Annotated in this window: 112 protein-coding genes and 1 pseudogene (2 of these 113 cut by a window edge); 65 read left to right on the top strand and 48 right to left on the bottom strand. The window is 72.8% G+C overall.

Going from position 1 to position 112,034, the window contains the following annotated elements; translation table 11 throughout:
• The 4 genes from O7542_RS25475 to O7542_RS25460 form a co-directional block, all read left to right on the top strand.
• A protein-coding gene (locus O7542_RS25475) for a LysR family transcriptional regulator (protein WP_209963909.1) crosses the window boundary here: on the top strand, window positions 1-204 show its 3' end. It extends 690 nt beyond the left edge of the window; only the last 204 of its 894 coding nucleotides appear in the window; the start codon falls outside the window, past its left edge; the stop codon is at window positions 202-204.
• 32 nt (window positions 205-236) lie between these two features.
• The gene (locus tag O7542_RS25470) at window positions 237-803 is read left to right on the top strand and encodes an NUDIX domain-containing protein (RefSeq protein ID WP_104113407.1); all 567 of its coding nucleotides are present in this window, start codon (window positions 237-239) and stop codon (window positions 801-803) included.
• A gap of 76 nt (window positions 804-879) precedes the next feature.
• On the top strand, window positions 880-1,932 hold the full coding sequence (locus O7542_RS25465; RefSeq protein WP_281605307.1) for a MerR family transcriptional regulator: 1,053 nt from the start codon (window positions 880-882) through the stop codon (window positions 1,930-1,932).
• Between the two features lie 50 nt (window positions 1,933-1,982).
• Window positions 1,983-2,864, top strand: coding sequence for an LLM class flavin-dependent oxidoreductase (locus O7542_RS25460; RefSeq protein WP_281605306.1), 882 nt, complete (start codon window positions 1,983-1,985; stop codon window positions 2,862-2,864).
• On the opposite strand, the gene O7542_RS25455 is transcribed toward O7542_RS25460, so the two are convergent.
• Window positions 2,861-3,274 carry an ASCH domain-containing protein gene (locus tag O7542_RS25455; RefSeq protein WP_281605305.1) on the bottom strand — a complete coding sequence of 138 codons (414 nt, stop codon included), beginning with the start codon at window positions 3,272-3,274 and terminating at the stop codon, window positions 2,861-2,863. The two genes, O7542_RS25460 and O7542_RS25455, sit on opposite strands and share 4 nt — an antisense overlap.
• Before the next feature lie 39 nt (window positions 3,275-3,313).
• The gene (locus O7542_RS25450) at window positions 3,314-3,862 is read right to left on the bottom strand and encodes a phosphoribosyltransferase family protein (protein WP_281605304.1); all 549 of its coding nucleotides are present in this window, start codon (window positions 3,860-3,862) and stop codon (window positions 3,314-3,316) included.
• Window positions 3,863-4,022: 160 nt separating this feature from the next.
• On the opposite strand from O7542_RS25450, the gene O7542_RS25445 reads away from it, so the two are divergent.
• From O7542_RS25445 to O7542_RS25430, 4 genes are all read left to right on the top strand, one after another.
• Window positions 4,023-4,655: a septal ring lytic transglycosylase RlpA family protein gene (locus O7542_RS25445; protein ID WP_043327597.1), complete on the top strand. Its 633-nt coding sequence runs from the start codon at window positions 4,023-4,025 to the stop codon at window positions 4,653-4,655.
• 68 nt (window positions 4,656-4,723) lie between these two features.
• Window positions 4,724-5,851 carry a PP2C family protein-serine/threonine phosphatase gene (locus tag O7542_RS25440; protein ID WP_043327596.1) on the top strand — a complete coding sequence of 376 codons (1,128 nt, stop codon included), beginning with the start codon at window positions 4,724-4,726 and terminating at the stop codon, window positions 5,849-5,851.
• A 116-nt stretch (window positions 5,852-5,967) separates the two neighbouring features.
• Window positions 5,968-7,824: an acyl-CoA dehydrogenase gene (locus tag O7542_RS25435; protein WP_043327595.1), complete on the top strand. Its 1,857-nt coding sequence runs from the start codon at window positions 5,968-5,970 to the stop codon at window positions 7,822-7,824.
• Window positions 7,825-8,009: 185 nt separating this feature from the next.
• Window positions 8,010-8,279, top strand: a complete 270-nt coding sequence (locus O7542_RS25430; RefSeq protein WP_013283345.1) for a DUF6458 family protein — start codon at window positions 8,010-8,012, stop codon at window positions 8,277-8,279.
• Between the two features lie 9 nt (window positions 8,280-8,288).
• Here O7542_RS25430 and O7542_RS25425 read toward each other — a convergent pair whose 3' ends face one another.
• Window positions 8,289-9,155, bottom strand: coding sequence for an aldo/keto reductase family oxidoreductase (locus tag O7542_RS25425; RefSeq protein ID WP_281605303.1), 867 nt, complete (start codon window positions 9,153-9,155; stop codon window positions 8,289-8,291).
• 128 nt (window positions 9,156-9,283) lie between these two features.
• Here O7542_RS25425 and O7542_RS25420 point away from each other — a divergent pair, with 128 nt between their 5' ends.
• On the top strand, window positions 9,284-9,694 hold the full coding sequence (locus tag O7542_RS25420; RefSeq protein WP_069089160.1) for a helix-turn-helix domain-containing protein: 411 nt from the start codon (window positions 9,284-9,286) through the stop codon (window positions 9,692-9,694).
• Window positions 9,695-9,697: 3 nt separating this feature from the next.
• Here the strand turns inward: O7542_RS25420 and O7542_RS25415 are convergent, their stop codons facing one another.
• Entirely contained in the window at window positions 9,698-10,234 is a 537-nt protein-coding gene (locus O7542_RS25415; RefSeq protein ID WP_043327592.1) for a histidine phosphatase family protein, read from the bottom strand.
• Window positions 10,235-10,351: 117 nt separating this feature from the next.
• Here O7542_RS25415 and O7542_RS25410 point away from each other — a divergent pair, with 117 nt between their 5' ends.
• Complete coding sequence (locus O7542_RS25410) at window positions 10,352-10,642, top strand: DUF6458 family protein (protein ID WP_030500523.1); 291 nt, start codon at window positions 10,352-10,354, stop codon at window positions 10,640-10,642.
• Between the two features lie 85 nt (window positions 10,643-10,727).
• Here the strand turns inward: O7542_RS25410 and O7542_RS25405 are convergent, their stop codons facing one another.
• Window positions 10,728-11,405 (bottom strand): hemolysin III family protein, encoded by a 678-nt coding sequence (locus tag O7542_RS25405; RefSeq protein WP_030500524.1) that lies wholly within the window; start codon window positions 11,403-11,405, stop codon window positions 10,728-10,730.
• Window positions 11,406-11,480: 75 nt separating this feature from the next.
• Between O7542_RS25405 and O7542_RS25400 the strand changes: the two genes are divergently transcribed.
• The 3 genes from O7542_RS25400 to O7542_RS25390 are packed head-to-tail and all read left to right on the top strand — an operon-like array spanning window position 11,481 to window position 13,688.
• Window positions 11,481-12,095, top strand: coding sequence for an allophanate hydrolase subunit 1 (locus O7542_RS25400; RefSeq protein WP_069089162.1), 615 nt, complete (start codon window positions 11,481-11,483; stop codon window positions 12,093-12,095).
• Complete coding sequence (locus O7542_RS25395; protein ID WP_281605302.1) at window positions 12,092-12,955, top strand: biotin-dependent carboxyltransferase family protein; 864 nt, start codon at window positions 12,092-12,094, stop codon at window positions 12,953-12,955. The genes O7542_RS25400 and O7542_RS25395 overlap by 4 nt, the downstream gene beginning before the upstream one ends.
• Window positions 12,939-13,688 (top strand): 5-oxoprolinase subunit PxpA, encoded by a 750-nt coding sequence (locus tag O7542_RS25390; protein ID WP_043327589.1) that lies wholly within the window; start codon window positions 12,939-12,941, stop codon window positions 13,686-13,688. The genes O7542_RS25395 and O7542_RS25390 overlap by 17 nt, the downstream gene beginning before the upstream one ends.
• Before the next feature lie 60 nt (window positions 13,689-13,748).
• Here O7542_RS25390 and O7542_RS25385 read toward each other — a convergent pair whose 3' ends face one another.
• The 6 genes from O7542_RS25385 to pdhA form a co-directional block, all read right to left on the bottom strand.
• A complete protein-coding gene (locus O7542_RS25385) occupies window positions 13,749-15,581 on the bottom strand; it encodes an NHL domain-containing thioredoxin family protein (protein WP_281605301.1) in 1,833 nt (610 codons plus the stop codon).
• Between the two features lie 118 nt (window positions 15,582-15,699).
• Entirely contained in the window at window positions 15,700-18,474 is a 2,775-nt protein-coding gene (locus tag O7542_RS25380) for a hypothetical protein (RefSeq protein WP_166457380.1), read from the bottom strand.
• A 347-nt stretch (window positions 18,475-18,821) separates the two neighbouring features.
• Entirely contained in the window at window positions 18,822-18,959 is a 138-nt protein-coding gene (locus O7542_RS25375; protein WP_013283356.1) for a hypothetical protein, read from the bottom strand.
• Between the two features lie 224 nt (window positions 18,960-19,183).
• The gene (locus tag O7542_RS25370) at window positions 19,184-20,641 is read right to left on the bottom strand and encodes a dihydrolipoamide acetyltransferase family protein (RefSeq protein ID WP_043330772.1); all 1,458 of its coding nucleotides are present in this window, start codon (window positions 20,639-20,641) and stop codon (window positions 19,184-19,186) included.
• A gap of 5 nt (window positions 20,642-20,646) precedes the next feature.
• Entirely contained in the window at window positions 20,647-21,636 is a 990-nt protein-coding gene (locus O7542_RS25365) for an alpha-ketoacid dehydrogenase subunit beta (protein ID WP_030269708.1), read from the bottom strand.
• Window positions 21,636-22,814: a pyruvate dehydrogenase (acetyl-transferring) E1 component subunit alpha gene (gene pdhA / locus O7542_RS25360; RefSeq protein ID WP_030500531.1), complete on the bottom strand. Its 1,179-nt coding sequence runs from the start codon at window positions 22,812-22,814 to the stop codon at window positions 21,636-21,638. Before pdhA ends, O7542_RS25365 begins: the two co-directional genes overlap by 1 nt.
• Window positions 22,815-23,302: 488 nt before the next feature.
• Here pdhA and O7542_RS25355 point away from each other — a divergent pair, with 488 nt between their 5' ends.
• Entirely contained in the window at window positions 23,303-24,100 is a 798-nt protein-coding gene (locus tag O7542_RS25355) for a hypothetical protein (protein WP_166457379.1), read from the top strand.
• A gap of 670 nt (window positions 24,101-24,770) precedes the next feature.
• Here O7542_RS25355 and O7542_RS25350 read toward each other — a convergent pair.
• From O7542_RS25350 to O7542_RS25340, 3 genes are read right to left on the bottom strand one after another with little or no spacing between them, the layout of a single operon-like run.
• Complete coding sequence (locus tag O7542_RS25350) at window positions 24,771-25,997, bottom strand: hypothetical protein (RefSeq protein ID WP_064447966.1); 1,227 nt, start codon at window positions 25,995-25,997, stop codon at window positions 24,771-24,773.
• A gap of 52 nt (window positions 25,998-26,049) precedes the next feature.
• Window positions 26,050-27,708: a GTPase gene (locus O7542_RS25345; RefSeq protein WP_166457394.1), complete on the bottom strand. Its 1,659-nt coding sequence runs from the start codon at window positions 27,706-27,708 to the stop codon at window positions 26,050-26,052.
• 17 nt (window positions 27,709-27,725) lie between these two features.
• Window positions 27,726-29,543, bottom strand: a complete 1,818-nt coding sequence (locus O7542_RS25340) for an ABC transporter (protein ID WP_064447964.1) — start codon at window positions 29,541-29,543, stop codon at window positions 27,726-27,728.
• Between the two features lie 211 nt (window positions 29,544-29,754).
• Between O7542_RS25340 and dnaK the strand changes: the two genes are divergently transcribed.
• The 5 genes from dnaK to O7542_RS25315 all read left to right on the top strand — a co-directional run bounded on the left by dnaK (window position 29,755) and on the right by O7542_RS25315 (window position 34,528).
• Window positions 29,755-31,626: a molecular chaperone DnaK gene (dnaK, locus tag O7542_RS25335; protein WP_043327583.1), complete on the top strand. Its 1,872-nt coding sequence runs from the start codon at window positions 29,755-29,757 to the stop codon at window positions 31,624-31,626.
• A 48-nt stretch (window positions 31,627-31,674) separates the two neighbouring features.
• Window positions 31,675-32,409, top strand: coding sequence for a nucleotide exchange factor GrpE (grpE, locus tag O7542_RS25330; RefSeq protein ID WP_043327582.1), 735 nt, complete (start codon window positions 31,675-31,677; stop codon window positions 32,407-32,409).
• Between the two features lie 79 nt (window positions 32,410-32,488).
• Window positions 32,489-33,670: a molecular chaperone DnaJ gene (dnaJ, locus tag O7542_RS25325; protein WP_043327581.1), complete on the top strand. Its 1,182-nt coding sequence runs from the start codon at window positions 32,489-32,491 to the stop codon at window positions 33,668-33,670.
• Window positions 33,671-33,694: 24 nt separating this feature from the next.
• Window positions 33,695-34,135, top strand: coding sequence for a MerR family transcriptional regulator (locus O7542_RS25320; protein ID WP_030500539.1), 441 nt, complete (start codon window positions 33,695-33,697; stop codon window positions 34,133-34,135).
• A 186-nt stretch (window positions 34,136-34,321) separates the two neighbouring features.
• Entirely contained in the window at window positions 34,322-34,528 is a 207-nt protein-coding gene (locus O7542_RS25315; protein WP_043327580.1) for a hypothetical protein, read from the top strand.
• Window positions 34,529-34,587: 59 nt separating this feature from the next.
• Here O7542_RS25315 and O7542_RS25310 read toward each other — a convergent pair whose 3' ends face one another.
• The 4 genes from O7542_RS25310 to O7542_RS25295 form a co-directional block, all read right to left on the bottom strand.
• Window positions 34,588-35,016 carry a hypothetical protein gene (locus O7542_RS25310; protein ID WP_030500541.1) on the bottom strand — a complete coding sequence of 143 codons (429 nt, stop codon included), beginning with the start codon at window positions 35,014-35,016 and terminating at the stop codon, window positions 34,588-34,590.
• A 164-nt stretch (window positions 35,017-35,180) separates the two neighbouring features.
• A complete protein-coding gene (locus O7542_RS25305; protein WP_043327579.1) occupies window positions 35,181-36,398 on the bottom strand; it encodes a cation:proton antiporter in 1,218 nt (405 codons plus the stop codon).
• Window positions 36,399-36,403: 5 nt separating this feature from the next.
• Window positions 36,404-36,904 carry a cation:proton antiporter regulatory subunit gene (locus O7542_RS25300; RefSeq protein ID WP_064447962.1) on the bottom strand — a complete coding sequence of 167 codons (501 nt, stop codon included), beginning with the start codon at window positions 36,902-36,904 and terminating at the stop codon, window positions 36,404-36,406.
• A 72-nt stretch (window positions 36,905-36,976) separates the two neighbouring features.
• Window positions 36,977-37,195, bottom strand: coding sequence for a winged helix-turn-helix domain-containing protein (locus tag O7542_RS25295; protein ID WP_030500544.1), 219 nt, complete (start codon window positions 37,193-37,195; stop codon window positions 36,977-36,979).
• A 217-nt stretch (window positions 37,196-37,412) separates the two neighbouring features.
• Here O7542_RS25295 and O7542_RS25290 point away from each other — a divergent pair, with 217 nt between their 5' ends.
• The 16 genes from O7542_RS25290 to O7542_RS25215 all read left to right on the top strand — a co-directional run bounded on the left by O7542_RS25290 (window position 37,413) and on the right by O7542_RS25215 (window position 50,352).
• Window positions 37,413-37,718, top strand: coding sequence for a DivIVA domain-containing protein (locus O7542_RS25290; protein ID WP_199495973.1), 306 nt, complete (start codon window positions 37,413-37,415; stop codon window positions 37,716-37,718).
• Window positions 37,715-37,969 (top strand): hypothetical protein, encoded by a 255-nt coding sequence (locus O7542_RS25285; RefSeq protein ID WP_104113392.1) that lies wholly within the window; start codon window positions 37,715-37,717, stop codon window positions 37,967-37,969. Before O7542_RS25290 ends, O7542_RS25285 begins: the two co-directional genes overlap by 4 nt.
• Window positions 37,970-38,128: 159 nt before the next feature.
• Complete coding sequence (gene clpB, locus O7542_RS25280) at window positions 38,129-40,720, top strand: ATP-dependent chaperone ClpB (protein WP_069088108.1); 2,592 nt, start codon at window positions 38,129-38,131, stop codon at window positions 40,718-40,720.
• Window positions 40,721-40,884: 164 nt separating this feature from the next.
• Window positions 40,885-41,259 (top strand): hypothetical protein, encoded by a 375-nt coding sequence (locus O7542_RS25275; protein WP_113972281.1) that lies wholly within the window; start codon window positions 40,885-40,887, stop codon window positions 41,257-41,259.
• A gap of 85 nt (window positions 41,260-41,344) precedes the next feature.
• The gene (locus O7542_RS25270) at window positions 41,345-41,983 is read left to right on the top strand and encodes a DUF4178 domain-containing protein (RefSeq protein ID WP_210885943.1); all 639 of its coding nucleotides are present in this window, start codon (window positions 41,345-41,347) and stop codon (window positions 41,981-41,983) included.
• Window position 41,984: 1 nt separating this feature from the next.
• A complete protein-coding gene (locus O7542_RS25265; RefSeq protein ID WP_166457376.1) occupies window positions 41,985-42,479 on the top strand; it encodes a DUF2617 family protein in 495 nt (164 codons plus the stop codon).
• Window positions 42,476-42,901 carry a DUF4247 domain-containing protein gene (locus O7542_RS25260; protein WP_043327572.1) on the top strand — a complete coding sequence of 142 codons (426 nt, stop codon included), beginning with the start codon at window positions 42,476-42,478 and terminating at the stop codon, window positions 42,899-42,901. Before O7542_RS25265 ends, O7542_RS25260 begins: the two co-directional genes overlap by 4 nt.
• A gap of 31 nt (window positions 42,902-42,932) precedes the next feature.
• Window positions 42,933-43,355: a DUF350 domain-containing protein gene (locus O7542_RS25255; protein ID WP_043327571.1), complete on the top strand. Its 423-nt coding sequence runs from the start codon at window positions 42,933-42,935 to the stop codon at window positions 43,353-43,355.
• Window positions 43,355-44,128 carry a hypothetical protein gene (locus O7542_RS25250; RefSeq protein WP_210885946.1) on the top strand — a complete coding sequence of 258 codons (774 nt, stop codon included), beginning with the start codon at window positions 43,355-43,357 and terminating at the stop codon, window positions 44,126-44,128. The genes O7542_RS25255 and O7542_RS25250 overlap by 1 nt, the downstream gene beginning before the upstream one ends.
• Entirely contained in the window at window positions 44,125-45,693 is a 1,569-nt protein-coding gene (locus O7542_RS25245) for a polyamine aminopropyltransferase (protein WP_069088112.1), read from the top strand. The genes O7542_RS25250 and O7542_RS25245 overlap by 4 nt, the downstream gene beginning before the upstream one ends.
• Before the next feature lie 64 nt (window positions 45,694-45,757).
• Window positions 45,758-46,756 carry a hypothetical protein gene (locus tag O7542_RS25240; RefSeq protein WP_274479306.1) on the top strand — a complete coding sequence of 333 codons (999 nt, stop codon included), beginning with the start codon at window positions 45,758-45,760 and terminating at the stop codon, window positions 46,754-46,756.
• Window positions 46,757-46,824: 68 nt separating this feature from the next.
• Window positions 46,825-47,619: a hypothetical protein gene (locus tag O7542_RS25235; RefSeq protein ID WP_281605300.1), complete on the top strand. Its 795-nt coding sequence runs from the start codon at window positions 46,825-46,827 to the stop codon at window positions 47,617-47,619.
• 71 nt (window positions 47,620-47,690) lie between these two features.
• Window positions 47,691-48,428, top strand: a complete 738-nt coding sequence (locus O7542_RS25230; protein WP_281605299.1) for a hypothetical protein — start codon at window positions 47,691-47,693, stop codon at window positions 48,426-48,428.
• A complete protein-coding gene (locus O7542_RS25225; protein ID WP_281605298.1) occupies window positions 48,425-49,234 on the top strand; it encodes an SDR family oxidoreductase in 810 nt (269 codons plus the stop codon). The genes O7542_RS25230 and O7542_RS25225 overlap by 4 nt, the downstream gene beginning before the upstream one ends.
• A gap of 143 nt (window positions 49,235-49,377) precedes the next feature.
• Complete coding sequence (gene pyrE, locus O7542_RS25220) at window positions 49,378-49,917, top strand: orotate phosphoribosyltransferase (RefSeq protein WP_043327566.1); 540 nt, start codon at window positions 49,378-49,380, stop codon at window positions 49,915-49,917.
• A gap of 57 nt (window positions 49,918-49,974) precedes the next feature.
• On the top strand, window positions 49,975-50,352 hold the full coding sequence (locus O7542_RS25215) for a metalloregulator ArsR/SmtB family transcription factor (RefSeq protein WP_007454255.1): 378 nt from the start codon (window positions 49,975-49,977) through the stop codon (window positions 50,350-50,352).
• 173 nt (window positions 50,353-50,525) lie between these two features.
• Here O7542_RS25215 and O7542_RS25210 read toward each other — a convergent pair whose 3' ends face one another.
• From O7542_RS25210 to O7542_RS25195, 4 genes are all read right to left on the bottom strand, one after another.
• Window positions 50,526-51,365 (bottom strand): VTT domain-containing protein, encoded by an 840-nt coding sequence (locus O7542_RS25210; protein ID WP_104113383.1) that lies wholly within the window; start codon window positions 51,363-51,365, stop codon window positions 50,526-50,528.
• Between the two features lie 23 nt (window positions 51,366-51,388).
• Complete coding sequence (locus tag O7542_RS25205; protein ID WP_281605297.1) at window positions 51,389-53,905, bottom strand: polynucleotide kinase-phosphatase; 2,517 nt, start codon at window positions 53,903-53,905, stop codon at window positions 51,389-51,391.
• Entirely contained in the window at window positions 53,902-55,368 is a 1,467-nt protein-coding gene (locus O7542_RS25200) for a 3' terminal RNA ribose 2'-O-methyltransferase Hen1 (protein ID WP_281605296.1), read from the bottom strand. The genes O7542_RS25205 and O7542_RS25200 overlap by 4 nt, the downstream gene beginning before the upstream one ends.
• Window positions 55,369-55,586: 218 nt before the next feature.
• A complete protein-coding gene (locus tag O7542_RS25195) occupies window positions 55,587-57,161 on the bottom strand; it encodes an LPXTG cell wall anchor domain-containing protein (protein ID WP_064447950.1) in 1,575 nt (524 codons plus the stop codon).
• A 167-nt stretch (window positions 57,162-57,328) separates the two neighbouring features.
• On the opposite strand from O7542_RS25195, the gene O7542_RS25190 reads away from it, so the two are divergent.
• Both O7542_RS25190 and O7542_RS25185 read left to right on the top strand, forming a co-directional pair.
• A complete protein-coding gene (locus tag O7542_RS25190; RefSeq protein ID WP_043327561.1) occupies window positions 57,329-57,811 on the top strand; it encodes a SigE family RNA polymerase sigma factor in 483 nt (160 codons plus the stop codon).
• Entirely contained in the window at window positions 57,811-58,857 is a 1,047-nt protein-coding gene (locus O7542_RS25185) for an LCP family protein (RefSeq protein WP_043327560.1), read from the top strand. Before O7542_RS25190 ends, O7542_RS25185 begins: the two co-directional genes overlap by 1 nt.
• 13 nt (window positions 58,858-58,870) lie before the next feature.
• Here O7542_RS25185 and O7542_RS25180 read toward each other — a convergent pair whose 3' ends face one another.
• Complete coding sequence (locus tag O7542_RS25180) at window positions 58,871-59,080, bottom strand: hypothetical protein (RefSeq protein WP_030500565.1); 210 nt, start codon at window positions 59,078-59,080, stop codon at window positions 58,871-58,873.
• Between the two features lie 137 nt (window positions 59,081-59,217).
• Here O7542_RS25180 and O7542_RS25175 point away from each other — a divergent pair, with 137 nt between their 5' ends.
• Window positions 59,218-59,601 carry a phage holin family protein gene (locus O7542_RS25175; RefSeq protein WP_043327559.1) on the top strand — a complete coding sequence of 128 codons (384 nt, stop codon included), beginning with the start codon at window positions 59,218-59,220 and terminating at the stop codon, window positions 59,599-59,601.
• A 162-nt stretch (window positions 59,602-59,763) separates the two neighbouring features.
• Window positions 59,764-60,786 (top strand): class II fructose-bisphosphate aldolase, encoded by a 1,023-nt coding sequence (gene fbaA, locus O7542_RS25170; RefSeq protein ID WP_281605295.1) that lies wholly within the window; start codon window positions 59,764-59,766, stop codon window positions 60,784-60,786.
• 92 nt (window positions 60,787-60,878) lie between these two features.
• On the opposite strand, the gene O7542_RS25165 is transcribed toward fbaA, so the two are convergent.
• Complete coding sequence (locus O7542_RS25165; protein ID WP_281605294.1) at window positions 60,879-62,090, bottom strand: hypothetical protein; 1,212 nt, start codon at window positions 62,088-62,090, stop codon at window positions 60,879-60,881.
• Window positions 62,091-62,352: 262 nt separating this feature from the next.
• Between O7542_RS25165 and O7542_RS25160 the strand changes: the two genes are divergently transcribed.
• Window positions 62,353-62,781, top strand: coding sequence for a DUF3151 domain-containing protein (locus O7542_RS25160; protein ID WP_043327556.1), 429 nt, complete (start codon window positions 62,353-62,355; stop codon window positions 62,779-62,781).
• A gap of 51 nt (window positions 62,782-62,832) precedes the next feature.
• On the opposite strand, the gene O7542_RS25155 is transcribed toward O7542_RS25160, so the two are convergent.
• Together O7542_RS25155 and O7542_RS25150 are read right to left on the bottom strand one after the other, a co-directional pair.
• Entirely contained in the window at window positions 62,833-64,917 is a 2,085-nt protein-coding gene (locus O7542_RS25155; protein WP_166457370.1) for a chromosome partitioning protein, read from the bottom strand.
• A 74-nt stretch (window positions 64,918-64,991) separates the two neighbouring features.
• Complete coding sequence (locus tag O7542_RS25150; RefSeq protein WP_043327555.1) at window positions 64,992-65,990, bottom strand: diacylglycerol kinase family protein; 999 nt, start codon at window positions 65,988-65,990, stop codon at window positions 64,992-64,994.
• Window positions 65,991-66,112: 122 nt separating this feature from the next.
• Here O7542_RS25150 and O7542_RS25145 point away from each other — a divergent pair, with 122 nt between their 5' ends.
• The 3 genes from O7542_RS25145 to purD all read left to right on the top strand — a co-directional run bounded on the left by O7542_RS25145 (window position 66,113) and on the right by purD (window position 69,844).
• Complete coding sequence (locus O7542_RS25145) at window positions 66,113-67,402, top strand: adenylosuccinate synthase (RefSeq protein ID WP_043327554.1); 1,290 nt, start codon at window positions 66,113-66,115, stop codon at window positions 67,400-67,402.
• A gap of 173 nt (window positions 67,403-67,575) precedes the next feature.
• The gene (locus O7542_RS25140; protein ID WP_281605293.1) at window positions 67,576-68,511 is read left to right on the top strand and encodes a type IV toxin-antitoxin system AbiEi family antitoxin domain-containing protein; all 936 of its coding nucleotides are present in this window, start codon (window positions 67,576-67,578) and stop codon (window positions 68,509-68,511) included.
• An 85-nt stretch (window positions 68,512-68,596) separates the two neighbouring features.
• The gene (purD, locus tag O7542_RS25135) at window positions 68,597-69,844 is read left to right on the top strand and encodes a phosphoribosylamine--glycine ligase (RefSeq protein WP_069088124.1); all 1,248 of its coding nucleotides are present in this window, start codon (window positions 68,597-68,599) and stop codon (window positions 69,842-69,844) included.
• Window positions 69,845-69,929: 85 nt separating this feature from the next.
• On the opposite strand, the gene O7542_RS25130 is transcribed toward purD, so the two are convergent.
• The 4 genes from O7542_RS25130 to O7542_RS25115 all read right to left on the bottom strand — a co-directional run bounded on the left by O7542_RS25130 (window position 69,930) and on the right by O7542_RS25115 (window position 73,760).
• The gene (locus O7542_RS25130) at window positions 69,930-70,163 is read right to left on the bottom strand and encodes a hypothetical protein (RefSeq protein WP_281605292.1); all 234 of its coding nucleotides are present in this window, start codon (window positions 70,161-70,163) and stop codon (window positions 69,930-69,932) included.
• 195 nt (window positions 70,164-70,358) lie between these two features.
• Window positions 70,359-71,924, bottom strand: a complete 1,566-nt coding sequence (locus O7542_RS25125; RefSeq protein ID WP_281605291.1) for an AMP-binding protein — start codon at window positions 71,922-71,924, stop codon at window positions 70,359-70,361.
• 167 nt (window positions 71,925-72,091) lie between these two features.
• Complete coding sequence (locus O7542_RS25120; RefSeq protein ID WP_064447943.1) at window positions 72,092-73,306, bottom strand: acyl-CoA dehydrogenase family protein; 1,215 nt, start codon at window positions 73,304-73,306, stop codon at window positions 72,092-72,094.
• 1 nt (window position 73,307) lies between these two features.
• On the bottom strand, window positions 73,308-73,760 hold the full coding sequence (locus tag O7542_RS25115) for an SCP2 sterol-binding domain-containing protein (protein WP_043327552.1): 453 nt from the start codon (window positions 73,758-73,760) through the stop codon (window positions 73,308-73,310).
• 78 nt (window positions 73,761-73,838) lie between these two features.
• Here O7542_RS25115 and O7542_RS25110 point away from each other — a divergent pair, with 78 nt between their 5' ends.
• Entirely contained in the window at window positions 73,839-74,477 is a 639-nt protein-coding gene (locus O7542_RS25110; RefSeq protein WP_030500578.1) for a TetR/AcrR family transcriptional regulator, read from the top strand.
• Window positions 74,478-74,522: 45 nt separating this feature from the next.
• On the opposite strand, the gene O7542_RS25105 is transcribed toward O7542_RS25110, so the two are convergent.
• The 7 genes from O7542_RS25105 to O7542_RS25075 form a co-directional block, all read right to left on the bottom strand.
• Window positions 74,523-75,146 (bottom strand): DedA family protein, encoded by a 624-nt coding sequence (locus O7542_RS25105; protein WP_043327550.1) that lies wholly within the window; start codon window positions 75,144-75,146, stop codon window positions 74,523-74,525.
• Between the two features lie 24 nt (window positions 75,147-75,170).
• Window positions 75,171-76,430 carry an adenylosuccinate synthetase gene (locus O7542_RS25100; protein ID WP_281605290.1) on the bottom strand — a complete coding sequence of 420 codons (1,260 nt, stop codon included), beginning with the start codon at window positions 76,428-76,430 and terminating at the stop codon, window positions 75,171-75,173.
• Entirely contained in the window at window positions 76,427-77,386 is a 960-nt protein-coding gene (locus O7542_RS25095) for a hypothetical protein (protein WP_064448329.1), read from the bottom strand. Before O7542_RS25095 ends, O7542_RS25100 begins: the two co-directional genes overlap by 4 nt.
• Window positions 77,387-77,396: 10 nt before the next feature.
• Window positions 77,397-78,380, bottom strand: coding sequence for a serine/threonine protein kinase (locus O7542_RS25090; protein WP_187692865.1), 984 nt, complete (start codon window positions 78,378-78,380; stop codon window positions 77,397-77,399).
• Window positions 78,377-79,135 (bottom strand): NUDIX domain-containing protein, encoded by a 759-nt coding sequence (locus O7542_RS25085; RefSeq protein ID WP_176722790.1) that lies wholly within the window; start codon window positions 79,133-79,135, stop codon window positions 78,377-78,379. The genes O7542_RS25090 and O7542_RS25085 overlap by 4 nt, the downstream gene beginning before the upstream one ends.
• An 80-nt stretch (window positions 79,136-79,215) precedes the next feature.
• Window positions 79,216-80,280 (bottom strand): MaoC/PaaZ C-terminal domain-containing protein, encoded by a 1,065-nt coding sequence (locus tag O7542_RS25080; protein WP_281606505.1) that lies wholly within the window; start codon window positions 80,278-80,280, stop codon window positions 79,216-79,218.
• Entirely contained in the window at window positions 80,280-81,638 is a 1,359-nt protein-coding gene (locus O7542_RS25075; RefSeq protein WP_281605289.1) for a 3-oxoacyl-ACP reductase, read from the bottom strand. Before O7542_RS25075 ends, O7542_RS25080 begins: the two co-directional genes overlap by 1 nt.
• Before the next feature lie 55 nt (window positions 81,639-81,693).
• On the opposite strand from O7542_RS25075, the gene O7542_RS25070 reads away from it, so the two are divergent.
• The 4 genes from O7542_RS25070 to purB all read left to right on the top strand — a co-directional run bounded on the left by O7542_RS25070 (window position 81,694) and on the right by purB (window position 87,066).
• Complete coding sequence (locus O7542_RS25070) at window positions 81,694-82,986, top strand: acetyl-CoA C-acetyltransferase (RefSeq protein ID WP_069088131.1); 1,293 nt, start codon at window positions 81,694-81,696, stop codon at window positions 82,984-82,986.
• A 121-nt stretch (window positions 82,987-83,107) separates the two neighbouring features.
• Window positions 83,108-83,623, top strand: coding sequence for a SigE family RNA polymerase sigma factor (locus O7542_RS25065; RefSeq protein ID WP_043327545.1), 516 nt, complete (start codon window positions 83,108-83,110; stop codon window positions 83,621-83,623).
• Window positions 83,620-85,542 carry a hypothetical protein gene (locus tag O7542_RS25060; RefSeq protein WP_281605288.1) on the top strand — a complete coding sequence of 641 codons (1,923 nt, stop codon included), beginning with the start codon at window positions 83,620-83,622 and terminating at the stop codon, window positions 85,540-85,542. Before O7542_RS25065 ends, O7542_RS25060 begins: the two co-directional genes overlap by 4 nt.
• A gap of 99 nt (window positions 85,543-85,641) precedes the next feature.
• Window positions 85,642-87,066, top strand: a complete 1,425-nt coding sequence (purB, locus tag O7542_RS25055) for an adenylosuccinate lyase (protein ID WP_281605287.1) — start codon at window positions 85,642-85,644, stop codon at window positions 87,064-87,066.
• A gap of 93 nt (window positions 87,067-87,159) precedes the next feature.
• On the opposite strand, the gene O7542_RS25050 is transcribed toward purB, so the two are convergent.
• Window positions 87,160-87,735 (bottom strand): YbjQ family protein, encoded by a 576-nt coding sequence (locus O7542_RS25050; RefSeq protein ID WP_176722791.1) that lies wholly within the window; start codon window positions 87,733-87,735, stop codon window positions 87,160-87,162.
• Between the two features lie 12 nt (window positions 87,736-87,747).
• Complete coding sequence (locus tag O7542_RS25045) at window positions 87,748-88,431, bottom strand: trypsin-like serine protease (RefSeq protein WP_043327542.1); 684 nt, start codon at window positions 88,429-88,431, stop codon at window positions 87,748-87,750.
• A gap of 465 nt (window positions 88,432-88,896) precedes the next feature.
• Here O7542_RS25045 and purS point away from each other — a divergent pair, with 465 nt between their 5' ends.
• From purS to O7542_RS25025, 4 genes and pseudogenes are all read left to right on the top strand, one after another.
• Entirely contained in the window at window positions 88,897-89,160 is a 264-nt protein-coding gene (gene purS, locus O7542_RS25040; protein ID WP_043327541.1) for a phosphoribosylformylglycinamidine synthase subunit PurS, read from the top strand.
• Window positions 89,157-89,840, top strand: a complete 684-nt coding sequence (purQ, locus tag O7542_RS25035) for a phosphoribosylformylglycinamidine synthase subunit PurQ (protein WP_043327540.1) — start codon at window positions 89,157-89,159, stop codon at window positions 89,838-89,840. Before purS ends, purQ begins: the two co-directional genes overlap by 4 nt.
• A gap of 130 nt (window positions 89,841-89,970) precedes the next feature.
• Window positions 89,971-92,547 (top strand): annotated as a pseudogene (gene purL, locus O7542_RS25030) (phosphoribosylformylglycinamidine synthase subunit PurL); the annotation flags it as partial.
• 10 nt (window positions 92,548-92,557) lie between these two features.
• Window positions 92,558-93,307 carry a 2-phosphosulfolactate phosphatase gene (locus O7542_RS25025; protein WP_064448462.1) on the top strand — a complete coding sequence of 250 codons (750 nt, stop codon included), beginning with the start codon at window positions 92,558-92,560 and terminating at the stop codon, window positions 93,305-93,307.
• A gap of 94 nt (window positions 93,308-93,401) precedes the next feature.
• Here the strand turns inward: O7542_RS25025 and O7542_RS25020 are convergent, their stop codons facing one another.
• Window positions 93,402-95,657 carry a carboxypeptidase-like regulatory domain-containing protein gene (locus O7542_RS25020; RefSeq protein ID WP_281605285.1) on the bottom strand — a complete coding sequence of 752 codons (2,256 nt, stop codon included), beginning with the start codon at window positions 95,655-95,657 and terminating at the stop codon, window positions 93,402-93,404.
• Window positions 95,658-95,817: 160 nt separating this feature from the next.
• Between O7542_RS25020 and O7542_RS25015 the strand changes: the two genes are divergently transcribed.
• From O7542_RS25015 to amcA, 5 genes are all read left to right on the top strand, one after another.
• Window positions 95,818-96,171, top strand: coding sequence for a sterol carrier family protein (locus O7542_RS25015; protein WP_281605284.1), 354 nt, complete (start codon window positions 95,818-95,820; stop codon window positions 96,169-96,171).
• Window positions 96,172-96,340: 169 nt separating this feature from the next.
• Window positions 96,341-97,858, top strand: coding sequence for an amidophosphoribosyltransferase (gene purF / locus O7542_RS25010; protein WP_030500597.1), 1,518 nt, complete (start codon window positions 96,341-96,343; stop codon window positions 97,856-97,858).
• A 57-nt stretch (window positions 97,859-97,915) separates the two neighbouring features.
• Entirely contained in the window at window positions 97,916-99,070 is a 1,155-nt protein-coding gene (gene purM / locus O7542_RS25005; RefSeq protein WP_043327537.1) for a phosphoribosylformylglycinamidine cyclo-ligase, read from the top strand.
• A 127-nt stretch (window positions 99,071-99,197) separates the two neighbouring features.
• Window positions 99,198-100,289, top strand: a complete 1,092-nt coding sequence (gene amcB, locus O7542_RS25000) for a cyclophane-forming radical SAM peptide maturase AmcB (protein ID WP_176722793.1) — start codon at window positions 99,198-99,200, stop codon at window positions 100,287-100,289.
• Window positions 100,270-100,482, top strand: coding sequence for a multiple cyclophane-containing RiPP AmcA (amcA, locus tag O7542_RS24995; RefSeq protein ID WP_030500600.1), 213 nt, complete (start codon window positions 100,270-100,272; stop codon window positions 100,480-100,482). Before amcB ends, amcA begins: the two co-directional genes overlap by 20 nt.
• Window positions 100,483-100,628: 146 nt before the next feature.
• On the opposite strand, the gene O7542_RS24990 is transcribed toward amcA, so the two are convergent.
• Together O7542_RS24990 and O7542_RS24985 are read right to left on the bottom strand one after the other, a co-directional pair.
• A complete protein-coding gene (locus O7542_RS24990; RefSeq protein ID WP_013283429.1) occupies window positions 100,629-100,844 on the bottom strand; it encodes a DUF3073 domain-containing protein in 216 nt (71 codons plus the stop codon).
• A gap of 292 nt (window positions 100,845-101,136) precedes the next feature.
• Window positions 101,137-102,219 carry a Glu/Leu/Phe/Val dehydrogenase gene (locus O7542_RS24985; protein WP_069088136.1) on the bottom strand — a complete coding sequence of 361 codons (1,083 nt, stop codon included), beginning with the start codon at window positions 102,217-102,219 and terminating at the stop codon, window positions 101,137-101,139.
• A gap of 174 nt (window positions 102,220-102,393) precedes the next feature.
• Between O7542_RS24985 and O7542_RS24980 the strand changes: the two genes are divergently transcribed.
• Window positions 102,394-103,233 (top strand): hypothetical protein, encoded by an 840-nt coding sequence (locus O7542_RS24980; protein ID WP_281605283.1) that lies wholly within the window; start codon window positions 102,394-102,396, stop codon window positions 103,231-103,233.
• Between the two features lie 256 nt (window positions 103,234-103,489).
• Window positions 103,490-103,699 (top strand): BldC family transcriptional regulator, encoded by a 210-nt coding sequence (locus O7542_RS24975; RefSeq protein ID WP_007073996.1) that lies wholly within the window; start codon window positions 103,490-103,492, stop codon window positions 103,697-103,699.
• Window positions 103,700-103,770: 71 nt separating this feature from the next.
• Here O7542_RS24975 and O7542_RS24970 read toward each other — a convergent pair whose 3' ends face one another.
• Window positions 103,771-104,169 (bottom strand): PPOX class F420-dependent oxidoreductase, encoded by a 399-nt coding sequence (locus O7542_RS24970; protein WP_281605282.1) that lies wholly within the window; start codon window positions 104,167-104,169, stop codon window positions 103,771-103,773.
• A gap of 55 nt (window positions 104,170-104,224) precedes the next feature.
• On the opposite strand from O7542_RS24970, the gene O7542_RS24965 reads away from it, so the two are divergent.
• Window positions 104,225-105,004 carry a class I SAM-dependent methyltransferase gene (locus tag O7542_RS24965; protein WP_210886005.1) on the top strand — a complete coding sequence of 260 codons (780 nt, stop codon included), beginning with the start codon at window positions 104,225-104,227 and terminating at the stop codon, window positions 105,002-105,004.
• A 53-nt stretch (window positions 105,005-105,057) separates the two neighbouring features.
• Here O7542_RS24965 and O7542_RS24960 read toward each other — a convergent pair whose 3' ends face one another.
• The gene (locus tag O7542_RS24960; protein WP_043327533.1) at window positions 105,058-105,345 is read right to left on the bottom strand and encodes a hypothetical protein; all 288 of its coding nucleotides are present in this window, start codon (window positions 105,343-105,345) and stop codon (window positions 105,058-105,060) included.
• A 162-nt stretch (window positions 105,346-105,507) separates the two neighbouring features.
• Here O7542_RS24960 and O7542_RS24955 point away from each other — a divergent pair, with 162 nt between their 5' ends.
• Window positions 105,508-106,365, top strand: coding sequence for a 3-hydroxyacyl-CoA dehydrogenase family protein (locus O7542_RS24955; RefSeq protein ID WP_281605281.1), 858 nt, complete (start codon window positions 105,508-105,510; stop codon window positions 106,363-106,365).
• Window positions 106,362-107,105, top strand: coding sequence for an enoyl-CoA hydratase/isomerase family protein (locus O7542_RS24950; protein WP_064448341.1), 744 nt, complete (start codon window positions 106,362-106,364; stop codon window positions 107,103-107,105). Before O7542_RS24955 ends, O7542_RS24950 begins: the two co-directional genes overlap by 4 nt.
• 60 nt (window positions 107,106-107,165) lie before the next feature.
• On the opposite strand, the gene O7542_RS24945 is transcribed toward O7542_RS24950, so the two are convergent.
• Entirely contained in the window at window positions 107,166-108,503 is a 1,338-nt protein-coding gene (locus O7542_RS24945; protein WP_043327530.1) for an ABC transporter substrate-binding protein, read from the bottom strand.
• 166 nt (window positions 108,504-108,669) lie between these two features.
• Here O7542_RS24945 and O7542_RS24940 point away from each other — a divergent pair, with 166 nt between their 5' ends.
• Both O7542_RS24940 and O7542_RS24935 read left to right on the top strand, forming a co-directional pair.
• On the top strand, window positions 108,670-109,059 hold the full coding sequence (locus O7542_RS24940; protein ID WP_043327529.1) for a hypothetical protein: 390 nt from the start codon (window positions 108,670-108,672) through the stop codon (window positions 109,057-109,059).
• Window positions 109,060-109,103: 44 nt separating this feature from the next.
• Window positions 109,104-109,808: a DUF2786 domain-containing protein gene (locus O7542_RS24935; RefSeq protein WP_043327528.1), complete on the top strand. Its 705-nt coding sequence runs from the start codon at window positions 109,104-109,106 to the stop codon at window positions 109,806-109,808.
• A 20-nt stretch (window positions 109,809-109,828) separates the two neighbouring features.
• Here O7542_RS24935 and O7542_RS24930 read toward each other — a convergent pair whose 3' ends face one another.
• Entirely contained in the window at window positions 109,829-110,341 is a 513-nt protein-coding gene (locus O7542_RS24930; protein WP_043327527.1) for an SRPBCC family protein, read from the bottom strand.
• 297 nt (window positions 110,342-110,638) lie between these two features.
• Between O7542_RS24930 and O7542_RS24925 the strand changes: the two genes are divergently transcribed.
• Window positions 110,639-111,076 (top strand): ArsI/CadI family heavy metal resistance metalloenzyme, encoded by a 438-nt coding sequence (locus O7542_RS24925; RefSeq protein ID WP_043327526.1) that lies wholly within the window; start codon window positions 110,639-110,641, stop codon window positions 111,074-111,076.
• Between the two features lie 50 nt (window positions 111,077-111,126).
• Here the strand turns inward: O7542_RS24925 and O7542_RS24920 are convergent, their stop codons facing one another.
• Together O7542_RS24920 and O7542_RS24915 are read right to left on the bottom strand one after the other, a co-directional pair.
• Window positions 111,127-111,711 (bottom strand): GNAT family N-acetyltransferase, encoded by a 585-nt coding sequence (locus tag O7542_RS24920; protein ID WP_043327525.1) that lies wholly within the window; start codon window positions 111,709-111,711, stop codon window positions 111,127-111,129.
• Window positions 111,712-111,762: 51 nt separating this feature from the next.
• Window positions 111,763-112,034, bottom strand: partial view of a PD40 domain-containing protein gene (locus tag O7542_RS24915; RefSeq protein WP_187692736.1) — the 3' end only. 694 nt of this gene lie beyond the right edge of the window; only the last 272 of its 966 coding nucleotides appear in the window; its start codon lies off the right edge, out of view — the gene reads right to left on this strand; the stop codon is at window positions 111,763-111,765.

Below are 112,034 nucleotides of genomic sequence, written 5' to 3'. Positions count from 1 at the left end.
GCGCTCGTCGCGCTCGGGCGCGGGGTGCTGCCGGTGGGTGAGCAGGCCCGGCAGTTCTACGCCCGTCCGGACGTGGCCTACGTGCCGATCCACGACGCGCCGCCGATCTGTCGCGGTCCGGTGTGGCCGGCCGGGAACACCACATCCCGGGTACGCGAGTTCGTCCGCGCAGCGGCCGACGCCAACCCGCTGCCGCCGGACTGATCCCGTCGTACCCAGGTGGCAGCATCGGCGGGATGCGGGACGAGATCCGGGCACTGGTCGAGGAACTGCCACCTGGGGACGAGCTGGAGGCGCGGCACCGGGAGGCGGCCTTGACCTGGCTGGCCGGCACGGAGGACATCTTCCGCCGGGCCAAGCCGCGTACGCCGTCGCCACACCTGGTCGCGTACTTCCTGCTCCGCGACCCGGCCGACGGCGCGGTGCTGCTCGTCGACCACCGCCTCGCCGCGATGTGGTTGCCCAGCGGCGGGCACGTCGAGCCGGGAGAGCACCCGGCCGACACGGTGCGCCGCGAGCTGCGGGAGGAACTGGGCGTGTCGGCGGTCTTCGCGCCGCCGTTCGGTGAGCGCCCGGCGTTCCTCACCGTCACCGAGACGGTCGGCCCGCCCGAGCACCGGCACACCGACGTGAGCCTCTGGTACGTGCTGTCCGCGGGCCGTGACCAGCGGTTCACGCCCGACTCGGTGGAGTTCGCGGGCATCCGCTGGTGGACGCCGGCCGAGGTGAACGAGGCGCCGACCGGCACGATCGAGCCGCATCTGGGCCGGATGCTCGCCAAACTGGCGGCAACGACGCCTTGACCCGTCCCCTGCGGCAAGGCCCAGCGTGATCGGTGCCGGTCGCGGTGACCGGCACGAGGAGCGCGAGGGAGGCACGGTGCGACTGCTGACCATCGGGGCGTTCGCCCGCGCGACCGGCCTGAGCGCCAAGGCGCTGCGCATCTACGACGACTGCGGGCTTCTGCCCCCGGCCGCGGTGGACCCGCACTCGGGCTACCGCTACTACGCGCCGGAGCAGGCGGACCGGGCGCGGCTGATCGCCGGGCTGCGCCGGGCGGGGATGCCGCTGGCCGAGATCCGTACCGTCTGCGGCCTGCCGCCCGCGGCCGCCGCGGAGGCGCTCGACGCCTGGTGGCGGCGGGTCAGCGCGGACACCGCGGCGCGCGGCCGGGCCGTCGCGCTCCTCGTCGACACGCTCAGCGAGAGGGGCACCACCATGTCCGAGACGATCTTCCGGTACGCGACGCGCTGCGAAACGGGAACGGTCCGCGACTCCAACGAGGACACCGCGTACGCGAGCGCGGCGCTGCTCGCTGTCGCCGACGGCGTACGCGGCCCGGCCGGGTCCACCGCCAGTGCGGAGGCGGTGGACGCGCTGCGGCCGCTGGAGCAGGCGAACGAGTCGCAGGCCGACCTGCTCGCCGCGCTTGCCGACGCGGTGAGCCGGGCCGACCGGGCGGTACGCGCGCACGCCACCGACGCCGACCAGCCTGCCACCACGCTCACCGCGCTCGTGCGGCGCGGCACCCGGCTCGCGCTGGTGCACGTCGGGGACAGCCGGGCGTACCTGCTGCGCGGCGGTGAGCTGTCCCGGCTCACCCAGGACCACACGTACGTGCAGACGCTCGTCGACCAGGGCCGGCTCACCCCGGCCGAGGCGGGATCGCATCCGCAGCGGGCGCTGCTGGCCCGGGCGCTCGGCGCGGGCGCGGAGGTCGAGGCGGACCTGGCGCTGCGGACCGCGCTGCCCGGCGACCGCTACCTGCTCTGCTCCGACGGCCTCTCCGCCGTGGTGGAGCCGGGCGCGCTGCACGCCGCGCTGACGGAGGCGGACGATCCGGAGAGCGCCGTCGAGCGCCTGGTCGAGCTGGCGTACGCGGCCGGCGCACCGGACAACATCGCCTGCGTGGTCGCCGATCTGGCGGCGTGATCACCGCGACCCGGGTCGGAGTGTCCGACCCGGGTCGTACCCTGGCGGGCATGCGAATCGGCATCGTGATCCTGCCTGACCAGCGCTGGTCGGAAGCACGTCGGCGGTGGGCCCAGGTGGACGAGTGGGGCTTCGACCACGCCTGGACCTACGACCACCTGGGCTGGCGTGACCTGGTCGACGGGCCGTGGTTCGACTCGTGGACGACGCTGACCGCGGCGGCCGGCGTGACGTCCCAGGTCAAGCTGGGGACGCTCGTGGCCTCGCCGAACTTCCGGCACCCGGTGGCGTTCGCCCGGCAGGTGACGGCGCTCGACGACGTGTCCGACGGCCGCGTGCTGCTCGGCCTGGGCGCGGGGGGCATCGGCTTCGACTCGGCGGTGCTCGGCGGCGAGACGCTGCCGCCCCGGCAGCGCGTGGACCGGTTCGCCGAGTTCACCGAGCTGCTCGACGCGATCCTGCGGGAGGACGGCACGACCTGGCGCGGGGACTGGTTCACCGCAGTCGACGCGCGCAACAACCCGGGGTGCGTCCAGCAGCCCCGGGTGCCGTTCGTGGTGGCCGCGAACGGTCCCCGCTCGATGCGGCTGGCCGCCCGGTTCGGGCAGGGCTGGGTGACCATCGGGCAGGGCAGCGACGACGTGGAGAGCTGGTGGCGGACGGTCACGGAGCTGTCCGAGCGGATGGACCGCACGCTGGAGCAGGCCGGCCGTGACCCGGCGACGCTGGACCGCTACCTCTCGCTCGACTCCGCTCCGATGTTCTCGCTGACCAGCGCCGACTTCTTCGCCGAGCAGGTGGCCCGGGCGGCCCGGCTGGGCTTCACCGACGTGGTGACGCACTGGCCCCGGGCCAGCAGCTGGTACGCGGGCGACGAGGCGGTGCTGGTGGAGGCGGCGGCGCTGCTGCCGGAGCTGCGCCGGGTCGGTTAGGTGCCGACGCTGCCCTCGGTGGAGACCACCCGGAACCGGAGGCAGACGATCCGGGTGTCGTCGGTGACCGGCGTGCCCTGCCGGGCCCAGTAGGCGCCGTGGCCCTCGCGCCACTCCTCGATCGACCTGTCGCCCTCGCCCTCGGCGCGGGCGAAGTCCCACGGCACGTCGGCGAAGCGCACCACCTCGACGCCTGTCACCTCCACGACGGCGACGAACCGGTCGTTGTCGTCGACCAGGACCAGTCGCTCGCCGACGTACTCCAGTTCCTCGTTCTCGTCGTCGTACTCCCGCACGAGGCCGGCGGTGGCGGTCTTCACGCCGGAGAGCACGAGGGTGTTGAGCCGGGTGCGCAGCTCACCGGGCGTGCCGAGGGCGAGTGCGCGCAATCCACCGATGCGGGGCCACATGCCGCCGACGCTACGGCACGCTCCGCCACCGCCGGCGGCTCACGGCAGGTCGGCGCCGGTGAGCAGGGCGCGCAGCCTCAGCCGCGCGGCGACCTCGGGCGGGCAGGTCGCGACGAGCGCGGCAGCGCCGACCAGGTCGGCCCCGGCGTCCCGGACGACCCGGCACAGTGCGTCGAGCTGCGCGCCGGTGTCGACCCAGTCGTCGACGAGCAGCACCCGGTCGCCGGTGCCGAGCCGCCTGCTGTCCACGCCGACCCGCAGCCGCCGCCCCCGGTAGTCGGGGGGTGTCTGCGCCCAGCGCGTCGGCCCGGCCCGGCGTCGCTCGCCGCCGTCCTTGTACGCGGGCAGGAAACCGGCTCCGGCGGCGACCGCGACGAGCGGGCCGAGCAGCAGCCCGGTCACCTCGGGCGCGATCACGACGGTCGGGCGGGCGTCCGGAAAGAGCCCGGCCAGCGCCGGGCCGACCTGGGCGAGCACCTCGGGGTCACGCCACCAGCCGGAGGTGTCGCTGACCAGGTGGGTGCTGCCGGGGCCGGGGTCGATCCACCGGAACAGCTCGACCAGGCGACGGTTCAGCACGTTTTCCATCCTCGCGGATCGGTGGGCCGTTCGGCCGATCGAGCGTGGCGTGATCGGCTACACGTACCGGGGTAAATACGGGCATAGCACCATGATCACGTTGACTTCGGAAGTGCTTCTCTCGTTACGGTCCGGGCCGGTTTGTTCAGTTGACGAAAGGACCGGGCCGGTGGCTGCTAGGCACCTTCGTACCCGCAAGTTCTCCTCGCCCGCCGCCATCGCCGCGACCGCGGCGGTCGGCGTGGCGCTCGCGGTCGGCGGTACCGTCGGCGCCGTGCGGCTCACCTCCGCCGAGCCGCCCGCCGAGCCGGTCGCGGTCGCGACGCTGCCCAGCACGCCCGCCCCCACCTCGGCGGCCCCCTCGCCGAGCGCGTCGGCCTCGCCGAGCGCGAGCCTCAGCCCGTCGCCGACGGCCACCGCGAGCCCGAAGTCGAGCCGGACCCAGGCGGCCTCCCGGAGCAAGGCCCGGACCGCCTCCCCGTCGCCGACGGCGAAGAAGACCAGCAGCCCGAAGGTCGTGGACAGCGGCTCCTGCGGCGCGTCCTTCTACGCCGAGGGTCAGATGACCGCGAACGGCGAGTCGTTCAACCCGAACGCGCTGACCGCCGCGCACAAGACGCTGCCGTTCAACACGAAGGTCCGGGTCACCAACCCGGACAACGGCAAGTCGGTGGTGGTGCGGATCAACGACCGGGGCCCGTTCATCGAGGGCCGGTGCCTGGACCTGTCCCGCGCCGCGTTCGCGTCCATCGCCGCCACCGGTCTCGGGCACATCCAGGTCCGGTACGAGGTCCTCGGCTGACCGTCCACTCGGCCAGAACTTCCACGGCCGACGGGCCAGGTTCATTCTCCCGTTCACGTCCATCAGGCATGCTGTCCGATGTACGCACGCAACCCTTCCAGCCGGGCCGTCGCCCGCTGAGCCCCGGATCCCGCGCCGGCCTCGGCGCGGCCCTCGGGCTGCTCGCGATCGTCGCCGCGGCGGAACTGGCCGACGGCCGTCCGGCGCACTACCTCGCGCTGATGGTCATCGCGCCGTTCCTGGCGGCGGCGCTGGCCTCCTGGCGGGTGGTGCTCGCGATGGGCGGGCTGGCCACCGCCGTCGGTGTCGCCTTCGCCCTCGCCGAGCGGGGCACCACGCTGGTGACCGCCGTGAACGTGACAGCCATCGCGGTGGGGACTGTCGTCGCCGCGGCCACGGCGGCGGTACGCCAGCGGCAGGTGGACCGGATCGCGGAGCTGTCCCGGCTCGCCTCGGTGGCCCAGCAGGCGGTGCTGCGCCCGCTCGGACCGCAGGTCGGCACGCTCGCGGTGGCCGCCCGGTACATCTCCTCGACCGCTACCGCCGAGATCGGCGGCGACCTGTACGAGGCGATGGACACCCCGTACGGCGTCCGCATGATCATCGGTGACGTCCGGGGCAAGGGGCTGGACGCGGTCCGCCTGGCCAGCATCGTGCTCGGTTCCTACCGGCACGTCGCGTACGAGCGGGCCGACCTGCGCGCGGTGGTGACCGACCTGGACCGCGCGGTGGCCCGCAACGTCGGCGACGAGGACTTCGTCACCGCGGCGCTGGTCGAGGAGCGCGGCGGCACCCTCACGATCGTCAACTGCGGGCACCCGCCGCCGTTGCTGCTGCGCCGGGGCGCGGTGATCCCGCTGGAGCCGCCCGCGCCCGCGCCGCCGCTCGGCTTCATGCCGGTGGTCCGGCCGCGCGTGGAGCGGCTGGAGCCGGGCGACCGGCTGCTGCTGTTCACCGACGGGCTTGGCGAGGCGCGCCGGGACGGCGAGTTCTTCCCCACCGCCGACCGGGCCTGGCGGCTGCTCGGCCACGGCACCGTCGCCGACGGGCTGGCCTCGCTGGAGACCGCCCTGGTCGAGTGGGTGCACGGCCGGCTCGACGACGACATCGCGCTGGTCCTGATGGAGTACGCCGGCCCGTACAGCGCCACCGCGACGCCGGTGCCGAGCTGGGAGGTCGGCGCCGCCGACGGATGAACGGGAAGTGTGTAATCGCTGTCACTTCCGAGATCCGCTTGTCGTTGCCTACCGGTGAGTAATACAGTCTGGAGTTACTGATCGGTAACACCTGTCCGGAAGCGGGGCCAGCGAGCATGACCCACTACAAGAGCAACGTGCGGGACCTCGAGTTCAACCTGTTCGAGGTATTCGGGGCGGACCGGACGCTCGGCCAGGCCCCGTTCACGGACCTGGACGTCGACACCGCCCGCAGCTTCCTCGGCGAGGTCGACCGCCTCGCCCGCGAGGACCTGGCTGCCAGCTACACGGACAGCGACCGCAACCCGCCGGTCTTCGACCCGGCGACGTTCACCGCGCCGCTGCCGGAGTCGTTCAAGAAGTCGTACAAGGCGTTCATGGACTCCGAGTTCTGGCGCCTCGACCTGCCGGAGTCCCTGGGCGGCACCAACGCCCCGCGTGCCCTCTGGTGGTCGCTCGCCGAGCTGGTGCTCGGCGCCAACGCCCCGATCTGGATGTACGCCTCCGGCCCGTCCTTCGCCCACGTGCTGCACGTCGAGGGCACCGAGGAGCAGAAGAAGTGGGCCCGGCTGTTCATCGACAAGCAGTGGGGTTCGACCATGGTCCTCACCGAGCCGGACGCCGGCTCGGACGTGGGCGCCGGCCGTACCCGCGCGATCCAGCAGCCGGACGGCTCGTGGCACATCGAGGGCGTGAAGCGCTTCATCACCTCCGGTGAGCACGACCTGAGCGACAACATCGTCCACTACGTGCTGGCCCGCCCGGTCGGCGTCGAGGGCGTCGGTGGCCCGGGCACCAAGGGCCTGTCGCTGTTCGTCGTGCCGAAGTACCACTTCGACGCCGAGACCGGCGAGCTGGGCGAGCGCAACGGCGTCTACGCCACCAACGTCGAGCACAAGATGGGCCTGAAGGTCTCGAACACCTGCGAGGTGACCTTCGGCGAGCACGGCGTACCGGCCAAGGGCTGGCTGCTGGGTGAGAAGCACGACGGCATCCGCCAGATGTTCATGATCATCGAGTACGCCCGGATGCTGGTCGGCACCAAGGCCATCGCCACGCTCTCCACCGGCTACCTGAACGCGCTGGAGTACGCCAAGAACCGGGTGCAGGGCGCCGACCTCACCCAGATGGCCGACAAGACCGCGCCGCGGGTGACCATCACCAACCACCCGGACGTGCGCCGCTCGCTGCTGCTGCAGAAGTCGTACGCCGAGGGCCTGCGCGCGCTCGTCTGCTACACCGCGACCTGGCAGGACAAGGTCACGATCGCCGAGGCGGCCGGTGACGAGAAGGCCACCAAGCTGGCCAAGCGCGTCAACGACCTGCTCCTGCCGCTGGTCAAGGGCGTCGGTTCGGAGCGGGCGTACGAGCTGCTCGGCCACGAGGCGCTGCAGACCTTCGGCGGCTCCGGCTTCCTCCAGGACTACCCGCTGGAGCAGTACGTCCGGGACGCCAAGATCGACACCCTGTACGAGGGCACCACGGCGATCCAGAGCCTGGACCTGATCTTCCGTAAGATCGTCCGGGACAACGGCAAGGCCCTGATGGCGGTCGCCGCCGAGATCCAGGAGCACATCACCTCCGAGGCCGGCAACGGCCAGCTCAAGGAGGAGCGGCAGGCGCTCGGCAAGGCGCTCGCCGAGATCCAGAACATCCTCGGCGTGATGACCGGCTGGCTGGGCGAGGCCCAGGGTGGCGACACCCGCGCCCTCTACAAGGTCGGCCTGAGCAGCCGCCGGTTCCTGCTCGCGATCGGCGACCTGGTGGTCGGCTGGCTGCTGCAGAAGCAGGCGGACGTGGCGCTGAAGGCGCTGGCCGGCGAGGTCTCCGCGGCCGACAAGTCCTTCTACACCGGCAAGGTCGCCGCCGCCCGGTTCTTCGCCCGCGAGGTGCTGCCCCGCATCGGCGCGGACCGGCGGATCATCGAGGGCACCGACCTGGAGATCATGGACCTCCCGGAGGAGGCTTTCTGAGCCCTTCCGGGGGCTTTCACCCCTGAAGCGTCACTCTCCCCCTCATGACGACGGCCGGCGGGCCCCAGCCCGCCGGCCGTCGTCGTGCGTGCGCTCCGGGCGGATAGGCGGCCCGGTGGCGGGTAACCGTCGCGGACCACGACCGGAGTACGCCCAAGGCCATCGCACGGGGGAGTGCAGCGCACATGGGCATTGGTAGCGCCATCTTTCTCATCGCGCTCGGCGCGATCATGACCTTCGCCATCCGGGCCAACGTCTGGTGGATCGACCTGCGCGCGGTCGGCTGGGTCTTCATCCTGGCCGGGCTGGGCGTCCTGCTGACCACGCTGTGGTTCTGGCAGGACCGCCGCAAGCGGGCCCGCACGCTCATCGTGGAGGAGAACCGGCTCTCGCATCCGACCGCGATGATGCCGCCGCCGCCCGACCCGCCGCCGCCGACGGCGCCGCCGTCCTGACGCCGCGTCTCAGCGGCCGATCCGGTCCAGCTCGGCGAGATCCTCGCCGGAGAGGGCCAGCCCGGCGCCGGCGACGTTCTCGCGCAGGTGCGCGACGGACTTGGTGCCGGGGATCAGCAGGATGTTCGGGGAACGGCGCAGCAGCCAGGCCAGGGCGACGCCCATCGGTGTCGCCCCGAGGCGCGCGGCCACTGCCGACAGCGCCGAGGACTGCAGCGGGGTGAAGCCGCCGAGCGGGAAGTACGGCACGTAGGCGACGCCCTGCCGGGCCAGCTCGTCGATCAGGTCGTCGTCTGCGCGGTGCGCCAGGTTGTAGTGGTTCTGCACGCAGACGATGGGCGTGATGGCCTGTGCCTCGGTGACCTGTTCCGGCGTCACGTTGCTCAGGCCGAGGTGGCGGATCAGACCCTCCCGCTGGAGCGCGACGAGCGTCTCCAGCGGCTCGGCGAGTGAGCCGGGCTGCGGGCCCGTGGCGTCGCCGAGCCGCAGGTTGACCAGGTCGAGCCTCTCCAGGCCGAGCGTCTCCAGGTTCTCCCGGACCTGCCGGCGCAGGCTGCGCGGGTCGCGCGCGGTGGGCCAGCCGCCCTGCTCGTCCCGGTCCGCGCCGACCTTGGTGACGACGTGCAGCGACTCCGGGTACGGGTGCAGCGCCTCCCGGATCAGCCGGTTGGTGACGTACGGCCCGTACGCCGCGCTGGTGTCGATGTGGGTGATGCCGAGCGCGACCGCCTCGCGCAGCACCGCGAGGGCGCCCTCGTGGTCCGCCGGTGGTCCCATGACCCACTGGCCGGCGAGCTGCATCGCGCCGTAGCCGAACCGGGTCACGGTCAGGTCGCCCAGCGTCCAGGTGCCGCCGGGAAGGGTGGTGGGGGCCATGCGTGTACCTCTCGTCGTTACGCGACGCCGCCGGGTCGCGGCGGCCGCCCTCCACTATCCGGGTGTTACTTTCTCGTGGGAAGTAGGCACCTGAAAGTGCGTAGCTCACCGGGCGGCAGGAGCAGAAGATGAGCAAGGCCGAGTACGACGCGTTCCTGGCCGGGTGCCCCAGCCGGCAACTGCTCGACCGGATCACCGACAAGTGGGTCGCACTCGTGCTGGCCGCGCTGCGCAGCGACGGCTCGCACCGGTTCGGGGCGGACTGCGCGGGCGACCCACGACCGAGGCGATACTCCGAGCTGTTCCGCACGCTGCCCGGGGTCAGCCAGAAGATGCTCACCCAGACGCTGCGCGCCCTGGAGCGCGACGGTCTGATCACCCGCACCGTCGAGCCGACAGTGCCGGTGACGGTCACCTACGAGATGACCGACCTCGGGTTCTCCCTGCACGAGACGATCCGCGGCCTGAAGTCCTGGGCGGAGGCGCACATGGACGACGTGCTCGCCAACCGGGCGGCGTACGACACCCGCGTCGGGTGAGTATCAGGCGCGGGCGGTGTGGCGGCCGGTGATCGGCGCGGTTCCCGGCCCGAGGTCGGCCCAGCGGGTCGTCGGCCGGTGCACCACAAGGTCACTGGTCCGCAGCCCGTCCGGGTCTGCCCGCTGCGGGTCGAGCAGCGCCGACAACAGTGAGATCCCCGGATTGTGGGCGACCAGGAGCACGGTGCCGGCGGTCGGCTCGACGGTCCACAGCAGCTCCAGCAGCTGATCCGGAAGCGCGTCGTACGCGCTCGCCTCGTACCGCACCGCGGGCGCCGAGCCCGCCGGACCGCTCTCCGTCGGCGAACCGCTCATGCCCATCGCCGCGTCGTGCCAGGTCTGCCGGGTACGCCGGGCGGGCGAGCAGAGCACCACGTCGGGGAGCAGCCCGTGCCGGGCCAGCCAGGCCCCGGCGGTGGCCGCGTCTGCGTGCCCCCGCGCGGTGAGTGACCGCTCCACGTCCGGGAGGTCCCCGGACGGCTCGGCCTTGGCGTGCCGCAGCAGCACCAGCGTCCGCTGCCCGTTCCTGCCGTCCGTCATACCGCCCAGCTTGCCTGATTGACGATCAAAGCGCCTGGGTATGTCGATGTGTGCCGCTACCTCATCCATGGCCGCGGCGGGCAGGAAACGCCAGCAGGACGCCAAGGAGGCGACGTCATGGGCATCGGTGCCAGCATCTTTCTCATCGCGCTCGGCGCGATCTTCGCGTTCGCCGTCGACGCCAATCTGGGATGGCTGAACCTCAACGTGGTGGGCTGGGTGCTCATGCTCGCCGGCGTCGCCGGCCTGCTCACCACGCTGTACTTCTGGAACAGCCGCCGCCGGGTCGTGGCCGCGCCGGTGCGTGAGCGGGTCGTCGCCGAGCCGGTCGCACCGGTGCGGGAGGACCGCGTCGTACGCGAGGAGTACCGCGAGGTGCGTGGTCCGGGCTCGGGTTACCCGGCCTGATCCCGTACCCCCGAACCCGAGGGCCCCGCAACGGCGCGGGGCCCTCGCGCGTGTCCGGGGCCGGTCCGGCGCGGCGCGACTCGGCTCAGGCGAACAGGGCGAAGTAGATCGCGATGTGGTGGCAGATCGCCGCGACGAGCGTGCAGGCGTGGAAGAACTCGTGGTGCCCGAAGACCGTGGGCCACGGGTTCGGGCGGCGCAGCGCGTAGAACACCGCGCCCACGCTGTAGATCGCGCCGCCCACCGCCAGCAGCACCAGCGCGGTGACGCCGCCGGAGTGCAGGATCTGCGGCAGCATGGCCACCGCTACCCAGCCGAGCGCGAGATAGAGCGGGGCGGAGACCCAGCGCGGCGCGTGCGGCCAGATCAGCTTCACCGCCACGCCCGCGATCGCGCCGCCCCAGACCAGGCTCAGCATGATCGTGGCCTGCCGGGTGTCCAGCAGCAGCGCGCAGAACGGCGTGTAGGTGCCGGCGATGAACACGAAGATCATCGAGTGGTCCATCCGGCGCATGATCTGGTAGCCGCGTTCGGACCAGACCCGCCGGTGGTAGAGCGCGCTGGTGCCGAACAGCCCGCACACGGTGAAGCTGTAGATCAGGCAGCTCACCAGCGGCGCCCAGCCGGGACGGCCGGCGGCGATCGAACACAGCACGATGCCGCAGACGAGAGCGGCGAAGAACGCGTATGCGTGCAGCCAGCCGCGCATGCGCGGCTTCCCGATGTCGGCCGGCCGGAGCCGGAACGGTGCGGATGTGGTCACATCAACAGGTTACGACAGCGTAGGTTACTTGCAAGTAGTGTGGACCGTCACGTCAGCCGACGGGAGGATGACCGGATGCGGATCCGGCCGGTCGGGACCCACGCCCTGCTGCTCGACTGCGACGACCCCGAGCAGGTCGAGGCATGGCGAGCCGAACTGTGGCACCGGCGCGCGAGCGGCGAGCTGACCGCCACCGAGATCGTCCCGGGCGCGGTCACCGTACTGCTCGACGGCGTACCGGACCCGTCGGCCGCCGCCGACCGGATCGCCGGCTGGCGGCCCCGGACCGGCGGCCCCGGCGCGACCACCGCCGAGGTCCGGGTGCCAGTCGTGTACGACGGCGAGGACCTGCCGCGCGTCGCCGCCCACTGGGACACCGACGTGCCCGCCGTGATCGACCGGCTGCGGCGTACCGAGTTCCGGGTCGCGTTCTGCGGATTCGCGCCCGGGTTCGCGTACCTGACCGGGCTGCCGCCCGAGCTGGCAGTGCCCCGGCTCGCCACACCGCGTACCCGGGTGCCGGCCGGCTCGGTCGCGCTCGCCGGCCCGTACGCGGGCATCTACCCCGCCGCGTCACCCGGCGGCTGGCTGCTGGTCGGCCGGACCGACCTGCCGCTGTTCGACGTGCACGCCGACCCGCCGGCCCGGCTCACCCCCGGCACCCGGGTCCGGCTGGTCGACACGCCGTGATCGAGGTACTGCGGGCCGGGGCGCTCACCACCGTGCAGGACCAGGGCCGACCGGGGTGGGCGCACCTCGGCGTACCCCGCTCCGGCGCGCTCGACCCGGCCGCCCTGCGCCTGGCCAACCGCCTCGTCGGCAACCACGAGCATGCCGCCGGGCTGGAGATCACCATGACCGGCTGCGTGCTGCGCTTCACCCGGGCCGTCGCGCTCGCGCTCACCGGTGCCCCGGCCGACGTGGTCGTCGAGTGGCCGGCCGGGGACACCCGGCCGGGCGACGTGGGACTGCCGCTCGCACTACCGGCGGGCGCGGTGCTGCGCGTCGGGCCGGCCCGGGCCGGCGTACGCACCTGGCTGGCGGTCAGCGGCGGAATCACCGTCGAACCGGTGCTCGGCAGCCGATCCACCGACACGCTCTCCGGGCTCGGGCCGCCTCCGCTGCGCGACGGGGACCGGCTGCCACTCGGCACCGCGGACCGGCCGCCGCCCCCGGTCGACCTCGCCGTCACCCGGCCGGTCCCGGACGAACTGCGGCTGACCGTGCGCCCCGGCCCCCGGCAGGACTGGTTCACCCCGCAGGCGCTGGACCTGCTGTGCGGCACCGCGTACACGGTGAGCCCGGACAGCAACCGGGTCGGCGCGCGGCTGGCCGGCGCGGCGCTGCCCCGCGCGGTCGCCGGCGAACTGCCCAGCGAGGGCCTGGTGCTCGGCGCGGTGCAGGTCCCGCCGGACGGCCAGCCGCTGGTCTTCCTGGCCGATCACCCCACCACCGGCGGCTACCCGGTCGTCGGAGTGGTGGACGACGTGACAGCGTTCGCCCAGGCCCGGCCAGGCACTACGGTGACGTTCCATGGACCTCAACGCTGACCTGGGCGAGGGATTCGGAAGCTGGCGGCTCGGCGACGACCACGCGCTGCTCGACCTGATCAGCTCCGCGAACGTCGCCTGCGGCTTCCACGCCGGCGACGCGGCCACCATGCACCAGGTCTGCGCCGCCGCCGCCGAACGCGGCGTCGCGGTCGGCGCGCAGGTCGGCTACCGGGACCTCGCCGGCTTCGGTCGGCGGCACATCGCGTACGACTTCGCCGAGCTGCGCGACGAGACGATCTACCAGCTCGGCGCGCTCGACGCCTTCTGCCGGCTGTACCGCACCCGGGTCCGCTACCTCAAACCGCACGGCGCGCTCTACCACGCGGCGGCCCGCGACGAGGCCCAGGCCGCCGCGCTGGTGGCCGCGATCAGCGGGTACGACCACGAGCTGCCCGTGCTCTGCCAGCCCGGCAGCGTGCTCGCGCAGCTCGCCACCGGCGCCGGCCTGCGGGTGGTGGCCGAGGGGTTCGCCGACCGCAACTACCTCCCGAACGGCACGCTGGTGCCGCGCAGCTCCCCCGACGCGCTGGTGACCGACCCGGAGCAGGTGGCCGTCCGGGCGGTACGGATGGCCGTCGAGCAGACGCTCGTCGCCGTCGACGGGACGGTGATCGCCTGCCCGGTCGAGTCCATCTGCCTGCACGGGGACACGCCCGGCGCGGTGCGGTGCGCGGAGCTGGTCCGCGCCGCGCTCATCGACGCGGGGGTCACGCTCACTCCGTTCGCGTGAAAGGAAGGGCCCCTTCTTAACGCCTCCGGTAGAGAAAGGGGCCCTTCTTAACACGCGCTGTCAGGCGTCCATGCCACGCAGGACCAGCGGCACGCGGGTCGCGCCGCCGGTGACCACCCGGACCGGCACGCCCCAGTCCTGCCGCGTCAGGTGACAGGCCGCGTGCTCCACGTCGGCGTCGCACGTCGCCGCCTGGGCGGTCACCTGCAGCACCCCCTGCGCCACGTCGCCGCTGACCACCAGCCGGCGGGACAGGTCGGTGGTCGTGCCCGCGCCCTCGACCAGCAGCTCCGGCGGGGACGCCGAGACCACCAGCCGGGTCGACGGCCCGTACGTCTCGTCGAGCTTCTGCCCCGGCGCCGGCGTGAAGATCACGTCCAGGGTCAGCTCCCCGGCCGCCACGTCGGTCGGCTTGCGCTCCAGCCGGTGCCGGGGGCCGTCCACCGTGTTCGCCCCGGCCGACGTCAGCGCGCCCGGCGCCAGCCGGGTCAGGCGGTGCGCGGCCGACTCGACCACGAGCACGTCGCCCTCGCCGGTCAGCACCAGGTCGCTCGGCTCGGCCAGCCCGTCCGCCACGGTGCCCACCTGGCCGGTCTCCGGGTCGAAGCGGCGCACCGCCCCGTTGTACGTGTCGGCGATCAGCACCGAACCGTCGGGCAGCGCGCACACGCCCAGCGGGTGCTGGAGCAACGCCTGGTCGGCCGGGCCGTCGACGTGCCCGAAGTCGAACAGGCCCTGACCGACTGCGGTGTGCATCACACCGTCTTCGACCCACCGGATCGCGCTGGTCTCGCTGTCGGCCACCCAGAGGCGGGCGCCGTCGGCCGAGACGGACAACCCGGACGGCTGGGCCATCCACACGTCCGGCAGCGGGCCGTCGCGCAGCGCCTCGACTGTGGTCCCGGCGTACATGCCGGCGGTCCGCTTGATCGGGTCGAACCACCAGAGCTGGTGGATGCCGGCCATGGCGACGATCACCCGATCGCCGTACCAGGCCACGTCCCACGGGGACGACAGGTCGACGGCGCGGGCGTCGTGCGCGTGGTCGTCGACGGTCGAGCGCCACTGCCGCCCGGTGCCCGCGATCGTGACCACCTCGCCGGACGACAGCCGTACGCCGCGCAGCAGGTGGTTGACGGTGTCCGCGACGACCACGTCGTAACCGGCGACCTCGGCCACGTGCGGCGGCAGCAGGCAGAGCCCCTGCGGCTCGGCGAAGGTGGCGGCGGAGGCCGGGCCGTCCGTACGGCCCCGGGAACCGGCGCCGATGCGGCGCACCACCGTCTCGCCGTCGGCGGCCAGCTCGACCAGTGAGTGCCGGGCCGAGTCGCTGACCAGCAGGTTCCCGCCGTCGAGCGGCAGCGCCTTGCCGGGGAACCGCAGCACGGTGTCCGGCTCGGCCGGCGGCACGTACGGGCCCTCGCCCCGGTGCAGCGTGCCCTTCGCCTCATGGGTGGCGATCAACTCGTCGATCAGCCGCGCCAGCCCTTCGGCGTGCCCCTCGCCGGCCATGGTGGCGACCACGTAGCCCTCCGGGTCGACCACGGCCAGGGTCGGCCACGCCTTGGCCGCGTACTGCTGCCACATGTCCATGTCGGCGTCGTCGAGCACCGGGTGGTGCACGCCGTACCGCTCGACGGCCGCCGCCAGCGCCGCCGGGTCCTTCTCGTGCTCGAACTTCGGCGAGTGCACCCCGATCACGACCAGGACGTCGCCGTACTTCTCTTCGAGCGGGCGCAACTCGTCCAGCACGTGCAGGCAGTTGATGCAGCAGAAGGTCCAAAAGTCCAACAAGACGATCTTGCCGCGCAGGTCGGCCAGCGTGACGGCCTTGCCGCCGGTGTTCAGCCAGGCCCGACCCCGCAGTTCCGGTGCCCGTACGCGCGCGCTCATGCCCCCATCGTGCCGCACCGGCCGGGTGCGCTCGCGGCGAACCCGGGGTGAACAGAGGCACACCGGAACGGCGCGGAGCGCCCACCCGGTGAGGGGTGGACGCTCCGCGTACGTGTGGTTACTGGCCGGCCGGCTTCAGGCAGAGCACTCGGGTGGTCCCGCCGTTCTCGACGGAGACGGTGGGCTGCGTCAGATCGGCGCACTTGTCCTTGTTGTCCACCTTCGACACCACGCTGAACGCGCCCTGCTCACCGCAGTCGGCGGGAACGGCGGTCTCGCCGGACTGCTTGACGCAGGAACCGACCGCCGGGTCGAAGCCCGCCGGCTTGTCGTCGCCGACCTTGCCGAGCAGCGTGAGCAGACCGAGCGGTACGGCGAGGATGAGCACCGCCGCGATCAGTACGGCGGCCAGCACCCGTCCGTTGCGTACCTTCGGCGGGGGCGCCTCGGTCTGCGGCTCGGCGGCGTCCGGCTTGAACGCGTCGAACCGGCCCTGCTCCGGCTCACCGGACGGCGCGTCCTGCGACCAGGCCGGCGGGGCCTGCTGTGCCGGGAAGGGGCTCGTCTCGCCCGGCCGGCCCTGGCCGGGCACCGCGACGGAGGCGCGCCCACCGGCCGGCGGGCCGAACTGGTCCGGCTGGCCGCCGAACGGCTCGGGCCGGCCGGCCGGGCTGCCGAACGCATCCTGGCGACCGCCCTGAGGGCCACCGAACGGGTCCTGATGGCCGCCGGGCGGGCCGAACGGGTCCTGGCTGCCACCCGGGGTGCCGTAGGGGCTCTGCGGGCCGTCGAACGGGTCCCGGACCGCGCCGGGCTGCTCGCCGCCCGGGTGCACCCCGTTGGCGGGGCGGGTGTTGGCGGGCGGGTCCATGAAGGACGGCACACCGGCCGGGAACGGCGGCGGCGCGGCCGGCGAGGACGGCGGTACGACGGCGTACCCGTGCGGCCCGTCGGCGTCCTCGGTCCGGGACTGCGGGCCGGGGAAGCCGTTGTCCGGGCCGAATCCGGACGGCCCGTCCTGCTCGGGGAAGCCGTGACCGTCCTGCTCGGGCGTGTCCTCGGGCTCCGGGCGGGCGGGCCGGCCGTACACCCGGGGCTGCGGCGCCGGGGTGCCGGTCGGCAGGGGCTGGTCGGACGGCGGGGTGACCCGGCTGGTCACCGGGACCGACGCGCTGGCCGAGACCGGGCCGCCCTCCGGAGAGGTACGCGGGCCGGGCACGGAGGCCGACTGCGACTCGCCCCACGCGCCGTCACCGCGCTCCGGCTCGTACCCCTGGGGTTCGGCCGGCGCGGGCGGCTGGTCGGCGGGCGGCGACGCGGCGAGCGCGGCTCCGGGCACGCGCTGCTGCTGCGCCGGCAGCGGCACCGCGTTGCCGGGCGAGATGCCCGGCGCGGGAGCGGGCTGGTACGCCGGGGCGGAGTCCTCGGAACGGCCCCACGCCTCGGCGGGCGACCACGGCTCGGCGGCCGGTACGGCCGGGCGGTCGTTCTGGTTGCCGCCCCAGCCGGCGTCGGGCGCCGGTACGGAGACGCTCGCGCGGGCCGCCGGAGTATCGACCGGTGCGGCGGCACCCCAACTGGGCTGTGCCGGCTCCTCGGCCGACCGGCCGCTCTCCTGCTGCGGCACGGACGCGGCGCCGCTCCAGGCGCCGGCCTGCTCCTCGGAGTCACGCTGCTGCGGTACGGCGGGGGCGCCCCAGCCACCGGGCTGCCGGCCCTGGTCCGGCTCACCCCAGCCGCCCGGCTGTGCCGCCTCGGCGGGGCCGGCGGCGCGGCCCGCGGCCCAGCCGCCGGAGCGGTCCGGGTCGTCGGGGCGGGCGGGCTCGTCCCAGCCACCCGGCCGGTTCTCGGCCTGCGGGGCGGGCCATCCGCCGTCGTGCTGTCCACCGGTCGGACGCCAGCCGCCGGAGCGGTGCGAGTCGTCCTCGCCAGCGGCGGAGCGGTTGTCCTGATCGGACTGCTCCGGAGTGGACCACGCGTTGTCCGGCCGGGTGACGCCGGGCACCGAGACCGCGGCGGCGGCACGGGCGGGCGGGTCGGCCGGCGGCCAGGTGGCGCCGGTCTGCTGACCCGGAGGTGCCCAGGCCGGCTGGCTCTCACGCGGCGTCCAGCCGCCGGAGCGGCCGGGGTCGTCGGCCGCGGCGGGCTGCTCGTCGCGCGGGTTCCAGCCGCCGGAGCGGTTCGGATCGTCCGGCGGCGCGGCGGTGGACCAGCCACCGGCGTGTCCCGGGGCGTCGTCGTGCTGCCCACCGGTGGGCGCGAAGCCGCCGGAGCGGTGCGGGTCGTCCGGCGGGGCGGGCGTGACCCAGGTCTCGTTCGGCACGGTGGCCGGGGCGGGGACGTAACCGGTGCTGCGGGCGGCCGGGTCGCCGGACGGCGACCGGGCCGGCTGCTCACCGGAGCCCCACCCCTGGCGGTTCTGCTCGGCGGCCCAGGCCGGCGCCGTCGGCTCGACCGGGCTGCCCGGCGGCGTGGCGGCCCACGCGGGCGGCGCCGGGTCGGCGGCGCGGTCCGGGCCGGGCTGCTCCTGAGCGCCCCACACGGGACTGCCCTGGGCGGGACCGGCCCAGGCGGGGGCGCCCTGGTCGGTGCCGCCCCAGGCGGGCTGCTGCCCACGGTCGGCGGGCGGTGGGACCTGGGCGGTGGCCCGGCCGGTCACCGGCTGGCCCGCGGGCGGGGCCCAGGCGGGGGGCTGTTCGTCGTTAGCGGCCCAGGCCGGGGCCGGCTGCGCGGGCCGACCGGCCGGCGGGGGCGGCGCCCAGCCGAGGTCGGGCGCTCCGTTGTACCCGTTGTCCTGCTGCGCCGGCTGATCGCCGTACGGCACCGGTCCGCCGGTGCCCGGCGACACCTCGCCCGGCTCCTGGCCGGGGCGGTGCGGAGCCTCGGACGTCATGGGTGCGCCTCCTCCATCACAGGTCGGCCGCCGATGCCGGTCCGGGGAACCGTCGGCATGGCTGCCGGCGTCGCCGGCGGGTACCGGCCGTGCGGGCTCCCCGCACCGTATCCGGTGGTTGCCCGGAGCCGCCCGGGGGAGCATCGGCCGTCACCGAAAGTCACCGGACGACGTCGATGGGTTTCACTTGCCCGCGTCGGCCCGGAACCACCGGTTGGCGACCGTGCCAACCGTACCGGGCGGTGCGGCGAGGTGGAATCCCGGTGCCGACCGATGCCGATACGCCGAAGACCCGCCCGGTGTCGGGCGGGTCTTCGGACTGGAGGAGGTGAGAAAGGTCTGTGGCGTCAGCTCATGTGACGCTGGGCGATGGCGAGAAGCTCCTCGCGGACCGCGGGCGAGTTCGCGGAACGCAGCGCGTGCTCGATGGCGCGGGCGCGGCGGTTGGCGTCGCGGCGGGTGCGGATTCGCTCGATCATGCTCATCTTGGGTCTCTCCTCCTGGCTATTCGGTTGTCAGCCCCTTGATGTCTCTATTTAAGCGCACCAGGCCGCCCATCGCCATCGATTATTAGGTGAGCTGAACCACGTACCTAAGGATCGTAGGTCAGCCTGCCCTCAGATCCTATGATTCCGTTCCCGAAACGGTTACGGCCGGTGTGCCGGGCGTTCACCCGTGGCACACCGGCCGTGACCGGAGCGGTGGTGCGTCAGGTCCAGGCGAGCAGCGCCGCCTCCGGGTCGGCCAGGAAGTCCCCGATGTCGCGGAGGAACTTCGAGCCCAGCTCACCGTCGATGATGCGGTGGTCGAAGGAGAGGCCGAGCGTGGTCACCAGGCGCGGCTTCACCTTGCCCTTGTGCACCCACGGCTGCTCCCGTACCGCGCCGAAGGCGAGGATCGCCGACTCGCCCGGGGGCAGGATCGGCGTACCGGTGTCGACGCCGAAGACGCCGACGTTGGTGATGGTGAACGTGCCGCCGGACATGTCCGCCGGGGACGTCCTCCCCGACTTCGCGGTCTGCACCAGGTCCGTCATCGCGTCCGCCAGCTCGCGCAGCGAGAGCCGCCCGGCGTCCTTGATGTTCGGCACGATCAGGCCGCGCTCGGTGGCCGCCGCGATGCCGAGGTTGACGTACTCCTTCACCACGATCTCGTCGCCGGCCCAGGTCGAGTTGACCATCGGGTGCCGCTTGACCGCCAGCAGCACCGCCTTGGCGACCAGCAGCAGCGGCGAGACCCGCACGTCGCGCCACTCCCGCCGGTCACGCAGCCGGTCCAGCGCCTTCATCGCCCGGGTCACGTCGACGGTCAGGAACTCCGTCACGTGCGGGGCGGTGAACGCCGAGCGGGCCATGTTCTCCGCGGTGAGCTTGCGTACCCCCTTGACCGGGATGCGCTGCTCGCGGTCCGCGCCGAAGCTCGCGGCCGACGCGGCCGGCGTCGTGACCGTCAGCGGCTCGGCCGCCGCCGGGGTCGCGGTCGCCGCCCGCTGTACGTCCTCACGGGTGATCGAGCCGAGCGGACCCGAGCCGGTCAGCGTGGCCAGGTCGATGCCGAGGTCCTTCGCCAGCTTGCGGACCGGCGGCTTGGCCAGCACCGGACCGGAGACCCGGCCGTTGCCGTTGACCGCCGGGGCGGGAGCGGGCGGGGCGGGCGCGACAGGCGCGGGCGCCACCGGGGCGGCGGCCTGAGCCGGTGCCGGCGCGTCACCCTTGCGCGGGCGGCGCTTGGCCGGGGCGTTGCGCGGGCCGTAGCCGACCAGCACGGCGGTACGCCCACCCGGGGCCACACCACCGATCAGGCCCGGCTCGACCATGCCCTCGGCGGGCGCGACCTGGACCGCGGCGAGCGACGCTGCAGACGGAGCGGGCAGGTCCGACGCGGGGGTCGCGGTCGTCGACTCCTCGATCGGCCCGGCGCCCGGGTCGGTGTCGATCGCGATGATCGGCACGCCGACCTCGACAGTGGACCCCTCCGGGTGGAAGATCGCCTGCACCCGGCCGGCCCACTTCGCCGGGATCTCGACCGCCGCCTTCGCGGTCTCCACCTCGACGATCGGCTGGTTCAGCTCGATGTCGTCGCCGACCTTGACCAGCCAGGCGAGGATCTCGCCCTCGGTCAGGCCCTCGCCCAGGTCGGGAAGGTTGAACTCCTTGATCCGGGACATGCCGCTCACCAGCCGAACGTGCGGTCGACGGCGTCGAGCACCCGGTCCAGGTCGGGCAGGTACTCCTCCTCCACCCGGGCGGCCGGGTAGGGGGTGTCGAAGCCGGTCACCCGCAGCACCGGGGACTCCAGGGAGTAGAAGCACTCCTCGGTGATCCGGGCCGCGATCTCCGACCCGAGACCCAGGTTGCCCGGGGCCTCGTGCACGACCACGCAGCGGCCGGTGCGCCGCACCGACTCGTACGCCGCGGTCAGGTCCAGCGGCGAGATCGTGCGCAGATCGATGACCTCCAGCTCGCGGCCGTCCTCGGCGGCGGCGGTGGCCGCGTCGAGCGCGGTGCGCACCATCGGGCCGTACGCCAGGACCGTCGCGTCCGTGCCGGGCCGCGCGACCCGGGCCGAGTGCAGGGGGTACGCGTCGGCGATCGGCGCGTCCAGGTCCACCGGACCCTTCTCCCAGTAGCGCCGCTTCGGCTCCAGGAACACGATCGGGTCGTCCGACGCGATCGCCTGCTGGATCATCACGTACGCGTCCTGCGGGTTCGCGCAGCTCACCACCTTGAGACCGGCGGTGTGCGCGAAGTACGCCTCGGGCGACTCGGAGTGGTGCTCGACCGCGCCGATGCCGCCGCCGAACGGGATGCGGATGACCATCGGGATCCGCACCTTGCCCTGCGAGCGGTAGTGCATCTTCGCCACCTGCGACACGATCTGGTCGTACGCGGGGTAGACGAAGCCGTCGAACTGGATCTCGCAGACCGGACGGAAACCGCGGATGGCCAGGCCGACAGCGGTGCCGATGATGCCGGACTCGGCCAGCGGGGTGTCGATGACGCGCTGGTCGCCGAAGTCCTTCTGGAGGCCGTCGGTGATCCGGAACACGCCGCCGAGCTTGCCGACGTCCTCGCCCATGATGACGACCTTCGGGTCGTTCTCCAGGGCCCGCCGCAGGCCGGTGTTCAGTGCCTTGCCGAGGGTGAGCGTCTCCGTGGCCATCAGTGCGCGCTCCCCTCGAAGGACTCCATGTACTGCGTGAACCGGGCCCGCTGCTCGTCCAGCTCGGGAGAGCCGTTGGGGTAGACGTGGTCGAACATGCTCACCGGCTGCGGGTCGGGCATGGCGAGCACACGCTCGCGCAGGTGCACCGACTCGGTGCGGGCCTGCTCGTCGACCTCGGTGAAGAACGACTCGTCGGCGATCTTCTGCTTGGTCAGGAACGCCTTCATCCGGGCGATCGGGTCCTTCGCCTGCCACGCCTCGACCTCGCTGGCGATGCGGTAGCGGGTCGGGTCGTCGGAGGTGGTGTGCGCGCCCATCCGGTAGGTGTACGCCTCGATCAGGCTCGGGCCCTGGCCGTTGCGCGCGTTGTCCAGCGCGTGCCGGGTCACCGCGTACGACGCGAGCACGTCGTTGCCGTCCACCCGGACGCCGGGGAAGCCGAACCCGCCGGCCCGCCGGTACAGCGGCACGCGGGTCTGCCGCTCCAGCGGCTCGGAGATGGCGTACTGGTTGTTCTGGCAGAAGAACACCAGCGGGGCGTTGAAGACGCTGGCCCAGACGAACGACTCGTTGACGTCGCCCTGGCTGGTGGCGCCGTCGCCGAAGTAGGCGATGACCGCCTCGCCGTCCTCGCCGCCGGTCTTGCCGTCCATGGCGACACCCATGGCGTACCCGGTCGCGTGCAGGGTCTGCGCCCCGATCACGATCGTGTACATGTTGAACTTGAACTCGTTCGGGTCCCAGCCGCCCTGGTCGACGCCGCGGAACAGGCCCAGCGGCATGATCGGGTCGATGCCGCGGCAGTAGAGCACGCCGTGCTCGCGGTAGGTCGGGAACGCCATGTCCTGCGTACGCAGCGCCCGGCCGGAGCCGACCTGCGCCGCCTCCTGGCCCAGCAGGCTGGCCCACAGTCCCAGCTCGCCCTGGCGCTGCAGCGCGGTGGCCTCGGCGTCCAGCTTGCGGACCAGCACGAGGTCGCGGTAGAGCCCGCGGTACTCCTCGTCGGTGAAGTCGACGCGGTACTCGGTCCCGTCCGGGCCGAGCGCGGTCTCGATGCGCTCACCTTCCGGCGTGAGCAGCTGTACGAGTTCCGGTTCACCGGCCGCGGCGGCGCGCCTGGTGCGGGGTGCGGCCCGCTTGCTGCGGGTGGCGGCCCCGGGGTCGCCCTTTGCCATCCGTCTCTCCCTGTCTGTCTGCGCCGGCGCCGGGGGTTACCCGAGCCGAGCACCTCGTGCGCCCGCCCGGCTGATGCCGGGTCGGTCCCTGGCGACCGCGCCTGACCCCGGTAGGGGTTGCCGCGCGGCGTGAGCCGGAGTCGGTCGGGGACAGACCCAGGCCCGGGAGCGCCGGCGCCGTTCCGCACCAGCCGCGGGGTACGCGGAGGTGGCGGCTGCGTTGCCGTCGTGTCTGAATGATTGCAGAGGAGGTGAGCGGGCCCACAGTATGGCCTCCTTGGTGGGTGAGGTTCCATCGTCTTCATGACGGATAGCCGTCTTTGTCCCCAGTGGCGGGATCGGCTGACGTACAAAATGTGTGTCGACACGCGGTTGCGACTGGTGAACTGAGCGTCACTGGGTCAAGCTTGCGGTGAGCTGTTGCGCGGCATTTGTCCGAATATCCGCGCGTGCTCTCCCGTCCCCGTTCGCGCGTGAGGAGTGTGCCGGTGTCCGAACCAGAGGGTCCCCCCGGCTCACCCTTCCTCGGCCGGCACCGCGCGCTGCCCGCCTCCCCGTACCGCCGGGTCGTCGGCGCGCACCGCGCCCCCGGCGCCGGCGCCCCCAGCCGGGGCTACCTGCTCACAGTGGCGCTGCTCGCCGGCACCGCGTCGATGCCGATCCTCGCCGCCATCAGCACCGGATCGGCGACGGTGGGCAACAGCGCGCTCCCCGACACCAGCACCCCGTTCCTGCCGACACCCTCGATCGGGCCGGTGGTGATCCCGCCGCCCCAGGCGACCCAGCCCGCAGTGCCGTCCACGCCCACCCCCGACGTCACCTCCGTACCCCCGGCGCGGCCCGTCCTCCCCGCCGCGCCGAGCCTGCCCGACGACAGCGACCTCGCCGCCCGCCACCGGTCCCGCCCGGTGGCCGCGCCGCCGCCACCGTCCACGCCGGTCCGGCCCACCCCGGTCCGCCCGCCGCACCCCTCGCCGGTGCCCTCACCGTCGCCGTCGCACCCGCCGTCCGACCCGGGTACGCCGACGCCCGAGCCGAGCCCCAGCCCCGAGCCGTCCGCCACGTCCGTCGAGCCGACGCCCTCGGCAGGTTCGTCCGACCCGTCCGGCCCATCGGGTACGTCCGGTCCCGCTGATCCGTCGGGTCCTGCCGAGCCGACCGGTTCCGCTGGGCCGTCGGGTTCCGCCGAGCCGTCCGGTTCTGCCGAGCCGTCGGGTCCTGCCGGGTCGTCCGCCGCGTCCGCTCCTTCCGGCCTGGTCCGCCCATCGGTGTCCCGCGCCTCATGATCGACACCACTTCGGCGTAGTGGTGTGGTCCCGGCCGGTCCGATGCAGCCACCTCGCCGAGGTGGTGTCGATCAACAGGGGTCTGGGGGGTGTGCCCTCGTTCCGGGGTGGGGTGGTCGGGGGACGGCAGGCCTCATGATCGACACCGTTACGGGGTGGTGGTGTGGTCCCGGCCGGTCTGATGCGGCCACCTCGCCGAGGTGGTGTGGATCAACAGGGGTCCGGGGGCCTGGCCCTCGTGTGGGGTGGGGTGGTCTGGAGGGCGCAGGCTGCATGATCAACACCATTACGGGGTGGTGGTGTGGTTCCGGCCGGTCCGATGCAGCCACCTCGCCGAGGTGGTGTGGATCAACCGAGGTCCGGCTGGTCAGGGCATCGGCAGGCGCATGATCGACACCACTTCGCCGTGCTGGTGTCGATCAAGGAGGTTCGGGGAGGCCCCTCGCGCGGGGCACCCAGGGCCGCATGATCGACACCGTTACGCCGTGCTGGTGTGGTTCCGGCCGGCTCGATGCAGCCACCTCGGCGAGGTGGCGTGGATCAACGAGGGGCGGGGCCACCGAGGGCCGGCGCCCGCATGATCGACACCAGTACGGCGTAGTGGTGTGGTTCCGGCCGGGGTGATGCCGCCACCTCGCCGAGGTGGTGCCGATCATGCGTGTGCGACTGCCTAGGCCGGGTCGTCGGTCAGGCGGTGGCGGTTCGCCTCGATCCAGGCGTTGAGCGCCTCCGGGTCGTCCGGGTCCACGCCGTCCGCCATCAGCTGGGCGACCGCCGCGGTGGCCGGGCTGCGCCGCTCACCGGTGCTGTAGAGCCGCGCGAACTCCGGGACCATCTCGGTGATCGCCTCGTCCGTCCGGGCGGCCGCCGACTGCGACAGTCCGCGCTGCCGGGCCGCGTACGCCGCCCAGGCGCGCAGCACCCGGGGCAGCATCGCCGCGTCGTCCATGTCCAGCACGGCCCGGCGGTGCACCCAGTCGAGCAGGAACAGCTCGGCGACCATCGGGCTCCACCGCATCGGGTCGGCGTCCGGGAAGCTGGCCGCGTGGTCGAGCAGCAGGCCGAGGCAGAAGTGCAGCGAGGCCAGCTCGCCGTCGGCGACCTCGGGCAGGCCGAACCGGGACGCCTCGGGCGAGTCGAGGAATGCGCGTATCAGGCGGGTGCGCTCCTCGTCGGTGGGCGGCGGCACGACCGCCGGACCGGCCGGCGGGGTCGGCCCGGGCAGCGCGGCCAGCCGTGCGCCCACGAGCGCCCGGTCGGTGGCGAGCGAGCCCTGTGCGGGCAGCTCGGCGAGGTCGTCGGTGACCGCCAGGTGGCGGCTCACCTCGGCGTGCATCCGGGCCGGGTCCTCGGTACGGAACCAGGTGAACTCGTCCTCGGTGCAGATCTCCCGGGCCTGCTCCACGATCCGGGCCGCCGGGCCGCCGACGAAGACGTCCTTGGTGATGCCGATGTTGTGGTCGACCAGCGCCACCAGCGCGTGCTCCGGCCCGCCCTGTTCCTCGTCGTCGTACGCGAACGTGGCGAGGTAGGACGTCTGGTCGCCGTACACGTCGCCGTACGCCCAGGCGCCTGTGACGTGCACCCGGCCGAGCTGGCCGGCCCACGTCGGGGCGTACGCGCCGGGCCGGACCCGGGCGGCGCCCTCGGCGTCGGGCACCAGGGCGGCGAAGACGGCGCGCAGTGTGGTCGCGGCGGCGCTGCGCCGCCGGGACGTGGCGGCGAGGAAGCCGGTGACGAACTCGCGGACGGCCTGTTCCCGGTCGTGCTCCGCGACGGCGTAGACGCTGCCCAGCAACGCGGCGCCGAGCATCTCCGCGTCCAGGGCCGAGTCGAGCCTCGTCACGTCGCGCGCGGCGTGCAGAACCGCGTCGTAGGGGGTCTGTGGCGTGGCCATGCATCGACCCTACGCCGCGCGGGCCGCCCCCACACCGGTCAGCGCGCCGGGTTCAGCGCCGCACGGCTTCGCGCAGCGCCTCCCGGGCCGTGCCGTAGCGGGTCAGCACCGCCCACACCGGGTCCAGCACGTACTTCTCGCCGACGCTGCCCACCGACGTGAGCAGGCGTCGCTCGGCCCGCGCCCGGGCCCGGCGGGCCGCCCACCCGACCACCGGCCGGGTCAGCGCCGCGATCAGTAGCCCGGCCAGCAGGCCACCGAGCAGCAGGACCGTCGGCCACGGCACCACGCCGAGCGTGGGGTGTTCCAGCGGGGGCAGGCCGAGCAGGCGCACCGCGTACCCGAGGAGCAGCCAGACCAGGCCGGCCAGCGCGGCCAGGGTGACCACCCACTGGAGCACGCCGACCACCCGCCACCAGGCCGGCCGGCGGTCCATGCCCAGGTCGGTCGCGGCGACCGCGTGGTCGAGCGCGCCCGGCAGGTCGGCCTGCCGGGACCGGGCCGCCGCGGTCACCGCGGCCGGCCACGGCGCCGGCAGACCGGCGCCGTTCCGGTCGGCCACCGCGCGGATCGCCAGCGTGAGGGCCGAGCGCTGCGCGGCCGTCGGATCGGGTACGGAGGTGGCCGCGACCAGGCTGTCCGCCGGCGCGTCCGGGTCCCGCCCGGGCAGGTGCAGCCGGCGCAGCGGATCGGGTCGTAGCTTGCGCCAGCTCCGCAGCAGCGGCCAGCCGGTGTTGCTGACGGCCCGGTGCCGGTACGCCCCCTCGACCGCCGCCGCCACAGTCGGCACCCCGGCCGCCCCGGCCAGCGCCCGGTTCAGCTCCTGCGCCGAGGCGTCGCCGGGTTTGCTGCTCGGCGGTTCCGGCCCGACGAGCGGTTCGAGATCGGCCACCACGGCGTCCACGTCGCCGGAGAGCCGGCGCAGGGCGGCCTGCCGTTCGGCGACCGTACGCTCCAGCTCGGCCCGCAGGCCGCTCAGCCCGTTCGGGTCGACCGCTACCGTGGGCAGCAGCGGCACCCCGCCCAGCCCGTCCTCGTCGAGCAGCCGGCGCAGATCCTCGAGGACCTTGGGCAGCTCGGTCGGGTGCAGCCGGTCGGCCTGGTTGAGCACCACGACCGTGACGTCCTTGTGCCTGTGGAACTCGCGCAGATAGCTGGTGTGGATCACGCGGTCGGCGTACTTCTGCGGGTCGACCACCCAGACCACCAGGTCGACCAGGCCCAGCAGGCGGTCGACCTCCAGCCGGTGACCGTGCTGCACCGAGTCGAAGTCGGGCAGGTCGAGCAGGACGAGGCCGTGCAGCGTCGACTCGTCGTCGGCGTCCAGCGGGCTCTCCCGGACGAACCGGTGCCGGGGCAGCACGCCGATCCAGTCGAGCAGCCGGACCGCGCCGTCCAGCGGACCCCACACGCAGGCGTGCGCGACGCCGGTGGTCGGCCGGCGCACCCCGACCGGGGAGAGGTCGAGCCGGGCCAGCGAGTTGAACAGGCTCGACTTGCCGCTGCCGGTCGCGCCGGCCAGCGCGACCACCGTGTGCCGACCGGAGAGGGCGAGCCGGTCACCGGCCCGCTCGACCACCGTGTGCGCGGCGACCAGTTGAGCGTCGGGCACGTCGCCGTCCACCGCGGAAAGGAACCGCTGGATCGCCTGGAGGCGCTCGATGAGCACGTCCGGGTCGACCCGCTGCTCGCCGCGCAGCGCGTCCCGCATCCGTCCGACGACGTTACTCACTGGCGTCCGTCCTGCTCGGGGCTCGGAAACAGACCACTCCGGTGCCGGGCCCGCTCGACCTCCAGGGCGGCCCAGCGCAGCGCCGCGCCGGCGTTGTCGGCCGGGCGTTCGGCCTCGGTGCGGGCCAGGAAGCGCTCGGCTTCCTCGGCCAGCAGCTTGCCGGTCCGGTCGAGCAGGTCGATCCGGGCCTTGCGGGCCAGGTTCCGCACCGCCTGGTCGCCGAAGATCGCCTGGAGCACGGTCTGCCCGGCGACCGCCGTGCCGGTGCCGGCGGCGACCTCCAGCCCGGTGGGGATGAACGCGGTGGAGGCGAACACGCCGATCATGACGGCGAGGCCGGTGGCGTTCACCGCGTACGCCGCGGTGCGGGCCACGAACCGCCGGTCGCCGCCCTCGACCCGGACCAGTTCCAGCACGCCGCGCTGCCAGTCGCGGACCAGCTGCTCGGCCCGCTCCGGCAGGTCGGCCGAGGCGTGGGCCAGGTCCGGCTCAAGCAGCGCCGCGCCGGCCGGGTGCGCCTTCCAACCGGTGTACGCGTTCTCCGCCGCCTCGGCGGCCACGCCGCGCAGCAGCGTGACGAGCTGCGACTCGATCGCGGTACGCAGTTCCGCGGCGGGCGCGGGCCGCCCGGTGACCGCCGCGACGACCCGGTCCCGCAGCCGGCCGATGCGTGCCTCCAGGCCCCGGAAGAACTCGCCGGTGCCGATGAACTCCTGCCAGCGGGCCAGCACCTCGCCGCGCAGCAGCCGGCCGTCCCGGAGCCCCTGGTCGACGCTCCGCTCGGCGCCCCGGTACGCGGCCCGTACCCGTTCGTCCAGCGCGTCGGCCGCGGTGCACTGCTCGTCGGCGGCCTCGGCGAGCGCCTCCACCACCGGGTGCAGCGCGGCCAGCGCGCCGTCGAGCGTCTGCCGGACCACCGCGGCGCGGGCGTCGGCGTCGGCGGCGAGCCGGGCGAACCAGTCACTGAGCGGGGCGGTGATCCGGTCCGGCAGCAGCCCCTGCCCGTCCACCCAGGTCTCCGGCAGCACGAACAGCGGCGCGGCGCCCAGCTCCTGCTCGGCCAGCATCTCGGACAGGTGGGCGGCGACCTCGTCGGCGGCCTCCGGGGGGACCCGGTCCAGCACCATCGCCACTGCGGTGCCCCGGGCGCGGGCGCTGCGCAGCAGCTCCCAGGGGACGGCGTCGGCGTACCGGGCGGCGGTGGTGACGAACAGCCAGAGGTCGGCGGCGGCGAGCAGTTGCCCGGCGAGCGCCCGGTTGGCGTCGACCACCGAGTCGATGTCGGGCGCGTCGAGGAAGGCCAGGCCGGGCGGCAGCGCCGGTGCGGTGACCAGGTGCAGGGTGCCCGGCTGCTCGCTCGGCTCGGTGGTCCGGGTCAGGCCGGGCAGCAGCTCGCCCTGCCGGAACCAGGCCGCGTCGGTCGGGCTGCACACCAGCACCGGGGAGCGGGTGGTGGGGCGGAGCACCCCGGCCGCGCTGACCCGTGCCTGGACCAGGCTGTTGACGAGCGTCGACTTGCCCGCGCCGGTGGAGCCGCCGACCACCACCAGCAGCGGGGCGTCGAGCCGGGCCAGCCGGGGAAGCAGGTAGTCGTCGAGCTGGTCGGTGAGGCTCGTGGCGGCGTGCCGGGCCGGCTCGGCCGACGGGAGGGCGAGCGGGAAGCGGGCCGCGCCGATCGCCGACCGCAGGCCGGTGAGCGCGGCGGGCAGGCCCTCCGCGGCGTGCGCAGGCTGGTCGGCGCCGGTGGTGGCTCCGGTGCGGGCTGCGACGGCGGGCGCGCCGGCACGGGTGGCGGAATCGCCATGCGTCGTCACCGCTAAAGCGTGCCCGACCGACGCAAGGTAAGACAACCGGACAGTAGTAACGGTCGGGTTGCGCCGGGTCGGCTCAACCTCGACTTGCGGATTGGCGATGGCGTGGCACTATTGAGTCAAGTTCACTCAACTTGTGGTGCGGTCGCTTCCGGGCGGCCCTCCCGGGCAGGCCGTCTGACCTGCTCACCCGTTACGAAGCGAGGAAGCGAACATGGCACGTGCGGTCGGCATCGACCTCGGCACGACGAACTCCTGCGTCAGCGTTCTCGAGGGCGGTGAGCCCACCGTCATCGCCAACGCAGAGGGCTCGCGTACGACTCCCTCGATCGTCGCGTTCGCCCGCAACGGCGAGGTGCTCGTCGGTGAGGTCGCCAAGCGCCAGGCGGTGACCAACCCCGACCGGACCATCCGCTCGGTCAAGCGGGAGATCGGCACCAACTGGACCGTCGACATCGACGGCAAGAAGTACACCCCGCAGGAGATCTCGGCCCGCACGCTGATGAAGCTCAAGCGGGACGCCGAGGCGTACCTGGGCGAGCAGATCACCGACGCGGTGATCACCGTCCCCGCCTACTTCAACGACGGGCAGCGCCAGGCCACCAAGGAGGCCGGTGAGATCGCCGGCTTCAACGTGCTGCGGATCGTGAACGAGCCGACCGCGGCCGCCCTGGCGTACGGCCTGGACAAGGGTTCCAAGGAGCAGACCGTCCTGGTCTTCGACCTCGGTGGCGGCACCTTCGACGTGTCGCTGCTGGAGCTGGCCGAGGGCGTGGTGGAGGTCAAGTCCACCAGCGGTGACAACCAGCTCGGCGGTGACGACTGGGACCAGCGCATCATCGACCACCTGGTGAAGACGTTCCGCGGTGAGCACGGCATCGACCTCTCGCAGGACAAGATGGCCATGCAGCGGCTCAAGGAGGCGGCCGAGAAGGCCAAGATCGAGCTGTCCGCCGCCACCACCAGCAACATCAACCTGCCGTACATCACCGCCGGCTCGGCCGGCCCGCTGCACCTCGACGTGACGCTCAGCCGCGCCGAGTTCCAGCGCATGACGCAGGACCTGCTGGACCGCTGCAAGGGCCCGTTCGAGCAGGCCGTCAAGGACGCCGGCATCAAGATCTCCGACGTCGACCACGTCATCCTGGTCGGCGGCTCGACCCGGATGCCGGCCGTCACCGACCTGGTCAAGCAGCTCACCGGCCGGGACCCGAACAAGGGCGTCAACCCGGACGAGGTCGTCGCCGTCGGCGCCGCGCTCCAGGCCGGTGTGCTCAAGGGCGAGGTCAAGGACGTCCTGCTGCTCGACGTGACCCCGCTGAGCCTGGGCATCGAGACCAAGGGCGGCATCTTCACCAAGCTCATCGAGCGCAACACCACCATCCCGACCAAGCGCTCCGAGGTCTTCACCACGGCCGACGACAACCAGCCGTCGGTGCTGATCCAGGTGTTCCAGGGCGAGCGGGAGATCGCGGCCTACAACAAGAAGCTCGGCACCTTCGAGCTGACCGGCCTCCCGCCGGCCCCGCGCGGCGTGCCGCAGATCGAGGTCACGTTCGACATCGACGCCAACGGCATCGTGAACGTGCACGCCAAGGACCTGGGCACCGGCAAGGAGCAGAAGATGACGATCACCGGCGGCTCCTCGCTGCCGAAGGACGACATCGAGCGGATGCGCCGGGACGCCGAGGAGCACGCCGACGAGGACAAGCGCCGCCGCGAGGAGGCCGAGACCCGCAACGTGGCCGAGGCGCTCCAGTGGCAGACCGAGAAGTTCCTCGCCGAGAGCGGCGACAAGCTGCCCAGCGAGAACCGTGACCAGCTCAACGAGGCGCTCGGCGAGCTGCGCAGCGCGCTCGGCGGCCAGGACATCGAGAAGATCAAGTCCGCGCACGAGAAGCTGGCGCAGGTCTCCCAGCAGGCCGGCTCGCTGCTCTACGCCCAGCAGCAGGAGGGCGAGCAGGCGGCGCCGGGTGGCGCGGCCGGGCCGGGCGCCGGCGCGGGCGCGGGCGCGACCGGTGGCCCGAAGGCCGGCGGCGACGACGACGTGGTCGACGCGGAGATCGTGGACGAGGACAAGAAGTGACATCCGGTCCCGGACACGATTCGCACGGCAGAGGGATGAGGTAACCGCATGACGGACAAGCCACGCGCGGCCGACCCGGGTGCCACCGGGTCGGCGGGCGCCGGCAAGGACGCCGGCGACGAACCCCGGGTCGTCATCCGCGACAAGCGCAAGCTCGGCAAGGTGACCGAGCAGCCGGCGAACGACGCCTCGGCGGCGGACGCCGCTGCCGACGCGCCCGCCGAAGGGCTGGTCGAGGAGGCCGAGGTCGTGGTCGACGAGATCGGCGGCGAGGCCGAGGTCACCGGGCCGACGGTGGTCGACTCCCCGGCCGAGCCGAGCGGGGAGACGGAGGCGACCGCGCCGCTCGGCGCCGAGCTGGAGTCGCTCCGCACCGACCTGGAGGAGCGCACCCGCGACCTCCAGCGGGTCACGGCGGAGTACGCCAACTACCGCAAGCGGGTCGACCGGGACCGCAACCTGGTCCAGGAGCAGGCCACCGGCACTGTGCTCAGCGCGCTGCTGCCGATCCTGGACGACCTGGACCGGGCCCGTGAGCACGGCGATCTGGTGGGCCCGTTCGGCAGCGTGGCCGAGCAGCTCACCGCCGCGCTGGGCAAGTTCGGCCTGACCGCGTTCGGCGAGAAGGGCGACCCGTTCGACCCGACCCGGCACGAGGCGGTGGCGCACCAGACCTCCGCCGACGTGACCGAGTCGACCTGCGTACAGGTCATGCGCCGCGGTTACCAGCTCGGCGAGCGGCTGCTGCGGCCCGCCATGGTCGCGGTCGCGGACCCGGAGTAGTGCCGACCCGTGACGTCCCGCCCGCCCCCACCGGGCGGGCGGGACGGCCGGGCTTCGACCCGTGGAAGGGGGTGGACCGGTGAGTTCCAAGGACTGGATCGAGAAGGACTACTACGCCGCGTTGGGCGTGGAGAAGTCCGCCTCCTCGGACGAGATCAAGAAGGCGTACCGCAAGCTGGCCCGGGAGTCGCACCCGGACCACAACCCCGGCGACACCGGGGCCGAGGAGCGGTTCAAGACCGTCTCCGAGGCGTACGCGGTGCTGGGCGACGAGAAGAAGCGACGCGAGTACGACGAGATGCGCTCGCTGTTCGGCTCGGGCGCCTTCCGCCGCAGCGCCCGCGGCGCGGGCCAGCCGGGCGGCGTGCCGTTCGACGTCTCCGACCTGTTCGGCGGCGGCGCGGGCGGCGGGGACACCCGGTTCGGCGGCGGCGGTTTCACCGACCTGTTCAGCTCGATCTTCTCCGGCGGCGGGGGTGGCGCGGCGCGTCCGCGCGGTCCGGCGCGGGGCCGGGACGTCGAGACCGAGGTGGCGCTCGATTTCGAGGATGCGGTACGCGGCGTCACGCTGCCGCTGACGCTGCGCGCGCCCGGCGTCTGCGACACCTGCCACGGCAACGGCGCGAAGCCGGGTACCCAGCCGGTGGCCTGCCCGGTCTGCCACGGCGCCGGCGTGACCACCCGCAACCAGGGGTCGTTCAGCTTCTCCGAGCCGTGCCGCAACTGCCAGGGCGTCGGCACGATCGTCGAGGAGAAGTGCCCGGAGTGCCACGGCACCGGCGGTGTCACCAAGACCCGCACGCTGAACGTGCGCTTCCCGGCCGGGGTGGCCGACGGGCAGCGGATCCGCCTGGCCGGCCGGGGTGAGCCCGGTGAGCGGGGCGGCGCGGCCGGCGACCTGTTCGTGCAGGTGAAGGTCCGCCCGGACGAGCTGTTCGGGCGTACCGGGGACGATCTGACCCTGAACGTCCCGATCACCTACGCCGAGGCGGTCCTCGGCACCGACCTGCGCGTGCCGACCCTGGACGGGACGGTGACGCTGCGGGTGCCACCGGGTACGCCCAGCGGGCGGGTGCTGCGCGCCCGCGGCAAGGGCGTCGTACGCAAGGACGGCCGCGCCGGTGACCTGCTGGTCACGCTCGACGTGGTGGTCCCGGCGAAGGTCTCGGACGAGGCGCGGGCGGCGCTGGAGACCTTCGCGGAGCAGACTCCGCCCGCCGCGCGGGAACATCTCGACGCGCGGGTACGTCGATTCAGTTGACGGCGGCAGCGGAGGTGAGCGGGCATGTCGGAGGAGTACGTCGGCTCGGGTGACCCGGCCTACGAGGCCAAGGTGTTGATGATCTCGGTGGCTGCGCGGATGGCGGGGATGCACCCCCAGACGCTGCGCCAGTACGACCGGCTGGGCCTGGTGCAGGCGGGCCGGGCGTCCGGCGGTGGTCGCCGGTACAGCGTCCGGGACGTGGTGCTGCTGCGCGAGGTGCAGCGGCTCAGCCAGGACGACGGGATCAACCTGGCCGGGGTCAAGCGGATCATCGGGCTGGAGCGGCTGCTCGAAGAGGCACAGCAGCGGGTGGCCCGGCTGGAGGCGGAGCTGGACGCCGCGTACCGGCGGATCGCCGAGCTGGAGTCGCTCGGTGGCTTTGCCCGCGGCGACCTCGTGCCGACCAACCGCACGTCCACCGCGCTCGTCGTCTGGCGACCACGCCGCGCTCCCGACCGCTGACCTTTCACCGGAAGGCCGGCGCGCCCCGCTCCCCCGGGGCCGCGCCGGCCTTCGTACGTCCGGCCCTCGTGCGTCCCTGGTTCGGGGCGCTCGTCGGGGAAAGCGGGATGCGGCAGGGCGCTGTCGACTAGGCTCGCCGGTAGGGCAAAAACCCCTAAATCGGACGCCGAGTTGGCAGGGGGAGCCATGGCGGAACCGGCTAAGAAGGTGGCGGAACGCGCCGAGGAACGGCTGGAGAAAGTGGCCGAGAACGTCCGCGAGCGGTTCGACCGGGTCACCGAGGGACGCTTCAGCGACAAGGTCAAGGAAGGGCGCTTCGCCGACCAGACGGACCACGGCGTAGACCGGGCCCGGGACGACGAGAGGCGCAAGAAGCAGGGCGGGTCGACCTGACGATCCGCCGACGTGCGGGCCGGGATCCACGGGGGATCCCGGCCCGTTCGCCGTTCGCGTCAGAGGCGGCGGTTCTCGCGGACCAGGCCGCCCTCGCACCAGTCCCGGTAGACGAACAGGTCGGGCCGGGCGAGCAGCACGCGGCTGTTGTGCGCCCAGTTGCGCATCAGGTCGTCACCGGCGCGTTCGGCCTGCTCGACAAGCTTGCGGAACCGGCGTTTGGGATGGGCGCGGAAGTTCGTCCGGATGCCGTCGGCGGCGTAGATGTAGAGGCAGTGCAGCGCGAACCGCCGGGCCGGGCAGCGCTCGTCCATCGCCAGGTCGAACAGCGTCTGCACCAGATGGTCACCGGCGACCAGCAGGTCCCAGTCGGGCGGCATCGAGGTCAGCGGCACCGAATCCGGTTGATAGGCCCACGCCCGGAGTTCGGCGGGCGAGGGATCGACCGGATTGGCGAAGCCGTGGAACGTATCTTCCTGCACGCTCACCGGCCGACCTTCCGCTTGCGCTGGCGGGGGCACCGGCCACCCGCGGACCCTGGCTGCTGGGCCGAAACGTTAACGCGGCTGAGCGGAGCAGTGGTAGACCTTCCGGGGATCAATTTGACAACGCCGGGCCGGATCTGCCTGTGGCAGGTCCGGCCCGGCGCGGGTCAGTCCCCGGTCGGCGCGGGCAACGCCGCTGCCGCACGGGCGGCGGCGGCGCGGGAGCGCAGCCACTGCTTGAACCACTGGGTGTCGGGCAGCCGGGCGAGCAGCGGCCCGGTCACCACCGTGATCAACACGTACGCGGTGGCGAGCGCCGCCAGCTTCGGGTTCACCGGGTAGGCGGCCGCGACGGCCAGTCCGGCGATGACGATGGAGAACTCGCCGCGCGGGGTCAGCGCCAGGCCGGCCCGCCAGCGACCGGGCTCGGCGATCCCCGCCCGGCGGGCGGCCAGGTAGCCGGTGGCCACCTTCGTCGCCATGGTGACCACTGCCAGCACCAGCGCCGGCAGCAGCACCGGCGGCATGTCCAGCGGGTTGGTGACCAGCCCGAAGAACACGAAGAAGACAGCGGCGAAGAGATCCCGCAGCGGGGAGAGCAGTTCGGTGGCGTGGTGCGCCACCGGCCCGGACAACGCGATGCCGACCAGGAACGCGCCGACAGCGGCGGAGACCTGGAGTTTGGCCGCGATACCGGCGACCAGCAGGGTCAGGCCGAGCACCCCGAGCAGGAGCGCCTCCGGGTCCTTGGCGGAGAGCGCAGCGGAGATCAGGTGGCCGTACCGGATCGCCACGGCCAGCACCACGACGACGGTGAACACCGCGATGGCGAGCGCGATGCCGCCCTTCATCAGGCCGACCCCGGCGAGCAGCGCGGTGACCAGCGGCAGGTAGAGGGCCATCGCCAGGTCCTCGATCACCAGGACGGAGAGGATCACCGGCGTCTCCCGGTTACCGACCCGGCCCAGGTCGCCGAGCACCTTGGCGATCACGCCCGACGACGACACCCAGGTGACGCCTCCGAGCACCACTGCGGCGACCCAGCCCCACCCGAGCAGCAGCGCGAACCCGAAGCCGGGCAGCGCGTTGAGCACCGCGTCGATCAGACCGGCCGGCGCGGCCGAGCGGAGGTTGCCCACCAGTTCGTTGGCGCTGTACTCCAGGCCGAGCATGACCAGCAGCAGGATCACGCCGATCTCGGCGCCGACGGCGAAGAACTCCTCGCTGGCGTTGAGCGGCAGCAGGCCACCGTGCCCGAACGCCAGGCCGGCGAGCAGGTAGAGCGGGATGGGCGAGACACCGACGCGACGGCTCAGCCGGCCGAGCAGGCCGAGTAGGAGCAGCAGCGCACCGACCTCGATGAGCAGGATTGTGGTTTCGTGCATACGCGTCAGACGTCCGGGTCGGTCTCGGCGAGGATCGCGGTCACGCCGTCGAGCCCCTGGCGGGTACCGACCACGACGACCACGTCGCCGGCTTCGAACCGGAAAGTGGGATCCGGCGAGACGTTCACCGTGCCCTGACGCAGCACGGCGACGATCGACGCGCTGGTCCGGGTCCGGGCCTTGGTGTCACCCAGCCGCTTGCCGACGTACTTCGAGCCGGCCGGAATGGCGATCTGCTCGGTCAGCAGCCCGGCGGCCTGCTCGCGCAGCCCGGAGAGCTGACCCAGCATCAGCGACGCGCCGAGGATGTCGGCGAGCGCCTCCGCCTCGTCGTCCGTCAGGGGGATGTCGTGCTGACAGGAGTCGGGATCTTCCGGGTCGTAGAGGACCAGGTCGCGACGGCCATTGCGGTGGGAGACCACACCGAGCCGGCGGCCGGACTCCGTCATCAGGTCATGACGTACGCCGATACCCGGCAGGGCGGTCTGTTCGACACGTACTCGCACGCGGGTGAGGCTACTCCGGGCGCGCACCTGCTGCGTCCGGGGTCGAACTACAGGCTGGTCGATGCGACTCGTCTAGGCACGTTCGGCCACGAACACGCCGACACCTTCAAGGGTCTCGGTGAGGCCGGTCGCCCGCAGGATCATCATCGCCTTGCCGACGACGGTGTCGGAGACGCCGTATTCCTTGCAGAGTTGGGCACGGCTCGGCAGCTTGGTGCCGGGTGGCCACTCTCCCGAATCGATCTTGCTCTTCAGCTCGTCTGCGAGCACCTGGTACTGCTGCTTGGGCATACACACTCCCCGGATGGCACGCCCATTCGACCATGCACCCACCTCCAACCTCAAGCAATTGTGGGTCGATCGTTGACCTACGACTGGTACCGATTGTAGGTTGCTGACGAACGCTCCCGGATGGCACCTGGAGCTTTCCCGGGTCGGGGCGGGCATCCCCCGTGGCTCGTCCCGACCCCCGTCCTCTGCGAGAAGGGACAGTGTCGTGCGCAACCTCCTGCGAATACGTCCGAAGCGGCGGAACGCGCGCCCGCCCGACTCCGCGCCGGGCGCCGCGTACCGCTCCGCGTCGTACCTTCCGCTCCGGCCCTGGCAGGTGCGGGGCCGCCGCTTCGCGACGCGCCGCCGGGGGCTGGACCCCGCCGAGGTCGCCGCGTTCCTCGACCGCGTGGCCGGTGACCTCGCCGCCGCGTACGCCGAAGTCGCCCGGAGCCGTGAGGAGACGGCGCGGATCAAGGGCGCGTTGCGCGAGTGGCAGTCCCGTCAGGCTCCCTCGATGCGCGACCTGGCCGGGCGGCCGTGACCGGGCGGTACGTGATCCATCTGCCGGTGCGCGCGGCCGATCTGGCCCGGGCGAAGATGCTCGGTCGCACGGCCGGCCGGTCGTTGGCGTTCCTCGCGGTGGTGGAGTTGGGCGGGATCACCGTGTCGACGGAGGACGACCAGGCCGTACGCCATTGGGTTTTCTGCGACCGCAAGCTGGACGGCGGCCGGCGTTGCGTGCTGCGCGCCGACCACGAGACCCCTTGCCTCACGCGCCTCCCGCGTCGCTGAGATCTTGGTACGAAAGGGCCCCTATGAGGGCCGTTTCGTACCAAGACCTACCCGGCCTCGCCGCCGGAGGGTGACTCAGGTCACAGGGGTGGAGTTGAGCGGAATAGACTCAACTCTGGTTGTGTCATGTCCAGTGGACACGCCGATCCGGGGGAGCCCATGAACACGGAACGTCTCACCACCAAGAGCCGCGAGGCCATCACCGGTGCCGTCGCGCTGGCGAACCAGCGCGGTCACGCCACCGTGGAGCCCTGGCACCTGCTGCTGTCACTGCTGGACACCGAGGGCTCGACCGCCGCGGGCCTGCTGCGCGCCGTCGGGGCCGACCCGGCCGAGCTGCGCCGCGTCGCCCTGCGCTCGGTCGACGCGCTGCCCGCCGCGCGTGGGTCGAGCATCGCCGAGCCGACGCTGGCCCGCGAGTTCGTCAACGCCATCGGCGCCGCCGAGCAGATCGCGCGGCCGCTGGGCGACGAGTACACCTCCACCGAGCACCTGCTGGCCGGGCTGGCCCGGGTCGGCGGCGCGGTCTCGGTCGCGCTGAAGAACTCGGGCGCCACCGAGGAGAATCTGGTCGCCGCGTTCCCGACCGTCCGGGGCGGGGACCGCCGGGTCACCACCGCCGACCCGGAGCAGACCTACCAGGCCCTGGCCAAGTACGGCGTGGACCTCACCGCCAGCGCCCGCGACGGCAAGATCGACCCGGTGATCGGCCGGGACTCGGAGATCCGCCGGGTGATCCAGGTGCTGTCCCGGCGTACCAAGAACAACCCGGTGCTGATCGGCGAGCCGGGCGTCGGCAAGACCGCGATCGTGGAGGGCCTGGCCCAGCGGATCGTGGCCGGCGACGTGCCGGAGTCGCTGCGGGACAAGAAGCTCGTCTCGCTCGACCTCGGCGCGATGGTCGCCGGCGCGTCGTACCGCGGCCAGTTCGAGGAGCGGCTGAAGTCCGTGCTGGAGGAGATCAAGAACTCCGACGGCCAGGTCATCACGTTCCTCGACGAGCTGCACACCGTGGTCGGCGCCGGCAAGGGCGAGGGCTCGATGGACGCCGGCAACATGCTCAAGCCGATGCTGGCGCGCGGTGAGCTGCGGATGGTCGGCGCGACGACGCTCGACGAGTACCGCGAGCACATCGAGAAGGACCCGGCGCTGGAGCGCCGCTTCCAGCCGGTGCTGGTCGGCGAGCCGACCATCGAGGACACCATCGGCATCCTGCGCGGGCTCAAGGAGCGCTACGAGGTGCACCACGGCGTACGCATCACCGACGCCGCCCTGGTCGCCGCCGCCGCGCTCTCCGACCGGTACATCACCGACCGCTTCCTGCCGGACAAGGCGATCGACCTGGTGGACGAGTCCGCGTCCCGGCTGCGCATGGAGATCGACTCGCGCCCGGTCGAGGTGGACGAGATCGAGCGGGCGGTACGCCGCCTGGAGATCGAGGAGATGGCGCTGGCCAAGGAGCCGGACGCCGCGTCCGCCGAGCGCCTGGAGCGGCTGCGCAAGGAGCTGGCCGACAAGCGCGAGCAGCTCACCGCTCTCTCCGAACGCTGGCAGACCGAGAAGAGCCACATCACCAAGCTCTCCACCGCCAAGGAGGAGCTGGAGCGCCTCGGCGGCGAGGCCGAGCGGGCCGAGCGCGACGGCGAGCTGGAACGCGCCGCCGAGCTGCGGTACGGCCGGATCCCGGCGCTGCGGACCGAGCTGAAGCAGGCCGAGGAGGAACTGGCCCGGCTCCAGGCCGACGGCGCGATGCTCAAGGAGGAGGTCGGCGCGGACGACATCGCCGCGGTGGTCGCCTCCTGGACCGGCATCCCCGCCGGCCGGCTGCTCGAAGGCGAGACCGCCAAGCTGCTCCGGATGGAGGAGTCGCTGCGGGCCCGCGTCGTCGGCCAGGCCGAGGCGGTGGGCGCGGTCTCCGACGCGGTACGCCGCGCCCGGGCCGGCGTCGCCGACCCGGACCGCCCGACCGGCAGCTTCCTGTTCCTCGGACCGACCGGCGTCGGCAAGACCGAGCTGGCAAAGGCGCTCGCCGAGTTCCTCTTCGACGACGAGCGGGCCATGGTCCGCATCGACATGAGCGAGTACGGCGAGAAGCACTCGGTGGCCCGCCTGGTCGGCGCCCCGCCCGGATACGTCGGGTACGAGGAGGGCGGCCAGCTCACCGAGGCGGTACGCCGCCGCCCCTACTCGGTGATCCTGCTCGACGAGGTGGAGAAGGCCCACCCGGACGTCTTCGACGTACTGCTGCAGGTGCTCGACGACGGCCGCCTCACCGACGGTCAGGGTCGCACCGTGGACTTCCGCAACGCGATCCTGATCCTCACCTCGAACCTGGGCTCGTCGGTGATCAGCGACCTGACGCTCACCGAGAACGAGCGCCGGGAGGGCGTGCTCGCGGTGGTCCGGTCGCACTTCAAGCCGGAGTTCCTCAACCGGCTCGACGACATCGTGGTGTTCGCCGCGCTCCAGGGCGAGGACCTGCGGTCGATCGTGGACATTCAGCTCGACCGGATGCGCCGCCGACTGGCCGACCGTCGGCTGGGCCTGGAGATCACCGAAGCGGCCCGGACCTGGCTGGCCGAGCACGGGTACGACCCGATCTACGGCGCCCGCCCGCTGCGCCGGCTGGTGCAGTCGGCGATCGGCGACCAGCTCGCGAAGGCGCTGCTGGCCGGTGAGATCCGCGACGGCGACACGGTCCGCGTCGACCTGTCCGACACCAAGGAGTCCCTGGCGGTCACCGCCGCCTGACCAGCTCCTGCGAAGGCCCGGCCCTCTTGGCCGGGCCTTCGCCGTTCCCGGCCGCGCCCTGCTCGTGGAGGTTGTTAACAAGGGGCCCTTCCTCTACCGGAGGCGTTAAAAGGGGGCCCTTCCTTGCGGTTGGAGGGGGTGGCGGGGTGGGCACATAGTGGGGCATGAGTGTGTGGGAGCGGGAACTGGACGAGGCGGCGCGGGAACTCGACGGCGCGGACACCCTCGCCTTCGGCGGGGTGGGACTGGCGGGGCAGGTGCTGCCCGCGACCGAGGCGTACCGACGGCTGGAACAGGGGTTGCGGGAGCACCCGGAGGCGGCCCGCAAGCGGGTCGACAAGCTGCTCCGCAAGGGTTCCCCGGCCGGCCGGGCGTACGCGGCCACGTTGCTGGAGGCGGTCGACCCGGCCGCCGGGCGGGACGCCTGGGCGCGGCTGCGCGACGACGACGGCGAGTTCACCACGTTCTCCGGCTGCCTCATGGGCCGCGCCACGCTGGGTGAATACGCCGCCGACCGGCTCGCCGGCGGCGAGCAGTAGCTGACCGCACACTCAGCGAACGGGACTTCAGAAGGCGTGCATGCGGTTGTTACCGTTCCCGCCTAGCAGGTTGGGGGAGGCGGTCGTGAACGGTTCGTTGGCGTACGTGGTGACCACGCTGGGGTGCCTCGTCGGGGTGGCCGGTGTGGTGATCGCCGTGATCGCGGTACGGAAATCCCGGTCGGAGTCCCGCCCGAAGACGAAGGCGGCGCCGGGTGACCCGTTCCGGGACCGGGACGCGGACGCGCTGCGCGGCGACCCGCGCGCGCTCAAGCCCGGCGACATCGTCGAGATCCGCTCGGTGCCGTACACCGTGCGAGGCTCGGTGCACCTGGTCGAGGGTGGCTGGAGCTGGGCGGAGCACCTGCTCGACGACGCGGGCGGGGTGAAGCGCTGGCTCTCCGTCGAGTCCGACCCGGACCTGGAGCTGGTGCTCTGGACCAGCGAGCCGTCAGCCACCGTCACGCCGGGCGCCCCGACGCTGGAGATCGCCGGCCGCCGCTACAACTGGGACGAGTCGGGCCAGGCCCGGTACACCGCGACCGAGGGCACCGGCCTCGATCCGCACGGCACCATGCGCTACTACGACTACCAGGCGCCGGGCGGCGCGCGGCTGTCGTTCGAGGCGTACGGGGAGGCCGGCTGGGAGGTCAACCTCGGTGAGGAGCTGCGCCGCGCCGAGGTGATGATCTACCCGCAGGGTGGCCCGGAGACGGTGCGCTGACGTGCTCGTCTGCCTGGACGCGCCCTACGTCGACACCAGCGCCGCCGATCTGAGCCTGGCCCTCGGCGGCCCGGAGCTGCCGGCGCTCGCCGTACGCGACATCGACCTGCCCGGGCTGCCCCGGCTGCGGCTGCGCCTGCTCGGTGCCTCCCACCAGGTGGTGCTCGGCGGGCTCACGGAGACGGTCGCCTGCCTGCCCGGCCGCCCGCCGCACCTGCCGGACGCGCTGCACGACGAGACGACCGGCTACCGGTTCATGGCCGCTGTGCTCCGGCCGGACGGCGACGGCCTGCGTACCCGGGTCGCGGCGCTGCGCGCCGAGCTGGCCGAGGACCCGTACGCGCTGATCGGGGTCTTCCCCGGCGACGAGGACGCGGTCACCGCGCTCTCCGTCCGGCCCCGGCCGCCGGACGGCGTGCTCGCCTGGCGTACCTGGCACGTCTACCCCCAGACGAACGAGCTGGTCCTGACCGAGACCGTGGTGGAGGAGCTGTGACGTACCGACGGTGGTTCGTGGTGGGCGTGGCGGTCGCCGTCATCGGCGCGCTCATCGCCACCTTCACGATCTTCTACGGCAACTTCTCGCCCCGGGGCTACGTGGAGGACAACTTCTCCCGCGCCTCCGGGCGGGACATCGGCTCGAACGCGATCGCGTACACCTCCCGGAAGACGCCGAGCGAGGTGTCCAAGCAGATCACCGACGCCTGGAAGCCGGCCGACCAGTACGTCGACGGCAGCGGGGTCTACCTGCGCTACGACGACGACTCGGTGGTGATCCTCCCGCTCGCCGTCGGCTCGGTGATCCTGCTGGAGAAGATGACCACCGCCTACCCCCGCTACCACACCGTCGTCGGCAACAGCTGGGGCTGGGGCCGAGGCAGCACGGTCCGGGGCGGCGGCCCCGGTTCCGGTAAGTAGCCCCCTTCGCCCCCTCACCCTGGAGTCTTCTGTGCAGCATCTCGTCACCGATCTGCTGGTCACCCTCGCGTACGGCGTGGTCGGCGTCGTTCTGATGGCCATCGGTTACGTCCTGGTCGACGTGGCCACCCCGGGCAAGCTTCACGAGCTGATCTGGGTCGAGCGCAACCGCAACGCGGCGCTGTTGCTCTCGTCGAACCTGGTCGGGGTGGGCACCATCGTGGTGGCCGCGATCGTGGCCAGCGACAACGACTTCCGGCTGGGGCTGATCGGCGCGGGCGCGTACGGCATCCTCGGCCTGGTGATCATGGCGGTGGCGTTCATGCTGCTCGACGCCGCCACTCCGGGCAAGCTCGGTGAGCTGTTGGTCGATCCGGAGCCGCACCCGGCGGTGTGGGTCTCGGCCACCGTGCACCTCGCCACCGGCGCGATCATCGCAGCCGCAATCATCTGATGAGCGGAAAGCCCGCACAGCATTCGGCGGGGAAGGACAAACGCAGCCAGACGGTGATCTGGTCCGTGGTCGTGGGGGTCGTGGTCGTCGTCTGCGCCGTCGGCGCGTTCAGCGGCGACTCGGACACTTCCGTCCCCGCGCCGGCCGCCGACGAACGCTCCGGCACCGTGCCGATCCTCCGGGCCGCCGCCGACAGCCAGGGCATCTGCTACGGCTGGGAACTGCTCGACGTGTACGACGAGGTGAGCGTCGGCTCCAACCTCGGCGACGGCATCACAGTCGTCGACGCGCCCGGCTGCGCGCGCTGGATCGCGGTCTCCGCGAACGTCAGGTACACCTCGTCCAGCAGCGAGTCGGAGGACTCCGCCACGATCCGGATCAAGGGGTCGGACGACATCGAGTTCGCCGACCTCGCCGCGATCGAGACCCGGCTGGGTCGCTTCGGGCTGGACGAGGACGCGTTCCTCGACGACCCGGGCTGGGCCGTCACCCGGGCCGCCACGATCCTGCCGCTGCTCGCCGCCGAACGCGGGCTGGCCGGACCGGCCGCGACGCCCACCGCCGCGCCGTCCACCGCTGCCGCGCCGCTGCCGGACGCCGGCAACGACTTCTGGCGGGACCGCTGGATCTACGTCCTAAGCTCGGTCGGACTGTTCCTGCTCGCCGCGCTGTTCATCGCCGTGGGCGTGCGGCAGCGCCGCAGCCACCGGGGACGGGTGCCCGCGCAGCGTGCCGGGGCGGGAGCCGCCGGACGTACCCGGAGCAGACGGTGACCGCCGACGTGGCCGCACGGCCGCGGTGGCGCCTGGCCCGCGCGGCGGTCCTGCTCGCGGTCTTCGTCTGCGCGGCCTGCGGCCTGGTGTACGAGCTGGCGCTGGTCGCGCTCGGCAGCTACCTGATCGGCGACACGGTCGGTCAGGCGTCGATCGTGCTCGGCGTGATGGTCTTCGCGATGGGCGTCGGCGCGCTGGTGGCGAAGCCGTTGCAGTCCCGGGCGGTGGTCTCGTTCGCGGTGATCGAGCTGACGCTGGCGCTGCTCGGCGGCCTGTCCGTGCTCGGCCTCTACGCCGCGTTCGCCTGGCTCGACCTGTACGGCCCGGCGCTCGTCGGCACCGCGTTCGTGCTCGGCCTGCTGATCGGCGCGGAGATTCCGCTGCTCATGGTGATGCTGCAACGCATCCGGGAGCAGTCCGCGGGCAGCGCGGTGGCCGACCTGTTCGCCGCCGACTACGTGGGCGCGCTGCTCGGCGGGCTGGCCTTCCCGTTCCTGCTGATCCCGGTCTTCGGCCAGCTCAAGGGCGCGCTCGTGGTGGGCGCGGTGAACGCGGTCGCCGGGGTCGCGCTCGTCTTCACCGTGTTCCGCGCCGACCTCAGCCGCCGGGCGCGGGCCGCGCTGGGCGTGGCCACCGCCGTGGTCGGCCTGCTCCTCGGGTACGCCTGGGTGACCGCCCACGACTTCGAGGTGACCACCCGCCAGCAGCTCTACCGCGACCCGGTGGTGCACGCCGAGCGCAGCCGCTACCAGGAGATCGTGCTGACCCGGTCGGTGCCCGAGCCCGGCCGCTCCGACACCGACCTGCGGCTGTTCCTCAACGGCGACCTGCAGTTCAGCTCGATCGACGAGTACCGCTACCACGAGGCGCTCGTGCACCCGGCGATGCGCGGGGCGCACGGCGACGTGCTGGTGCTCGGCGCCGGGGACGGGCTGGCCGCGCGGGAGATCCTCAAGTACCCGGACGTGCGTTCGGTGACGCTCGTCGACCTCGACCCGGCAGTGGTCGAGCTGGCCCGCCGCGAGCCGCAACTGCGCGAGCTGAACGGCGGCTCGCTCACCGACCCCCGGGTACGGGTGCTCAACCTTGACGCGTTCGCCTGGCTGCGTACCGCCACGGACCGCTTCGACGTGGTGATCGCCGACCTGCCCGACCCGGACGAGACGGCCACCGCGAAGCTCTACACGATCGAGTTCTACACGCTGATTCGGCCGGTGCTGGCCCCCGGCGGGCGGCTCGTGGTGCAGTCCGGGTCGCCCTACTTCGCCCCCCGGTCGTACTGGTCGATCGAGCGGTCGATCCGCGAGGCCGGCTTCGCCACCGTGCCGTACCACGTCGACGTGCCGAGCTTCGGCGACTGGGGATTCGTGCTCGCCGCGCCGGGTGACGTGGCGCCGGAACTGGCGCTGCCGGACGACCGGCCGCCGCTGCGTTTCCTCACCCCGGAGGTGGTGGCCGCAGCCGCCACGTTCCCCGCCGACCGGGCCCGGCTGGACATGCCGGCCAACACGTTGTTGCGACCGAGGGTGCTGGACTACGCCCGCGAGGAGTGGCGCGGCTACTAGGTTTCGGGGCATGCCACCCGAATCGCCGCGCTACCGGCCGGGGATCGGCTGGCTGGTCCGCCGGCTGCCGACCCGGGCGATCCAGGCTGGGTCCTACCTCCAGGCGTTCGTGCTCTCCGGCGTGGTCACCGTGCTGGCCGTACGCGCGTACCTGAAGGCCGCCGACTATCCACAGCTCGGCGGCGGCGGGCTGCACATCGCGCACGTGCTCTGGGGCGGCCTGCTGCTCGCCGTGGGTCTGGGCATCCCGCTGGTCTTCCTCGGCGGTGGCGCCCGCAGCGGCGGAGCGGTGATCGGCGGCATCGGGTTCGGGCTGTTCATCGACGAGGTGGGCAAGTTCGTCACCACCGGCACCGACTACTTCTACGCCCCCGCCGCCGCCATCATCTACGTCGCGTTCGCGCTGCTGGTCCTGCTCACCCAGGCGGTACGCGGGCGCACCGGCCGCTCCCGGCTCACCCCCGCCGAACGCACCGCCAACGCGCTGGACGTGGTGCTCAGCGGCCTGCCCGGCGGATTGACCGACAGGCGGCGGATCGCCGTGCTGCGTCTCGTGCAGGGCACCGGACCGGCCACCGAGACGGCGGTGGCGCAACTGCTGGACGCCGTACCCCGCCGGGAGCCGCCGCCGGTGCGGTTCTGGCAGCGAGCGGCGGACCGGGCCCGGCGTCTCGCCGTCTGGGCGGCCGGACGCCGCTGGCTCATCTGGCCGGTGGTGGTCTATCTGGTGGTGGAGCCGGTGCTCACCGTGCTGGCCGTGTTCCTCGACGGCGTGACCGGGCACCTGGGCGAGGAACGGGAGTGGGGTGCGATCCTCGGTGTCAGCGCCAGCGCGCTGATCACGGCCGTGCTCGGCCTGTGGGCCGCCTGGCTGCTGCGCCGCGACCGGGCCGAGGCGTTCCGGCTGTTCAAGCTGGCGCTCCTGGTCGACCTGCTGTTCGGGCAGGTCTTCAACTTCACCGTCAACCAGTTCGGCGCGGTCTCCGCGGTCGCGCTCGACCTGGCGCTGCTCGGTGTCGTCACCGCCGAGCACCGCCGGCTGCGCCGCGCCGCGGACCGGTGAGCCGTTCCGACATGCTGACCTGGTGCGAGATCGCTACGGTGGTCACCTGATCCAGGAAAGGGAGAATCATGGCCGATGCTCCGGGCACCGCGCCCCGCGCGCGTCCCAGTGTGGTGACGCTTTCCAGCTGGCTGCTCATTCTCGTCGCCGCGATCCAGGTGGTGAACCTGATCGTGGCGCTGACCGTCGCGGGCACCGTCCGCGACGTCCTCACCGACGCGTACGCGGGCTCCTCGGCCGAGGGGGCCGCCGACATCGCGTACGTGTTCAGCATCGTCACGGCGATCGTGTCGCTGCTGATCGCGGCCGGGCTCGTCGTGCTCGCGCTGCTGAACAACAGGGGCAAGAACGCCTCCCGGATCACCACCTGGGTGCTGGGCGGCATCCTGCTCTGCTGCACCGGCGGCGGGCTGCTCACCGGCCTCACCGGTGGCATGACCGGCGGCACCGCCACGGGTGACATGCCCAGCCCGGACGAGATCCAGCGCCGGCTCGACGACGCTCTGCCGTCCTGGTACACCCCGGTCAACCTGCTGCTGGGCCTGGTGGCGCTGCTCGCCCTGCTGGCCGCGCTGATCCTGCTGGCGCTGCCGAAGGCGAACGAGTTCTTCCGCAAGCCCAAGGCCGGCTGGGAGCCGCCGGTACCGGGCGGCGCGTACCCGGCGGCCCCGGGGCACGCGGGTGACCCGTCGTACCCGTCGTACCCGGGCCCGACCGGCGACCCGGCGTACCCGCCGGCTCCCGGCACCCCGCCGCCGCCGTCCACGCCGGGCGGTCCGCCGCCGTCGGCCGGTCAGCCGCCGGCCGGGCCGGCCGGTCAGCCGGGCGAGCGCCGCGACCCGGAGCCGCCACCCGGAAGTTGACGTCCGGATTGAGGCGACGCCGACGATCCCTCCGAGTAGGTTGCATCCGACGCCTACCGGAGGGATCAGTCGTGTCGTACCCCGATCGGGCCGCCCCCCGCCGGCCGGGCGCCGTCCTCGCCGCGGTGGCGGTGCTGCTGGCGATGGCGGTCGGCGCCGTGGCGTACGCGGTGGCGAACCTCGCCGTCACCGGCGGCACGGTGGACCGGTTCCGGGCCGCCGCGGCGGACGAGACCGGCGCGAGCGGCGGCGACATCGACCAGGTGGCCGGGCTGCTGCGCGCCTCGACCTACCTCGCCGCCGTGCTCGGCGTGCTGGCCGCGCTGCTGCTGGTCGGGCTGGCGCTCGGCCTGCTCGCCGGCCGGTCCGGGGCCCGCGTGGGAACCTGGGTCGTCGCCGGCACCGGCCTGCTCTGCGGCTGTTGCGGGCTGGCGTTGCTGGTCGGCCAGCGGGCCGCCCCGTTGCAACTCGGCCCCGAGGACCGGATCACCGCCGACCTGCTCGGGCTGGTCGGGGACGCCTACCCGGGGTGGTGGATCCCGGTGAACGCGGTGGTGTCGGTGGCGCAGATCCTCGGCTATCTGGTGGTCGCCGCGCTGCTCACGTTGCCGTCGGCCGGCGCGTTCCTGCGCAGCGGCACCGGACCGGCGCGGCCGTCCGGGTACGGCGCCACCGTGTCCGGCGCGCCCGTCTCCGGGCCGACGCCCTGGGGACCGCCGCCCGGCCTGCACCAGCCGTCCGCCCCGCCCGCGTCCGCCCCGCCCGCGTCGCCGTGGGCCGCACCGCCGCCTCCCGAGGACCGCCCATGACCGGTGACACCCACCCCTCCCGGCGCCGTGCCCTGGTCACCGGCGCCAGCCTCGGCATCGGCGAGGCGTTCGCCCGGCGGCTCGCCGCCGACGGCTGGGACCTCGTCCTGGTGGCCCGGGACGCCACCCGGCTCGACGCGCTCGCGACCGAGCTGACCGGCCGGCACGGCGGCGACGCGGAGACGATCGCGGTCGATCTGTCCACCGAGGACGGTTGTGCGACGGTCGAGCGCCGGCTTGCCGACGGCCCACCGGTCGACCTGCTGGTGAACAACGCGGGGATCAGCTTGAACACCTCGTTCGTCCGGTCGCCGGTGGCCGACGAGGCGCGGCTGGTACGGCTCAACGTGCTCGCGGTGCTGCGTCTGACCCACGCCGCGCTCGGCCCGATGATCGAACGAGGGCAAGGGGCAGTGATAAATGTCTCTTCCGTTGCGGGCTTCGGTGTCCCCATGCCGGGATCCACGTACTCGGCCAGCAAGGCGTGGGTGACGAATTTCAGCGAGTCGATCGGCCAGTCCGTCGCGCCGCTCGGCGTACGGGTGATGGCGCTCTGCCCCGGCTACACCCGCACCGGCATCCACGAGCGGGTCGGCATCGACATGTCGCGCCTGCCCGCCTGGGCCTGGCTGCGTGCCGACGATGTGGTCGCCGAAGGGCTCCGTGACCTGCATAAAGGCAAGTTCGTGAGTGTCCCGGACTGGAAGTACAAGGTGGCGGTCGCCGGGCTGCGGTACGCCCCGAAGCGCCTGCTGCGGGGCTTCCGCCGGGACACCCGGGGCGCGGTCGACCGGCGACGCGGCTGAGCGGCGGCGGGGCCGGTCGGCGGCCGACCTCGATGGACGGTCGCGCAGCGTAGCCGCTCATCGCCACCCATCGGTCGCCCACTGGGTTGACCAGGGCGGACCCCGAGCACGGCTCTCAGACTTGCGAAGTACTCTCTTGGGCCATGGGCGACCGCGACGACCTGCGCAAATTCATCAGTGACCTGGCTGTGGTCCACGGCCGGGTGGTGCTCTCGTCGGGCCGCGAGGCGGACTGGTACGTGGATCTGCGCCGGGTCACGCTCCATCACGAAGCGGCTCCGTTGATCGGTCGGGTCATGCTCGATCTGACCGCCGACTGGGCGTACGACGCGGTTGGTGGGCTGACCCTGGGCGCCGATCCGGTGGCCGCCGCCATGTTGCACGCCTCGGCCGGCACCGACGGCGCGGTGGACGCGTTCGTGGTCCGTAAGGAGGGCAAGGCGCACGGCCTCCAGCGCCGGATCGAAGGTCCGGACGTGGCCGGTCGCCGGGTCCTGGCGGTCGAGGACACCTCCACCACTGGCGGAAGTGTTTTGACGGCGGTCGAGGCATTACGCGAGGCGGGGGCCGAAGTGGTGGGTGTGGCGGTTATTGTTGATCGAGGCGCCGGCGACGCGGTGCGAGCCGCCGGATTGCCCTATCGGGCGGCCTATACGTTGGCTGACCTCGGCCTTGTGGCGTAAAAGTCTGCCGATTCGGATCTGCTGATATGCAGGCGGATCGATGCTGCTGGTGGAAGGATGGAATACGTGGGAACTGCGTTGGCTGAAATGACCATGCCTCAGATCTCGCCGCTTGCCGGCGAGCCGATCGAACGCGCCGACGCCGAGCGGCTTGCGGGGGTCCTCAAGGCCCTCGCGGACCCCGCACGGCTGCGGCTGCTCAGCCTGATCCAGTCGGCTCCCGAGGGGGAGGCGTGCGTGTGTGACCTCACCGCGCCGCTCGGCCTCTCGCAGCCGACGGTCAGCCACCACCTGCGAATCCTCACCGAGGCCGGCTTGCTGGAGCGGGAGAAGCGCGGGGTCTGGGCGTACTACCGGCTGGTGCCGTCCGCGATCGCCACGATCGCGGATCTGCTCACCCCGCCGCGGAAGCGGGCCACCAAGAAGGCTCGCTGAAACCTTTCGGGCCGGCCCGTGGAGGGTCGTCCCGGCCGGGTGCCCGGTGGCGTGCGAGGGGTGGCGCCATCAGCGCACGATGACGGCTGCGGCCGTTCGTGTGACCCGGTTCGATCAGTCATGCCGAAGGCCGGTCCTCGCCCGAGGGCCGGCCTTCGGTGTCTGAACCGTGCTCAGCGGCGGTGCTGCCCGCCGTCTCCGTGGCCCGGCCGGTGCTCCTCGATGCCCTCGCGAGCCGCCTCCACGGTGCCGGCCACGGTCGCCGCGGTGATCACCGCGACTGCCTCGCCGCGCTTGCGCGCACGCCGGTCCCGCAGGAACTCGAAGAAGATCGGCAGCACCGAGATCACGATGATCAGCGCGACCACCGGCAGGATGTACCTGTCGATCTTGTCGCCGATGGCGTCGTAGATCTGCCGGGCCAGCAGGTAGCCGATCAACAGGATGCCGTCCACCCAGAGGACCGCGCCCACCACGTTCCACACGAAGAACTGGCGGGCCGACATGCCGAGCACCCCGGCCACCGGGTTGAGGAACGTCCGCACGATCGGGATGAACCGGGCCAGCACCACCGCCTTCGCCGGCCCGAACTTCTGGAAGTAGTACTCGGCCTTCTCCACGTACTCCCGCTTGAACAGACGGGAGTTGGGCTTGTCGAACATGCGGCGGCCGTACCGGGCGCCGAGCCAGTGCCCGAGCTGCGCGCCGACGATGGCGCAGAGCGGCCCGCCGATCATCAGCCCGGCCAGGGACAGGCGGGTGCCGTCGCCGAAGATGGCGTCGGCCACCGGGGAGGCGGCCACCCCGGCGAGGAACAGCAGCGAGTCGCCCGGGAAGAAGAAGCCGACCAGCAGCCCGGTCTCGGCGAAGAGAATGACCCAGACGCCGATCATGCCGAAGGTGTGGATGAGGTCCTTCGGATCGAGCGGGTTCAGCGCCACGCTCTCGGAGAACATCCGTGTCTTCTCTGCTGTGTCCACGGCCACACAGGGTACCCCGGCCCGGTCCGGCATTTCGGCCGGACCGGGCGTCCTCGTCAGAGGCGGGGATCGACGGGCTCGGACTCGCAGGCGAGGATCGCGAACACCAGCTCGTGGCGGCGCCAGAGCGGCGCGTCCTCGGCCAGGGCGTCCAGCGCGGCCAGGCCGAGGCCGTGCTCGCGCAGCGCGAGCCCGCGCTTGCGGCCCAGCGAGCGCCGGCGCAACGCGGCGAGCTGACCCGGCTCGGTGTAGCCGGGACCGTAGATGATCCGCAGGTACTCGCGGCCCCGGCACTTGATCCCCGGCTGGAGCAGCGGGCCCTTCGGACCACGGGCGGCCAGGCCCGCGTACGGCTTGACCACCATGCCCTCGCCGCCGGCCGCGGTGAGCGCCAGCCACCACTGCGTCGCGTCCGCCACCGCCGACTCGTCGGACAGGTCCACCACCCGCCGCCGGGTGGGTGTGAAGAACTCCGGGTCGGCGGCGCAGAGCCGGTCGGCCAGCGCCAAGTGCCAGCCGTGGTCGCGGTCGGCGTAGCTCACCCCGGCCCCGGCCAGCACCGCGAACGGTGCCAGCGTCACCCCGCGCAACCCGTCGGTCGGCCGGACGTACGCCCGGTAGGCCGCCGAGTAGGCGGTCACCTCGGCGGCCCGCTCGGCCATCCGGTCACGCAGCCCGTCCACCGGCAGCCCGCGCGCGGCGGCCGAGTCCAGCGCGGCGAGCACCGGCGGCAGCGCCGCCCGCCCGGCCGCGCCCACCCCGGCGTACTGCTCGCGGATCAGCCCGCTCGCCTTCGCCGACCAGGGCAGCAGCTCGGCGTCGAGCAGCAGCCAGTCGGTGCCCAGCTCGGCCCAGAGACCGGCGGTGGTGACCGCGGCGCGCACCCGGGCCAGCAGCTCGCCGTCGAGCGGCGGGCCGAAGAACGGCCTGCCGGTACGGGTGTGCACCACCCCGCCGCCGAACCGGCCCGGCTCCCGCTCCACGAGCACCACCGCCCGCGAGCCCATGTGCTTCTCCTCGCAGACCACCCGGTCGACACCGGCCGCCCGGTAGTCGGCGAACGCCTCGGCCGGGTGCTCCAGGAACCCCTCGACAGTCGACGTGGAGCAGGGCGCCATGGTCGGCGGCAGCCACACCAGCCGGCCCGGGTCGACAGCGAAGCGGCTCATCACCTCCAGCGCGGCGGCGGCGTTCTCGGCCGGCACGGTGAGCGACCCGTACGGGTGGGTGACGTGGCGTCGCCCGGTCACGTCGGCCAGGTCCAGCACGGTGTCCGGCCGCACGGGCGCGACCGGGACCAGCGGCCGGGCCGGGGCGTACCACTCCTTCACCGCCGGTACGGCGACCAGCTCCTTCTCCGGGTAGCGCAGCGCGGTCAGCTTTCCGCCGAACACGCAACCGGTGTCCAGGCAGATGGTGTTGTTCACCCACTCCGGCTCGGGCGTCGGCGTGTGCCCGTACACGACCATCGCCGAGCCCCGGTAGTCGCGCGCCCACGGGTAGCGCACCGGCAGGCCGTACTCGTCGGTCTCGCCGGTGGTCTCGCCGTAGAGCGCGAACGACCGCACCCGGCCGGACGCCCGCCCGTGGTACGCCTCCTTCAGCCCGGCGTGCGCCACCACCAGCCGGCCGCCGTCGAGCACGAAGTGGCTGACCAGGCCGTCGATGAACGTCTCCACCTCGGCGACGAACTCCGGCGGCTCCGCGGCGAGCTGCTCCATCGTCTCGGCCAGACCGTGGGTCAGCCGGACGTCCCGGCCGCGCAGCTTGCGCTGCAGCTTCTGCTCGTGGTTGCCCGGCACGCAGATCGCGTGGCCGGCCGCCACCATGCCCATCACCAGGCGGAGCACGCCGGGGGAGTCCGGGCCGCGGTCCACCAGGTCACCGACGAACACCGCGGTACGCCCCGACGGGTGCTCCGCGTCCACCGGGCGGCCCGCGTCGTCGCGTCGCAGCACGTAGCCGAGCCGGGACAGCAGCGCCTCCAGCTCGGTACGGCAGCCGTGCACGTCCCCGATCACGTCGAACGGGCCGGTCAGCTCGCGCCGGTCGTTGAACAGCTTCTCGTAGCGGATCTCCGCGGCGTCGATCTCCTCCACGCCGCGCAGCACGTGCACCTTGCGGAAGCCCTCGCGGGCCAGCCGCCCGTACGACTGCCGCAGGTCGCGGCGCATCCGGTTGAGCACCTGCCGGCCGAACGTGCGGTCGGTGCGCGCCTCGGTACGCTCCCAGGCCACCGCCTCCGGCACGTCCAGCACGATCGCCACCGGCAGCACGTCGTGCTCCCGGGCGACCCGGATCAGCCCGGCGCGGGCGTGCGGCTGGAGGTTCGTCGCGTCGACCACTGTCAGCAGGCCGCGGCGCAGCCGGATGGCGGCGACGTGGTGCAGCGCGTCGAACGCGTCGGCGGACGCGGACTGGTCGTTCTCGTCGTCGGCGACCAGGCCGCGGAACGTGTCCGAGGAGAGCACCTGGCTGGGCGCGAAGTGCCGCCGGGCGAACGTGGACTTGCCGGAGCCGGAGACGCCGACGAGCGCCACCAGTGCCAGCTCGGGGATGTCCAGGACGGTCATCGGTTCGTCGCCTCCTTCCGGTCGTCGCTGGTGTTCTCGTTGCGGTCGGCGCGGGTGAGCACCGCCATCTGGGTCGGCGCGCCCACCTCCGGGTCGTCGTCGCCGACACCGCCGACGACAGCCGTGTAGCCGTGCGCCGCCGCCACCTGATCCACCCAGGCCGCGAACTCGGCCCGGGTCCACTCGAACCGGTGGTCCGCGTGCCGGAACCGGCCCGGCCCGAGCCCCTCGTAGCGGACGTTGTACTCCACGTTCGGGGTGGTCACCACGACCGTGCCCGGCCGGGCGTGACCGAACACCGCGTCCTCCAGCGCGGGCAGGCGCGGCGGATCGAGGTGCTCCACGACCTCCATCAGCACCGCCGCGTCGTACCCCCGGAGCCGGTCGTCGCGGTAGGTCAGCGCCGACTGCCACAGCTGGATCCGGTCCCGCTGCCGCTCCGGCAGCCGGTCCAGGCGCAGCCGCCGGGCCGCCAGGCCGAGCGACCGGTCGGACACGTCGACGCCCACCACCTCGGTGAAGCGCCGGTCGGCGACGAGCGCGGTCAGCAGCGCGCCGCCACCGCAGCCCAGATCCAGCACCCGGCTCGCACCGCTGTCCCGCAGCGCGGCGAGCACCGCCTCGCGCCGCCGTACCGCCAGCGAGGCGCGGCGGACGTCCTCCACCACCGGCGCTTCTCCGGGCGCGGGGTCGATGCTGTCGTCGGCGGGCGGCTCGTCGGCCAGGCGCAGCTCGGTCAGGCGGGCCATCGCCACGCCCGCGAGCGCCCGGCGGTGCGCCAGGTAGCGCCGCGTGATCAGGGCCCGCTCCGGATGGCCGGCCAGCCAGCCGGCGCCCGCGCGCAGCAGCTTGTCCACCTCGTCCGGCGCCACCCAGTAGTGCTTCGCGTCGTCGAGCACCGGCAGCAGCACGTACAGGTGGTTGAGGGCGTCCGCGAGCCGCAGCGTGCCGGTCAGCGTCAGGTCGACGTAGCGGCTGTCACCCCACTCCGGGTACGTCTCGTCGAGCGGGATCGGGGTGGCCGTCACGGTCCAGCCCAGCGGGGCGAAGATCCGTACCGCCAGCTCCGCGCCGCCCCGGCAGCGCAGCACCGGCACCCGTACGGTCAGCGGGATCGCGGTCGCGGCCAGTTCGGGACGGTCACGCGACTCGCCCCGCAGCGCGGAGCGGAACACCTTCGACAGCGCCGACGAGAGCAGGCTGGAGGCGGCGTACGGGCGGTCGTTGACGTACTGCCCGAGCGCGAAGCCCTCCGGCGCGCGGTTCTTCCGGCCCCCGCCCAGCTTGAGCGGATCGACCTCGACCAGCAGCGCCGCCGTGCAGCGCGCCTCGTCCGCCTCCGGGTAGAACACATGCGCGGCGCCGGCGGGCAGATCGAAGGTCTGCACGCGGTCCGGATGCTTCACCAGGAGGTGGCCGAGGTCGGTTGCGGGGCGGTGGGTCGTGGTCAGGGTCAGCAGCACTTGTCGATGATCTCGTTGTTTTCTGGTTTTTGTCGTGGGGGTTTCCGGGGGAGCCCGACCCGCTCCGGGCGGTCAGGCTTGATCCCTGCGCGGGTCGGGCTCCCCCGGAAACCCTCGTGGATGCGCCCCGTCGGAGGCGTACTGCTGGTGGGTGTCTTGCTTCTATGTGGAGGTGCCCCGCCGACCGTTGGGTCGGCGGGGCACCTTTGTGCTTCTCGTCAGGCTACGAAGCGGGTCTTGCGGCGGCGGGTCAGCACGTAGCCGACCGCGCCGGCGGCGAGCAGCAGCGCGCCGAGGCCGGCGATCAGGCCGGTGGAGGAACCGGTGATCGGCAGCGTGCCGCCGTCACCGCCGCCCTGGCCACCGTCGCCGCCACCCGGCGCCGCGTTGACGACGACCTTGGCGGTGTCGTTGGCCGGCTTCAGGTCACGGTAGAAGCCGCCGTCGCACTCGCACGGCACGTTGATCTTCACGAGGCCGGTGTCGTTGGGGATCACCTTGTCGATCTTCAGGCCGAAGTCCAGCTTCACGGTGTCCCCGGCCTTCAGGAACGAGTCGAAGTAGCAGCGGTAGTGACGCGCGCCCGGCTTGCCCGGCTCACCCCACTCGTCGCCCTTCACCGGGAAGCAGTTCTCCGGCACGGCGGTCGTGGTGGTGCCCTTCGGCACGTCGAAGGTCAGGTACGTGACCGAGCTGCCGGAGCGGCTGTAGTCGAGCGTGGCCGGGCCGTTGTTGCGCAGCCCCACCGTCGCCTTGACGGTCGCGCCCGCCTTGCCGGTGACCGACGCGCCGAGCGCCTCCAGGTCGGTGCTGTTGTTGCCGGTGACCTTCACCTGCAGGTACGAGGCGTTGTTCTCCGGCCGCGGGTCGGCCTGGAAACCCCGCGCGGCGGCGCGGCCGGCGGCCTCGGCCAGCGTCAGCTTGCCGTCGGTGCCCGGCTTGCCGATGGTCACGTCGTAGTTGCCGAGGTAGTTCTCGAAGTCCTCGAACTCGTCCGGCGTCATCCAGATGATCTCGCCGTACCGGTTGCCGGGCGCCATGGTGTCCGCGCCGAGCGCGTACGGCAGCGTCGCGCCGAACGTGCTGCCGCCGGGGAGCTCCTCGTCGAACCGGCAGGTGCGCAGCTCGTCACCGACGTACGTGCAGTTGCTGTAGTGCTTGGCGGCGTTCATGCCGTAGTCGTTGTAGAAGACGACGGCGGCGCCCTTGGCGGTGGTCTCGCCGACGTTCGTCACCTTCAGCGGCGCGGTGAAGCCCTTGCCCGGAGCGGCCGACACCGTGGTCTCCGGGCCGGCGGCCAGGTCGACGCCCTCACCGACGCGCACCTTGGCCTCGTGCGAGACGCTGTCGACGCCGTTCGCCGACAGCGTCACCTTGAGCGTGCCGGTGTCGCCGTCCTGGGCCTTGCCGGTGGGCTTGATCTGCACCGGGAAGACGCCGGACAGACCCCACTCGTCGAGCTCCACCTCCCAGGGCGTCGTGCACACGAGCACGTTCGCCGACGGCGAGGTGCAGTCCGTACCGGTGTTCTCCTCCTCGCCGACGGTCACCTTGCCGGCGAGGCCGGTGAGGTCGTAGCGGACGGTGAGGTCGTGCAGCACGACCGAGGTCGAACTGCGGATGATGCTGTAGTCGATCTTGCCGTCTGAGTCGGCGGCGATCGTCGTGTCGCTGAAGTAGACGCCGAGCTTGACCTTGGGGTCAGCCGCGAAGCCGGGTGTGGCGGAGGCGGCGACGAACGCGCCTGCGACGCCCAACCCGGCGAGCAGACGCCGGCTGGAGTTGCTGAGCATGTGGAGGGTCCTCCCGTGGGGGTGATCAGGTGGAGCCCACGGAGCTTAAAGATTCCTTAAGGGATCGCGTTGTCCCAGATGATGAATATTGACCGAACGGATGATCGTCGCCGCCGCAATGTTCCAGCCGCCCGGGACCGTCCTTCAAACGGACACCGGGAGGTGCAGTGACGTACGAGGAGTTCGCCGACGCGCGGTTGGGCGCCCTGCTGCGGTACGCGGTCATGCTGACCGGAGACCCGCACCAGGCCCAGGACCTGGTGCAGGACACCATGGTCCGGGTGCAGCTGCACTGGCGGCGGGTGGCTCGCAGCGACGCCCCGGAGCGATACGTGCGACGCATGCTCACCAACCAGTTCATCGACTGGCGGCGCGGCTCGTGGGCGCGGCGCGTGCTGCTGCGCGGCGACGTCGACGACTCGGTGCCCGCGTCCGCCGACCACGCCCAGTCCGCAGTCGACCGGGACCAGGTCCGCTCCTGGCTGTCCCGACTGCCCCGGCGGCAGCGCGCCGCGCTGGTGCTGCGCTACTACGAGGACCTGCCGGACGGGGAGATAGCCGAGATCCTCGGCTGCGCCGTGGGCACCGTCCGGTCCAGCATCTCGCGCGCGCTGGCCACCCTCCGAGCCGAACTCGTGGAGGTCTCCTGATGATCGAGGACGAGCTGCGGGCCGCGTTCGCCCGCCTCGAGGAGTCGACCCCGCCCGTCGGCCCGGTCCGGGCCGCCGTCGACCGGGCGGTGATCACCCGCCGTCGACGCCGTCGGCGCGTACGCCTGGCCGGCACGGCGCTGGCGGTCGCCGCCGTCGCGTTGGTCGGCTTCACCGCCATGGCGCCCCGGCCACCGGCGCCCACGGCGGCGCCCCTGCTCGCCACGCCGGAGCCGGAACCCGGCGGCGCGCTGAACCTGCTGCTGCTCGGCGTCGACCAGTCGGCCGGCAGCCGCCGTGCCGACTCGGTGCTCCTGGTGCACGTGCCGGCCGACCGGAGCCGGCTCTACCTGGTGTCGCTCCCGCGTGACCTGCTGGTGCCGGCGCCGGGCGGAACGGAGAAACTCAACGCGACCTTCTCCCGCGCCACCGGTTCGGGCACCGACCTGGCGGCCGGCTACCGGGCGACCCGCCAGGCGGTCGCCCGGCTGACCGGGGTACGCGTCGACGCCGGCGCGGTGCTCACGTACCCGGGGGCCCGTGACCTGACCGACGCGGTCGGCGGCGTGCCGGTCTGCCTGCCGGAGCCGGTTCGCTCGGTGCACACCGAGCGGCGCTTTCCCGCCGGATGCCAGCGGCTCGACGGCGCGGCGGCGGTGGACCTGCTGCGGCAGCGGTACGGCCTGCGCGACGGAGGACTGGACCGCGACCGCAACGCGGCCCGCTACGCCGCCGGCCTGCTCCGCCAGATGCGTGAGCGGGGAACGGCGACCGATCCGGCGCAACTCAACCGGCTGCTCATCCGGATCGGCCCGGCCGTCACTGTCGACGCCGGTGACCTGTCGTTGCCGGCGCTGGTGGGCGCGACCGCCCGGGCCGGCGCCGCCGAGCCGGTCGCGGTCGCCTTCCCGGTGCTCGCCGAGTGGAACGGTCGCGGGTACGAGGCGGACCCCGAACTCACCCCGGGGTTCCTGGACGCGCTGCGGGCCGACCGGCTGGGGGAATGGGCCGCCGCCCATCCGGCCCGGGTCACCGCCCTGCGGTGACCCGGGCGCCGGATCAGCGGTAGTCGTCCTCGTCGGCGGTGACCACGCGGGCCTGCTCCATGGCGTCCCAGTCGTCGACCTCCAGGCCGCGGTGCGGCTCGCCGTCGCTGTCGTCGGTCACCGTGGTGGCCTGCTCGACCGCGTCGGCCGGCTCGGCCTCCAGATCCCGCTCCTCCGGGGCGAGGTGGTCACTGGGCGCGAAGTCCTCGTCGGGCTGACCCATCGTCCCTCCCTGATCTCCGTGCGGGCATCGTCCCCACCACCGTACGGGCTGGTCCGGGCCGCCGCCCGGCGGCGGGCGGAACGCGGAGTCGGCGATTGTCCCGCTCCCGGCGCGCGGCCGGTGCCAGGATGGTTGCCATGGGCTTTCTGATCCGACTGGCGATCACGGCGGTCGCGTTGTGGATCGCGACGCTGATCGTGCCCGGGGTGGAGGTGAGCGGCCGTAACACCGGCAACAACGTGCTCACCCTGATCGTGGTGGCGCTGGTCTTCGGTGTCGTGAACGCGGTGCTCAAGCCGCTCATCAAGGTGTTCGGCTGTGTGTTCTACCTGCTCACGCTCGGCCTGTTCGCGCTGGTGGTGAACGCGCTGCTGTTCATGCTGACCGACTGGATCGCCGGTCTGCTGAAGCTCCCGTTCCACGTGGACGGGTTCTGGGCCGCCTTCTGGGGCGCCATCGTGGTGGCGGTGGTGAGCTGGCTGATCAGCGTCGTCGTGCCGGACCGGCTGGAGAATCGGTGAGCAGCGCCCGGGCCGGTTGTGCCCCGTGCGCGCTCCTACGGGATACTGCCCGCGGTGGACAGCGCGGTCCGGCGCACCCGTGGACGTGAGCGACCGGAACGGTCGCGCCCATGGAAGACAGCGGCCTGCACGGCCGAGAGCGGTAAGTAAGGAGCGTTCGACATGCCCATCGCTTCCCCTGAGGCTTACGCGGAGATGCTGGACCGGGCCAAGGCCGGCCGGTACGCGTACCCCGCGATCAACGTGACCTCCTCGCAGACGCTGAACGCGGCGCTCAAGGGCTTCGCCGACGCGGAGAGCGACGGCATCATCCAGGTCTCCACCGGCGGCGCGGAGTACCTGTCCGGCCCGTCCGTGAAGGACATGGTGACCGGCGCGGTGGCGTTCGCCGCGTACGCCCACGAGGTCGCCAAGAAGTACCCGGTGAACATCGCGCTGCACACCGACCACTGCCCGAAGGACAAGCTGGACAAGTTCGTCCGGCCGCTGATGGCCATCTCGCAGGAGCGCGTCAAGGCCGGCCAGGAGCCGCTGTTCCAGTCGCACATGTGGGACGGCTCGGCCGTGCCGGTGGCGGAGAACCTGGAGATCGCCGAGCAGCTCCTCACCGAGGCCGCCAAGGGCAAGATCGTCCTGGAGATCGAGGTCGGCGTCGTCGGCGGCGAGGAGGACGGCGTCGAGAACGCCATCAACGACAAGCTCTACACCACCGTCGAGGACGGCCTGGCCATGGTCGACGCGCTCGGCCTGGGCGAGAAGGGCCGCTACATGGCGGCGCTGACCTTCGGCAACGTGCACGGCGTCTACAAGCCGGGCAACGTCAAGCTGCGCCCCGAGGTGCTCAAGCAGATCCAGGAAGCGGTCGGCGCCAAGTACGGCAAGGACAAGCCGCTCAGCCTGGTCTTCCACGGCGGCTCCGGCTCGCTGCTCTCGGAGATCCGGGAGGCGCTGGACTACGGCGTGGTGAAGATGAACATCGACACCGACACCCAGTACACCTTCACCCGCCCGGTCGCGGACCACATGTTCCGCAACTACGACGGCGTGCTGAAGGTCGACGGCGAGGTCGGCAACAAGAAGATGTACGACCCGCGTGTCTGGGGCAAGGCCGCCGAGGCCGGCATGGCCGCCCGCGTGGTCGAGGCCTGCGAGCACCTGCGCTCCACCGGCACCACCATGAAGTGACCCTCCGCTTGTAAGGAAGGGCCCCTTGTTAACGCCGTGCGTTAACAAGGGGCCCTTCCTCTACCGGAGGCGTTAAAAAGGGGCCCTTCCTTTCACTGCACCAGCAGGCGGACGGCGTCGCGTGCGTCGTCGGTCAGGTGGATCGTGTGCGACAGGTCGCCGAACGGGGACGCGGCGAACAGCGGCCGCAGCAGCGACTCCACCGGCAGCTCCGTGGTCCAGTACGCGCGGTCCAGGAACACGTACGCCCCGCTCGCCCCGTCGGTGCCGTAGAACGTCTTCGTGGCCGCCTGGAACACCTCCTGCACGGTGCCGGCCTTGCCTGGTGCGAACACGATCCCGCCCCGGGCCAGCCGCAGGATCGTGTCCTCCCGGATGGCGTTGGAAAAGTACTTCGCGATCCGGCCCGCGAACAGGTTCGCCGGCTCGTGGCCGTACAGCCAGGTGGGGATGGCCAGCCCGCCGGACCGGGCCCACTCGGTGCCGGGCGCCGACGGACGGGGCGACGGCAGCGACGGGCCGTCCGCGTACCGCTTGCGCACCGCCAGCGCCGCCGCCGTGTACCGCTCGTGGTCGGTGAAGTCCGGTGCGACGGCGAGCGTGTCGATCGCGGCGGACAGCTCCTCGGCCGGCCACGCAGCGAGGAACGCGCCGAGGTTCGCCGCCTCCATCACGCCCGGACCGCCGCCGGTCACCACCAGGCGGTCGGCCCGCGCCAGCTCCCAGCCCAGCACCGCCGCCATCCGGTACGCGACGCTGCCGCGCGGCACCGCGTGCCCGCCCATCACGCCCACCACCGACTGCGGGCCGTGCGCGGCCAGCCACGACCGGGTGGCGTCGGCCAGCGCGTTGTCCACACCGTGGTCGTGCAGTCGCTGCCCGAGCGCCTCGCGTACGTCCGGCAGCGCGCCGCCGTGCGCCCGGAAGTGCGCGTACACCCGGGTGTCGTACATCCCGGCGAACCCGCTCTCGGCGAACCCGGCGGCCAGCTCGTCGGCCGTGTAGAGGTGCGACGGCTGGGTCGGGTAGGGCAGCCCGGAGAACGGCGGGACCACGTTGGCGCCCCGCCGGACCAGGTCCGCGCCCACCTCGCGGCCGGCGAACCGGCAGCCCACGAAGAGCGTGCCGGTGACGTCGACGTGGCGCAGGTCGGGGACCGGGTCGAGGTCGAGGCGGAGGCCCTGCACGGTCAGCCCGGCCAGGGTCCCCCCGGCCAGCCGCTGCTCGAACGCGGTGCGGGTCTCGATCTCGTTGACGTGGGGCGCGTGCGGCTCGATGACGTCCGCGGGTGGTGGGGTCGGCACCCCGTCATCCTGCCTCCGCACGGCAAGTGCCGAAACCGGGGGCGGGAACGACAGGAGCCCGGCGGGCACGCCGCCGGGCTCCTGCGTAACCGGGTCCTGGGGAGGCTCCGGATCTGTATTTGTAGTGCAAGAACCACGTCGGCGGCATGGGCCGCGGGTACGTGTGCTCCCGCCGCAGGCGTGACGAAACCCTCAGCCGTTCAGCCAACCGTACGGGCGAGGCCCCTCGCGTACCCGATGGCGAAGCGGGTTGAATGGGGCGATGCAGAACCTGTTGCCTGAGCCACCGGCCACCCTGCTCCCGGCCCACGAGGAGGCCGACGCCGCGCTGGCGGCGGCGGCCGAGCAGGGCACCGACGAGGCGTACGCCGAGGTCGCGGCCCGCTTCCCGACCTACAGTGCGGCCTGGGCCGCGCTGGCCGGCCGCGCGCTCGCCGCGGGCCAGGTCGTCACGGCGTACGCGTACGCCCGCACCGGCTACCACCGGGGCCTCGACCAGCTGCGCCGCAGCGGCTGGAAGGGCCACGGCCCGGTGCCCTGGTCGCACGCGCCCAACCAGGGCTTCCTGCGCTGCCTCTACGTGCTGTCCCGCGCGGCGGGCGAGATCGGCGAGGCGGACGAGGCGGCCCGGTGCGCCCAGTTCCTCCGTGACTGCGACCCGGCCGCCGGAGACGCGCTCTCCGGCGACTGACCACTGCCGCGACGGCCGGTCCCCACCCGGGTACCGGCCGTCGCGCCCGTCCTACAGCCCTTCCGCCACCGACGCGGCGATCTTCAGCCAGGCGTCCCGGGTGGCGGAGGAGAGCTGCCCGTACCGCAGCGGCTCGCCGGTGTCGATGAGGCGCTCGTACGGCGCCAGCAGCACCGCCCGGGTCCGCGCCGCGAAGTGGGCCTGGATGGCGGGCAGGTCGATCTCCTTGCGCGACGGCGGCATCGACACCACTGTCACCGCCTGCCGGACCAGCCGCTGCCGGCCGCTCTGCTCCAGGTGGTCGAGCATCCGGGCGGCGGTCTCGGCCGAGTCGTTCCGGGCCGACATGGTCACCACGAGCTGGTCGGTGGCGTCCATCGCGGCCTGCCAGTTCTGCGCCCGGACGTTGTTCCCGGTGTCCACGAAGATCAGCTTGTAGAAGCGGCTGACCACCTCGCGGATCTCCGCGAACGCGGCGGCGGTGAGCATCTCGCCGCCGGTCGCCGACTCGTCCGAGGCGAGCACGTCGAACATGCCCTCGCCCTGCGAGCGGACGTACTGCGAGAGGTCACCCACCCGGCCGTGCGGCCCCTGGAACTGCGCCAGGTCGCGCAGCATGTCGCGCACCGTACGGGCGTGGAAGTCCTGCTGCGCCCGCATGCCGAGGGTGCCCTGGGTCTCGTTGTTGTCCCAGGCCAGCACGTATCCGCCGCGCTTCTGGCCGAACGTCATGGCGAGCAGCAGGATCGCCACCGTCTTGCCGGCGCCGCCCTTCGGGTTGACCACAGTCACCTGGCGCAGCCCGCCGAAGTTGCGGCGGACCATCTCGATGTCGCGCTTCACCTCCTGCTCGTGCCGCCCGGGCGCGAGCCGGACCAGCCCGATCTTGTTGACCACCGCGCGTACGCCCATGGTGGCCACCGGGTCGACCGGCCGGGCCTGGCGGCGGCGGGCGAAGTCCTCGGCGGTCGGGGGTACCGCCTGCTGCGGCGTCCAGCCCTGCTCCGGGTACGCCGGCTGCTGTGGTGGCTGGGGCGCGGCCGGGCCGGACACCGGCGGGGCGGGCACGTGCGGTGGCACCGGGGCGCCGGTCTGCGCCGGCCCGGTCTGCGCTGGGCCGTTGTGCGCCGGGCCGTTGGGCGCCGCGACTGCCTGCGTCGGACCGGCCTGCGCCGGACTGGCCTGCGCCGGGCCGGTCTGGGCCGGGCCGGGCTGTGGCGTCCAGCCGGGCGGCGGGTACCAGCCGGGCTGGCCGGGTTGCGGCTGGTAGCCGGCCTGTGGGTAGCCGGCCTGGGGATAGCCGGCCTGCGGGTAGCCGTTGCCGTAGGGCGACGGCGGCGCCGGCACGCCCGGCGACGGTGGGAACGGCCCGAGACGCGGCGGCTCCGGCGCCGGCTCACCCGTGCCCGGCGACGACGCTCCGGTGACCTGCGCCCGGCCGGTCACCGGGGCGGTGTCGGGCGGCGGGAGCGCAGTGCCGGCGACCGAGGCCCGGCCGGAGACGGCGCCGTCGGCGTGGACGGCCCGCGCCGGGTCGGTGCCGGACCCCGGCGTGTCGCTGTCAGCGGGAACGAGGTCCGGTGCGGAGTCGGCGGTGGCCCGCTGCGGCGGCTGGGCCCACGGAGACACGGCCCGGCCGTTGCCGGCGCCCTCGCCGTCCGCGTCGGCCGTCGTCCGCGCGTCGGCCGAGCGCGCCGTCGTCCGCGCGTCCTCCGGGTCGGCTGCCGTCCGCGTGTCAGCCGGGTCCGGCAGTGTCCGCGTGGCGGCCGGGTCGGGAGCGGGCGCGCCCTGCAACGAGGGATATGCGGCGGCCGGATCCGGGCCGGGCGCTCCCTGCGACGCGGGAGGCGTGGCGGCCATGACCGGTGAGCCCGGCTGGGCCGGCGGCGCGCCGGCAGGCGGCTGGTCGAGCGTGAACGGCAGGTCCAGATCGACCGCGGGCGCCGGTGGCCCCGGGACGTCCGACGTCGACGGCGTGGGGGCGTCGGCCGGCGGAAGCGGCCAGGGCACGGCCGCCCAGGGCGGGGCGGTCACCACGCCGTCGGTCTCCTCCGGCGGCCAGAGCGGCTCGACGTCCCGCTCCGGCACCTGCCCTCGACCCGGCACGTGGGCCCGGTCGTCGTTGTCGTGCACCACGGTTCCTCCCCATTCCTTCCGCCGAGGATAGGCGGTACGGCCAGCGGCGCGAGCCGGACGGGGATCGACCGAGGTCAGCCCGTCCAGACCGCCCAGGCGCCCGGCTCGGTCCACCAGGAGCGCTTGCGGCTCAGCTCGCCCTCGACGCCGTCGTCGAGGAAGGGCACCTTCTCGTCGCGGGGCACCACCGCCACCGCACGTCCCCGCGCCCGCCGTACCTCCAGGCGGACCTTCTTCCGGCCCAACGCCGACCGGGTCACCACTGGTACGGCGACGCCGACCGTCACCCGTCCGTCGGCCGGGTCCGGCCCGCCCAGCAGGTCCACCTCGCCGAGGCGCGCGTACCCGCCCGCGTTGCCGATCGCGCACGCGGTGATCGGCTCGGCGCCGTCACTGAGCACCGTGCCGTCGACCTCGACCCGGGCCCGCCAGTGCAGCGGCCGGCCGGCGTCGTCGGCGGCGCCGAGCAGCGCGCCGTCGAGCGTCACCGAGCCGCCGTCGTTGCGCAGCAGGTCCAGCCGCCGGGCCGTGCCGTCCAGCACCGCCGCGGCCACCCCGGCCGGATCCCGGGGCAGCCCGAGCTGCGCGGCCAGGTCACGCGCCGTCCCGGACCGGGCCGGATCGAGCGGGAGTACGCCGACCGGGGGCAGGTCGGGCACCGTCCGGTTGTCCGCCAGGTCCGCGGGGCGGCGGCTCGGCGGCGGAGCGTACCGGCGCACCAGCCGGCGCAGGACGGCGCGCAACTGACCGTCACTGGCCGTGGCGACGATCAGCCGGGTCTTGCCGTCGGGGTCCGGCCAGGTGAGGCCGTCGGGGCGCGGTGGGCCGTCGAGCCGGGCCAGCACCTCGTCGATCTCGGCGTCCGACCGGGCGGTCACCGTGGTCACCCGGGCACCCCGGGCGGTCAGCTCGTCCGCGCAGGCCAGCACCGGTACGCGCGGCGTCTCGCAGCGCTCCTCGCCGCTCTCGGCGGCGGTGTCGTCCGCGCCGCCGCAGCAGGCGCCGCCGCTGCCGCAGCCACCACCGGGAGCGTCCCGCTCCGAGCCGAGGGTGAGCAGCACCACGTCGTACACGAAGGAGCCTCCTGCTTCTCGACCAACCCCTGCTGGTCCCGCCGTCACTACTTGTTAGCCTGACACCCCGGGCTCGCAGACCGGTCGCCACCTGGCACCCGAGCCTTCTGGAGGCGGAAGAGATGCCAGCGATCGTGCTGCTCGGCGCCCAGTGGGGCGACGAGGGCAAGGGCAAGGTTACCGACCTGCTGGGTGAGCGGGTCGACTACGTCGTGCGCTACTCCGGCGGCAACAACGCAGGCCACACGGTGATCACGCCGGACGGCCAGAAGTACGCGCTGCACCTGATGCCGTCCGGTGCGCTGTCACCGAGCGCGATGATCGTGATCGGCAACGGCGTGGTGGTCGACCCGAAGGTGCTGCTGCAGGAGATCGACGGGCTCGCCGAGCGCGGCGTGGACGTGTCCCGCCTGCGCATCTCCGGCGACGCGCACCTGATCATGCCGCACCACCGGGCGCTGGACCGGGTGGTCGAGCGCTACCTCGGCAGCGCCCGCATCGGCACCACCGGCCGGGGAATCGGCCCCGCGTACGGCGACAAGGTCGCCCGGATGGGCATCCGCCTGCAGGACCTGCTCGACCCGGGCATCCTGCGCAAGAAGCTGGAGCTGGCGCTCCGCGAGAAGAACCAGCTGCTGTTCAAGGTCTACAACCGCAAGGCGATCGACGTCGAGGAGACGGTCGAGGAGTACCTCCAGTACGCCGAGCGGCTGCGCCCGTACATCGCCGAGACCCGGGTGATGCTCTGGGACGCGCTCGACCGCGGCGAGACCGTGCTGCTGGAGGGCGCCCAGGCCACCATGCTCGACATGGACCACGGCACCTACCCGTTCGTCACCTCGTCGAACCCGACGGCCGGCGGGGCGTGCGTGGGCGCGGGCATCCCGCCGACCGCGATCACCAAGGTCATCGCGGTGAGCAAGGCGTACACGACGCGGGTGGGCTCCGGCCCGTTCCCGACCGAGCTGTTCGACGACAACGGGCAGCACCTGCGCAAGGTCGGCCACGAGTACGGCACCACCACCGGCCGGGAGCGCCGCTGCGGCTGGTTCGACGCGGTGGTGGCCCGGTACGCGTGCCGCCTCAACGGCGTCACCGACCTCGTGGTCACGAAGCTGGACGTGCTGACCGGCCTGGCGAAGGTGCCGATCTGCGTCGGGTACGAGATCAACGGCGAGCGCTTCGACGACATGCCGATGACGCAGACCGACTTCCACCACGCCACGCCGATCTACGAAGAGCACGACGGCTGGTGGGAGGACATCACCAAGGCGCGCACCGAGGACGAGCTCCCGGAGAACGCGAGGCGCTACATCGCCCGCATCGAGGAGCTGACCGGTACCCGCGTGAGCGTGGTGGGTGTGGGCCCGGGCCGAGAGGAAAACGTCCTCCGCCACCCCCTCCTCCCCTAACCCCGCCCTTTGCACCACTCCGTTGATCATGAAGTTAGCGGCTGTTTTGTAGATCCACATCGCCGCTAACTTCATGATCAACGGGGCGAGGGCGAGGGGTGGGTTATCCACAGGGTGGGGTGGGTTGTCCACAAGGGCTTCGCGTGGGTGGGGTGCGCGGGGACGCTCGGTGGGTGGAACGGGCTTGGGTGATCCGGCAGATCGCGCGTGACCAGGGCGGCGTTGTCACCCGTGTGCAGGCGCTCCGAGCCGGCTACAGCAGGCACGAGATCGACAATCTCCTGACCTCGCGCCGGTGGCGGCGGCTGGCTCGTGCGACCTACGCCGTCGAGCGCTCCGGCCCCGACTGCGTGGAACGGCGTCGGCGGATCCGGGCGGCGGTCCTGTCGCTGGGCCCGGCGGCGCATGCCGTTCTCGGGACGGCCGCCGAGCTGCACGGGATCGCGGGGCTGCCGAGAACGGGTGCGATTCACGTCGCGCTGCCGGGTCGGGCCGCCCGGCCGGCCCGCGTCAGGGATCCTGCCGTGACGTTGCACCAGTTCGAGCATCCCGAGCAGGCGCTGACGACTGTCGACGGCATTCCGGTGACAACTCCCACGCACACGCTCGCGGGACTCGTCCTTCGGATGCGCCGCTACTACGCGGTAGCCCTACTCGACTCGGCGCTCAACCAGGGAGTGATCGACGAGGGCGAGTTCGGCGCCATCCCCGCACTGATCGCGGGCCGGAGGGGTGTGGTGAGCGCGCGTCGCCATCTGGCCGAGGCGAACGGCGGCGCCCAGTCTCCGCTGGAGACGCGTACCCGGTTGCGGTGCGTCGACGGCGGCGTTCCGCCCGACGCGCTCCAGATCGAGGTGCGCGACGCCGATGGTTACCTGCTCGGCATCGGTGACATGGGCTGGCGGGCGGCCCGGGTGATCGCCGAGGCGGACGGGAGAGATCCGCACTCCACGCCCGGTGCGCTCTTCGACGACCGGCAGCGGCAGAACCGCCTGACCAACGCCGGCTGGACCGTCCTCAGATTCACCTGGCCCGACACCCTCCGCCCCGACTACATCCCCCAGGTCGTCCGCGCGGCACTGGCCGCGAGGAGCGGGGATCGATCATGAAGTTGACGGCGATTTCGATCTCACATCCTGCCGCCAACTTCATGATCAACGAGGTGGGGTGGGGTGGTCAGTAGGATGCGGGGTCGTGCGCGTACTTCTTGTGGGTGGTGGTGGGCGGGAGCACGCTCTCGCGCTCGGACTCGCCGGGGATCCGGCTGTCGAGGCGCTCGTCGCAGCGCCGGGGAATCCGGGGATCGGCGAGGTCGCCTCGCTTCGGGAGGTGACACCCACCGACCCGGCGGCCGTGGCGGCCCTCGCCGTCGAGGTCGCGGCGGACCTGGTGGTCATCGGCCCGGAGGCGCCGCTGGTGGCGGGCGTCGCCGACGCGGTACGCGCCAAGGGCATCGCGGTGTTCGGCCCGAGCGCGCAGGCGGCCCGGCTGGAGGGCTCGAAGACGTTCGCGAAGGACGTGATGACGGCTGCCGGTGTCCCGACCGCGCGCGCGTACACCTGCGAGGACGCGGCTGCGGTGGCGCGGGCGCTGGACGAGTTCGGCGCGCCGTACGTGGTGAAGGACGACGGGCTGGCCGCCGGCAAGGGCGTCGTGGTCACCGACGACCGGGCCGCCGCCGAGCGGCACGCCGCGGAGTGCGGCCGGGTGGTGATCGAGGAGTACCTGTCCGGTCCCGAGGTCTCCCTGTTCGTGGTGACCGATGGTGAAGCGGCGGTGCCGCTGCTGCCCGCGCAGGACTTCAAGCGCGTCGGCGACGGCGACACCGGCCCGAACACGGGCGGGATGGGCGCGTACGCGCCGCTGCCGTGGGCCCCGCCGAACCTGGTGGACGACGTGATGCGCGACGTGGTGCACCCGACGCTCGCGGAGCTGCGCGACCGGGGCACCCCGTTCGCCGGCCTGCTCTACGTGGGCCTGGCGATCACCCCGTCCGGCCCGCGCGTGATCGAGTTCAACGCGCGCTTCGGCGACCCGGAGACCCAGGTGGTGCTCGCCCTGCTGGAGACGCCGCTGGGTGGGCTGCTGCACGCCGCCGCCACCGGCACGCTCGGCGCGCACCCGCCGCTGCGGTGGCGCGACGGCGCGGCGGTGACAGTCGTGGTGGCGGCCGAGGGCTACCCGGCGGGCCCGCGTACCGGTGATGTGATCACCGGCGCGGACCGCGCCGGGATCATCCACGCCGGGACCCGCCGCGACGCCGACGGCACGTTGCGCTCCGCGGGCGGCCGGGTCCTCTGCGGTACGGCGACCGGCCCGGACCTGGCCGCCGCGCGCGACGCCGCCTACGAGTTGGTACGCGAGGTCGAGCTGGCCGGCTCCCACCACCGCACCGACATCGCGGCGGGTGCGGTGGAGGGCCGGATCACGATTCCCGGCTGACGATGCCGCGCCGGTCCGATGGACGGTGAACGCCGGAAGTTCCACATGGCTCCCGGCACCCCAGCCACGTTGCCGGGTGTGCCGGTCACCGGCCTCGCCTACGGATCAAGAGGGCGAGCACGCTGAACGCGGCGCCGATGATGGCGCCCACGACACGCACCCCCTCGGTGGCGGTAGCCCCGACGCCCACGCCGGATCCGGCGAGCATGGTCAGCAGCAGGACGGTCAGGAGTCCACTGCCCGCAATCGACCAGATCCACCGTTCAGGGCCGCCGCCTTGGTGGCCGTCGCCGTTTCCGCCCGGGACCGGTAGTCCCATACCGCACATCCCTCCGCTGACGTCGTCGACGCCGGCCGCTCCAGAAGCCGCTTACGGTTAACTATTGACACTAAGCGATGGGAGCACGCGGATGGGAGCTTGGCTATGAGATTCCCATGCTGATATCGGCATAGCTGCATACTCGACTGACGGGCGACGCCCCCGCGGCGGGACCGGTTCGCGGGGCGCCGTCCGTCAGTCGAAGTAGCGGCGCAACTCCCGGCTCAGCACCTTGCCGGTGGCGTTGCGCGGCAGGTACTTGACGAACACCACGTCGCGGGGCACGGAGAAGCGGGCCAGGTAGCGCCGGACGTACTCGCGGACCGCGTCCGGGTCGAGCGTCTCGCCCGGCCGCAGCGCCAGGAACGCGGCCAGCCGCTGGCCGTAGTCGGGGTCCGGTACGCCGATCACCGCGACCTCGCGGACCTGCGGCAGCCGGGCGATCAGGTCCTCCACCTCGGACGGGAACACGTTCTCGCCGCCGGAGACGATCATGTCGTCCGCCCGGCCGTCCACGAAGAGCAGGCCGTCGGTGTCGAGCCGGCCGAGGTCGCCGGTGTCCAGCAGGCCGTCGCGGCTCTCCCGCCCGACGCCCGAGGTGTAGCCCTCGAAGAGCATCTCGTTGCCCACGAAGATCCGCCCGACCTCGCCGTCCCGGACGGGGCGGCCGTTCTCGTCCAGGATCGCCAGCCGGGTGCCGTGCGGCGGCCGGCCCGCGGTGGTGGGCGCGGCGCGCAGTTCGCGTGGGCCGGCGATGGAGGCCCAGGAGACCTCGGTCGAGCCGTAGAGGTTGTACAGCACGTCGCCGTAGCGGTCCATGAAGGCGGTGGCCAGGTTGCCGGGCAGGGCGGATCCGCTGACCGCGACCACCTTGAGCGGGGGCCGGGGCAGCGGCGGCTCGACCTCCATGAGTCGTTGCAGCATCACCGGTACGGCGAACATCGCGTCGCACCGCTGGGCGACGAGCGCGGTCAGCGTGGCGGCGGGGTCGAATCGGCGGTGCAGCACGACTGTGGCGCGCAGCGCGAACGAGACCTGGAGGGCGGCGTACCCCCAGGTGTGGAAGATCGGCGCGGCGATCATGGTGGTGTTCCGCGCGTGCAGCGGGATGCGGTCGATGATGGACACCAGCGGGCCGAAGCCGTGCGGGGTGGGGCGGCGGGCGCCCTTGGGCGCGCCGGTGGTGCCGGAGGTCAGCACTATGGTGCGGCCGTCCCGCTCGGGCGGCTGGAGTTGTTCGCCGGGGACCGCGGCGGCGATCAGCTCCTCGTGCCGCCGCTCGTCGACCCGGTGCACCTCGGCGGGGAGGGCGAGGACGCGCTCGGTGAACTCGCCGTCGTGGACCAGGACGCGCAGACCCTGTTCCTCGGCCACGGTGCCCAGCTGAGCCGCGGACAGGCCGGTGTTTACCAGGACGGCGTCCGCGCCGAGCAGCATCGCGGCGACTATCGCCTCGATCAGGCCGTGGTGGTTGCGGCAGAGCACGCCGACCCGGTCGCCGGCCTGGACGCCGAGGTGGGACCGGAGGGAGCGGGCCAGCCGTTCGGAGCGCTCCAGCAGTTCCTGGTACGTCATGGTGGCGCCGCGCTCGTCGACCACCGCGACGCGGCCGGGGTCGCGGGCGGCGGCCTGGCGCAGCTCCCCGGCGAGGCTCCAGCCCCACCGGCGCAGCGCGTTGAGCTGCGAGACGACCCGGATCGGGCGGCCCGGGGTGAGCAGTCCACGGCGGGTCAGCGTGGCGGCGATGAACGGCAGGTCCAAGGCGCAACTCCTTCGCGTTCGTGGTTCGTCGACCAGGCTCCGGACGGATCGGCCGTCCGGTTTTGCGTGATCTTGCGCCCGATCGCGGGTCGGGTCGGCCAGGCGGGGGCGCCCGGCCCGCGACGGCGCTGCCTGTCGTCACGGGCCGGGCGGCGTGCCGCCGGCGGTCAGCGGATCTGCATGCCGGAGATGGCCCGGGAGATGACCAGCCGCTGGATCTCGGAGGTGCCCTCGAAGATGGTGTAGATCTTGGCGTCGCGGTACCACCGCTCGACCGGGTGGTCGCGCAGGAAGCCCGCGCCGCCGAGGAGCTGGACCGCCTTGTCGGTCACCGAGACGGCCACCTCGCCGGCCTTGAGCTTGGACATCGAGCCTTCGCCGGCGGCGAACGGCCGGTTGTTGCGGCCCATCCAGGAGGCGCGCCAGACCAGGAGCCGGGCGGCGTCGATCTCCATCTTCATGTCGGCGAGCGCGAACGCGACCGCCTGGTTGGTGATGATCGGCCGTCCGAACTGGACCCGTTCCTTGGCGTAGTCCAGGGCGTACTCGTAGGCGGCGCGGGCCACGCCGAGCGCCTGCGCCCCGACTGTCGGACGGGACAGCTCGAACGTCCGCATCGCCGCCTGGCCGGAGGCGCGCTGCCCGGACCGGGCGCGGGCCAGACGCTCGTCGAGCGCGTCCTTGCCGCCGAGCAGGCAGCGGCCCGGCACCCGGACGTCGTCGAGGAAGACGTCCGCGGTGTGCGAGGCGCGCAGCCCGAGCTTGCGCAGCTTGCGGGTGGCGGTCAGACCGGAGGTGCCCGGGGGTACGACGAACGCGGCCTGCCCGCGCGAGCCCAGCTCGGGGTCGATCGAGGCGGTGACCACGTGCACGCCGGCGATGCCGCCGTTCGTGGCGTACGCCTTCTGCCCGTTGAGCACCCACTCGTCGGTGGCCTCGTCGTAGACGGCGCGGGTACGCATCGATCCGACGTCGGAGCCGGCTTCCGGCTCGCTCGTGCAGAACGCGGCGACGGCCGGGGAGTCGACGTCGCCGAAGCACTGCGGCACCCATTCGACGAGCTGGTCGGGGGTGCCGGCGCCGTAGATCGCGGCGACCGCGAGCGAGGTGCCGAAGATGCTCAGGCCGATGCCGGCGTCACCCCAGAAGAGTTCCTCGCTGGCGATCGGCAGGGAGAGGCCGGTGGGGTCGGCCCAGCAGGTGGCGAGGAACTCGAAGCCGTACAGGCCGACCTTCGCCGCCTCCTGGATGATCGGCCACGGGGTCTCCTCCCGGGCGTCCCACTCGGCCGCGGCCGGGCGCACGACCTCGGCTGCGAAGCCGTGCACCCAGTCGCGTAGATCCCGCTGTTCCTCGTTCAGGTCGAGCGAGAACTCGGCCATGTCAGGCCTTGGGGATGTCGAACAGGTTGGCGATGTTGGCAGCCAGGCCCAGGTCGCCCTTGGCCTTCAGCTTGCCGGTCATGAACATCATCACCGGGTTGGCGCCACCGGAGACGATCTTCAGGAACTCGACCGGGCCCATGGTGAGGCTCAGCTTCGGGTCGCGGGTGGCGGTCTCCGAGACGGTGCAGGCGCCGTTCTCGATGACGATCTCGTACGTGTCGGTGCCACCGTCCGGGCGGCCGGTGATGTTCCAGTGGATGACCGCGTTGGTGGCACCGGCGCGGTCGGCGCGGAACAGCGTGGGCATCCGGTTGAAGACCTCGCTGAGGATCTTGCCGCGCGACTCGCCGGACATGATCTCGGCGATCTTGGCGTCCGGCGTGGACTTGACCAGCTGCGCGAACTCCTTGGGGCCGACGTTCGCGAAGTTGGCCGGGTCGAAGTCAGTCATCAGGAAATGCACCTCTCGGGCGGGGCCAGCTTGGTTACTCTGGCGTAACCCTACGCACGGGTAGGTATGCTCGCAAGAGTGTCCAGCACGCCGACCTTCAAGCGCCTCCCCCGAGCCGTACGCGAGCAGCAGATGCTCGACGCGGCGGTGAAGGTGTTCTCCCGTCGCGGCTTCCACGCCGCCAGCATGGACGAGATCGCCGACGACGCCGGCATCTCCAAACCGATGGTCTACGCCTACCTCGGCACCAAGGAAGAACTCTTCATCGCCTGCCTGCACCGCGAGAGCACCCGGATGATGGAGGCCATCGCCGGCGCCGCCGCCCCCGACCTGCCCGCCGACGAGCGGCTCTGGCGCGGGCTGCGCGCGTTCTTCGGCTTCGTCGGCGCGCACCGGGACGGCTGGGCCGTGCTCTACCGGCAGGCCCGCGGCTCGCAGCCGTTCGCCGCCGAACTCGCCGCCATGCGGGGACGGCTGGTCGAGGTGGTGGCCGGGATGCTCGACCACGCGCTGCGCGCCGCCGGACGGGAGGTCGGCGCCACCGACCTGGAGGTGGTCTCGTACGCGCTCGTCGGCGCCTCCGAGTCGCTCGCCGACTGGCTGGCCGACCACCCGGAGGCCGATGCCGGCAAGACCGCGACCCGGATGATGAACGTGGCCTGGCTCGGCGCCGACCAGCTGTTGCGCGGCGCCACCTGGCACCCCGGCGCTGTGTAAGGAAGGGCCCCCTCTTAACGCCTCCGGTAGTGGAAGGGCCCCTTTTTAACAGTCGCGGCGCGCGGCGGCTCGCCGGTGTGCCCGCCGCCGGCCCCAGCGGGCGGCCTCGAACAGCCCGGTGACCGCGAGCGAGATGGCGACCCCGGCGAGGAGCCCGGAGACGGGGTTGTGCTCGAACGCCAGGCCGCCGAAGTAGCCGAGCAGCGTGCAGTAGATCCCCCAGGTCGCGCAGGCCAGCGCGTCGTACAGCAGGAACATCCGCACCGGATAGCGGACCGCACCCATGGTCAGCGTGACGGCGGTGCGGCCGCCGGGGACGTACCGGGCGGTGGTCAGGATCATCCCGCCGCGCCTGTCGACGGCCCGGCGGGCCCACTCGGAGCCGGCCCGCCGCCGGCTGTCCGCCGGGAAGCGGGCCAGCCGGTGCGCGCCGCCGCCGCGCCCGATCGCGTAGGAGACGTGATCGCCGACGAGCGCGCCGAACGCGGCGGTCACGATCACCAGCGCCAGGTCCGGCTCGCCGCCCGCCGCGAAGACCCCGGCCGTGATCACCACGGTCTCGCCGGGCACCGCCGGGAAGAACGCGTCGACGGCGGTGACCGCGATGATCACCAGGTACACCCACGGTGAGGTCACCGTGTGGTGCAGCAGGTCGAGCGCGTCCCCCATGCACCCATGCTCGGTGGTGCGGTGTTAAGCAGGGGCCCTTCCCATACAAAAGGCGTTAACAAGGGGCCCTTCCTTCTCCTCGGCCGTGGGCCCGCGCGACGTGAGCACCACCGGCGCCCCCAGCGCCTCCGAGACCGCCCCCGCCCAGTCGGCGGGCGCCGAGTCCAGCACCGGCCGGGCCCGCATCAGCCGCCCGGTGAGCGCCGCCTGCCGGTCCAGGTCACCGGCCGGGCCGGGGACGAGCCGGTCCAGGCCCTCGTACCGGCGGCAGATCCGCAGCTCGGACCCGGCCAGGTCGAGGTGGGTCAGCGCCAGCCCGTCCACCCCGCCGGCGACCTCCAGCGCGTACCGGTGGGCGACCGCGTCGAAGTGCCCGAACCGGAACCGGCCCTGCCAGGGGTTCGTCCCGTTGTGCCGGTCGGTGAACGGCAGCGTCGCGTCCTCGGTGACCAGCGGCCCGGGACCGTGCCGCGTGGTGGTCGTGCGCAGCACGCCGAGCCGCTGCGCGGTCCCGGCCAGGCCCGCCTCGGCGAGCAGCGTCTCGGCGTTGGCGAACGTCGTGGTGCTCCACGTCGTGTACGGGTGGAAGCCGTGCCACTCGTCCAGCAGCACCCCCTGCGCGCCCTCGAACACGCAGGTGCCCTCGCGCAGCGCGGATGCCAGCCAGGTCCGGTCGACGATCGCCACCCGGCGCGCGAAGGCCGCGTACGCGGGCAGGCAGTCCTGGACCGGCGGCGCGTCCAGCGGGCCCAGCTCGGCGGTGAGCCGGTCCCGCAGCGCGGTCAGCCGCCGGCGCAGCACCGCCGGGCGGCGGCAGTCCGCCACCCGGGGTGCCTCGTCGGGGTGGGCGAGGCCGTACGCGACCGCCTCGCCCACCCCGAGCCCGCAGGAGCCGTGCCGGTCGGCTCCCCGGGCGATCTCCCGGGCGCGGTTGGCGGCCCGGTGGTACGGGGTGGCGAGCAGCGCCTCCCCGTCCACAGTCAGACGGTCGAGCGCGTCTGGTACGCCGACCGACGCGAGGTGGTCGGCCTCGGCTGCCAGCGCCAGCGGGTCCACCACCACGTGCCGCGCCAGGTGCGTCCGTACGCCCGGACGGAACGTCCCGGCGCCGAACTGCGCGAACGTGTGGTGCCGCCCGTCGCGCAGGACGACGTTGTGCGCCGCCTGCGCGCCCCCGTTGAACCGGACCACCGTGTGCACCTGCCGGGTGGCGCAGAGCAGGTCCACCACTGTGCCCTTGCCGGCGTCGCCGTAGCCGAGGTCGACCACCATCACGTGGTTCACAGCCGGGTGACCCCGCTTCCGCCGTCGGCCGGGCTGAACGGCAGCGTCGCCACCGCGCGGCGGCCGGAGCCGAGCCGGGCGAGCGCCTTCGAGACGGTCCGGGTGGCGGTGGAGCCGGCCCGGTCCAGGTCGCGCAGCCCGGCGTCCAGGTCGATGGCCTGCTCGCCGAGCCCGACGGTGAGCGCGATCGTCTCGCAGACCGCGTCCAGGTCGTCCAGCTCGACCGCGTTCTGCCCGAGCAGGCCGCGCCAGAAGTCCAGCACCTTGCGGTTGCCCGCGTAGTGGCTGCCGGCGGGCAGCAGGTAGTAGGTGTCCCAGCGCGCGGTCACCTCGTCCACGATCTGCCGGACCGGCACGTCCTCGCTCAGGTCGTCGCCGATCAGCCGGGCCACCTCCGCGCGCTTCACCCCCGCGTACGCCAGCTCGTCGCCGATGATGAACAGGTAGCCGCGCCGGCCGCGCTTGTCCCAGCTGTCGGTGGCCGTGTGCCGGGCCATGAAGTACAGCGCCAGCTCGTACGACTCCATCATCTGGCCGCCTCCGCCGCCCTCCAGCACGATCCGGCCGAGGTCGTCGTCCATCCGGTTGTCGGACTCGAACTGCCCGATCTGCAACGGCACCCGGTCGCAGGTGGCGTCGCCGATCGCGCCGAACATGATCTGCGGGTCGCTCGCGTACCCCTGGCGCAGCAGCAGGCCGAGCAGCTGCGGCAGCTTGCTCTGCAGCACCCGGGGCACGTGCCCCATCGAGCCGGTGACGTCGAACAGCACGGCGATCGGCGTCGACTGCGGGTGCTCGGCGGAGTCGCGGCTCTCCCGCAGCGCGTCGCGCGGGTCGAGCGCCGGGTGCACCTTGCGCGCGCCGCTGTCGCTGTACGAGAACGCGCTCTTGCCGGTGCGGCGCCGGTAGCGGTCGGCGGCGTCGTACACGTCGGTGGACCAGATTCCACTGCCCATGGCAGCCTCCCTACGGGTTGAGGGTGAAGGGTCGGAAGGTGCGCGGCCCGTACAGCCGGTGCAGCACCTCGTCCAGTTCGCGCAGCAGCCGCCAGGCGTCGTCGGGCCGGGTGGCGAGCGCGGCGCCCTGGCAGCCGTCGGCGAAGGCGCGCAGCTCGCGGGGCGCGCGGTCGCCCATCAGCCAGGTCATGCAGCGGGCGGCCATCGCGATGTCGGTGCCGGGGCCGCACTGCCGCTTCGCGGCGACCTCCGGCGGATACCAGTCCTCGTGGCCGGGCACCAGCGCCGGCACGAGCCCGCCCGGCTCGGCCGAGAAGCACCAGTCGACGAGCACCAGGCCGTGCGCGTCCGGCTCGATCAGCACGTGCCGGGGCAGCACCGCGCCGTGCACCACGCCCGCGCGGTGGGCCAGGCCGAGCGCCACGAGCAGCCGCCGCCACATCCAGGCCGCGTCGCGCGGGTCCAGCCCGTCCGGGTACGCGCGGCGCACGTCGTCAAGGCTGCGCAGCCCGGGTACGGTCACCAGCTCGTTGACGTGCCGCTGCACGCCGGTCGACGGGTCACGCGCCGGGTAGGAGTCGACCAGCTTCGGCACGTACGCGAGGTGTCTGGCGTCGCCGCGCTCGGCGATGCGGCGCAACGCGCGCGCCTCGCGGGCCATCAGGTCGTTGTCGCCGGGGTGCCGGGCCACCTTGGCCAGGTGATAAGAAGGGGCCCCTCCTCTACCGGAGGCGTTAACAGGGGGCCCTTCCTTGCGTTCGTGCAGGGTGGCGACGTCGCCGGTGTACGCGGGGGCCGGGGTGCGCCACCGGGTGGTGACGGTGACGAGTGCTTCGGCGGCGGCGGCGCGTACGCCGGGGTCGGCCGCGCCCAGCCGGTCGGGGTGCAGCGCGCCGACCAGCTCGCGGTAGCGGCGGGCCGGCTCGTCGGCGCCGAACAGGTCGGCGTCGGTACGCGCGGCAGTGACCAGCCGGATCGCCTCTTCGGTCCTCACCGCACCGTCTCCTCCCGGGCGGGGCGCAGCAGCGCCGGGTGCAGCAGCCGGGCGTCTCCGGCGCGGTAGAGCTTGGCCCGGGGGCCGCCGCGCGCGCCGCCGCGCTCGGTGCTGGCGCCGGTGCTCTCCACGAAGCCGGGCACCGAGAGCACCTTGCGGTGGAAGTTGCCGGCGTGCAGCGGGTGCCCCCAGACCGTCTCGTAGACCTCCCGCAGCTCGGTGATCGTGAACTCGGGGGCGAGGAAGCGGGTGGCCAGCGGCGTGTACTCCAGCTTGGAACGGGCGCGCTCCAAGCCGTCGTCGATGATCCGGCCGTGGTCGAAGGCGAGCTGCCGGCTGGTCAGCGCGGTGACCGGCAGCCAGATCGCCTCGTCGGCGTCGGTGTCGGCGACCGGGTCGGGCAGGTCGGGGGCGAACGCCAGGTGCGCGACCGAGACCACCCGCATGCGCGGGTCGCGGTCCGGCGCGCCGTAGCTGCCGAGCTGTTCCAGGTGCACCCGGCGCAGCCGCTCACCGCCGAGGCCGGTCTCCTCGGCCAGCTCGCGCCGGGCACCGGCGGTCAGGTCCTCGTCCGGCTGGACGAAGCCGCCGGGCAGCGCCCAGTGCCCCGCGAAGGGCGGCGCGCCGCGGCGGATCAGCAGCAGGTGCAGCGCGCCCTCGCGGATGGTCAGCGCGACCACGTCGACGGTGACCGCGACCGCCGGGTAGTCCCGCGGGTCGTACCCGGCGAGGAAGTCCTGCTCGTTCACGGTCACTCACTCTCTCAGGTTGAGAACAACTCACTCTGAGAACAACTTAGCGCCGAAAAGAGGGGACGGCAAGTCCCCTCTTTTCCTCAGCGCACCGAACCGGTCAGGTGCGGCCTCCCGTCCCGGGCGCTGTGCAGCGCGAAGTCCCAGCCCGCGCCGTTCGGCGAGGCGCTGAACGCCACAGTCGACGGCAGCGGCACCGGCAGCTTGAACGCCACGTCCACCGTGTACGCCTCCGGTAGCCGGGGTTCCAGCGCGGCCAGGCATCGGGCCTTGCTCCACATGCCGTGCGCGATCGGGCGCGGGAAACCGAACAGCCGCGCGCCCAGCTTCGAGGTGTGGATCGGGTTGTGGTCGCCGGAGACGCGCGCGTAGTCAGTACCCACGCGGGGCATCACCCGCCACTGCGCGGAGAAGGCCGGCGGTTCCGGGCGGTCAGCCCGGTCGCGCGGCGGGCCGCCGCCGGACGCGCGCTCCTTCCCGAGGTACGTGGACACGCCGCGCCACACCTCCTCGCCGCCGATCGAGCCGACAAGCACCACGTCGAGCTGGCGGCCCCGCTCGTGTGGGCGCAGGTTCTCCGCGTACGTGTGGAAGTCGACGCGCTCGCCGACCTCGACCGGCCGGCGCACGGTGATCCGGTTGGCCACGTGCACCACACCGGTGAGCGGGATGGGGAAGCCCGGGCTCGTCATCAGCCGCAGCGACAGCGGAAACCCGAGCACGTGCAGGTACGTCGCCGGCAGCCGGTCGGTCAGCCGGAACCCGCACACCCGGTCGTAGTCCGCCAGGTGCCGCTGATCCACAGAGACCCCGCCAACGGCGAGTTCCAGCCCCGGCACGTCAGCCCCGCGCCGCCCCCCAACCCCCGGAACGACCCCGAGTAGCGCCCGCCGATAAAGCGCCCCACTGGCAGGCAGCCCGTCCAACTCCACCCGCCGCCGCCCCACCGCTCCTTCACCCCGTCGATCATGAGGTTGGCTGCCTTGTGGATCTCCAGAAGTGCCGTCAACTTCATGATCGTCGGAGGTGGGGCGGGCGGCGTTGGTGCGGGCCAGGGCGGCGGCTCGGGCGGCCGTGAGGTCGCGGGTGGGGCCCTCGATCAGGTCGTGCAGGGTCAGGTCGTCGTCCTCGTGGTCACGGGGTGCCATCACGCCCCCAGGAGGCTCTGGCCGCAGACCCGGACCACGTTGCCGCTGACCGCGCCGCTCGCCGGCCAGGAGAGCCAGCCGATCGTCTCGGCCACGTCCACCGGCAGGCCGCCCTGGGCCATGCTGTTCATCCGCCGTCCCGCCTCGCGGATGGTCAACGGGATACGCGCGGTCAGCCGCGTCTCGATGAAGCCCGGCGCCACCGCGTTCAGGCTGATCCCGCGCTCGCGCAGCACCGGGGAGAGCGAGTCGACCAGGCCGATCACGCCGGCCTTGCTGGTCGCGTAGTTGGTCTGCCCCCGGTTGCCGGCGATCCCGGCGATCGACGAGACCGAGACGATCCGGCCGCCGGCCGGGATCAGGTCGCGTTCCAGCAGTACGTCGTTGATCCGCTCCTGGCTGGACAGGTTCACGTCGATCACCGAGTCCCACCGGTCGGCGTCCATCCGGCCCAGCGTCTTGTCCCGGGTGATGCCCGCGTTGTGCACCACCACGTCGACCCGCCCGTGCCGGGACGCCAGGTGCTCCGCCAGCCGGGTCGGCGCATCCGGCGCGGTCAGGTCGAGCTGCACCGCGCTGCCGCCGATGTCGTTGGCGACGGCGGCCAGCTCGTCCCCGGCCGCGGGGATGTCCAGCGCCACCACCTGGGCGCCGTCGCGGGCCAGCACCTTCGCCAGCGCCGCGCCGATGCCCCGGGCCGCGCCGGTCACCAGCACCACCTGCCCGTCGAGCGGCCGGTCCCAGTCGGCCGGCGCGACGGCGGTGCCGGCGCCGACCCGAATCACCTGGCCTGAGACGTACGCGGACCGGCCGGAGAGCAGGAACCGGAGCGTGGACTCCAGGCTCACCGGGGTACCGGCGTCACCCTCGCGTGTCACGTAGACCAGTTGGGCCGTGACGCCCCGGCCGAACTCCTTGCCGATGCTGCGGGTCAGGCCCTCCAGCGCGCGCTGGGCGGTAGCCTCCCGAGGGGAGCCGCACTCGGCCGGCGGCGTGCCCAGCACGATCACCCGGCCGCTCGGCACCAGCGAGCGGGCCTGCGGGTGGAAGAAGTCGTACAGCTGGCGCAGCCCGGTGGAGTCGGTGATGCCGCTGGCGTCGTACACCAGGGCCGCGAAGCGGCGGTCGGCGTCGTGGGCGGCGACCGGATCGGCCAGCTCGACCCCGGCGGCGGTCAGGATCTTGCCGGCCTGGTCGGCGATCCGGCCGCCGGTCGAGGAGCCGAGCAGGACCGGCCCGGGAACGAGCGGGTCGCCCGGCGTGTGCCGGCGCAGTCGAGGCGGATCGGGCAGCCCGAGGCGCTTGACCAGCGCGCGACCGGCCCCCGTCTGGACGAAGCTCGCGTACCTGTCGGTCATAGGCGTAGCCTACTGGCGAGTAGGGTTCGGGCAACAGTTTCGAGGGAGGCCGATCGTGCAGAGTGTCCGGCGGGTCGCGGTCATCGGGGGCAACCGCATCCCCTTCGCCCGGTCCAACTCGCGCTACGCGCACGCGTCGAACGCCGACATGCTCGGCGCGGCGCTCGACGGGCTGGTCGCCCGGTTCGGGCTGGCCGGCGAGCGGGTCGGCGAAGTGGTGGCCGGCGCGGTGCTCAAGCACTCCCGCGACTTCAACCTCACCCGTGAGGTGGTGCTCGGCTCCCGGCTCGACCCGCACACCCCCGCGTACGACATCCAGCAGGCATGCGGCACCGGACTGGAAGCCGCCATCCTGGTCGCCAACAAGATCGCCCTCGGGCAGATCGAGGTCGGCATCGCCGGTGGCGTCGACACCACCTCGGACGCGCCACTCGCCGTCAACGAGGACATGCGGCGCACCCTGCTTCAGCTCAACTCCGCCCGTACGCTCGGCGAACGGCTCAAGATCGCGGCGAAGCTGCGCCCGCACCAGCCGTTCAAGCCGGAGATCCCGCGCAACGCCGAGCCGCGTACCGGACTGTCCATGGGTGAGCACGCGGCCCGCACGGCGCTGCGCTGGAACGTCGACCGGACCGCGCAGGACGAACTCGCGCTGCGCTCGCACCAGCGGCTCGCCGCCGCGTACGACAAGGGGTTCTTCGACGACCTGATGACCCCCTACCTGGGGCTGACCCGCGACCAGAACCTGCGCCCGGACACCAGCCTGGAGAAGCTCGGCTCGCTCAAGCCGGTCTTCGGCGCCTCCGGCGCGGACGCCGAGCGGGCCACCATGACCGCCGGCAACTCCTCGCCGCTCACCGACGGCGCGTCGACCGTCCTGCTCGCGTCCGAGGAGTGGGCCAAGGCGCACAACCTGCCGGTGCTCGCCTGGTTCTCCTGGTCCGAGACCGCCGCCGTCGACTTCGTGCACGGCGACGAGGGGCTGCTGATGGCCCCCACGTACGCGGTGCCCCGGATGCTGGCCCGGGCCGGGCTCAGCCTCCAGGACTTCGACTTCTACGAGATCCACGAGGCGTTCGCCTCGCAGGTGCTGGCCACGCTCGCCGCGTGGGAGTCGCCGGAGTTCTGCAAGGAGCGCCTCGGCCTGGACGCGCCGCTCGGCTCGATCGACCGGGAGAAGCTGAACGTCAACGGCTCCTCGCTGGCGGCCGGCCACCCGTTCGCCGCCACCGGCGGCCGGATCGTCGCCACGCTCGCCAAGCTGCTTGATCAGAAGGGGAGCGGGCGCGGCCTGATCTCCATCTGCGCGGCCGGTGGGCAGGGCGTGACAGCCATCCTGGAGCGCTGACAGCCTCCGGCAGGGCTGCGGTCCCGGCCGCAGCCCTGCTCCACGTTCCCGGCGCCCCGAGCAACCCGACGGCGGCTCGGCCGCGTCACCTGGGCATGAGGCGTACGAGAGGCTCCGGGACGTGAACCGGGCCGAGGAAGACGAGTACCGGCAGTTCGTCACCGCCCGGCTGGAGTCGTTGCGCCGCACCGCGTACCTCCTCTGCCGCGAGTGGCACACCGCCGACGACCTGGTCTCCATCACGATCGGCAAGCTCTACCGGCACTGGCGCCGAGTCCGCGCGGCGGAGAACATCGACGCGTACGTGCGCGGAATGCTCACAAACGCCTGGCTGGACGAGCGGCGGCGGCCCTGGCGGCGCGAGCACAGCACCGACACGGTGCCGGAGACCGCCGACATGATCCTGCCGGAGCCCACGCTCGCCGAACGCGACATGCTGCTCGCCCTGCTCGGCCAGCTGCCGCCCCGGCGGCGCGCCGTGCTGGTGCTCCGCTACTACTGCGACCTGTCGGTGGAGGAGACCGCCGACGTCATGGGTATCAGTACCGGCACTGTGAAGAGCCAGTCCGCACGCGGCCTGGAGGCGTTGCGCCTGCTGCTGGGCGGCATCCCGTCGACCCGAGGGGAGCTGTCATGACGTACCGACAGTTGTTCGACGACCTGATCGGCGAGCCGCCGGTCTCCACGGTGGATGTCGACCGGGTGATCAGCGGACAGCGCCGGGCCCGGCGGCTGCGGATCGGGGGCGGCATGACGGCTGTCGCCGCGGTGGTGGCGGCAGTGCTGGTCGGCACCACGACGCTCATCGGCAAGCCGCACGCCCAGCCGGCCAAGCCGGCACCGGCCGTCACGACGATTCCCGGCAGCGATCAGGACCTGGACCTGATCGACGCCGCGGTGATCGCGGCGTTGACCCGCGCGGTGCCGCGCCTGTCCTGGGCGAGGAAGGACGCACCCGTCATCGACACCCCCAACTGGGCTTCCCAGGCTGTGGGCCGGCCCGGCGGCGTCGGTTATTGGGGGACCGGCAGCGTCCGGGTGGACGGCGTGGATCTGATCGCAGACCTGGAGATAACCCGGGAGGGCGCGAAGCGCTGGCAGGCCGAGGCGGCTCATGCCTGCTCCAAGAACGCCGTCGAATGCGGCGAGCAGACGGGTCCGGACGGGGAGAAGATCAGGTATCGGCGGTCGGTCTCGGAGCAGGAGGTGCCGCCGCGGTTCCAGGATGAGATGCCGAGCCGAATGGAGACCGCTGACGCGGCGGCGCTGCGCCGGGACGGCACGTTGCTACGCCTGAACGTTCGGACCGTCACCGCCGAGGACAATCTCCCGATCGCCGTCGGTCAGCTGATCGCGGTGGTGGTGGATCGCGCCGTCGCTCTCGCGCCTATGCCGTCCCCCACACCGGCGGCCACGTCGACCGTCACCACTGTCGCGGGCACCGCCGCGGACGCGGCGCGTCTCGACGCTGCTCTGACCAGCGCCCTGCGCCGGCAGGCACCCGACTTCACCTGGCTGACCAAGTGGGGCGGCGAGAGCAGCCCGACCCCGGTCGGGTTCGAGCCCAAGGGCTGGCTGAGCGTCGACGCACCGATGATGGATGCCGCCACGTTCCGGGTCGGGAACCGGGCCGCGCAGGTCACGCTACGGCTGGTGCGCGACGGACAGGCAGCCTGGTCGGTCGCCCCGCCCTGCCCGACCGCCGCGCTCGCCGCCCGTCACTGCACGGTAACCGAGTTCCCTGGTGGCGAGCGCCTGCGGGCCCGGCGGATGCTCTCCGACTTCGGCTCGCGCCCCGGCTCGGCACGGCCGGTGGGAAACAACAGCTACCTGATCGAGTCGCTCCGCCCGGACGGCACGCTGGTCCGCCTCTATCTCACGCAGGACAAGCCGGCGCTCTCGATGGAACAGACGATCGAGATGGCTAGGGAGCCGTCGCTCGTCCTGGCCCCACGGCCCCCGGCGGGAACCGCCACCAGCCAGGTCTACAGCCCGCTCAGGTGGGACTACGACGGCGCAGCGTCGGCGGCAGCCACCGGCGCGCTCGACGCCGTCTCGCCGGACGGAATGATCTATCTGCTGCCCTTCCGCGGAGGGGGCGACGGGCCCAACGGCGCGACTCTCCTGTCGTACAACTTCATGGTGCAGCGAGGCGGGCTGGCCGGCGACGGGGAGATCATCGTGGAGCGCCGCGCGGCGCTGGTGCTGAGCTGCGCCACGGTCGGGGCGCTCCCGCCCGCGACGCACCGGGCGCACGCGCATGACGGCGAGTGCACCGAGTCGACCCGCCCGGACGGGAACCGGGTCGTCACGATCGTCTCCCGTCCGGCCGGGTCGGTGGTCTACAGCGTGTTCGTCCAGCGACCCGACCGCGGCACGGTCGAGGTGGTGATCGACAACCGGCCCAACACCGGAGGCGCCTCGGACATGCCGACGGACGGAGACTTCGGGCGTCGCTGGCCGAAGGGCGTCAAGGGTGGCGCGACCCCGCCGCTCACTCTGGAGCAGGTCACGGCGCTTGCCGCGCATCCCGATCTGATCAACCTGTTGCCCTGATCCGGAGAAGGTCGACGCCCGGGTCCGGACCGGCCCCGGGCGTCGACCACCAGCGGGCCGACCGGTGGCGGCGCGAGCCCGTACGCGAGAATGAGGGCCGTGACGACGATCCCGAACGTGCTCGCCAACCGGTACGCCTCGCCCGAACTGGTCGCCCTCTGGTCGCCGGAGGAGAAGGTCCGGATGGAGCGCCGGCTCTGGCTGGCGGTGCTCAAGGCCCAGCGTGATCTCGGCGTGCCGGTGCCGGACGGCGTGGTCGAGGCGTACGAGCGGGTGGTCGACGACGTCGACCTGGCCTCGATCGCGGCGCGGGAGCGGGTCACCCGGCACGACGTGAAGGCCCGGATCGAGGAGTTCAGCGCGCTCGCCGGGCACGAGCACGTGCACAAGGGGATGACCTCCCGGGACCTCACCGAGAACGTCGAGCAGCTCCAGATCCGCGCCTCGCTGGAGCTGATCCGGGACCGGGTGGTCGCCACGCTGGCCCGGCTGGGCTGGCACGCGGGCGAGTACTCGGCGCTGGTGATGACCGGCCGGTCGCACAACGTCGCCGCGCAGGCCACCACGCTCGGCAAGCGCTTCGCGTCCGCCGCGGAGGAGCTGCTGATCGCGTACGAGCGGCTGGAGGACCTGATCGGCCGCTACCCGCTGCGGGGGATCAAGGGGCCGGTGGGCACCGCCGCCGACCAGCTCGACCTGTTCGACGGCGACGCCGGGAAGGTGGCCGAGCTGGAGCAGCGGGTGGCCGGGCACCTGGGCTTCAGCCGGGTGCTGGACAGCGTCGGCCAGGTCTACCCGCGTTCGCTGGACTTCGACGTGCTCTCCGCGCTGGCCCAGGTGGCCGCCGCGCCGTCGTCGCTGGCCACCACGATCCGGCTGATGGTGGGCCAGGAGCTGGTCACCGAGGGCTTCAAGCCGGGCCAGGTCGGGTCCAGCGCCATGCCGCACAAGATGAACACGCGCTCGTCGGAGCGGGTGAACGGCTTCGCGGTGATCATCAGGGGTTACCTGTCGATGGTCGGTGAGCTGGCCGGTGACCAGTGGAACGAGGGGGACGTCTCCTGCTCGGTGGTACGCCGGGTGGCGCTGCCTGATGCGTTCTTCGCTGCCGACGGGCTGTTCCAGACGTTCCTCACCGTGCTGGACGAGTTCGGTCCGTACCCAGCGGTGATCAACCGGGAGCTGGAGCGCTTCCTGCCGTTCCTCGCCACTACGAAGATCCTGGTGGCAGCCGTACGCCGGGGTGTCGGCCGGGAGGTCGCGCACGAGGTGATCAAGGAGCACGCGGTCGCCGTGGCGCTGGCCATGCGGGAGAAGGGCGCGGCGGAGAACGACCTGTTCGACCGCCTGGCAGCCGACGGCCGGCTGGGCCTGACCCGGGCCGAGATCGACACCCTGGTGGCCGACCGCAACGCCTTCGTTGGCGCCGCCGCCGACCAGGTCAACCGCGTGACCGCACGAATCACCGGGGTAGTGCAGTCCCACCCCCAGGCCGCGGCCTACACCCCGCCCCCCATCCTCTGACCCAGGCCCTTTCCCCGGCGATCATGAAGTTGGCGGCACTCAGGGAGATCATTCCTGCCGTCAACTTCATGATCGACGCCGCAAAGCGAGGGGTCAGGGGCCGGTGGGGGTTTCGGCTGCGGAACTCAGGTTGGGGGCGCTGGCCGGTTCGGCGATGCCGCCCGGGGCGGAGGCGATCTCCGGGTCGTGGGCGGTCTCGGCCGCGATCGCCGGCTGGTCCGGCGGCATGACGTCCGGCATCTTGGGCGCGACGATCACCGCCGTGCCGTACGCGCAGATCTCCATCCACATCTCGCCGCAGTCGCGGCTGTCGAAGCGCATGCCGATCACCGCGTTCGCGCCGAGGCGGCGGGCCTCCTCGCCGAGCCGGGCCACCGAGTCGGTACGCCACCGGGTCAGGTTGTCCGGCGCCAGCGGGTCGTATGCGCCACCGCGCAGGTTCTTGACCCCCTCGCGGTACGGGTTGCGGGTCCTCGCCATCGACGAGACCACTTCGCCGAGGATCTGGCGGATCTCGTAGCCAGGCAGTTGATCCGTCGTCACGACCAGCACGTTTCCGATGCTGTCAGCCCCCGGCCGGGTGGTTCGGGAGCCGTGTTCAGCTGATCGCATGCTGAAAAACGACGCGGCGCGGACGGCCGGGCTGCTCCCGGCCGATCCGCGCCGCATCGGCATCAACCGTCAGACACCGGCCGTCGAGGCGATCCAGGACCGGTTGTACGCGACACTGCCGTAGTTCTGGATGCTCTGGCCGTCGGCGGTGGAGGCCACGCCGACCTGCTGGCCGTTGTAGAACTGCGGGCCACCCGAGTCGCCCCGCCAGGCGTTGCCGTTGACCCGGGTGCTCCGGATCGCCTGGCCGCCGTACGCGTCGGTGACGCTGGTGCTGGTCACCCGCACGCTCGCGGTCTTGAGCTGGGGCGACGCGCCGCAACCGCTGTAGCAGGTCATGCCCCAGCCGTAGATGGTGTTCGTGGAGCCGACCGGCGGGTTGCTGCTGGCGAGCGAGACGGCGGAGGTGCTCACCGTGCTGGACAGGCGCAGCAGGGCCAGGTCGTAGCGGGTGTAGGAGGCGCTCACGGTGCGGGTGACGCCACCCGAGGCGTAGTAGACGCTGCCGACCCGCACGGACATGGTGCCGCTGACGCAGTGCCGGGCGGTGAGCACCCACTGGGGCGCGATCACGCTGCCGGAGCAGGTGAACGAGCCGTTGCTGAAGACGGCGGCGGCCCAGGGCGCGGACGAGACGGTGCCGCCACCGATGATCGGCTGCGGGCCGGCCGGCGCGGCGGCGGCGCCGGAGGCGGTGGCCAGGACACCGGCCAGCGCGGTGGTCAGCACGGCGAGCAGGGGACGGAGGCGCATGTCGGGGCTCCTTCTGCGCGACGCCCGGGGTTGCCGGGCAGAATGACACCCGCCGGACGGGGGAGCCGGCGAGAGACGTCGATCGGGCGCATCGACATCTGACGATGCATGCTACGGGCGTGCCTCGCGGTGTCACAAGAGATGAATCGAAAAACGCCGATGGCGTGACGTCCGCCGCGTGTCGCGTCGACGTGCTGTCGGATACCTGTCCAAGCTGGGGCGTTTCGCAGCAGAATGCCTGGTAGAAGGGGGTGCGGAGGGTCACCCACAGGCACCGAGCGCAACGAATTCGCATCGACGCAGCAACGAACGGGCAACGGTGCCCGGCCGGCGTCGCCGGTCCCGCCCGGCACTGCCGGAACTGCCCCCGGCCGGTTCGGGCCGGGCGGTATCTGCCAGGTAGGCTGGCTGCGCTCGCCCGATAGTGGGCCGGCACCCAACTGCGTACACAGTCAGGAGTGCCCCGTGCCTCGCGTCGTAGTCGACGTCATGCTCAAGCCCGAGATCCTCGATCCGCAGGGCCAGGCCGTCGCGAACGCGCTGCCCCGGCTCGGCGTCAGCGACGTCGCCTCGGTTCGGATCGGCAGGCGGATCGAGATCGAGTTCACCGGCGAACCGGACCTGGACCGGGCCCGCGAGATCGCCGACAAGTTGCTGGCCAACCCGGTCATCGAGGACTTCACCGTCCGCGTGGTAAACACCGACGAGACCGCGGGCGCGCAGTCGTGACCGCCCGGGTCGGTGTGGTGACCTTCCCCGGCTCGCTCGACGACGGGGACGCGGCCCGCGCCGTGCGGATCGCCGGCGCCGAGGCGGTCCGGCTCTGGCACGGCGACCCGGACCTGCACGGGGTGGACGCCGTCGTCCTGCCCGGCGGCTTCTCCTACGGTGACTACCTGCGCTGCGGCGCCATCGCCCGGTTCGCCCCGGTGATGGAGACGATCGTCCAGGCCGCGCGAGGTGGCCTGCCGGTCCTCGGCATCTGCAACGGCTTCCAGATCCTCTGCGAGGCGCACCTGCTGCCCGGCGCGCTCACCCGCAACCAGCACCTGCACTTCCGCAACCGGGACCAGGTCCTGCGGATCGAGGCCACCGGCACCGCCTGGACCAACGCGTTCCAGCCGGGCCAGGAGGTGCTCGTCCCGGTCAAGAACGGCGAGGGCTGCTACGTCGCGGACGCCGCGACGCTCGACCGGCTGGAGGGCGAGGGCCGCGTCGTCGCCCGCTACGTCGGCGGCAACCCCAACGGATCGCTGCGCGACATCGCCGCGATCACCAACGAGGCCGGCAACGTGGTCGGCATCATGCCGCACCCCGAGCACGCGGTGGAGGCGCTCACCGGCCCGTCCCTGGACGGCCTCGGCTTCTTCACCTCGGTGCTCAAGCACCTGGTGGGAGCGCCGGCGTGATGGTGGCCGTGATCATCGGTCGGCTCACCCGCCGCACGGGCGGCGAGCGCAACAAGGAGACGTCATGACCACCCATCCGGACCCGGCCCTGCGGGAGCCGCAGGGCGGCCCGACCGACGAGTGGGCGCCGGGCGTGGACACCGTCCCCCGGGCCGCCGAGACGCCGGAAGAGCTTCAGCCGTACGCCGAGCTGGGCCTCCGCGACGACGAGTACGACCGGATCCGGCACATCCTCGGCCGCCGGCCCACCCAGGCCGAGCTGGCCATGTACTCGATCATGTGGAGCGAGCACTGCTCCTACAAGTCGAGCAAGGTGCACCTGCGCCAGTTCGGCGAGAAGGCCCCGCCGAGCGACCGGCTGCTCGCCGGCATCGGGGAGAACGCCGGCGTGGTCCAGGTCTCCGACGAGCTGGCGGTGACCTTCAAGGTCGAGTCGCACAACCACCCGAGCTTCGTCGAGCCGTACCAGGGCGCGGCGACCGGCGTCGGCGGCATCGTCCGCGACATCCTCGCCATGGGCGCGCGCCCGGTCGCCGTGATGGACCCGCTGCGCTTCGGCGCGGCCGACCACCCGGACACCGCCCGGGTGCTGCCCGGCGTGGTCGCCGGCGTCGGCGGCTACGGCAACTGCCTCGGCCTGCCCAACATCGGCGGCGAGGTCGTCTTCGACCCCTGCTACCAGGGCAACCCGCTGGTCAACGCGCTCTGCCTGGGCGTGCTGCCGGTCGACCGGCTGCAGAAGAAGGACGCCACCGGCCCCGGCAACATCGTGGTCCTGATGGGCGCCAAGACCGGCCGCGACGGCATCGGCGGCGTGTCGGTGCTGGCCAGCGCCACCTTCGACGAGGGCAGCGAGCAGCGCCGCCCGTCCGTGCAGGTCGGCGACCCGTTCATGGAGAAGCTACTGATCGAGGCGTGCCTGGAGCTGTACGACGCCGAACTGGTCGTCGGCATCCAGGACCTCGGCGGCGCCGGCCTGACCTGCGCGCTCACCGAGACCGCCGCCTCCGCCGGCACCGGCATGCGGGTGTGGCTGGAGCGGGTGCCGCTGCGCGAGCCGTCGATGGAGCCGCACGAGATCCTGGCCAGCGAGTCCCAGGAGCGGATGCTGCTCGTCGTCTCGCCGGACAAGCTCGACGCGGTCCTCAAGACCGCCGAGAAGTGGGGCGTCTGGGCCACCGCCATCGGCGAGGTCACCGCGCCGTCCCCGGACGGCCAGCCGGGCCGCCTGGTCGTCACCTGGCGTGACCAGCTCGTGGTGGACGTGCCGCCGGGCTCGCTCGTCGACGACGGCCCGGTCTACGCCCGGCCGATGCGCGAGCCGGCCGACCTGATCCTGCTCCAGGCCGACCGCGCCGAGACGCTGCCCCGGCCGAACACCCCGGAGGCGCTCCGGGAGACCGTGCTGCGCATGATCGCGTCGCCCAACCTGGCCGACAAGACCTGGGTCACCGAGCAGTACGACCGCTACGTGCTCGGCAACACCGTGCTCGCCCAGCCGGAGGACTCCGGCGTGATCCGGATCGACGAGCGCAGCGGCCTCGGCGTCGCGCTCTCCGTCGACGGCAACGGCCGGTACGCCCGCCTCGACCCGTACCACGGGACGAAGCTGGCGCTGGCCGAGGCGTACCGGAACGTGGCGGTGACCGGCGCGAAGCCGATCGCGGTCACCAACTGCCTGAACTTCGGCTCGCCGGAGGACCCGGGCGTGATGTGGCAGTTCGCCGAGGCCGTACGCGGCCTGGCGGACGGCTGCCTGGAGCTGGGCATCCCGGTGACCGGCGGCAACGTCAGCTTCTACAACCAGACCGGCGCGGCGGCCATCCACCCGACCCCGGTGGTCGGCGTGCTCGGCGTGCTCGACGACGTGGCGAACCGGGTGCCGATGGGCTTCGTGCCCCGCGCGGCCGGCGACCACGACCAGCTCTTCCTGCTGGGCGAGACGCACGTCGAGCTGTCCGGCTCGGAGTGGGCCTGGGTGACCCACGAGCACCTGGGCGGCATCCCGCCGCAGGTCGACCTGGCCCGTGAGCGGCAGCTCGCCGAGCTGCTGGCCGAGGCGGCCCGCGTCGGTCACCTCAGCTCGGCGCACGACCTCTCCGACGGCGGCCTGGCGCAGAGCCTGGTCGAGTCGGCCCTGCGCCGCGGTGTCGGCGCCCGGGTCGTGGTGCCGGAGCACTTCGCCGGTGGCTCGATGCCGTTCGTGTTCCTGTTCAGCGAGTCCGCCGGCCGGGCGCTGGTGTCGGTGCCGCGCGGGCACGAGAAGGCGTTCACCGCCCTCTGCGCCGAGCGCGGCGTGCCGTGGGAGTTCATCGGCGTCACCGACCCGGCCTCCGGCGCGCTGGAGGTGCACGGCCAGTTCCGGATCGGCCTGGACGAGCTGCGCGAGGCGCACAGCGGCACGCTGCCGCGCCTGTTCGGCGCGGCCGAGGCGGCGCGGGTGGAGGTGGCGGCGACCCGTACCGGGACCACCACCGTGCTTCCGGCCACCGCCGAGCAGCCGGTCGACGTGGACCCGGCCGAGGTCGCCTCCGAGCCGATCGCCGAGACGGGCACGGACGCCTCGCCGGCCGCCACCGACTCCGCTCCGGCCGCGTCCGACGAGACCGCGCCGGCCGCCGACGCGACCCCGGCGCAGGACGCTTCGGCGCCTGCCGACGGGTCCGACGGCCCGGCTCCCGGTGAGCCGGCGCCGGACCGGCGCTGAGGCCCCGGCCTTGGCCGTTTTCGCCCAGCCCGGCGCCGGTGCCCGCTTCGACTGGGGACTGACCGGGGCGGCGGAGCTCGGCCGGGTCTGCGCCGCCCTGGTGGTGGTGGACGTGCTGTCGTTCACCACCGCCGTGGAGGTGGCGGTGAGCCGCGGCATGCGGGTACACCCGTTCCCGTGGGGCGAGCAGGCCGCCGACTACGCCCGCCGGGTCGGCGCCGTAGCCGCGGTGGGCCGCCGGAGGACGACAGCGGAGCACCCGTGGTCGCTCTCCCCGGCGGCGCTGCGGGCCGCGCCCGTCGTCGCCGACCTGGTGCTGCCGTCGCCGAACGGCTCGGCGATCAGCGCCGCCGCGAGCGCCACCGGAGTGCCGGTGGTCGCGGCCTGCCTGCGCAACGCGCGCGCCGTCGGGCGCTGGCTCCGCACCCAGGGGTACGGCTCGACCGACGCTCCCGTGGGTGTGGTGGCGGCCGGGGAGCGCTGGCCCGACGGGTCACTGCGGCCCTGCGTGGAGGACCAGCTCGGCGCGGCCTGCGTGCTCGACGCGCTCGCCGGGGTGCCCGGCGGACTTTCGGTGGAGGCAGCGATGGCGCTGGCCGCGCTCGCCAGCACCCCTGATGTGCCGGCGGCGGTGCGGGGGTGCGTGTCCGGCCGGGAACTCGCCGAGGGTGGCTTCGCCGAGGACGTCGACGTCGCGACCGAGGTCGGCGTCTCCGACGTGGTGCCGGTGCTGCGCCAGGACTACTTCGCCGCCGCCTGACTCACCGGCTTCACCACCCGCTCGACGGGGTATCAACCAACGACTGTGGCCGCCCGCGAACGCGGGCGGCCACAGTCATGCGTGCTGGTGCCTGTCAGTCGTCCAGCCAGTCGAGACGCCGGCCGCCGCGGTCCCCCTGCGCGTCCGGGCGGGCGCGACCGGCCTGCGCCGGGTCGTTGGGGTAGGCGTTGTCGTAGCCGCCACCGCGCTGCTGCGGCGGCTCCTGGCCGTAACCACCCTGCTGGCCGTAGCCACCCTGCGGGGACTGGCCGTAGCCGTCGCCGTATCCGCCGCCCTGCTGGCCGTATCCGCCCGCCTGGTGCCCGCCGTCGTATCCGCCGGTGCTGCCGTAGCCGCCACCGGCCGGGGCGTTGTCGTAGCCGCCCTGCTGGCGACCGGCGTCGTAGCCACCGGCCGGGCTGTCGTATCCACCGGCCGGAGCGTCGCCGTAGCCGCCCTGCTGGCGGCCGGCGTCGTAGCCACCGGCCGGGGCGTCGTACCCGCCTGCGGGCGCGCTGTCGTAGCCACCAGCCGGGGCGTCGCCGTATCCACCGGTGGCCCGGCCACCGCCGTAGCCCGCGTCGCCGTACCCGCCGGCCGGGGCGTCGCCGTAGCCACCGGCGCCGCCGTAGCCGCCCGCCGGGGCGTCGCCGTAACCGCCCTGCTGGCGGCCGCTGTCGTAGCCGCCGGTGGGCGCGTTGTCGTAGCCACCCGAGGCGGCGCCGTACCCGCCGCCGGAGCGGTAGCCGTCACCCTGCTCCGCGCCGCGGCCGTACCCGGCCGGGCCGGACTGGTCGTACCCGCGATCCTGCTCCGGCTGGTAGGTGCTGGTCGGGTACGGGTCGGCCGCCGGCGCGTACTGCGTGCTGTCGCCGGTGTAACGGCCGGTCGGCTCGTCGAAGCGCTCGTTGCCGTACCCGCCGCCCTGGGCCGCGTATCCGGCCGCCCCGGCCGCAGCGCCGGCGGCGTAGTCCGGGCTGCCGTAGCCGGCCCCGGAGGACGGACCGTTGCCGTAGCCGCCGCCCGAGGAGGGCGCGGTGCCGTATCCGCCGCCGGAGGCGGGCGCGTCGCCGTAGCCGTTGCCGGCGCCGTAGCCGCCCTGACCAGGCGCGTCGTCGCCGTAGCCGTACCCGGCCTGTCCCGCGCCGACGCCGTACGCCGGTCCGGGCGGTGCGCCGTACGGGTCCGGCGGGACGTCGTCCACGACCGGCCGCTGGAGCATGGTGGGGGCGTCGCTGATCGACGGGCCGCCGACCATCGTCGCCGCCGGTCCGGCGCCCATGCCGTTCACGACGCGGGTCTGGTCGTCGGTGCCGTGGTAGGCGCCCCGGGCCGCGGGGATCGCGCCGGCCGCGGCGGCGCCGCCGGGGCCACCCGGACCGACCGGTCCACCCGGGCCGTCGCCGTCACCGTCGTCGCCCTCGTTCTTGCGCCGCATGTAGAGCAGCACGATGGTGCCCACACCGACGGCGACGAACAGGCCGCCGAGCAGGATCAGCAGCCAGGAGCCCATGCCCCCGGAGTCCTCGTTCGCGGTCGGCTCCTGGGCGGCCGGCGCGTCGGTGGCCGGGGTGTCGGCCGGGTCCTCCTCGAGCGGCTCGTCCGACGGCGGGGCGGACTCACTCGCCGACGGGGTGGCGCTCGGGCTCGCCGACGCCCGCAGCTGAATGCTGAGCCGGACGCCGGTCACGGACTGGCCGGCGCTGGCGTTTATCGACCTGGCGACCGGGGTGGCGCCGTCGGTCGAGGCACCCACCTCGATCCGGCCGGGCGCGATCGGGTTGGAGTCGGAGCCGCTGAAGCTGAAGTTGCCGTTGCCGCTGGTGTTGGTACGGCGCTCCTTGCCCGCGCTGTCGCGCAGCATGACGAGGGCGCCTTCGATCGGGTCGCCGTCGGCGTTCACCACCTTGCCGGACACCGTCTTGACGGTCTGCGGCTGGTCCGGCGTGGGCGGCGCGGCCGCCCTGACGGTGACACGGAGCGGACGCGCGCCCCCGCCGCTCACCGTGATTCGTGCTGAGGCGTTATTGGCGGGAGCGTTGGCGGCAGCCGACAGGTTCAGCGTGACCGTCTGGTCCTGCTCGCCGTTGAAATCGACCCGGCCGCAGCCTCCGCAGTTGACGCCGTCGGGCAGGTCCTGCACGTCGATATCGGCAGAGGTCTCACCGTTGTTCGGGCGAACCGTGACCGTGACTGCGCTGCTTCGGCCGGCCTCGATCGTCACGGAGTTAGTCGCGGTGACGATCTGTGCGGCCAGGGCGGGGGTGGCGGGGACGGTGAGCAGGGCGCCGAAGAGCAGCGCTACGACCACACCGGCCCGCTGCTTCCAGGCACGTCGGTGTGTTGACACGTCCACCGCCTTCCGGGTCTGATCTCTCCGCCGGCCGCTCGGCCGAGGTTGATCACTCACGGTACGAATAACGCCGTCGGCAACTATGCCTTGTCTGACCGGATCATCTCTACCCAGGGCCGCCGCAGGGCGGCGTTCTGCCGGGTCGTATCGTCCCGTCGTGTCCTCTCCGCACGCTTATTCCGAAGCGGTACTCGCCGCCCTGGCGGTGCTGGACGAGGGGCGTACGCCCGAACGGCCGGTCCTCCGGGAGGCGGTCCGGACCCTCTTGGCTGCCCTCACGGATCGCGCCCCCGGCCGATCGGTGGAGGTGCGCGTCCCACCCTACGGTGCGGTGCAGTGCGTGAGTGGTCCACGACACACCCGCGGCACGCCGCCGAACGTGGTGGAGATGGACCCGCCGACGTGGCTGGCGCTCGCCACCGGACGCCTCGACTGGGCGCGAGCGGTCACCGACGGTCGCGTACGGGTGTCGGGGAACCGGGCCGACCTTTCCGCGTACCTCCCGATTTAGCCGGCGGACGGCCGCAACCTGCACTCACCCTGAGCGGGGACTCCGTGACTGTCGGTATCGACTGCTGTTCGCGTACACTGAGAGCCGACGACGGTCCCGGCCCATAGCGTGCGGAGCTGACCCCCGACTCCGCCAGGCCAGTCCAGACCCCACCAAGAGGGAGCGGCAGGTGCCCCGAGGCGATGGCCGGCTGAGCCACGACCTTGACCCCGAGCGACCCGGCCCCCAGGACGCGTGCGGCGTCTTCGGCGTCTGGGCCCCCGGGGAAGAGGTCGCCAACCTCACCTACTTCGGGCTCTACGCCCTCCAGCACCGGGGCCAGGAGGCCGCGGGCATCGCAGTGAGCGACGGTTCCGGCGTCGTGGTCTACAAGGATCTCGGCCTGGTCGCCCAGGTGTTCGACGAGCCGACGCTGGCGAGCCTGCGCGGGCACGTCGCGATCGGGCACGCGCGCTACTCCACCACCGGCGGCTCGACTTGGGAGAACGCCCAGCCGACGATCCGCGCCACCAGCGCCGGCACCACCATCGCGCTGGCGCACAACGGCAACCTGGTCAACACCGCCGAGCTGCAGCGCGAGGCCGCAGTGCGCGGGCTCGACTCGGACGGCTCGACGAACGACACCTCGCTGGTGACGATGCTGCTGGCCAGCCGGCCCGACCTGTCGGTCGAGGCGGCGGCGCTGGAGGTGCTGCCGCAACTGCGCGGCGCGTTCAGCTTCGTTTTCATGGACGAGTCGACGCTCTACGCGGCGCGCGACGCGCACGGCGTACGCCCGCTGGTGCTCGGCCGCCTCGAACGCGGCTGGGTGGTGGCCAGCGAGACCGCCGCGCTGGACATCGTCGGCGCGAGCGTGGTCCGCGAGGTCGAGCCGGGCGAGCTGATCGCCATCGACGAGAACGGGCTGCGCTCCAGCCGGTTCGCCGCGCCCGAGCCCAAGGGCTGCCTCTTCGAGTACGTGTACATCGCCCGGCCGGACGCCACCATCGCCGGCCGTAACGTGCACGCCGCGCGGGTGCAGATCGGCCGTCAGCTCGCCAAGGAGCACCCGGTCGAGGCCGACCTGGTGATCCCGGTGCCGGAGTCCGGCACGCCGGCCGCGATCGGCTACGCCGAGGAATCAGGCATCACCTACGGCCAGGGCCTGATGAAGAACCCGTACGTGGGGCGCACCTTCATCCAGCCCTCGCAGACGCTGCGCGCGCTCGGCGTCCGGCTGAAGCTGAACCCGCTGCGGCAGAACGTACGCGGCAAGCGCCTGGTGGTGGTGGACGACTCGATCGTCCGGGGCACCACCCAGCGGGCGATCGTCCGGTTGCTGCGCGAGGCGGGCGCCCTGGAGGTCCATGTCCGGATCTCCTCGCCGCCGGTGAGCTGGCCCTGCTTCTACGGCATCGACTTCGCCACCCGGGCCGAACTGCTGGCCAACGGGCTGGACAACGAGGGCATCCGGCGCTCGATCGGCGCCGACACGCTCGGGTACGTATCGCTGCCCGGTCTCATCGCCGCGACCGAGCAGCCGAAGAGCCGGCTCTGCCGGGCGTGCTTCGATGGGGAGTATCCGATCGAACTGCCGGCCGGGAACCTGATCGGCAAGCACGTGCTCGAAGGAGTGGGACGCCGGGTCGCCGCCGAGGCGGCCGGGCCGACCGGTCCGCTCGTCGCCACACCGACCCACCACCCGTAGCACCACCGACGCGGGTCCGGCCGCTCCGGGCTCGCGGGAACCACAAAGGGGAGAACCGTGACGCACGTGTCCGAGCGCAGCGGCGCAGGATCCAGCCCGACGGGCGCCGGCGGCGACCGCCAGCCCTGGTCGGCGGGGTCCGGCCGGACGCAGCGCAAACGCTCGGTCTCGTACGCCGACGCCGGGGTGTCGATCGAGGCGGGCGACCGCGCGGTCGAGCTGCTCAAGTCCAAGGTCAAGGAGACCCGGCGCCCGGAGGTCCTGGGTGACCTGGGCGGCTTCGCCGGCTTGTTCCGGCTGGACACGAAGAAGTACAAGAATCCGATCCTGGCCTCCTCGACCGACGGCGTCGGCACCAAGCTGGTGATCGCGCAGCAGCTCGACATCCACGACACGGTCGGCATCGACCTGGTCGCCATGGTCGTCGACGACCTGGTCGCCTGCGGCGCCGAGCCGCTGTTCCTGCTCGACTACATCGCCACCGGCGAGGTCGTGCCGGACAAGGTCGCCGAGATCGGCGCGGGCATCGCGGACGGCTGCCGGTACGCCGGCTGCGCGCTGCTGGGTGGCGAGACCGCCGAGCACCCGGGCGTGCTGCGCCCCGACGAGTACGACATCTCCGCCACCGGCGTCGGCGTGGTGGAGGAGAGCGAGATCCTCACCCCGGAGCGGGTGGAGGTGGGTGACGTGGTGATCGCCATGCGCTCCTCCGGCCTGCACTCCAACGGCTACTCCCTGGTCCGGCACGTGCTGCTGGGCGCCGGCCGGATGCGGCTGGACGTGGTGATCGACGACTTCGGCCGCCAGCGGACGCTCGGCGAGGAGCTGCTCACCCCGACCAAGATCTACGCGCAGGACTGCCTCAAGCTGATCGCCGAGGCCGAGGTGCGGGCGCTGGCCCACGTCACCGGCGGCGGCATCCCCGGCAACCTGGTCCGGGTGCTGCCGGAGCACGTCGACGCCGTGGTCAACCGCTCCACCTGGAAGCCGCAGCCGATCTTCGATCTGATCCAGACCAAGGGCCGGATCGAGGACCCGGAGATGGAGGCGACGTTCAACATGGGCGTCGGCATGTTCGCGATCGTCTCCGCCGAGGACGCCGACCGCGCGCTGGCCACCCTGACCGGCCGGGGCGTGGACGCCTGGCAGGCGGGCGAGATCATCGAGGGGTCCGGCAACGTGCAGATGGTCGGGCAGCACACCCGGGGCTGATCACCCTGCGCCGATCGGCCGGGCACCTGATCGGGGGTTCACCCGAGCGGTCGCCGCGGCCTAGCCTGGAGGTTCGGTTTTCAGGCAGGCGGGGGAGGTGCTGATGGCCGCACGTGCGCCCGAAGGGATGCGGGGTATCGCCGCCGTCCCGTCGTACGTGGTGATGCAGCCGACCACCCTGTGCAACCTCGACTGCGCCTACTGCTACCTGCCGCTTCGGGCGGCCGATCGGCGGATGCCGGTGGCCGTCGCCGAGGCGGTGGCGGCGTCGGTGAACCCGTGGGCGACGGGTGGTCGCTTCTCCGTGGTCTGGCACGGCGGCGAGCCGCTCGCGGCCGGCCGGGAGCATCTGGCCGCCCTGCTGGCGCCGTTCGGGCCGGACGTCGAGCACCACGTGCAGACGAACGCCACGCTGATCGACGACGCCTGGTGCGCGTTCTTCGCCGAGCACCGGGTGCGGGTCAGCGTCAGCGTGGACGGGCCACGGGCCCGCAACGCCGAGCGGGTCACCCGGGGCGGGCGGCCCGCGTACGACCGGATCGTGGCCGGGGTGGCGGCGCTGCGCCGCCACGGCGTGCCGTTCTCGGCGCTGGCTGTGGTGTCCCGGCCGGAGCCGGGCCTGGCGACCGAGCTGTACGACTACTTCCTCGACCTGGGCTGCGACGTGCTCGGCGTCAACATCGAGGAGACCGAGGGCGTCAACACCCGGACCAACGCCCGGGACGCGGGCGCGGTCACCGGGTTCTGGGCGGAGCTGGTCGCGGCCTGGCGGCGTGATCCCCGGATCCACCTGCGCGAGGTGGAGTGGTCGCTGCGGTACGCGGGCGCGGTGCTGGCCGGCACCGCCGACGACCTGCTGCCCCGCCGCCTCGACCCGATCCCGACGGTCGGGCACGACGGTTCGGTGGTGGTGCTCTCGCCGGAGCTGGCCGGCTTCACGGACCCGCACTACGGCGACTTCACCAGCGGGAACGTGCTCACCACCCCGCTGGGCGAGATCCTCGCCGACGCGGCCGGCACGCCCTGGGTGGGCGAGTTCCTCACCGGCGTGGAGGCGTGCCGGACGTCCTGCGCGTACTTCGGCTTCTGTGGGGGTGGGCACGCCGCCAACCGCTACTTCGAGCTGGGGCGTTTCGACGGTACGGAGACCGAGCACTGCCGGAACAGCAAGATCCGCCTACTGGAGGGAGTGTTGGAGCATGCCCGAGACCATCAGTGACACCGACCGGGGGGCAGTGGCCGACCGGGTGCGGGACGCCGCTGCGGGGCTTACCGCTCTGCTCCGTGAGGCGGAGGCGGCGCGGCTGCTGCGGGCGGAGGTGTCGGGCGGCGACGGCGCCAACGCGGTCTGCGCCTGGAACCACTTCGAGAACATCCCGACGTTCTACAACTGGAACAACCGGCCGCGCTGAGGGCTCGGTTCCGCGATCAGGGACCTGCCGGCGAGTCGGGGCGGCACCCCGGCACGGCAGGTCCCTGATCGTCGGTCGTACGCCGGCTCAGCAGAGCACATGCGTGAGCACGCGGGGGTTACCGCGTGCTCAGATGTGACCGGAGGTCAGCGGGTCGGACGAGCCCAGGTGTCCGGGTCGTCGTCCGCGTGGTCCTCGTCATCGTCGTCGACATACTCTTTGTAGTCGTCGTCGAAGTTGTGCTCAGACTTCCCACTACCCGCCAGTTCGCGCTGCAAGGCGGTTAGGTCGGTGTTCGGGGAGTGATACTTCAACTCCCGCGCCACCTTCGTCTGCTTGGCCTTAGCACGGCCGCGCCCCATGGCTCGACCCCCTCGCACAGAATGCGGGGCAGCCCGAAGGCGGGCCCCGATGACGTCAGGCATCTCTCGTGGCTCTTACGGTACATGGGGATGCCATCGTTCGGCACCTCGGGTCACCGTCGACCGGACCTGCGCGTCGCAGTGGTCCAGCCGTCACCAAGTGTACCGGGTAAGGGGTAAGGTCCGGGGCTGGCCGTGACAGCGGACAAATGGGTACGAACGGGCCCGAGGCTCAGCTTAACGCGCACGGCCTCCGGGGGTGGAGTCGCCGCTCCGCCCCCGGAGGTGAGCTTCACCGCAGATGGATCGCGCGCAGCCGGCCGACCTCGGCCATCCGCCGCTCGGCGAGCCGGTCCGCGGCCACCGCCGGGGGTACGCCCTCGTCGTCGGCGAGCTGGAGGATCTGCCGGGTGGTGTCGAAGATCCGGGTGGCGCGCAGCTTGGCGCGCTCGAAGTTGAAGCCCTCGATCTCGTCGGCCACCTGGATCACGCCGCCCGCGTTCACCACGTAGTCCGGGGTGTAGAGGATGCCCCGGTCGGCGAGCACCTTCTCGATGCCCGAGTGGGCGAGCTGGTTGTTCGCCGCTCCGGTGACGACCTTCGCCCGCAGCACCGGCACGGTCTCGTCGTTCAGCGCGCCGCCGAGCGCGCACGGGGCGTACACGTCGATGTCGGAGGCGACCAGCGCCGCGGTGTCGTCGACCAGGGTGACCTGCGGGTGGGTGGTGCGCGCCCACTCCAGGGCGCGCGGGTTCACGTCGGTCGCCACGACCTCGGCGCCGTCGTCGAGCAGGTGGGCGGTCAGGTACTTGCCGACCTTGCCCAGCCCGGCCACGCCGACCCGGCGGCCGGCCAGCGTCGGGCTGCCCCAGACGTGCTCGGCGGCGGCCCGCATGCCCTGGAACACGCCCCACGCGGTGAGGATCGAGGAGTCGCCCGCGCCGCCGTGCTCCACGCTGCGGCCGGTGACGTACCGGGTCTCGCGCGCGATCACGTCCATGTCCGCGACGTACGTGCCGACGTCACAGGCGGTGTAGTAGCGGCCGTTGAGCGACTCGACGAAGCGGCCGTACGCGCGCAGCAGCGCCTCGCTCTTGATCTGCTCGGGGTCGCCCCAGATGACCGCCTTGCCGCCACCGAGGTCGAGGTTCGCCAGCGCGTTCTTGTAGGCCATGCCGCGGGAGAGGTCGAGCACGTCGGCGAGGGCGTCGGCCTCCGTGGCGTACGGGTAGAACCGGGTCCCGCCGAGCGCGGGGCCCAGCGCGGTGGAGTAGATCCCGATGATCGCCTTCAGGCCGGACTGCTTGTCCTGGCAGAACACGACCTGCTCATGCCCCGTGGAAACGGGGTCGTCGGTGCTGGCGAATACGCCCATGGCTGACTCCTGTGTCGGTGAGCGCCCTTGTGGGGAGCGGAACCTGGTGGCACGCCGGCGGGATGCTGCCGGTGTCTCTGAGCCTAATATCGGCCCGAACCGTACTGTCGCGCACGTCACGCCACGGGCTCACGGGCGGCGACGGGCGGTCCCGTCTCGTGGGAGGATCGCGCCGTGCCGTCGCTCTTCGCTTCATACCTGCGCGTGTACGAGCCGCTGACCGCCTTCGACCGGGACCGGCAGTCCTACTGGCGCCGGTACGTCAGCGAGGGCCGGGCGATCGCCCCGCTGGATGGGCCGGTACGACAACGGACCGCCGTGATCGAGGCGCTGGGCGCGGGCTGGACCCGGCTGCCCGACCTGCCCGACGAGGCGTACGTCCTGGAGTCGGACGACTCGTTGCTGGTCTGCCCCTGGAACCTGCGCATCCGGGTCGCCGAGGCGGCGCTGAGCGCCCGCGACGGCGTGCCCTCGGTGCTGGCCGACGCGTTCGTGCCGCCGGTGCTCGCCGGGCAGGCCAAGGCCGTGGTGGAGGACTGGCGCAGCGGCGCCCGGGTGCTGGAGCACGGCGTGCCCCGGGTGCACGAGCAGATCGCCACCTGGGGCGTGCCGCTGCGCTGGTTCGTGCTGTTCGAGGCGGGTGAGCGGCACCTGGTCACCGAGCCGGAGCGGCGCGCGCTGCGCTACCGCACCGAGATCTCCAAGGCGCGCCGCCGCGCGTCGCGGGCGCTGTCGGTGCTGCGCAAGTCGATCGGCGAGGCGCCGATCACCGAGGCGGTCGAGGAGGCGGCCCGGTGGCTGGAGGAGTTCCACCCGCGCTCGGTGGTCGAGCTGGACTACGGCGGCCTGGTGCAACTGCTGCCGGACGAGACGCTCGAAGCCGACGACTCGACCGATCTGGTGGCCACCGGACTGTCCGGACTGGGCCGGGGCGAGGCCGAGGAGGCGTCCGCCGCGTACGACAAGCTGGTCGCCCGCTGGCGCGCGGTGCAGCTGTTGGAGCGCTGCAACTGACGCCCGGTTTACCCCGATAAGTGGTCTTGGACACGAGAGTGTCTCGTAGTTGATGCGTCACGAACCGTGATCATGAGTCCTAATAAGGTAGTTTCTGCGGCATAAAAGTCGTAAAAATCGGGCATGCTTCATCCGTCCGTCTAGGGACCTTCAGCCGTTCGGCCCATGTCGGACATCGGGGACTAGCCGGACCATGGGAGACGCGTCGGCCGGCGGGACCCCGGCCGATGTCTATACATGTGGAGGAGTGACCCCGATGGCATCGCGAACGCACGAACCTGAGCCGCTACTCACACCGGCCGAGGTGGCGTCGATGTTCCGTGTCGACCCGAAGACGGTGACCCGGTGGGCCAAGGCTGGCAAGCTCAGCGCCATCCGGACCCTTGGCGGCCACCGCCGCTACCGTGAGTCAGAGGTTCGGGCGCTACTGCAGGGGCAGATCCCCCAGCAGCGCCAGGGAGACTGACGAACCGGCGTTCTCCGGCGTTCCGATCAGGGGCGGTGCCGTCGCGGCGCCGCCCTTAATCGTGCCCGGGCTCAGTCGTGTCCGGGGGACGTTCCGTCCAGCACGATCCGCAGCCCCACCGTGCCCCCCTCGCCCCGGCGCAGCCGGCTGCCGAGCAGGCTCAGCCGCCCGATCAGCCGGTACTTCTGCTTGAGCAGGCCCCGCACCCGCCGGGTGCTCTCCGGATCGGCGATCGTCGCGTGTGCCGGCACCGCATCGCCGTGCGGTCGCCCGCGCACGTCGCACGGCGCCACAGTGACCCGGCCGTCGCGCCGGATCCGCTTCACCTTGCCGGAGTCGGACACCGTCCACACCGCCAGCGAGTCACCGTCGCGTACCGCCCACACCGGTGTCGCCACCGCCCGGCCGTCCTTGCGGAACGTGGTGAGCAGGACGTACTTCTCCGCCGCCAGGCGGTCCAGGTCGGTCACGCCGCCCAGGATACGGCGGCCACGGCGCCGCCGACCCCCGGATAGCGTTGCGGGCATGACCGGGGAACCCGAGATCGGCGACGTGTTCGGCGAGATGATCCGCGACGCGTACGCGGTCGCCACCGGGATCGGACCCCGGCCGATGGCCGGTGGACGCCTGCCCCGGCCGGTCATCGAGATCATCGAGCGGGACGACGGGCTGATCAACGGCGCGCCCGCCGGGCACTACCTGGACCCGCCGCAGCTGTGGCAGCCGCACGACCACCGGGCGGTGGACCGGGTACGCGGGCACGTGCTCGACGTCGGCGTAGGCGCCGGACGGATCGCGCTGGAACTCCAGGAGCGCGGCGTGCCCGTCACCGGCCTGGACACCTCGCTGGGCGCGCTGCGGGTCAGCCGGCACCGGGGCGTACGCGACCTCGTCCACGGCACCGTCGACGAGCACACCGCCGACGAGCCGCGCTACGACACGTTCCTGCTGCTCGGCAACAACCTCGGGCTGTTCGAGGGGCGGGAACGGGCGCCCGCGATGCTGGCCGCGCTCGCCGCCCTGGCCCGCCCCGGCGCCCGGGTGATCGCCCACGGCACCGACCCGTACGGCACCACCGACCCGGTGCACACCGCCTATCACGAGCGCAACCGGCAGCGGGGCCGGATCGGCGGGCAACTGCGGCTGCGGCTGCGCTACCGGCTGCTCGGCACCGGGTGGTTCGACTACCTGGTCTGCTCGCCCGAGGAGTTCGCCGAGCTGGTCCACGGCTCACCGTGGCGACTGGCCGACGTGGACGACACCGACCACCCGTACTACCTCGCCACGCTGGAGCTGCGGCGTTAGGAAGGGCCCCTTTCAAGCGCCCAGGCGTTAACAAGGGGCCCTTCCTTACATGCTCAGACCTGGACGGTGGGGGTGGTCTGCTCCGGGGGCAGTCCGCCGTCGCCGTCGACCACCTCGTCCGGCGTGCCGTCCTCGTCGATGTCCACCATGGTGATGTCCACCTTGCCGTCACCGTCGGTGTCGAACTGGAACAGGTCGGCCTTGCCGTCGCCGTCGGTGTCCACCACCCACACGTCGGTCTTGCCGTCGTTGTTGGTGTCCGCGCGGAGCAGGTCCACCCGCTCGTCGCCGCGGGTCTCGACCGTCTCGGTGTTCTCCGCGCTCTCCGGTGCCTGGCTCATCTCGTTCCTTCCTTCGACGTTGACGGCCGTCCTTACCCCGTCCGCTCCGCCCCCACTCATCCCGGCGGCCCGGCCCTGCATAGGGTCCCATGCAGGAACGAGCGAGCGGACGGGCCCGGCGGCGGAGACCCCGCGCGCCCCCGCCGCGGCGAGGGGACACCGATGAGTGGTCGTTTTGTGGTCGTCGGGGCCGGCACCATGGGCCTCGGCATCGCGTACGTGGCGGCCGGCGCCGGGTACGCGGTCGAACTGGTCGAGGTCGACCCCGGGCGGGGCGCCGAGGCCGTCCGCCGGCTCGGCGAGCTGTGGGACCGGGGCGTGCAGCGCGGCAAGCTGACCGAGGAGGCCGCCACCGCCAACCGCGGGCGCGTCACGTTGCGGGCCGGGCTCACCGAGGTGCCCGAGGGCGCCGACGTGATCGTGGAGGCGGTGCCCGAGCGGCTCGACCTGAAGCGCGCCGTGCTGCGCGAGGCGGAGAGCCGCCGCCCCGCGCTGCTGGGCAGCAACACGTCCAGCATCCCGATCGCCGAACTGGCCGCCGGGCTGGACCGCCCGGCCGACTTCGTCGGGCTGCACTTCTTCAACCCGGTCTGGGCGATGGCGTTGCTGGAGGTCGTGGTCGGCCCGGCCACCGCGCCGGAGACCACCGAGGCGGCCGTCGCGCTCGCCGCCCGGCTGGGCAAGGACCCCGTCGTCGTACGCGACATGCCCGGCTTCGCCACCTCCCGCCTCGGCGTCACGCTCGGCCTGGAGGCGATCCGGATGGTGGCCGACGAGGTGGCGAGCCCGGCCGACATCGACAAGGCGATGGTGCTCGGCTACCGGCACCCGATCGGCCCGCTGGAGCTGACCGACCTGGTCGGACTGGACGTGCGGCTCGACATCGCGCGTACGCTCCAGGCCGCGTACGGGGACCGCTTCGCGCCGCCGCCGCTGCTGGTCGAGATGGTGGCCGCCGGGAAGCTCGGCAAGAAGTCCGGGCAGGGCTTCTACACCTGGAAGGACGGCCAGAAGAAATGAGCGGGCTGCGGATCGAGGAGCTGCCGGACCGGCTGGTCGTCACGCTGGACCGGCCGGAGAAACGCAACGCGATCGACGCCGACCTGGTGGCCGAGCTGCACGCGGTCTGCGCCGACCTGGAGGCACGCCCCCGGCTGCTGCTGCTCACCGGCGGGACGGCGGGCATCTTCGCCGGCGGCGCCGACATCGCCCAGCTGCGCGAGCGCGGCCGGCTGGACGCGCTGGCCGCCATCAACCAGGGCGTCTTCGCCCGCATCCGGGCGCTCCCGATGCCCACCGTGGCCGCGGTCGACGGGCCGGCGCTGGGCGGCGGCGCCGAACTCGCGTACGCCTGCGATCTGCGGGTGTGCACGGACCGCGCGGTCTTCGGTCAGCCCGAGGTGCGGCTGGGCATCCTGGCCGGCGCGGGCGCGACCTACCGGCTGCCGGCGTTGATCGGTGAGGCCCGCGCCAAGGAGCTGCTCTTCACCGGCCGGCGGGTGGACGCCGCGGAGGCGCTGCGGATCGGGCTGGTGAACCGGGTGGTGGCCGAACCGGACGAGCTGCTGCCCACCGCGCACGGCCTGCTCGACGAGATGGCGAAGGGCTCCGCGCTGGCCCTGCGGCTGACCAAGCTGGCGGTGGACGCCCCGGCGGCCGCGCACCCGCAACTCGACCTGCTCAGCCAGGCGGTGCTCTTCGAGGACGAGGAGAAACACCGGCGGATGACCGAGTTCCTGGACCGGCGCAAGGCGCGCTGAGCCGGAACACGACGAGGGCCGCGCCGGTGTTCCCGGTGCGGCCCTCGTCGTCGGCGCTTCTCAGCGTCTGATCTGGACTCCGGCGTCCGCCAGAGCCGGGATCGCCGGCGCGGACTCGGCGAAGCCGATGAGCAGCAGCGCCTCCGGCCCGTACGCCTTGATCTCCTGGGCGATGCCGGAGAAGTCGACGGGGGTCTTCGGGTCCTCCGGCGGCTCGTAGGTCAGCAGCTTGACCCGGTCCGCGCCGATGCCGGCCTTCTCCAGCTCCGAACGGACGTTCTCCTGGAGGCCCTCGCCGTAGGAGTCCTTACGGGCCAGGATCGCGATCTTGCGCGGCCCGTCCCGGAGCATCACGTCGGCCAGCGCGCGACCCTGGAGGCTGTCCGGCGGGGCGGTACGGAAGTAGAGGCCGTTGTCGTCCACCGCGCTCAGCCCCGCGTCGGTGTTCGACGGCGAGAACAGGATCCGCCCGGCGGCCACCACGTCCGGCAGCACCGCCCGGGAGATGCCGGAACCACCGGCGCCGATGATGACGTGGACGCCCTCCCGGACGTGCGAGGCGACAGTGGCCTTGGCGACCGCCGGGTTGGTGCCGTCGTCGCCCTCGACCCACCTCACCGGCTCACCGAGCACACCACCGGCGGCGTTGACCTCGCGGAGCGCGAGCGCGGCGCCGGCGGCCAGCGGCGGGTATGCCAGCGCCAGATCACCGGTCTTCGGCAGGAGGCCGCCGAGGACCAGTGGCGCGTCCTTCGCCTTCCCGTCGCGCAGCTTGCGACCGCGCGGCGGCGTCTTGCTGCTCGCCCCGGACTCCTCACCGGCGCCGACGAACTCGGTCTTGCTGTCGTCGATCTTCTGGTTGTCGAAGTGCATGGTGCCGTAGCTGGCGGTGGCCGGCTCGCCGTTGTCGGTGAACCCGGCCCGGGTGAGCGACACGCCCCGGTACTGGATGTCCTGACCGGCGCGGGCGAGCTGGAGGCAGGTCGCCACCTCGTCGCAGCGCTCGCCGCCGGTGGTGACCCCGACGATCTGTTTGGCGATCTCGCCCGGCGCGGTGGTGCCGGCGAGCTGGGCGGCCAGCGCGCTGATCACGACCGCGTCGTAGGACTCGGCGGAGTAGAGGAAGTCACCCAGCTTCGCGTCTACGGCGAGTAGTCGTTCCTTGAAGCTCTCGGGCAGCGGAGTGAGGGGCGTGGTGCCCTTCATCCCGTTCACCAGATCCGCCCGATCCTTCAGCTCGGCTGGGTATGAATTGAGCATGTTGCCGTCGGTGCCGTAGAGGCGCACCTGGGTGGCGGGCGCTTCTTCCGGCTCGTCGCTCCCGCAGGCGCTCGTGGCGAGCAGGAGCGCCGCGCAGGCCATGGACAGGGCCGCGCGCGACGTGCGTGTTCTCAGCATGGTCGTCCTTCCTCCGGCGAAGGTCCGCTGCGCACCTTAGCGTGCCCACGCGGTAGGCGGGACTGTGGAGTCGGCTCCGTCGGCACCCCGACTGCGGGAATCACGCTGCGTGTTCATCGAGCGATTTCCGGGTCACGGCTTGACCCCCGGCGCTACTGTTCCGCGGGTGAACGACGAAGCACAGCAGACGCTGGACGACGCGACCGCCGTGCTCCGTTCCGCCCTCGCCGGCGACGGCGCCGGGGTGGTGGGCACGTTCGACGCGGTGGTGGACCGCTCCGGCCTGGCCGGGGCGTACGGGGTGGCGTGGTGCCTGGCCGCCACCATGCTCGGCGACGACGCGCCGGCCGGCGGGGCGGCCCTCGACTTCCCCGGCATCGACCAGGCCGACTACGACACCCGCTGGGTGGCCCGCTTCGTCAGCGCGTGCGCCAACGACGACGCCGACACCGGTGAGGCGCTGTTCGGCGCGGCCGCCGCCGACGGGCTGCTGCCCGACTGCCTGCTCACCCTCGCCGGCTCGACCATCGCCACGCTGCGCAGCCGGTCCGACTGAGCCCGCCGCGCCGCGACGCGCGCCGGCTGTGATAGCTCTGGGTCATGTCCGAGGCGATGCTCAGCAAGGTGCGCAAGCTGCTCGCCCAGGCCGAGGACCCGGCCTGCACGCCCGCCGAGTCGGCCGCGTTCATGGCCAAGGCCACCGAGCTGATCGCCCGTTACGGCGTCGACCGGGCGCTGCTCGCGGCACGCGACCCGGCCGTCGACCCGGTGGGCGACCGGACGGTCGAGGTGGTCGCGCCGTACGCCCGGGACAAGGCCGGACTGCTGGCCGCGGTCGCCGAACCGTTGCGCTGCCGCTGCGTACGCCGACGGCAGGGCAACGGTTTCGCCATGCACCTGTTCGGCTTCGCCAGCGACCTGGAACGCGTCGAGTTGCTGTTCACCTCGCTGCTGGTGCAGGCCGCGCACGGACTGGCGGGAGCCGCCGTGCCGGACGGGGAGCACCCGGCCGCGTTCCGGCGTACCTGGCTGGCCGGCTTCGCGTACGTCGTCGCGCAGCGGCTGCGCGCAGCCGAGGAGAACGCGGTGGCCGAGGCGGGCGGTCCCTCGACGGCCCTGGTACTCGCCGACCGTTCCGACCGCGTCCAGCGCCGGGTCGCCGAGGCGTACCCCAGGTTGCGCACCGCGCCGCGACGGCGCCTCGCGGGCGGTGGTTTCGCGCCGGGCGCGGACGCCGGCCGCCGCGCCGACCTCGGCGGCACCGGCGTGCCCGGCGCCGCGGCGACGCCGGGCATCACCGGCTGACCGGGCCCATCGGGTACGGGTCAGGCGGTGCGGGCGACCGTCGCCAGGTAGCGGCAGAGCAATTCGTGCCAGCCGGCCGTGAGCGCCTCGCGGTAGCCCTCGGCCGCGGCGCCGTGCCGGTCGAAGTAGCGGTGCTCGACCTCGACCCGGGTCAGTTCCGGGCCCTCGGGGTGGAACAGGACCTCCACCTCGCTGGCGCCGGCCGGGTCCGGCACCGGCACCCGGTCCGGGCCGATCTGCCAGGTGAAGACCAGACGCCGGGGCGGATCCCAGGTCAGCACGCGGCCCCAGTCGTTGCGGAAGCCGTACGGGCCGATCTCGTAGAGCATGCCGCCGGCCCGGGGTTCGATGCCGAGCGCGGCGAGCGCCTGCGGGCCGGACCAGGTGTACTCGCGTACCCACCAGTCGGCGAGCGATCCGGTGAACACGGCGTACGCCCGCTCGGCCGACGCCGGGACGAACAGGTTGCTGCGGAGGGAGAAGCGGTCGGATTCCTGCCGGACCTCATCCGGATCGGCCATCTCCTGTCCCATAGGTCCGGACCATACCGGCTCATGTCTCGGTGCGCAGCTTCCGTTGCGCCCGCTTCCGGACACCGGGAACGCCGCTCCACGACAGCGCTGTGTGGTGGGACAGGCGCGCCGAGTTGGCGGAACGCCTCCGGGCGTACCCGGTGCCAGGCCCAGGTGCCACGCCGCTCGGAGTCGGACGCAGATCTCCGACGCCGAGGCGCCGGCAGCGCTTGTTTCGACATTTCTCTAGGTTGACAGACTTCAAAGCAGAGGGCAGGGTGGAGTCTGCTTCGATAAACATCTAGACAGGGAGTTCACATGTCCCGCGTCCAGCTCGCCCTGCGCGTCTCCGACCTCGAAGGCTCCGTCGCCTTCTACAGCAAGCTGTTCGGCGTCGAGCCGGCCAAGCGCCGCCCCGGCTACGCCAACTTCGCGGTGGAGAACCCGCCGCTGAAGCTCGTACTCCTCGAAGGTGAGCCCGGCCTGCCGACGGTGATGGACCACCTCGGGGTCGAGGTGGCCACCACCGGCGAGGTGAACGCCGCGACCAGCCGGCTCACCGAGTCCGGCCTGATCACGCTGGAGGAGAACGACACCGAGTGCTGCTACGCGCTCCAGGACAAGGTCTGGGTGCGCGGCCCCGGCGACGAGCCGTGGGAGGTCTACACGGTCAAGGCCGACTCACCGCAGCTGGAGAAGGTGACCGAGAGCGCCTGCTGCGCCTCGGACACCGCGGAGCAGCCCGCCGGCGTCTGAACGGCGGATCCCCACCGGCGTCTCCGCCGGTGGGGATCTCTGTCGTACGGTCAGGTGCGGCGATTCCGCATGACCCAGGTGGGCAGCGGCTCCGCGAAGGCGTGCACCACCTCCCAGCCGGCGCGCCGGTACACCTCGACGTTGTCCGGGTTGCTGGTCTCCAGAATCGCCGGCAGGCCGTCCGCGGCGGCCCGGTCCAGCCCCACCCGCATCACGGCGTGGCCCCACCTGCGGCCGGCGTGGTCCGGGTGCGTACCCAGCACCCCCAGGTACCAGAACGGCGCCGACGGCAGCGCGGCGTGCACCGCCTCGTCGTAGGCGCGTACGCGGTGCAACACGTCGGCGGGAAGCCGGGCGGCGAGATCGTCGTCCGGCTGTGCGCTCCCGGATGCCGGCGGCTCCCAGATCGCCACCGACGCGCCGTGCCCGATCGTCCAGATCGTCTCCTTGTGCACCCGCTTGTCGAACAGGTGCCCGAAGAAGACGGCCGCATAACGCGCATAGGTCGCCTGGTCGGGGAACAGGTGCCGCAGGACCGGATCCTTGGTGAACGCCGCGACCAGCGAGGTGACCACGCTGCCACGGTCTTCCGGCGTCGCAACGGTGATCTCAGGCCCTGTCACAGCGTGCAACATATCGTGCGGCCGAGGCGCGGGGCGTCCCTCGCGGCGTGAGCCGGCCGGCGACTACCGTGCCTCGGCGAACCTCAGCCGCCTGAAGGCCTCGACGTAGACGAACCGCTTGCCGTCCGGAGAGAAGCTCGGGTGGTACGCGCGCTTACCGTCGGCGATCCGCGTCTTCTTCCCGGTGTCGACGTCGACCGACCACACGCCGCCCACGTGATCCGACGCGACGGCGGCGATCACCGACCTGCCGTCCGGCGACACCGCCAGGTCGGCGAGCCCGGGAAGCTCCGCGAGGAACCTGGCCGTGGCCGATCCGACGTCCCACTCGGTCA

It is taken from the genome of Micromonospora sp. WMMC264, from assembly GCF_027497275.1.
Classification (GTDB): Bacteria; Actinomycetota; Actinomycetes; order Mycobacteriales; family Micromonosporaceae; genus Micromonospora; species Micromonospora chalcea.
The sequence above is the reverse complement of the archived record's forward strand: the minus strand, read 5'-3'. Positions and strand labels throughout refer to the sequence as shown.

Excerpts from the sequence above, each read along its gene's own strand:
- O7542_RS25370 (WP_043330772.1), bottom strand. The coding sequence starts at position 20,641 with ATGTCCCGGATCAAGGAGTTCAACCTTCCCGACCTGGGCGAGGGCCTG.
- grpE (WP_043327582.1), top strand. The coding sequence starts at position 31,675 with ATGACGGACAAGCCACGCGCGGCCGACCCGGGTGCCACCGGGTCGGCG.
- O7542_RS25350 (WP_064447966.1), bottom strand. The coding sequence starts at position 25,997 with ATGGCCACGCCACAGACCCCCTACGACGCGGTTCTGCACGCCGCGCGC.
- O7542_RS24920 (WP_043327525.1), bottom strand. The coding sequence starts at position 111,711 with ATGTTGCACGCTGTGACAGGGCCTGAGATCACCGTTGCGACGCCGGAA.
- O7542_RS25315 (WP_043327580.1), top strand. The coding sequence starts at position 34,322 with ATGGCGGAACCGGCTAAGAAGGTGGCGGAACGCGCCGAGGAACGGCTG.
- O7542_RS24960 (WP_043327533.1), bottom strand. The coding sequence starts at position 105,345 with ATGAGCCAGGCACCGGAGAGCGCGGAGAACACCGAGACGGTCGAGACC.
- O7542_RS24955 (WP_281605281.1), top strand. The coding sequence starts at position 105,508 with ATGAGTGGTCGTTTTGTGGTCGTCGGGGCCGGCACCATGGGCCTCGGC.
- O7542_RS25215 (WP_007454255.1), top strand. The coding sequence starts at position 49,975 with ATGGAATACGTGGGAACTGCGTTGGCTGAAATGACCATGCCTCAGATC.
- pyrE (WP_043327566.1), top strand. The coding sequence starts at position 49,378 with ATGGGCGACCGCGACGACCTGCGCAAATTCATCAGTGACCTGGCTGTG.
- O7542_RS25145 (WP_043327554.1), top strand. The coding sequence starts at position 66,113 with ATGCCAGCGATCGTGCTGCTCGGCGCCCAGTGGGGCGACGAGGGCAAG.
- O7542_RS24950 (WP_064448341.1), top strand. The coding sequence starts at position 106,362 with ATGAGCGGGCTGCGGATCGAGGAGCTGCCGGACCGGCTGGTCGTCACG.
- O7542_RS25425 (WP_281605303.1), bottom strand. The coding sequence starts at position 9,155 with ATGGCCCCCACCACCCTTCCCGGCGGCACCTGGACGCTGGGCGACCTG.
- O7542_RS25075 (WP_281605289.1), bottom strand. The coding sequence starts at position 81,638 with ATGACCGACAGGTACGCGAGCTTCGTCCAGACGGGGGCCGGTCGCGCG.
- O7542_RS24975 (WP_007073996.1), top strand. The coding sequence starts at position 103,490 with ATGGCATCGCGAACGCACGAACCTGAGCCGCTACTCACACCGGCCGAG.
- O7542_RS25460 (WP_281605306.1), top strand. The coding sequence starts at position 1,983 with ATGCGAATCGGCATCGTGATCCTGCCTGACCAGCGCTGGTCGGAAGCA.
- O7542_RS24945 (WP_043327530.1), bottom strand. The coding sequence starts at position 108,503 with ATGCTGAGAACACGCACGTCGCGCGCGGCCCTGTCCATGGCCTGCGCG.
- O7542_RS25305 (WP_043327579.1), bottom strand. The coding sequence starts at position 36,398 with ATGCACGAAACCACAATCCTGCTCATCGAGGTCGGTGCGCTGCTGCTC.
- clpB (WP_069088108.1), top strand. The coding sequence starts at position 38,129 with ATGAACACGGAACGTCTCACCACCAAGAGCCGCGAGGCCATCACCGGT.
- O7542_RS25365 (WP_030269708.1), bottom strand. The coding sequence starts at position 21,636 with ATGGCCACGGAGACGCTCACCCTCGGCAAGGCACTGAACACCGGCCTG.
- O7542_RS24990 (WP_013283429.1), bottom strand. The coding sequence starts at position 100,844 with ATGGGGCGCGGCCGTGCTAAGGCCAAGCAGACGAAGGTGGCGCGGGAG.
- O7542_RS25130 (WP_281605292.1), bottom strand. The coding sequence starts at position 70,163 with ATGGGACTACCGGTCCCGGGCGGAAACGGCGACGGCCACCAAGGCGGC.
- O7542_RS25470 (WP_104113407.1), top strand. The coding sequence starts at position 237 with ATGCGGGACGAGATCCGGGCACTGGTCGAGGAACTGCCACCTGGGGAC.
- amcB (WP_176722793.1), top strand. The coding sequence starts at position 99,198 with ATGCGGGGTATCGCCGCCGTCCCGTCGTACGTGGTGATGCAGCCGACC.
- O7542_RS25050 (WP_176722791.1), bottom strand. The coding sequence starts at position 87,735 with ATGCGGCGCGGATCGGCCGGGAGCAGCCCGGCCGTCCGCGCCGCGTCG.
- O7542_RS25120 (WP_064447943.1), bottom strand. The coding sequence starts at position 73,306 with ATGGCCGAGTTCTCGCTCGACCTGAACGAGGAACAGCGGGATCTACGC.
- O7542_RS24965 (WP_210886005.1), top strand. The coding sequence starts at position 104,225 with ATGACCGGGGAACCCGAGATCGGCGACGTGTTCGGCGAGATGATCCGC.
- O7542_RS25420 (WP_069089160.1), top strand. The coding sequence starts at position 9,284 with ATGAGCAAGGCCGAGTACGACGCGTTCCTGGCCGGGTGCCCCAGCCGG.
- O7542_RS25060 (WP_281605288.1), top strand. The coding sequence starts at position 83,620 with ATGACGTACCGACAGTTGTTCGACGACCTGATCGGCGAGCCGCCGGTC.
- O7542_RS25175 (WP_043327559.1), top strand. The coding sequence starts at position 59,218 with ATGGGCTTTCTGATCCGACTGGCGATCACGGCGGTCGCGTTGTGGATC.
- O7542_RS25450 (WP_281605304.1), bottom strand. The coding sequence starts at position 3,862 with ATGGAAAACGTGCTGAACCGTCGCCTGGTCGAGCTGTTCCGGTGGATC.
- O7542_RS25080 (WP_281606505.1), bottom strand. The coding sequence starts at position 80,280 with ATGGCACCCCGTGACCACGAGGACGACGACCTGACCCTGCACGACCTG.
- O7542_RS25320 (WP_030500539.1), top strand. The coding sequence starts at position 33,695 with ATGTCGGAGGAGTACGTCGGCTCGGGTGACCCGGCCTACGAGGCCAAG.
- pdhA (WP_030500531.1), bottom strand. The coding sequence starts at position 22,814 with ATGGCAAAGGGCGACCCCGGGGCCGCCACCCGCAGCAAGCGGGCCGCA.
- O7542_RS25375 (WP_013283356.1), bottom strand. The coding sequence starts at position 18,959 with ATGAGCATGATCGAGCGAATCCGCACCCGCCGCGACGCCAACCGCCGC.
- O7542_RS25385 (WP_281605301.1), bottom strand. The coding sequence starts at position 15,581 with ATGAGCGCGCGCGTACGGGCACCGGAACTGCGGGGTCGGGCCTGGCTG.
- O7542_RS25250 (WP_210885946.1), top strand. The coding sequence starts at position 43,355 with ATGAGCGGAAAGCCCGCACAGCATTCGGCGGGGAAGGACAAACGCAGC.
- O7542_RS24985 (WP_069088136.1), bottom strand. The coding sequence starts at position 102,219 with ATGGGCGTATTCGCCAGCACCGACGACCCCGTTTCCACGGGGCATGAG.
- O7542_RS25115 (WP_043327552.1), bottom strand. The coding sequence starts at position 73,760 with ATGACTGACTTCGACCCGGCCAACTTCGCGAACGTCGGCCCCAAGGAG.
- O7542_RS25380 (WP_166457380.1), bottom strand. The coding sequence starts at position 18,474 with ATGACGTCCGAGGCTCCGCACCGCCCCGGCCAGGAGCCGGGCGAGGTG.
- O7542_RS25045 (WP_043327542.1), bottom strand. The coding sequence starts at position 88,431 with ATGCGCCTCCGTCCCCTGCTCGCCGTGCTGACCACCGCGCTGGCCGGT.
- O7542_RS25205 (WP_281605297.1), bottom strand. The coding sequence starts at position 53,905 with ATGACCGTCCTGGACATCCCCGAGCTGGCACTGGTGGCGCTCGTCGGC.
- dnaK (WP_043327583.1), top strand. The coding sequence starts at position 29,755 with ATGGCACGTGCGGTCGGCATCGACCTCGGCACGACGAACTCCTGCGTC.
- O7542_RS25390 (WP_043327589.1), top strand. The coding sequence starts at position 12,939 with ATGGACCTCAACGCTGACCTGGGCGAGGGATTCGGAAGCTGGCGGCTC.
- O7542_RS25440 (WP_043327596.1), top strand. The coding sequence starts at position 4,724 with ATGCTGTCCGATGTACGCACGCAACCCTTCCAGCCGGGCCGTCGCCCG.
- O7542_RS25295 (WP_030500544.1), bottom strand. The coding sequence starts at position 37,195 with ATGCCCAAGCAGCAGTACCAGGTGCTCGCAGACGAGCTGAAGAGCAAG.
- O7542_RS25160 (WP_043327556.1), top strand. The coding sequence starts at position 62,353 with ATGCAGAACCTGTTGCCTGAGCCACCGGCCACCCTGCTCCCGGCCCAC.
- amcA (WP_030500600.1), top strand. The coding sequence starts at position 100,270 with ATGCCCGAGACCATCAGTGACACCGACCGGGGGGCAGTGGCCGACCGG.
- O7542_RS25435 (WP_043327595.1), top strand. The coding sequence starts at position 5,968 with ATGACCCACTACAAGAGCAACGTGCGGGACCTCGAGTTCAACCTGTTC.
- O7542_RS25410 (WP_030500523.1), top strand. The coding sequence starts at position 10,352 with ATGGGCATCGGTGCCAGCATCTTTCTCATCGCGCTCGGCGCGATCTTC.
- O7542_RS25180 (WP_030500565.1), bottom strand. The coding sequence starts at position 59,080 with ATGGGTCAGCCCGACGAGGACTTCGCGCCCAGTGACCACCTCGCCCCG.
- O7542_RS25455 (WP_281605305.1), bottom strand. The coding sequence starts at position 3,274 with ATGTGGCCCCGCATCGGTGGATTGCGCGCACTCGCCCTCGGCACGCCC.
- O7542_RS24935 (WP_043327528.1), top strand. The coding sequence starts at position 109,104 with ATGTCCGAGGCGATGCTCAGCAAGGTGCGCAAGCTGCTCGCCCAGGCC.
- O7542_RS25430 (WP_013283345.1), top strand. The coding sequence starts at position 8,010 with ATGGGCATTGGTAGCGCCATCTTTCTCATCGCGCTCGGCGCGATCATG.
- O7542_RS24925 (WP_043327526.1), top strand. The coding sequence starts at position 110,639 with ATGTCCCGCGTCCAGCTCGCCCTGCGCGTCTCCGACCTCGAAGGCTCC.
- O7542_RS25415 (WP_043327592.1), bottom strand. The coding sequence starts at position 10,234 with ATGACGGACGGCAGGAACGGGCAGCGGACGCTGGTGCTGCTGCGGCAC.
- O7542_RS25235 (WP_281605300.1), top strand. The coding sequence starts at position 46,825 with ATGGCCGATGCTCCGGGCACCGCGCCCCGCGCGCGTCCCAGTGTGGTG.
- O7542_RS25095 (WP_064448329.1), bottom strand. The coding sequence starts at position 77,386 with ATGGGCAGTGGAATCTGGTCCACCGACGTGTACGACGCCGCCGACCGC.
- O7542_RS25400 (WP_069089162.1), top strand. The coding sequence starts at position 11,481 with ATGCGGATCCGGCCGGTCGGGACCCACGCCCTGCTGCTCGACTGCGAC.
- O7542_RS25105 (WP_043327550.1), bottom strand. The coding sequence starts at position 75,146 with ATGGGGGACGCGCTCGACCTGCTGCACCACACGGTGACCTCACCGTGG.
- O7542_RS24930 (WP_043327527.1), bottom strand. The coding sequence starts at position 110,341 with ATGGGACAGGAGATGGCCGATCCGGATGAGGTCCGGCAGGAATCCGAC.
- O7542_RS25225 (WP_281605298.1), top strand. The coding sequence starts at position 48,425 with ATGACCGGTGACACCCACCCCTCCCGGCGCCGTGCCCTGGTCACCGGC.
- fbaA (WP_281605295.1), top strand. The coding sequence starts at position 59,764 with ATGCCCATCGCTTCCCCTGAGGCTTACGCGGAGATGCTGGACCGGGCC.
- O7542_RS25185 (WP_043327560.1), top strand. The coding sequence starts at position 57,811 with ATGATCGAGGACGAGCTGCGGGCCGCGTTCGCCCGCCTCGAGGAGTCG.
- O7542_RS25275 (WP_113972281.1), top strand. The coding sequence starts at position 40,885 with ATGAGTGTGTGGGAGCGGGAACTGGACGAGGCGGCGCGGGAACTCGAC.
- O7542_RS25195 (WP_064447950.1), bottom strand. The coding sequence starts at position 57,161 with ATGCTCAGCAACTCCAGCCGGCGTCTGCTCGCCGGGTTGGGCGTCGCA.
- O7542_RS25345 (WP_166457394.1), bottom strand. The coding sequence starts at position 27,708 with ATGCGGGACGCGCTGCGCGGCGAGCAGCGGGTCGACCCGGACGTGCTC.
- O7542_RS25210 (WP_104113383.1), bottom strand. The coding sequence starts at position 51,365 with ATGCCGGACCGGGCCGGGGTACCCTGTGTGGCCGTGGACACAGCAGAG.